This window comes from Lysinibacillus sp. CD3-6 (assembly GCF_006351725.2).
Classification (GTDB): Bacteria; Bacillota; Bacilli; order Bacillales_A; family Planococcaceae; genus Lysinibacillus.
Genome location: NZ_CP085880.1, coordinates 2,018,498 through 2,133,840, shown reverse-complemented (window position 1 = coordinate 2,133,840; position 115,343 = coordinate 2,018,498). Strand labels below are relative to the sequence as shown.

111 protein-coding genes and 2 riboswitches (1 of these 113 cut by a window edge) are annotated in these 115,343 nt (G+C 35.7%); of the genes, 40 read left to right on the top strand and 71 right to left on the bottom strand.

Annotated elements, in window-relative coordinates; genetic code table 11:
* The 3 genes from FH508_RS10270 to FH508_RS10260 form a co-directional block, all read right to left on the bottom strand.
* A protein-coding gene (locus tag FH508_RS10270) for an S-methyl thiohydantoin desulfurase family protein (RefSeq protein ID WP_172771235.1) crosses the window boundary here: on the bottom strand, positions 1-423 show its 5' end (the start). The gene continues 681 nt to the left of window position 1, outside the view; only the first 423 of its 1,104 coding nucleotides appear in the window; the start codon lies at positions 421-423; its stop codon lies off the left edge, out of view.
* Complete coding sequence (locus FH508_RS10265; RefSeq protein ID WP_172771234.1) at positions 420-1,688, bottom strand: cytosine permease; 1,269 nt, start codon at positions 1,686-1,688, stop codon at positions 420-422. Before FH508_RS10265 ends, FH508_RS10270 begins: the two co-directional genes overlap by 4 nt.
* A 133-nt stretch (positions 1,689-1,821) precedes the next feature.
* A complete protein-coding gene (locus FH508_RS10260; protein ID WP_172771233.1) occupies positions 1,822-3,414 on the bottom strand; it encodes a PucR family transcriptional regulator in 1,593 nt (530 codons plus the stop codon).
* Positions 3,415-3,670: 256 nt separating this feature from the next.
* On the opposite strand from FH508_RS10260, the gene FH508_RS10255 reads away from it, so the two are divergent.
* Positions 3,671-4,546 (top strand): pentapeptide repeat-containing protein, encoded by an 876-nt coding sequence (locus FH508_RS10255; RefSeq protein WP_172771232.1) that lies wholly within the window; start codon positions 3,671-3,673, stop codon positions 4,544-4,546.
* Between the two features lie 41 nt (positions 4,547-4,587).
* On the opposite strand, the gene FH508_RS10250 is transcribed toward FH508_RS10255, so the two are convergent.
* The 9 genes from FH508_RS10250 to FH508_RS10210 all read right to left on the bottom strand — a co-directional run bounded on the left by FH508_RS10250 (position 4,588) and on the right by FH508_RS10210 (position 14,095).
* Positions 4,588-6,306 (bottom strand): FTR1 family iron permease, encoded by a 1,719-nt coding sequence (locus FH508_RS10250; protein WP_172771231.1) that lies wholly within the window; start codon positions 6,304-6,306, stop codon positions 4,588-4,590.
* A complete protein-coding gene (efeB, locus tag FH508_RS10245) occupies positions 6,281-7,540 on the bottom strand; it encodes an iron uptake transporter deferrochelatase/peroxidase subunit (protein WP_172771230.1) in 1,260 nt (419 codons plus the stop codon). Before efeB ends, FH508_RS10250 begins: the two co-directional genes overlap by 26 nt.
* Positions 7,541-7,546: 6 nt before the next feature.
* A complete protein-coding gene (gene efeO / locus FH508_RS10240) occupies positions 7,547-8,413 on the bottom strand; it encodes an iron uptake system protein EfeO (protein ID WP_172771229.1) in 867 nt (288 codons plus the stop codon).
* A 166-nt stretch (positions 8,414-8,579) separates the two neighbouring features.
* On the bottom strand, positions 8,580-9,776 hold the full coding sequence (locus FH508_RS10235; protein WP_172771228.1) for an MFS transporter: 1,197 nt from the start codon (positions 9,774-9,776) through the stop codon (positions 8,580-8,582).
* Positions 9,777-9,788: 12 nt separating this feature from the next.
* The gene (locus tag FH508_RS10230) at positions 9,789-10,214 is read right to left on the bottom strand and encodes a MarR family winged helix-turn-helix transcriptional regulator (RefSeq protein WP_228134476.1); all 426 of its coding nucleotides are present in this window, start codon (positions 10,212-10,214) and stop codon (positions 9,789-9,791) included.
* A gap of 125 nt (positions 10,215-10,339) precedes the next feature.
* Positions 10,340-11,347 (bottom strand): FecCD family ABC transporter permease, encoded by a 1,008-nt coding sequence (locus tag FH508_RS10225; RefSeq protein WP_172771226.1) that lies wholly within the window; start codon positions 11,345-11,347, stop codon positions 10,340-10,342.
* On the bottom strand, positions 11,340-12,341 hold the full coding sequence (locus tag FH508_RS10220; protein WP_172771225.1) for a FecCD family ABC transporter permease: 1,002 nt from the start codon (positions 12,339-12,341) through the stop codon (positions 11,340-11,342). The genes FH508_RS10225 and FH508_RS10220 overlap by 8 nt, the downstream gene beginning before the upstream one ends.
* A gap of 25 nt (positions 12,342-12,366) precedes the next feature.
* Positions 12,367-13,293, bottom strand: coding sequence for an iron-hydroxamate ABC transporter substrate-binding protein (locus FH508_RS10215; RefSeq protein ID WP_172771224.1), 927 nt, complete (start codon positions 13,291-13,293; stop codon positions 12,367-12,369).
* A gap of 13 nt (positions 13,294-13,306) precedes the next feature.
* Positions 13,307-14,095, bottom strand: coding sequence for an ABC transporter ATP-binding protein (locus FH508_RS10210; protein ID WP_172771223.1), 789 nt, complete (start codon positions 14,093-14,095; stop codon positions 13,307-13,309).
* A gap of 148 nt (positions 14,096-14,243) precedes the next feature.
* Between FH508_RS10210 and FH508_RS10205 the strand changes: the two genes are divergently transcribed.
* Positions 14,244-15,287: an NAD(P)/FAD-dependent oxidoreductase gene (locus FH508_RS10205; RefSeq protein ID WP_172771924.1), complete on the top strand. Its 1,044-nt coding sequence runs from the start codon at positions 14,244-14,246 to the stop codon at positions 15,285-15,287.
* A 215-nt stretch (positions 15,288-15,502) separates the two neighbouring features.
* On the opposite strand, the gene FH508_RS10200 is transcribed toward FH508_RS10205, so the two are convergent.
* Entirely contained in the window at positions 15,503-16,096 is a 594-nt protein-coding gene (locus tag FH508_RS10200; RefSeq protein ID WP_172771222.1) for a YdeI/OmpD-associated family protein, read from the bottom strand.
* Positions 16,097-16,784: 688 nt separating this feature from the next.
* Between FH508_RS10200 and FH508_RS10195 the strand changes: the two genes are divergently transcribed.
* The gene (locus tag FH508_RS10195) at positions 16,785-17,495 is read left to right on the top strand and encodes a class I SAM-dependent methyltransferase (protein WP_228134475.1); all 711 of its coding nucleotides are present in this window, start codon (positions 16,785-16,787) and stop codon (positions 17,493-17,495) included.
* A 79-nt stretch (positions 17,496-17,574) separates the two neighbouring features.
* On the opposite strand, the gene FH508_RS10190 is transcribed toward FH508_RS10195, so the two are convergent.
* From FH508_RS10190 to FH508_RS10170, 5 genes are all read right to left on the bottom strand, one after another.
* A complete protein-coding gene (locus tag FH508_RS10190) occupies positions 17,575-18,192 on the bottom strand; it encodes an NUDIX hydrolase (RefSeq protein ID WP_172771221.1) in 618 nt (205 codons plus the stop codon).
* 141 nt (positions 18,193-18,333) lie between these two features.
* Positions 18,334-19,299 carry a quinone oxidoreductase family protein gene (locus FH508_RS10185; protein WP_172771220.1) on the bottom strand — a complete coding sequence of 322 codons (966 nt, stop codon included), beginning with the start codon at positions 19,297-19,299 and terminating at the stop codon, positions 18,334-18,336.
* 131 nt (positions 19,300-19,430) lie between these two features.
* On the bottom strand, positions 19,431-20,516 hold the full coding sequence (locus FH508_RS10180; RefSeq protein WP_172771219.1) for a hypothetical protein: 1,086 nt from the start codon (positions 20,514-20,516) through the stop codon (positions 19,431-19,433).
* Between the two features lie 229 nt (positions 20,517-20,745).
* On the bottom strand, positions 20,746-22,104 hold the full coding sequence (locus tag FH508_RS10175) for a PepSY-associated TM helix domain-containing protein (protein WP_172771218.1): 1,359 nt from the start codon (positions 22,102-22,104) through the stop codon (positions 20,746-20,748).
* A gap of 172 nt (positions 22,105-22,276) precedes the next feature.
* Positions 22,277-22,459, bottom strand: a complete 183-nt coding sequence (locus tag FH508_RS10170) for a hypothetical protein (RefSeq protein WP_172771217.1) — start codon at positions 22,457-22,459, stop codon at positions 22,277-22,279.
* Positions 22,460-22,672: 213 nt separating this feature from the next.
* Positions 22,673-22,866: riboswitch (cobalamin riboswitch) on the bottom strand.
* A 368-nt stretch (positions 22,867-23,234) separates the two neighbouring features.
* Here FH508_RS10170 and FH508_RS10165 point away from each other — a divergent pair.
* From FH508_RS10165 to FH508_RS10155, 3 genes are read left to right on the top strand one after another with little or no spacing between them, the layout of a single operon-like run.
* The gene (locus FH508_RS10165; RefSeq protein ID WP_172771216.1) at positions 23,235-23,675 is read left to right on the top strand and encodes a LytTR family DNA-binding domain-containing protein; all 441 of its coding nucleotides are present in this window, start codon (positions 23,235-23,237) and stop codon (positions 23,673-23,675) included.
* Positions 23,672-24,088 carry a hypothetical protein gene (locus FH508_RS10160; RefSeq protein WP_172771215.1) on the top strand — a complete coding sequence of 139 codons (417 nt, stop codon included), beginning with the start codon at positions 23,672-23,674 and terminating at the stop codon, positions 24,086-24,088. The genes FH508_RS10165 and FH508_RS10160 overlap by 4 nt, the downstream gene beginning before the upstream one ends.
* Before the next feature lie 11 nt (positions 24,089-24,099).
* Positions 24,100-24,660 (top strand): DUF7010 family protein, encoded by a 561-nt coding sequence (locus FH508_RS10155; protein ID WP_172771214.1) that lies wholly within the window; start codon positions 24,100-24,102, stop codon positions 24,658-24,660.
* Between the two features lie 57 nt (positions 24,661-24,717).
* Here FH508_RS10155 and FH508_RS10150 read toward each other — a convergent pair whose 3' ends face one another.
* The 3 genes from FH508_RS10150 to metE form a co-directional block, all read right to left on the bottom strand.
* Positions 24,718-25,644, bottom strand: coding sequence for an alpha/beta hydrolase fold domain-containing protein (locus FH508_RS10150; protein ID WP_172771922.1), 927 nt, complete (start codon positions 25,642-25,644; stop codon positions 24,718-24,720).
* Between the two features lie 397 nt (positions 25,645-26,041).
* Entirely contained in the window at positions 26,042-26,200 is a 159-nt protein-coding gene (locus FH508_RS10145; protein WP_172771213.1) for a hypothetical protein, read from the bottom strand.
* Between the two features lie 385 nt (positions 26,201-26,585).
* Complete coding sequence (metE, locus tag FH508_RS10140) at positions 26,586-28,880, bottom strand: 5-methyltetrahydropteroyltriglutamate--homocysteine S-methyltransferase (protein WP_172771212.1); 2,295 nt, start codon at positions 28,878-28,880, stop codon at positions 26,586-26,588.
* 181 nt (positions 28,881-29,061) lie between these two features.
* A riboswitch (cobalamin riboswitch) is annotated at positions 29,062-29,241 on the bottom strand.
* 205 nt (positions 29,242-29,446) lie between these two features.
* Here metE and FH508_RS10135 point away from each other — a divergent pair.
* Entirely contained in the window at positions 29,447-29,809 is a 363-nt protein-coding gene (locus FH508_RS10135) for a VOC family protein (RefSeq protein WP_172771211.1), read from the top strand.
* 40 nt (positions 29,810-29,849) lie between these two features.
* On the opposite strand, the gene FH508_RS10130 is transcribed toward FH508_RS10135, so the two are convergent.
* Positions 29,850-31,544 (bottom strand): methyl-accepting chemotaxis protein, encoded by a 1,695-nt coding sequence (locus FH508_RS10130; RefSeq protein ID WP_172771210.1) that lies wholly within the window; start codon positions 31,542-31,544, stop codon positions 29,850-29,852.
* A 565-nt stretch (positions 31,545-32,109) separates the two neighbouring features.
* Between FH508_RS10130 and FH508_RS10125 the strand changes: the two genes are divergently transcribed.
* Positions 32,110-33,042: a C40 family peptidase gene (locus FH508_RS10125; protein WP_172771209.1), complete on the top strand. Its 933-nt coding sequence runs from the start codon at positions 32,110-32,112 to the stop codon at positions 33,040-33,042.
* A 206-nt stretch (positions 33,043-33,248) separates the two neighbouring features.
* Here FH508_RS10125 and murF read toward each other — a convergent pair whose 3' ends face one another.
* Positions 33,249-34,634 carry a UDP-N-acetylmuramoyl-tripeptide--D-alanyl-D-alanine ligase gene (murF, locus tag FH508_RS10120; RefSeq protein WP_172771208.1) on the bottom strand — a complete coding sequence of 462 codons (1,386 nt, stop codon included), beginning with the start codon at positions 34,632-34,634 and terminating at the stop codon, positions 33,249-33,251.
* Between the two features lie 213 nt (positions 34,635-34,847).
* Complete coding sequence (locus FH508_RS10115; protein WP_172771207.1) at positions 34,848-36,248, bottom strand: Mur ligase family protein; 1,401 nt, start codon at positions 36,246-36,248, stop codon at positions 34,848-34,850.
* 151 nt (positions 36,249-36,399) lie between these two features.
* On the opposite strand from FH508_RS10115, the gene FH508_RS10110 reads away from it, so the two are divergent.
* The gene (locus FH508_RS10110; RefSeq protein WP_172771921.1) at positions 36,400-37,605 is read left to right on the top strand and encodes an ATP-grasp domain-containing protein; all 1,206 of its coding nucleotides are present in this window, start codon (positions 36,400-36,402) and stop codon (positions 37,603-37,605) included.
* Positions 37,606-37,773: 168 nt separating this feature from the next.
* Here the strand turns inward: FH508_RS10110 and FH508_RS10105 are convergent, their stop codons facing one another.
* The 7 genes from FH508_RS10105 to FH508_RS10075 form a co-directional block, all read right to left on the bottom strand.
* The gene (locus tag FH508_RS10105) at positions 37,774-40,026 is read right to left on the bottom strand and encodes a YheC/YheD family protein (protein ID WP_172771206.1); all 2,253 of its coding nucleotides are present in this window, start codon (positions 40,024-40,026) and stop codon (positions 37,774-37,776) included.
* 114 nt (positions 40,027-40,140) lie between these two features.
* Positions 40,141-40,572, bottom strand: a complete 432-nt coding sequence (locus FH508_RS10100; RefSeq protein WP_172771205.1) for a CotY/CotZ family spore coat protein — start codon at positions 40,570-40,572, stop codon at positions 40,141-40,143.
* Positions 40,573-40,909: 337 nt separating this feature from the next.
* On the bottom strand, positions 40,910-41,254 hold the full coding sequence (locus tag FH508_RS10095; RefSeq protein ID WP_172771204.1) for a DMT family transporter: 345 nt from the start codon (positions 41,252-41,254) through the stop codon (positions 40,910-40,912).
* 12 nt (positions 41,255-41,266) lie between these two features.
* The gene (locus tag FH508_RS10090; protein ID WP_172771203.1) at positions 41,267-41,593 is read right to left on the bottom strand and encodes a DMT family transporter; all 327 of its coding nucleotides are present in this window, start codon (positions 41,591-41,593) and stop codon (positions 41,267-41,269) included.
* Positions 41,590-42,132 (bottom strand): TetR/AcrR family transcriptional regulator, encoded by a 543-nt coding sequence (locus FH508_RS10085; RefSeq protein WP_228134474.1) that lies wholly within the window; start codon positions 42,130-42,132, stop codon positions 41,590-41,592. Before FH508_RS10085 ends, FH508_RS10090 begins: the two co-directional genes overlap by 4 nt.
* A gap of 132 nt (positions 42,133-42,264) precedes the next feature.
* Positions 42,265-43,779 (bottom strand): ABC transporter permease/substrate-binding protein, encoded by a 1,515-nt coding sequence (locus FH508_RS10080; protein WP_172771201.1) that lies wholly within the window; start codon positions 43,777-43,779, stop codon positions 42,265-42,267.
* A complete protein-coding gene (locus FH508_RS10075) occupies positions 43,772-44,728 on the bottom strand; it encodes an ABC transporter ATP-binding protein (protein ID WP_172771200.1) in 957 nt (318 codons plus the stop codon). Before FH508_RS10075 ends, FH508_RS10080 begins: the two co-directional genes overlap by 8 nt.
* 377 nt (positions 44,729-45,105) lie before the next feature.
* Here FH508_RS10075 and FH508_RS10070 point away from each other — a divergent pair, with 377 nt between their 5' ends.
* Entirely contained in the window at positions 45,106-45,864 is a 759-nt protein-coding gene (locus FH508_RS10070) for a glucosaminidase domain-containing protein (RefSeq protein ID WP_172771199.1), read from the top strand.
* A 94-nt stretch (positions 45,865-45,958) separates the two neighbouring features.
* On the opposite strand, the gene FH508_RS10065 is transcribed toward FH508_RS10070, so the two are convergent.
* From FH508_RS10065 to FH508_RS10020, 10 genes are all read right to left on the bottom strand, one after another.
* Positions 45,959-46,774: an SH3 domain-containing C40 family peptidase gene (locus tag FH508_RS10065; protein ID WP_172771198.1), complete on the bottom strand. Its 816-nt coding sequence runs from the start codon at positions 46,772-46,774 to the stop codon at positions 45,959-45,961.
* Entirely contained in the window at positions 46,771-47,556 is a 786-nt protein-coding gene (locus FH508_RS10060) for a serine hydrolase (protein WP_172771197.1), read from the bottom strand. Before FH508_RS10060 ends, FH508_RS10065 begins: the two co-directional genes overlap by 4 nt.
* Positions 47,557-47,563: 7 nt before the next feature.
* Positions 47,564-48,493, bottom strand: coding sequence for a S66 peptidase family protein (locus tag FH508_RS10055; RefSeq protein WP_172771196.1), 930 nt, complete (start codon positions 48,491-48,493; stop codon positions 47,564-47,566).
* Positions 48,490-49,437 carry an ATP-binding cassette domain-containing protein gene (locus FH508_RS10050; protein WP_172771195.1) on the bottom strand — a complete coding sequence of 316 codons (948 nt, stop codon included), beginning with the start codon at positions 49,435-49,437 and terminating at the stop codon, positions 48,490-48,492. Before FH508_RS10050 ends, FH508_RS10055 begins: the two co-directional genes overlap by 4 nt.
* The gene (locus tag FH508_RS10045; protein WP_172771194.1) at positions 49,427-50,488 is read right to left on the bottom strand and encodes an ABC transporter ATP-binding protein; all 1,062 of its coding nucleotides are present in this window, start codon (positions 50,486-50,488) and stop codon (positions 49,427-49,429) included. Before FH508_RS10045 ends, FH508_RS10050 begins: the two co-directional genes overlap by 11 nt.
* Before the next feature lie 12 nt (positions 50,489-50,500).
* Entirely contained in the window at positions 50,501-51,475 is a 975-nt protein-coding gene (locus FH508_RS10040) for an ABC transporter permease (RefSeq protein WP_172771193.1), read from the bottom strand.
* Positions 51,475-52,419, bottom strand: coding sequence for an ABC transporter permease (locus FH508_RS10035; protein ID WP_172771192.1), 945 nt, complete (start codon positions 52,417-52,419; stop codon positions 51,475-51,477). The genes FH508_RS10040 and FH508_RS10035 overlap by 1 nt, the downstream gene beginning before the upstream one ends.
* A 142-nt stretch (positions 52,420-52,561) precedes the next feature.
* Complete coding sequence (locus FH508_RS10030; RefSeq protein ID WP_228134473.1) at positions 52,562-54,388, bottom strand: peptide ABC transporter substrate-binding protein; 1,827 nt, start codon at positions 54,386-54,388, stop codon at positions 52,562-52,564.
* Positions 54,389-54,537: 149 nt separating this feature from the next.
* Positions 54,538-55,332, bottom strand: coding sequence for a M55 family metallopeptidase (locus FH508_RS10025; RefSeq protein ID WP_172771191.1), 795 nt, complete (start codon positions 55,330-55,332; stop codon positions 54,538-54,540).
* Positions 55,329-56,066 carry a M15 family metallopeptidase gene (locus tag FH508_RS10020; RefSeq protein ID WP_172771190.1) on the bottom strand — a complete coding sequence of 246 codons (738 nt, stop codon included), beginning with the start codon at positions 56,064-56,066 and terminating at the stop codon, positions 55,329-55,331. The genes FH508_RS10025 and FH508_RS10020 overlap by 4 nt, the downstream gene beginning before the upstream one ends.
* A 307-nt stretch (positions 56,067-56,373) precedes the next feature.
* Here FH508_RS10020 and FH508_RS10015 point away from each other — a divergent pair, with 307 nt between their 5' ends.
* Positions 56,374-56,829 (top strand): hypothetical protein, encoded by a 456-nt coding sequence (locus FH508_RS10015; RefSeq protein ID WP_172771189.1) that lies wholly within the window; start codon positions 56,374-56,376, stop codon positions 56,827-56,829.
* Positions 56,830-56,873: 44 nt separating this feature from the next.
* Here the strand turns inward: FH508_RS10015 and FH508_RS10010 are convergent, their stop codons facing one another.
* Together FH508_RS10010 and FH508_RS10005 are read right to left on the bottom strand one after the other, a co-directional pair.
* Positions 56,874-57,932, bottom strand: a complete 1,059-nt coding sequence (locus tag FH508_RS10010; RefSeq protein WP_172771188.1) for a DmpA family aminopeptidase — start codon at positions 57,930-57,932, stop codon at positions 56,874-56,876.
* Positions 57,933-57,960: 28 nt separating this feature from the next.
* Positions 57,961-58,650 carry an aspartate/glutamate racemase family protein gene (locus FH508_RS10005; protein WP_172771187.1) on the bottom strand — a complete coding sequence of 230 codons (690 nt, stop codon included), beginning with the start codon at positions 58,648-58,650 and terminating at the stop codon, positions 57,961-57,963.
* A gap of 387 nt (positions 58,651-59,037) precedes the next feature.
* Here FH508_RS10005 and FH508_RS10000 point away from each other — a divergent pair, with 387 nt between their 5' ends.
* Complete coding sequence (locus tag FH508_RS10000; RefSeq protein WP_172771186.1) at positions 59,038-60,435, top strand: alanine/glycine:cation symporter family protein; 1,398 nt, start codon at positions 59,038-59,040, stop codon at positions 60,433-60,435.
* Positions 60,436-60,549: 114 nt separating this feature from the next.
* On the opposite strand, the gene FH508_RS09995 is transcribed toward FH508_RS10000, so the two are convergent.
* From FH508_RS09995 to FH508_RS09980, 4 genes are all read right to left on the bottom strand, one after another.
* The gene (locus tag FH508_RS09995) at positions 60,550-61,080 is read right to left on the bottom strand and encodes a DUF1572 family protein (RefSeq protein ID WP_172771185.1); all 531 of its coding nucleotides are present in this window, start codon (positions 61,078-61,080) and stop codon (positions 60,550-60,552) included.
* Positions 61,081-61,212: 132 nt separating this feature from the next.
* The gene (locus FH508_RS09990) at positions 61,213-61,863 is read right to left on the bottom strand and encodes an amino acid ABC transporter permease (RefSeq protein ID WP_172771184.1); all 651 of its coding nucleotides are present in this window, start codon (positions 61,861-61,863) and stop codon (positions 61,213-61,215) included.
* A gap of 62 nt (positions 61,864-61,925) precedes the next feature.
* Positions 61,926-62,735, bottom strand: coding sequence for a transporter substrate-binding domain-containing protein (locus FH508_RS09985; protein WP_172771183.1), 810 nt, complete (start codon positions 62,733-62,735; stop codon positions 61,926-61,928).
* Positions 62,716-63,474 carry an amino acid ABC transporter ATP-binding protein gene (locus FH508_RS09980; protein ID WP_172771919.1) on the bottom strand — a complete coding sequence of 253 codons (759 nt, stop codon included), beginning with the start codon at positions 63,472-63,474 and terminating at the stop codon, positions 62,716-62,718. The genes FH508_RS09985 and FH508_RS09980 overlap by 20 nt, the downstream gene beginning before the upstream one ends.
* A 386-nt stretch (positions 63,475-63,860) precedes the next feature.
* Here FH508_RS09980 and FH508_RS09975 point away from each other — a divergent pair, with 386 nt between their 5' ends.
* Both FH508_RS09975 and FH508_RS09970 read left to right on the top strand, forming a co-directional pair.
* Complete coding sequence (locus FH508_RS09975; protein ID WP_172771182.1) at positions 63,861-64,598, top strand: response regulator transcription factor; 738 nt, start codon at positions 63,861-63,863, stop codon at positions 64,596-64,598.
* Positions 64,591-66,351, top strand: a complete 1,761-nt coding sequence (locus tag FH508_RS09970) for a cache domain-containing sensor histidine kinase (protein ID WP_228134472.1) — start codon at positions 64,591-64,593, stop codon at positions 66,349-66,351. The genes FH508_RS09975 and FH508_RS09970 overlap by 8 nt, the downstream gene beginning before the upstream one ends.
* A 51-nt stretch (positions 66,352-66,402) precedes the next feature.
* Here the strand turns inward: FH508_RS09970 and FH508_RS09965 are convergent, their stop codons facing one another.
* Positions 66,403-67,011 (bottom strand): SCO family protein, encoded by a 609-nt coding sequence (locus FH508_RS09965; RefSeq protein WP_139860298.1) that lies wholly within the window; start codon positions 67,009-67,011, stop codon positions 66,403-66,405.
* Positions 67,012-67,430: 419 nt separating this feature from the next.
* Between FH508_RS09965 and FH508_RS09960 the strand changes: the two genes are divergently transcribed.
* Together FH508_RS09960 and FH508_RS09955 are read left to right on the top strand one after the other, a co-directional pair.
* Positions 67,431-67,595 carry a hypothetical protein gene (locus tag FH508_RS09960; RefSeq protein ID WP_172771180.1) on the top strand — a complete coding sequence of 55 codons (165 nt, stop codon included), beginning with the start codon at positions 67,431-67,433 and terminating at the stop codon, positions 67,593-67,595.
* A gap of 2 nt (positions 67,596-67,597) precedes the next feature.
* On the top strand, positions 67,598-67,972 hold the full coding sequence (locus FH508_RS09955) for a type II toxin-antitoxin system RelE/ParE family toxin (protein WP_139860300.1): 375 nt from the start codon (positions 67,598-67,600) through the stop codon (positions 67,970-67,972).
* A 222-nt stretch (positions 67,973-68,194) separates the two neighbouring features.
* Here the strand turns inward: FH508_RS09955 and FH508_RS09950 are convergent, their stop codons facing one another.
* The 5 genes from FH508_RS09950 to FH508_RS09930 form a co-directional block, all read right to left on the bottom strand.
* Positions 68,195-68,323, bottom strand: a complete 129-nt coding sequence (locus tag FH508_RS09950) for a YvrJ family protein (RefSeq protein ID WP_172771179.1) — start codon at positions 68,321-68,323, stop codon at positions 68,195-68,197.
* 77 nt (positions 68,324-68,400) lie between these two features.
* Positions 68,401-68,625 (bottom strand): DUF2922 domain-containing protein, encoded by a 225-nt coding sequence (locus FH508_RS09945; protein WP_172771178.1) that lies wholly within the window; start codon positions 68,623-68,625, stop codon positions 68,401-68,403.
* 27 nt (positions 68,626-68,652) lie between these two features.
* Positions 68,653-68,868, bottom strand: a complete 216-nt coding sequence (locus FH508_RS09940; RefSeq protein ID WP_172771177.1) for a DUF1659 domain-containing protein — start codon at positions 68,866-68,868, stop codon at positions 68,653-68,655.
* 457 nt (positions 68,869-69,325) lie between these two features.
* Positions 69,326-69,520, bottom strand: a complete 195-nt coding sequence (locus tag FH508_RS09935) for an NUDIX domain-containing protein (RefSeq protein ID WP_228134471.1) — start codon at positions 69,518-69,520, stop codon at positions 69,326-69,328.
* Positions 69,521-69,811: 291 nt separating this feature from the next.
* A complete protein-coding gene (locus FH508_RS09930; protein WP_172771176.1) occupies positions 69,812-71,251 on the bottom strand; it encodes a sigma-54 interaction domain-containing protein in 1,440 nt (479 codons plus the stop codon).
* A 367-nt stretch (positions 71,252-71,618) separates the two neighbouring features.
* On the opposite strand from FH508_RS09930, the gene FH508_RS09925 reads away from it, so the two are divergent.
* Genes FH508_RS09925 through FH508_RS09915 form a run of 3 tightly spaced genes read left to right on the top strand, consistent with a single transcriptional unit; the run spans position 71,619 to position 74,474 of the window.
* Complete coding sequence (locus tag FH508_RS09925; protein WP_172771175.1) at positions 71,619-72,800, top strand: aminotransferase A; 1,182 nt, start codon at positions 71,619-71,621, stop codon at positions 72,798-72,800.
* A 1-nt stretch (position 72,801) separates the two neighbouring features.
* Positions 72,802-72,999 carry a DUF3311 domain-containing protein gene (locus FH508_RS09920; protein ID WP_172771174.1) on the top strand — a complete coding sequence of 66 codons (198 nt, stop codon included), beginning with the start codon at positions 72,802-72,804 and terminating at the stop codon, positions 72,997-72,999.
* The gene (locus FH508_RS09915; protein ID WP_172771173.1) at positions 72,996-74,474 is read left to right on the top strand and encodes a sodium:solute symporter family protein; all 1,479 of its coding nucleotides are present in this window, start codon (positions 72,996-72,998) and stop codon (positions 74,472-74,474) included. Before FH508_RS09920 ends, FH508_RS09915 begins: the two co-directional genes overlap by 4 nt.
* A 76-nt stretch (positions 74,475-74,550) precedes the next feature.
* On the opposite strand, the gene FH508_RS09910 is transcribed toward FH508_RS09915, so the two are convergent.
* Complete coding sequence (locus FH508_RS09910) at positions 74,551-75,249, bottom strand: Type 1 glutamine amidotransferase-like domain-containing protein (RefSeq protein WP_172771172.1); 699 nt, start codon at positions 75,247-75,249, stop codon at positions 74,551-74,553.
* Between the two features lie 841 nt (positions 75,250-76,090).
* Between FH508_RS09910 and FH508_RS09905 the strand changes: the two genes are divergently transcribed.
* On the top strand, positions 76,091-77,353 hold the full coding sequence (locus FH508_RS09905) for an MFS transporter (protein WP_370635720.1): 1,263 nt from the start codon (positions 76,091-76,093) through the stop codon (positions 77,351-77,353).
* A gap of 301 nt (positions 77,354-77,654) precedes the next feature.
* The gene (locus tag FH508_RS09900; RefSeq protein ID WP_172771169.1) at positions 77,655-78,557 is read left to right on the top strand and encodes a cation diffusion facilitator family transporter; all 903 of its coding nucleotides are present in this window, start codon (positions 77,655-77,657) and stop codon (positions 78,555-78,557) included.
* A gap of 81 nt (positions 78,558-78,638) precedes the next feature.
* Here FH508_RS09900 and FH508_RS09895 read toward each other — a convergent pair whose 3' ends face one another.
* Complete coding sequence (locus tag FH508_RS09895) at positions 78,639-79,337, bottom strand: CPBP family intramembrane glutamic endopeptidase (RefSeq protein ID WP_172771168.1); 699 nt, start codon at positions 79,335-79,337, stop codon at positions 78,639-78,641.
* A gap of 86 nt (positions 79,338-79,423) precedes the next feature.
* Here FH508_RS09895 and FH508_RS09890 point away from each other — a divergent pair, with 86 nt between their 5' ends.
* Entirely contained in the window at positions 79,424-80,149 is a 726-nt protein-coding gene (locus FH508_RS09890) for a MerR family transcriptional regulator (protein WP_172771167.1), read from the top strand.
* 96 nt (positions 80,150-80,245) lie between these two features.
* Here the strand turns inward: FH508_RS09890 and FH508_RS09885 are convergent, their stop codons facing one another.
* The 4 genes from FH508_RS09885 to FH508_RS09870 all read right to left on the bottom strand — a co-directional run bounded on the left by FH508_RS09885 (position 80,246) and on the right by FH508_RS09870 (position 82,301).
* Entirely contained in the window at positions 80,246-80,563 is a 318-nt protein-coding gene (locus tag FH508_RS09885) for a thioredoxin family protein (RefSeq protein WP_172771166.1), read from the bottom strand.
* Between the two features lie 104 nt (positions 80,564-80,667).
* The gene (locus FH508_RS09880) at positions 80,668-81,285 is read right to left on the bottom strand and encodes an FMN-binding negative transcriptional regulator (RefSeq protein ID WP_172771165.1); all 618 of its coding nucleotides are present in this window, start codon (positions 81,283-81,285) and stop codon (positions 80,668-80,670) included.
* Between the two features lie 18 nt (positions 81,286-81,303).
* Positions 81,304-81,822 carry a spermidine/spermine N(1)-acetyltransferase gene (locus FH508_RS09875; RefSeq protein WP_172771164.1) on the bottom strand — a complete coding sequence of 173 codons (519 nt, stop codon included), beginning with the start codon at positions 81,820-81,822 and terminating at the stop codon, positions 81,304-81,306.
* Positions 81,823-81,848: 26 nt separating this feature from the next.
* Positions 81,849-82,301: a MarR family winged helix-turn-helix transcriptional regulator gene (locus FH508_RS09870; protein WP_172771163.1), complete on the bottom strand. Its 453-nt coding sequence runs from the start codon at positions 82,299-82,301 to the stop codon at positions 81,849-81,851.
* A 112-nt stretch (positions 82,302-82,413) separates the two neighbouring features.
* Here FH508_RS09870 and FH508_RS09865 point away from each other — a divergent pair, with 112 nt between their 5' ends.
* The 4 genes from FH508_RS09865 (at position 82,414) to FH508_RS09850 (ending at position 86,329) form a co-directional block, all read left to right on the top strand.
* Entirely contained in the window at positions 82,414-83,034 is a 621-nt protein-coding gene (locus tag FH508_RS09865) for a YczE/YyaS/YitT family protein (RefSeq protein WP_172771162.1), read from the top strand.
* 132 nt (positions 83,035-83,166) lie between these two features.
* A complete protein-coding gene (locus tag FH508_RS09860; RefSeq protein WP_172771161.1) occupies positions 83,167-84,309 on the top strand; it encodes a winged helix-turn-helix domain-containing protein in 1,143 nt (380 codons plus the stop codon).
* 83 nt (positions 84,310-84,392) lie between these two features.
* Positions 84,393-85,658, top strand: a complete 1,266-nt coding sequence (locus FH508_RS09855; protein WP_172771160.1) for an MFS transporter — start codon at positions 84,393-84,395, stop codon at positions 85,656-85,658.
* 242 nt (positions 85,659-85,900) lie between these two features.
* Positions 85,901-86,329, top strand: coding sequence for a DUF2621 domain-containing protein (locus tag FH508_RS09850; protein WP_172771918.1), 429 nt, complete (start codon positions 85,901-85,903; stop codon positions 86,327-86,329).
* A 181-nt stretch (positions 86,330-86,510) separates the two neighbouring features.
* Here FH508_RS09850 and FH508_RS09845 read toward each other — a convergent pair whose 3' ends face one another.
* The 5 genes from FH508_RS09845 to FH508_RS09825 all read right to left on the bottom strand — a co-directional run bounded on the left by FH508_RS09845 (position 86,511) and on the right by FH508_RS09825 (position 90,448).
* A complete protein-coding gene (locus FH508_RS09845) occupies positions 86,511-86,702 on the bottom strand; it encodes a hypothetical protein (protein WP_172771159.1) in 192 nt (63 codons plus the stop codon).
* A 100-nt stretch (positions 86,703-86,802) separates the two neighbouring features.
* A complete protein-coding gene (locus FH508_RS09840) occupies positions 86,803-87,300 on the bottom strand; it encodes a CcdC family protein (protein WP_172771158.1) in 498 nt (165 codons plus the stop codon).
* A gap of 24 nt (positions 87,301-87,324) precedes the next feature.
* Positions 87,325-87,711: a response regulator gene (locus FH508_RS09835; RefSeq protein ID WP_172771157.1), complete on the bottom strand. Its 387-nt coding sequence runs from the start codon at positions 87,709-87,711 to the stop codon at positions 87,325-87,327.
* Positions 87,712-87,744: 33 nt separating this feature from the next.
* The gene (locus FH508_RS09830) at positions 87,745-88,455 is read right to left on the bottom strand and encodes a cytochrome c biogenesis CcdA family protein (protein ID WP_172771156.1); all 711 of its coding nucleotides are present in this window, start codon (positions 88,453-88,455) and stop codon (positions 87,745-87,747) included.
* Positions 88,456-88,771: 316 nt separating this feature from the next.
* Positions 88,772-90,448 carry an L-lactate permease gene (locus FH508_RS09825; protein ID WP_172771155.1) on the bottom strand — a complete coding sequence of 559 codons (1,677 nt, stop codon included), beginning with the start codon at positions 90,446-90,448 and terminating at the stop codon, positions 88,772-88,774.
* A gap of 447 nt (positions 90,449-90,895) precedes the next feature.
* Between FH508_RS09825 and FH508_RS09820 the strand changes: the two genes are divergently transcribed.
* From FH508_RS09820 to FH508_RS09805, 4 genes are all read left to right on the top strand, one after another.
* Complete coding sequence (locus FH508_RS09820; RefSeq protein WP_228134470.1) at positions 90,896-91,615, top strand: FadR/GntR family transcriptional regulator; 720 nt, start codon at positions 90,896-90,898, stop codon at positions 91,613-91,615.
* A 181-nt stretch (positions 91,616-91,796) separates the two neighbouring features.
* Entirely contained in the window at positions 91,797-92,513 is a 717-nt protein-coding gene (locus FH508_RS09815; RefSeq protein ID WP_172771153.1) for a (Fe-S)-binding protein, read from the top strand.
* Between the two features lie 24 nt (positions 92,514-92,537).
* Entirely contained in the window at positions 92,538-93,965 is a 1,428-nt protein-coding gene (locus FH508_RS09810) for a LutB/LldF family L-lactate oxidation iron-sulfur protein (protein WP_172771152.1), read from the top strand.
* Positions 93,965-94,681, top strand: a complete 717-nt coding sequence (locus FH508_RS09805; protein WP_172771151.1) for a LutC/YkgG family protein — start codon at positions 93,965-93,967, stop codon at positions 94,679-94,681. The genes FH508_RS09810 and FH508_RS09805 overlap by 1 nt, the downstream gene beginning before the upstream one ends.
* A 171-nt stretch (positions 94,682-94,852) precedes the next feature.
* On the opposite strand, the gene FH508_RS09800 is transcribed toward FH508_RS09805, so the two are convergent.
* The gene (locus tag FH508_RS09800) at positions 94,853-96,139 is read right to left on the bottom strand and encodes an MFS transporter (protein WP_172771150.1); all 1,287 of its coding nucleotides are present in this window, start codon (positions 96,137-96,139) and stop codon (positions 94,853-94,855) included.
* 215 nt (positions 96,140-96,354) lie between these two features.
* Between FH508_RS09800 and FH508_RS09795 the strand changes: the two genes are divergently transcribed.
* A complete protein-coding gene (locus FH508_RS09795) occupies positions 96,355-97,599 on the top strand; it encodes a helix-turn-helix domain-containing protein (protein WP_172771149.1) in 1,245 nt (414 codons plus the stop codon).
* Between the two features lie 96 nt (positions 97,600-97,695).
* Here the strand turns inward: FH508_RS09795 and rarD are convergent, their stop codons facing one another.
* The 4 genes from rarD to FH508_RS09775 all read right to left on the bottom strand — a co-directional run bounded on the left by rarD (position 97,696) and on the right by FH508_RS09775 (position 101,662).
* Positions 97,696-98,601 (bottom strand): EamA family transporter RarD, encoded by a 906-nt coding sequence (gene rarD, locus FH508_RS09790; protein WP_172771148.1) that lies wholly within the window; start codon positions 98,599-98,601, stop codon positions 97,696-97,698.
* Positions 98,602-98,771: 170 nt separating this feature from the next.
* A complete protein-coding gene (locus FH508_RS09785) occupies positions 98,772-99,308 on the bottom strand; it encodes a hypothetical protein (RefSeq protein ID WP_172771147.1) in 537 nt (178 codons plus the stop codon).
* Positions 99,309-99,546: 238 nt separating this feature from the next.
* On the bottom strand, positions 99,547-100,338 hold the full coding sequence (locus FH508_RS09780) for a 3-hydroxybutyrate dehydrogenase (protein WP_172771146.1): 792 nt from the start codon (positions 100,336-100,338) through the stop codon (positions 99,547-99,549).
* Positions 100,339-100,375: 37 nt separating this feature from the next.
* Positions 100,376-101,662 (bottom strand): GntP family permease, encoded by a 1,287-nt coding sequence (locus FH508_RS09775; protein WP_172771145.1) that lies wholly within the window; start codon positions 101,660-101,662, stop codon positions 100,376-100,378.
* 407 nt (positions 101,663-102,069) lie between these two features.
* Here FH508_RS09775 and FH508_RS09770 point away from each other — a divergent pair, with 407 nt between their 5' ends.
* The 8 genes from FH508_RS09770 (at position 102,070) to FH508_RS09740 (ending at position 111,216) form a co-directional block, all read left to right on the top strand.
* On the top strand, positions 102,070-102,978 hold the full coding sequence (locus tag FH508_RS09770; RefSeq protein WP_172771144.1) for a LysR family transcriptional regulator: 909 nt from the start codon (positions 102,070-102,072) through the stop codon (positions 102,976-102,978).
* A gap of 563 nt (positions 102,979-103,541) precedes the next feature.
* The gene (locus tag FH508_RS09765) at positions 103,542-104,189 is read left to right on the top strand and encodes a response regulator transcription factor (RefSeq protein WP_172771143.1); all 648 of its coding nucleotides are present in this window, start codon (positions 103,542-103,544) and stop codon (positions 104,187-104,189) included.
* A 243-nt stretch (positions 104,190-104,432) separates the two neighbouring features.
* Complete coding sequence (locus FH508_RS23935; protein WP_255639718.1) at positions 104,433-104,558, top strand: lariocidin family lasso peptide; 126 nt, start codon at positions 104,433-104,435, stop codon at positions 104,556-104,558.
* An 88-nt stretch (positions 104,559-104,646) separates the two neighbouring features.
* Positions 104,647-104,916: a PqqD family peptide modification chaperone gene (locus FH508_RS09760; protein WP_172771142.1), complete on the top strand. Its 270-nt coding sequence runs from the start codon at positions 104,647-104,649 to the stop codon at positions 104,914-104,916.
* Between the two features lie 17 nt (positions 104,917-104,933).
* Positions 104,934-105,404, top strand: coding sequence for a lasso peptide biosynthesis B2 protein (locus FH508_RS09755; protein ID WP_172771141.1), 471 nt, complete (start codon positions 104,934-104,936; stop codon positions 105,402-105,404).
* On the top strand, positions 105,373-107,352 hold the full coding sequence (locus FH508_RS09750) for an asparagine synthase-related protein (protein ID WP_172771140.1): 1,980 nt from the start codon (positions 105,373-105,375) through the stop codon (positions 107,350-107,352). The genes FH508_RS09755 and FH508_RS09750 overlap by 32 nt, the downstream gene beginning before the upstream one ends.
* Positions 107,353-107,410: 58 nt before the next feature.
* A complete protein-coding gene (locus tag FH508_RS09745; RefSeq protein WP_172771139.1) occupies positions 107,411-109,417 on the top strand; it encodes an ABC transporter ATP-binding protein in 2,007 nt (668 codons plus the stop codon).
* Complete coding sequence (locus tag FH508_RS09740; protein ID WP_172771138.1) at positions 109,411-111,216, top strand: ABC transporter ATP-binding protein; 1,806 nt, start codon at positions 109,411-109,413, stop codon at positions 111,214-111,216. The genes FH508_RS09745 and FH508_RS09740 overlap by 7 nt, the downstream gene beginning before the upstream one ends.
* A gap of 295 nt (positions 111,217-111,511) precedes the next feature.
* Here the strand turns inward: FH508_RS09740 and FH508_RS09735 are convergent, their stop codons facing one another.
* Together FH508_RS09735 and FH508_RS09730 are read right to left on the bottom strand one after the other, a co-directional pair.
* On the bottom strand, positions 111,512-112,180 hold the full coding sequence (locus tag FH508_RS09735) for an MBL fold metallo-hydrolase (protein WP_172771917.1): 669 nt from the start codon (positions 112,178-112,180) through the stop codon (positions 111,512-111,514).
* Between the two features lie 64 nt (positions 112,181-112,244).
* On the bottom strand, positions 112,245-113,168 hold the full coding sequence (locus FH508_RS09730) for a DMT family transporter (RefSeq protein ID WP_172771137.1): 924 nt from the start codon (positions 113,166-113,168) through the stop codon (positions 112,245-112,247).
* Positions 113,169-113,280: 112 nt separating this feature from the next.
* Between FH508_RS09730 and FH508_RS09725 the strand changes: the two genes are divergently transcribed.
* On the top strand, positions 113,281-114,708 hold the full coding sequence (locus tag FH508_RS09725; RefSeq protein ID WP_172771136.1) for an aminotransferase-like domain-containing protein: 1,428 nt from the start codon (positions 113,281-113,283) through the stop codon (positions 114,706-114,708).
* Positions 114,709-115,343 lie beyond the last annotated feature (635 nt).

Below are 115,343 nucleotides of genomic sequence, written 5' to 3'. Positions count from 1 at the left end.
GAATGTCACCATCTGCAATTCTGGGAAGGCACGTCCCATGCCATCACAATCAATAAGTGGTAAGCCAAGCTGGGCAGCTACTACAATCGGAATCATTGAGTTCACGCCACCAGCTTCCATTGGATACGTACCTGCAATTTTCTCTTTCCCTAAATATTGAGCAAGCTTTTGGAAAACTTTCACGAATTCATCGCCACGCGGAAACTTCTCAACTAAAACAGAAGGCGCCCCCATCATTGCAGCAGGAATAAAAAAGTCTTCATCTGCTATTTCATCAACTGAATACAATTTGACAGGCCCATTTTTTTCAATTGCAGAAAGTGCCATAAGCTTCCCGATGTAAGGATCTCCGCCTCCTCCAGTACCTAAAAATGCTGCGCCAATTGCAATATTTTCAATTGCCTCTTTATCTAAATATCTCATCTATTTTCCTCCAATAGTATCGATTTTTGTACAGTTACCCGATGCCCTATATAATAAATAACAAACGAAATGACAATCCCGATTAAAGGCTGGTTAGGTATTTGAGGCAACTCAGGGAATAACGATAAAACAACTGGCGCACTGGCAATAATTGCGCCTGCTAACCATGAAAATACACCTAAACGATTGACCCCTTCTACCTCATGCCAACTATTTTTATTACCTTTATTCATAAACCAGTATGAAGCAATCATTACGCCCGCTACTGGTGGTATCATCGCCGATAATATTGACATAATTGGTGTAAAGTAATTAAGTATCCCGACTACAGCCAGTAGTGTTCCAACTGTTCCAGCAATTCCGATTGCCACTTTTTCTTTTTCCTTTGAGACATTAAAGACATTAATTAGAGCAATTCCTCCTGAAATGGCATTGACCAAATTCGTTTTCCATGTTGCTAAAATTAACGCCACACCGCCAATAAATGGTGTTGCAATATTTAAAAAGACGGCCGTAATATCACTTGTTTGATAAGCAATTGTTAATACAGCCCCTACACCAATCATTAAAATGCCTGCAGGGATAATGCCGAATGTTGCTGCTTTAAAAACATCAGCTCGTTTTTTGGAAAATTGCGAATAATCACCTGCTATAACGGCTCCTAAAGCAAATGAACCAATCGTTACAGCTAAGCCATCCATAAAGCTCATCGTTTGTGTCGGTTTGTAATCCAAAATGATTTGCAGATGGTCTCCACTCAATGTTTGTACTAAACCAACTATACAAATGACAACTAATAAAGGTACGGCAATATAACTTAATACACGTAGTACTTTCATTCCATAAATTGCTGAAATCACCATTACCAACCCACTAAGGAAAGAAGCGAATGGCGTTGGTATATTCACATTAAAATGCGCTAATAAATTCGCTAACGCTACCCCACACACATTGGCTTGAATACCAAACCAGCCTAAGCAGGCGATAGCTAATATAATCGACAAAATCGTGCGAGATCCCGTTTTACCAAACACATGCCCTGCGACATGAACGGTTGGTTTTCCTAAATCACTGCTTTGCATACCTTGCAACACCATAATAATGACAACAATCGTATAGCCCACTAGTGCTACGGTAAGTGCCATCGGTAAAGTCATACTTGATATAAGCGTATTCCCTACTAGTAAACTCGGTATACAAATCATCGCACCAGCCCAAATAATACCCAAACTATACCAGGACTGTTCATTGCCTTCGTTTCTCATAATACTCCCTCCTTATACTTCCTTGTTTAATTGAATGAATCTAATTATAAGAGAGATGGTAATGGTTCGTCTTTTTCATAAATAAAAAAAATAATCTGAAATTTTGTCAATTCGAACAAAATTCCAGATTATTTTAATTATTTATTAAACGATAGAGCATACATGCCATATAAACATCGTAAAATTCCGAGTAAATCGTGACATCATTGCCAATTAATTCACTTATTTTTTTGATGCGATATTTGACTGTATTTTTATGGATAAATAAAATTTTACTACAATCATCAAAGCTTCCATTGGCATCTAATAAAAACGTCATCAATGTTTTTAACGACTCTTCATCATTTAATATTGGTTCAATGACTGACAAGTATTCTTCAATCATCTCTTCCCCTTGTTTACTTAAATCGATTGCCCGCTTCATGGATCTTATTTCAGCAGCCGTATACAATTTGCGCAATGGAAAAATGGCATGGACCTTGTTGCCGACTTGATTTACTAACTGATACATTTGTCTAACTGCTTTCGTATTTCTCATTTTCGGAGAATATACAACTTCATCTATTTGCGCATCGAAATTTGTCGTTTGAATAAAGTCGATAGCCATTTCAAATTCATTATATTTATATAAACAATTACCTAAGAGAACAATAATGCAATGATCAATACATTGAATTACTCTTGTTTTATAATATTTTGAAAGCTGTTCATCCAATTCATCTCGAATACTTTTTTCTTTCGTTAAATCATTAATCATTACTAACCACATCATCTGAACAGCAGAGACATCTATATGAAGCACATTGGCCAATCGTCGCATTTTATCGCTTTCATCATTAATAATCGCTTTGACTAACGCATACTCACTAACATCATCATGTTTGTCTCCCCATAGATTAATTGCTACTTGTACCACTTCACTAATTTTTTCAATCGTTTTTGCAGGTAATTTCGAATTCTCTTTAATAAGGAACAAATACAGAAGTTCGCCATTTTTTTGGTGAACACGTTTATATTCAATGACACAAGATATATCTTTATTTAAAAGGTCTAGCTCCCCCTTGTCTTGATTAACAAGACTTTGAGAAAATTCTTCAATTACTTTCGATACATCTAAAGACGAATTTCTTGGCCACATCACTTGGTTAACAATATTAAAATTCGTATTGGTCAGGACGATATTCGCTTTAAGACGATCAGATAACATTTTTAGTGTAATTTCAACGCTTCGTAAATGCTCTGGTAGTAAAGACACCTTTTCTAATGTTTCTTTAACGAAATGATCATTGACTGCCTGATTACTAATGATTGTTTCCATCACTTCAAAAATGACCTCATTATACCTTAATGAATAATCATTTTTGGGCATACAAATAATAATAAAATCTTGTGAATCTGCTAATTGTAGTACTTCCTTTGGGATTTCAGGTAAAACGATACCGACATAATATAATATTAAACCTAATTCTCCTAGGTCATGTAAATATTGAATGGTATCACATTGTTTTTCCACACTATCTCGAATGGAAAAAAAAGAGCTAATGACTAGTTCTTCCGCATACCACTCTTCTTGCACTGTTTGGACAATCTTCGAACAAAAATCTCCATCTGAAACTTCTAAAACAGATAAAGAGGAAACCGTTCGATTTAGATTATTTCGACCAGTTAATACTTCTGCTCCTCTAAATGATGGTAATTGCAGTAAATCGTTTACTGTTACTCCCATATTCCTTCACCACTACTTTGTTAAAAATTTACACTCTATGAATCAATACAGGCATCACAAAAGTCGATACCTTATGAAAAAGAGTATCACATTCGACACAATGTTTCAAAAATAGACATTTTTCAAGAAGTTCACACAATTATTACACTATGTCACCATTTAAAAGTAGACGTCTTCCAATCGAAAAAATATCCATTAAAAGTTATTTAATGGTAGAATCATAAGTAAATTCAGAAAATAAGTGAGGAAAATGTCTATGTCAGAGGGAATAAAAATCCGTAATTCCATTGGTCATGATTTACGTAAAAGCATGCAAGCAGACTGTCAAAACTGTTTTGGCTTATGCTGTACCGCACTCAATATTGTAGCCTCTAGCGATTTTGCTATTCAAAAACAAGCTGGTTTACCATGTCCAAATCTGCAATCTAACTTTACCTGTCAAATTCATAGTGAGCTTAGAAACAAAGGTTTTAAAGGATGCACTGTATATGATTGTTTAGGAGCAGGGCAATGGGTTTCACAATCGACATTTCATGGTCAAGATTGGCGACGTACCCCTGAAATCGCGGATAACATGTTTCGTGTATTCCCTATTATGGAACAAGTCTATGAAATGATTGCCTATATAACAGAGGCAATGTCTTATGAAATCTCTCAGCTTCTAACCGATAAACTAAATGAGCAGTTACAGACGCTGCAACATTTATCCAAATTAGATGTAGAAGCATTATTATCTATCAATATCTCTCTTATTCGAATACCTATAAATGACTTACTGTTAGAGACAAGTGAACATATTCGTAATAAGCTTGTAATTACCACGTTAGGTAAAAAACATGGACGCAAGACTAGTCACCGTGGGGTTAATTGGATAGGTAAAAATTTAGAGGGGAAAGATTTAAGAGCAACGGATTTTCGTGGTGCCTATTTAATAGCTGCAAACATGCAAAATGCAGATTTAAGAGGAGTCGATTTTATCGGTGCAGATTTACGAGATGCCAATATAAGTGGTGCAAATCTTTCTACTGCGATGTTTTTAACGCAAATGCAAATCAATTCTACCGTAGGTAATTGCGAAACAAAACTACCTTATTATTTAAGGATACCGACACATTGGCACAATAAAAAATAAAGGACAGACTAGAAGAATCTACTTCAATCTGTCCCTTTTCGTTACTTCGCTTGCTTCTTTTTATAAAAAATCGTCGCTATTACTAGCACAAGCAAAATGGCTTGCCCTATGATTGTTTCAATGGTTGGGTAGAAGCCAATAAAGCTAATAACTGGCAGACCGTCAACGATTGTCGTTGATACACTATCTCTAAGTTGCAATGTATGCAAGCTAACACCGATAATTTTAAATGCCAACACATAAATTAGCACTGTCGCCACGGCAAAAAGCTTATGAATGGCAATTTTACCACTTGCTTTAAATAAGATAATTGCTATGATGGCTAAAATGACAAGTGCCAAAATAATACCGAGTATAAATTGCGAAGTCGGCATTTTCGGTGCAATTCCAGCGTAGAAAACAAGCGTTTCTGCCCCTTCACGGAACACCGATAAAAAGCTGACAGATGCCATCGCAAATACAGATCCACTTGAAATGGCGTTGCCCATTTGTTTAGATATATAACGGTTCCAGCTTGCGACACTTGATTTACTATGAAGCCAAATACCGACACCTATCATCATCGCAGCAGCAACAAGACCTACATAACCTTCCATCACTTCTCGGTTCGCATCGACCGTTGCTGAATTGAAAATCGTAGACATTAGAACGGCTGCTACTGCTGAAATTAATATCCCAGCTAATGCTCCTACATAAATCCATTTACGTAACGATTTTTGCCCAGATTTATTTAAAAATGACACTAATGCCAAAATAATTAGTAATGCCTCTAAGCCCTCACGCAGTAAAATTAATGCAGAATCCCAAATGGTATAATCTGAATTCCCTTGAATTAATTCAATTTCAGTACGGAATTGATCAAGCTTACTTTTAATGCCTTTGACATCAACCTTGGACTTTAATAGGTCGCTTACTAGAATCGGCATATCGCTTTCAATCTTTGTATAAAGACTGCCATTGCGAGTTGAAATTTCTATTTCCACACTTGGCCAAATTGTAATAAATTCACGTATTTTATCGGATGCAGCTTTGTAGTTTCCTTCATCAATTAGATCATTGGCTTCATCAATATATGCAATTAAAGAAGCTAAAGAATAGTCACCCTCTACAACTTCTGCTGTATCCTTACCTGCTACAAAATTTTCGATTGTTTTTTTTAATTCTGTATATTGTGATTGCATCAAAGCCACATCAGGCTCTTCTGAAGAAATTGTTATACGTAAAAAGGCCATTTGCGTTTCAATTTGACCGTACATCGCAATACTTTGTTCACGAACTGGTCTTTCATTTTTATTCCATTTAATATTAAACTCTTTGTACGCAGCGTCAATCGTGGGAATATCACCAGTTGCCAGTGCTTGTTCAAACGTAGCCATAATTGGTTTCATTTTTGTCCCAAAGTCAGCACGTTGCTCTGATTCATCAACTGGATTTTCAAGCTTTTCTAGCGCACGTAAAGCATTTGAAAGTGCAGACAATGCCGTTAAACGCTCTTCTTTCGAAGAAGCTTTTACAGCTTGCTCTAGTACTTTATCGACCTCTCTTTTCGCTTCAGTCTGTTCCGATGCAACGGAAGACCAATCTGTTGCGAATTGTTCAAGTGCCCGCTGTGCTTCTGCATCCTTGTCTTGCTTTGTATTCATTAGCGCGTCACTAATTGAAATGTATAAGTGACTATAAGATTCAGCTGCCTGTACAGGGACCGTAAGTACCATTAATAAACATACGATCATACTACAGCGCATTAAAAAGTGCTTCACCTAAGTAACTCCCCTTTTGTACTCCAGGGAAGCAAGCAAACACTGCACTGCCTCGATGGGTAATGTATTCATTCATTTTATCCATTCGACCTAAACTATTTTGAATCGTTGTAAATTGCGCTGGATCTTTTTGGAAAGAGATAAACACTAGTCCTGCATCATGTGTACCTGTATTCGACATCACACCAGATGCGTATGAATAAGAACGGCGTAATATGCGAGCACCTGATTTACGTGCTAGATGGACATGTGATGTATCAGGCATAATATACTCGCCCTTGCTATCTTTTTCTTCTATATCGAAATCATCAAATTCCTTTGTTTTACCTAATGGGGCACCACTATCGCGATTGCGCCCAAACGTTGCTTCCTGATCCTTTAAAGATGTACGATCCCATGTTTCAAGATGCATTTGTACTTTCCGAGCAACTAAATAAGAGCCACCCTTTAACCAGCCTTTATCGACCCACACGACTTTATTTAAGTCTTGTTCATCCGAAATTGAAGGATTAACTGTACCATCCTTGAATGCGAATAAATTGCGAGGTGTACCTCCCGTTGCTGGGAATGAGTTAAACCCTGCTTGTGACCATTTAATTTCCACTTTACCTGAAGCAGCACGCACTAAATTACGGACAGCATGGAATGCCACTTGTGGATCGTCTGCACATGCTTGAATACAAAGGTCTCCTCCTGTATATTCCTTTTGTAGCTGATCTTTTGGGAAATGTGGTAAATCAGCTAATTCTGCTGGTTTTAAATGAGCCATACCAAGCTTATCAAATAAAGATGGACCAACACCTATCGTAATTGATAAATTTGAAGCATCCAAGCCCTCTGCCTCTCCTGTATCACCTGTAGGCACTCTTGTATTGGTTGTTAAATCTACCATTAATTCGCCATTCATTAAACGAACAACAAGAGGTGTCCATTTTTTGAACAACTCTTGTAGCTCTTCTTTTGACGTTACAAGAACAGATAAAGAAGCAAAATAAATATTTTTTTGAACGGGGGTCGTTATGCCAGCCTGATGCTTACCATAAAAGTTAACTTTATTCTTTGCAGTAGTACTATCTGCGACAGGCTCGAAAACATCATAGCCCATCGCTTTCATTACCCCACCAAAGCCAGAAGCACCAATAGCAATACCAGCCACACCCATGCCTGTTAGCTTTAACATATCGCGGCGAGATATCTTTTTATTGACCCATTTATCATCTTTTGACGATGTCATTCTATATCACTCCAAAATAATGCCCATTTGACTTAGTGGTTCACCTAACTGGTTCACCGCAGCTGCAAGTGCTTTTGTATTTTCTTCTGTTAATTCTTCGTAAGAAATATAGCCACCATCAGTTGTGGCATGTTGAGCTAATAAATCGTCTACCGCTTTGAATTTTTCATCTAACGTAGTGACTAAATCTTTGTCTTTAGCTTCTAATTTAGAACGAAGAATTTCAAAGATTTTTTCTGCACCTTCAATATTCGCTTTAAAATCATATAGGTCCGTATGTGAATAAATTTCTTCTTCTCCAGTAATTTTTGAAGTAGATACTTCGTTCAACAAATCAACAGCACCTGTAATCATTAAATCTGGCGTTACTTCTACTGTTTGAACGAGTGCATGTAATTCTTTCGCGTCAGCAAGTAGCTGGTCTGCCACCGCTTCATAGCCTTCTGTTTTATTTTCTACCCAAAGCGCATACTCAAGCTTATGGTAACCTGTCCATTCTTCTTTGCCTTTGCCCTCTTCTTCGATATCTGCTAAACGACCATCGATACGAGGGTCAAGATCACCGAAGCTTTCTGCGATTGGTTCAGATCGCTCAAAGTACATACGTGCTGGAGCATACGCTGCTTTCGCGCCTTCAATATCCCCTGCTTTGAATAGATTCACAAACTTTTCAGTATCTAGCAAAAATTGATCCATTTGCTCTAATGCAAATTGTTGATAGGCTGATAGTTCAGTAGATAAATCTACCGCTACAGCTTGTTCTGCTTGTTCTGTTGCTGGTTTCTCTTCTTTTTTTACTTCCTCTGAATTACCACAGCCCGCCATTAAAATGCCGCCTGCTACTAATACTGATAATAATGATTTATGTTTCATGCTAAATACCTACTTCCCGAATTAGTCTCTAACGTGAATGATAATCATTATCATATGTGATTGCAAGAAGTATTTTTAACTTAAGAAAAAAACGTCATTTTGCAGTTGAATTTTATTTCCAACTAGCAAAATAACGCCTTTTCTACAATATAATGATTCTAATCTACTAAATATTGACTTGTTTTATCTTTTCATCTTTTCCATATAAGAAATAATAAAGCACAATTGAAATAATAATAACTGCTACCATCGCTAAGAAAATGGCACTATACCCCATCGTCGGTACAAAAAATCCTAAGAAATAAGGCCCTATACCTAATCCTAAATCATATAAAATGAAATACGTCGAAGTTGCAAGTCCTAAACGTTCATTTGGTGTAACCTTAATAGCTATTGCTTGTGCGACTGAGTTGAAATTACCATAACCAATTCCAATAAAAGCTGCAGCTATTAAAAATACACCAGTGCTTGTTGCTGAGCTAAATGCATACATACCGATTGCAAATAACACAAGACAAGGATAAATAATAATATTGGCTCCTCTTGAGTCAAGTAATTTTCCAGTAAATGGTCGAGTAGCTAAAATTACGATGGCATAAACGATAAAGAAATAACTACCTGCTGTTACTAAATTGAGCTCTTTTGCGTAGAACGTCATAAACGACATAACACCTGAATACGCAAAGCCGATAACAAGCGCTACAAAAGCAATCGGTACTGCACGCATTTCGATAAAGTTAGATAGCTTAAAGCCTGCTTTCTCCCCAGCTGCTTTCATATTTTTTGGTGCACCTGGCACTTTCACAATAAAATACATCATAAAGCAAATAATTGCTAATACTGAATCTACCGCAAAAATCATTCGATAATCTTCAAATAACTGTGTTAATAATATGCCGATAAATGGACCAATTGCCGTTGCTAAAATAGCACTTAAGCTGTAATAGCCTATCCCTTCACCACGTCGTTCTGGTGGTAAAATTTGTGCAATAATTGTACCTGTTGCTGTACTTGCTATACCTAGCGCTATCCCCTGTACTAAACGATTCAGCATAAGGAATGGTAAATTTAAGGCGATAAAATAAGACATCGTAGATAACATAAATAATAATAATCCAACAAATAATGTTTTTTTACTGCCCCAATCCCCGATAATTCGACCTGTGCCAAGACGTCCAAAAAGCGTCCCGATAATAAAAATACTCGACACAAGCCCTGCTGTACTTGTTGATGCGTCAAATTTCTCCACCGCATAGCCAGCTATTGTTACCATCAATAAATAAAAAATTAACGTAATCGTAAAATTAATAAGTGAAACGATTAAAAAGTCTTTTGTCCATAGTTTCTGTCTAGTTGCTTCCACTTGTTTCCTCTCCTACTGATGAATGTTTTTACTTATGCTTGCTAAAACTCGAGAAGCAATTTCAATATCTTGTTTCGATACACCAGCTAATGCGTTTTCTAAAAATGGTTTTATATGCTCTTGGATTTCGTCCACGATTTTTTGACCATTTGGCGTTAATTGTACAACTTTTGCTCGCTTATCTTTTCCAGCTACCGTCTCCACATAACCTAGGTCTACTAGCTTTTGTACAAGCCTTGTTACACTTGGCTTTTCAATAGACATAAAGTTCGCAATTTCAACTAGTGAATGCGGACCTTTATCGACTAAGAAACGTAAAACGGCCCACTGAGAGCTATATAATTGATATTGTTCCAACTGCTTGTTGAGTTGATTCGTAAACGGACGGTACATTAAACGAAATTCATTAAAAAATTGCTGTTCAATCGTCAAGATCATCACTCCTTAATTAGTTAGCCTAGCTAACTATATAACAAATCATAGCATTTGTCTAGGTTTAATTATGCTACATATCTATGTTTGACAAGTCTTTCTGAACAAAAAAACTGAACAGCGCAAGCCATTCAGTCGTTTTTTCTTAATAAATATAAAAAATAAGGTGCACCGATACATGCGACAACGATGCCTGCAGGCACAGTGGCAGTTGAAATAGCCACACGTCCTATTGTATCTGCTAGCATTAATAAACAAGCACCTATAAATAATGTTATGGGTAAAAAGAATTGATAGCGGGGGCCAACAAGCTGCTTGGCAATATGTGGTGCCATTAAGCCGATAAACGCAATGCCCCCTGTTACCGATACGGCAGCTGCTGCAAGGGCAACTGCCACCATTAATAATTGTAGTCGCTCTTTAGCAATATTTACACCCAACCCAATTGCTGTTTGCTCTGTCATTGCTAGTACATTTAAAACATTTGCTTTATAAAAAATGAATGGTATACATATGACTAGCCATGGTAGTAATGCCCATACAAATGGCCAATCCGTTCCCCATACACTTCCAGCAAGCCATTGTGCGATAAACTGTACATCTGAGCGCTCAGCCGAGGAAATTAACAACATCATTACACCTGATAATGCAGATGCCACACCTACCCCGATTAAAATTAGCTTTACAGGTTGAACACCTTGACTACGCTTATATGAAAAAAAGTAAATACTAAGGGCCGTTAAGATCGCACTGAAAAATCCTACTACTGGCAATATGTACGCAAAATTTGGTAAATCACCATGGACAAATAAATAAAAAATAGTGATTCCCACCCCTGCACCAGCATTGATACCAATAATACCAGGGTCTGCTAAATCATTACGTGTGACCCCCTGTAAAACAGCTCCTGCTAATGCTAAAGCCATGCCTGCTAGTGCGAGTATAAATATCCTTGGCAGGCGAACTGAAAACAACACAAAGGATTCTTTAAAAGTACCATCACCAAACAATATAGGAAGAATACGATTAATAGACACCGAAGCTGCGCCAAGTGAAATGCCCATTACAAAAATAAATAATGTTAGCACTAGCCAAATAAGTAGCCAAATTCGTTGTTTTTTTTGTGCAGCTTTAAGCAAACTGACGACCTCCCTTACGTACAAGTAGTAAGAAGAATGGAAGGCCAATAATTGAAATAACGGCTACTACAGGCGTTTCATACGGTGCATTCACCATGCGGGCTACAAAATCTGCAGCAACCATTAACCAACCACCTACAAGAGCACACATCGGTAAAACAAAACGATAATCTGTACCAACTAAAGCACGGACAATATGTGGCACCATTAAGCCAATAAACGCTAGATTCCCTACAAGCGCTACAGCGGCCCCCGCAAGAATAACCACTACGAACATCATAATCCCTTTAATCACTGCTGTTTTCTGACCTAAGCCGACAGCTACCTCTTCATTTAAACTTAAAATCGTTAGCTGTCTGCTAAATATAAACGCAATCCCTAAACCTATTACAATTACAGGTACAATGATTAAAGCTTGCCACGTAGTGCCGATTAAACCACCACTTGTCCACATCGATACATCTTTTGCAATTTTAAATAATATCCCCGTTCCATCAGCAACTGCTTGTAAAAGAGCCGAAACTGCAGCACCAGCTAAAACTAGCTTTAGTGGAGAAAAGCCACCCTTTGTAGATGCACCAATACTATATACAATAATCATCCCTATACCCGCACCAATAAAGCATGCGAAAATTAGTACATAATACGAGGAATTTGGAATAACCGCCATCGTTAAGGCTAAAGCAGCATTTGCTCCTGCTGTAAGACCAAGAAGCCCTGGATCTGCTAAAGCATTTCTTGTGACGCCCTGCATAATAGCTCCAGCAACTGCGAGTGCACTACCAACAAAAATAGCAGCAATAATACGCGGAAATCGAATCTCACGTAAAATAGCGTAATGCTTGCCCCCATCTTGTCCAACAATCGCTTGATAAACATCTTGAATACTCGTATTCGCAGCGCCAATACATAGCGAGATGGTTACTGTCACTGCTAAAACGAGCAGTGATAGTAACAGCTGAAGCCAAAACGGAAAATGTCGAAACTTTGTCATTTGCCTTCGCTACTCTCTATTGAAATTATTGTAAAAACTTCTCTTTAAAGAATTCTAGTTGATATTCTAAAGTAATAGGATCATTAAAGTAAAATGCGTTACCATTCACTTCAAATAAATGACCGTTTTTTACTGCTTCTAAATCTTTATACCATCCAGCATTTTCAATAGAAGTATTATCGCCATTAAACGTACTAAAGATTACATAGTCGCCAGCGTATTCATTTAAAACTTCAGTAGAAATAGCAAAATAACCTGGTTTTAAAGCATCTTCTTTCACTTTTTCAGCCATATTCAAGCCCATTTCTTGATATAAAATTTCTGTGCCACGTCCCCAATTATCGCCATACACATACATTTGTTTATTAAACATTTCCGCAACCGTAACTGTTGCATCTTCACCGATTTTCGCTTTGATTTTTGTACCTAAATCAGCAGCGCGTTCTTTAAAATCTGCTACCCATTTTGTTGCTTCTTCTTCTTTGTTTACGACTTTACCAATTTCAATAAATTGCTGTAAATAATCGACTTTACCATAAGTGAATAGTACAGTAGGTGCAATTTCTGCTAGTTTATCGGCATTTTCAATCCCATTTAAACCAATGATTAAATCTGGATCAAGCTCAATAATTTTTTCAATATCCGTATTTTCAACGACTACTGCATCTTTAATTGCATCTTTAAAGTTCGGATTATCTGCCGCCCACGAATCAATCCCTACAACATTTACACCAAGTTGCAATAAATGCCCAACAAATGATGATAATACGACTACACGTTTAGGATTCGCTGGTACTTCAATAGGACCTGTTTCGGATTGATAAGTAATTGTTTCCGCTGATGATGACTCATTTGCGCCTTCATCTTCTTTCTTTGCATTGTCTTCTTTGTTGCCGCACGCTGCAAGTACAAGCACGACAATCATAAACATTGGTAAAAGCCACTTTTTCATTTATATATCCCCTTTAAGTTGTTTGTAATAAGTTATATGTAATGCACATCGGTTTGTCTGTTCGTGGATCTTTTCCAATAACTGCATCGATATGAAATACTTTTTGTAATACTTCAGGTACAATAACTTCTTCCGCAGTACCGAATTTCACGAGCTCTCCTTGTGAAAGCGCTACAATATAATCAGAAAAACGCGCTGCTTGATTTAAATCATGGAGCACCATGACAATTGTGCGACCTTCCTCTTCATTTAGCTTGCTTAACAATTCTAAAACTTCTAATTGATGTGCCATATCTAAATAAGTTGTTGGCTCGTCTAAAAAAATAATATCCGTTTCTTGTGCTAATGCCATTGCAATCCATACACGCTGGCGTTGTCCACCAGACAAAGCATCTACTGCCTGCTGACGAAAAGCATCTGTTTTTGTAACCTTTAGGGACCAATCAATGACATCTTTATCTTTTTGCGATAAATTGCCAAACCCCTTTTGATATGGAAATCGACCGTAGGACACAAGCTCCTCTACCGTTAAACCGTGAGCACTTTCAGGACTTTGTGGCAAAATAGCTAGCTCTTTCGCCAAATCTTTCGTATGCATTTTGGAAATATTTTGACCATCTAATATGACGCTACCACTGTCATGCTTTAAAATTCTCGTAATTGCTTTTAAAAGTGTAGATTTACCACAGCCATTAGATCCAATAATTGTCGTTATTTTTCCATCTGGAATTTGTAATGATAAGTCATGCACTATGGTTTTGTTCTCATAGCCAACACGGATCGATTCAATTTGTAAACGCAAAACATACCCTCTCTTTCTTTTTACTAATACACATGATATGATAACATCAAAAGCGACATTGATAATCATTATCACTAAAGATAGTCTAGTTTTCCAATAAGTATTTGTCAAATACTTTTTAATATTTTTCAAGGATGTGACGATGCAAGTGCAAGATTTATACGATGTAACGATTATAGGTGGTGGGCCTGCGGGCTTATATAGTGCTTTTTACAGTGGGTTAAGAGGCCTAAAAACTAAATTAATAGAGAGCCAAGAACAGTTAGGTGGAAAGGTGTTACTTTATCCAGAAAAGTTAATTTGGGATATTGGTGGTCACCCTCCTATTTTAGGTGGGCAGTTTGTCAAACAATTAATTGCACAAGCCAAAACATTCGATCCAACTATCATAACGGATACAAAGGTTGACTTTATTGAACGTCTTGGTGAAAAGTTTGTTTTACATACAGCACAAGGGGAAAAACATTATTCAAAAACAATTCTATTAGCAGTCGGTGGGGGCATTATTAACCCTCAAAAACTGACACTAGAAGGTGCTGAAAAATACGAAATGTCTAATTTGCACTATACCGTCCAGTCATATAAACGTTTTGTCGATAAAGACATCATTATTTCTGGCGGCGGTAATGCTGCCATTGACTGGGCCGTGGAGCTTAGCCCTATCGCTAAAAACGTAACTGTTGTATATCGTAAGGACACGCTCTCCGCACATGAAGCGACAATACAAGAAGCGCTAGATGCTGGCGTTCAAATTGAATGTAACACGACAATTACAAAGCTAACTGCAAATACAGATAAGACAGCCATTGAATTTGTCACTTGCGAAAATTCTCAAACAAAGCAGAGCTACACACGTCAAGTGGATGAAGTCATTGTAAGTCATGGCTATAACCGTGAAGCATCTCTTACATTTGACGAGGCAATCTCACTTCCTAAAAAGGACGACTATTATTTTGAAGGAAAAGCAACAGGTGAAACAGCCCAACCAGGTATTTTCGCAGCAGGAGATATTTTATCATTCGAAGGGAAAATTCATCTTCTACTAGGCACATTCCAAGACGCTGCTAATGCTGTCAATTCTATTAAAACGTATTTAGAACCGACCGCTAATCGTCATGCAGTCGTATCTTCACATAATGAAATCTTTAAAGAAAAAAATCGCTCTATTATCGAAAACAGCTTGGTTAGATAATTCGGACCAAAAAGGTAAAGTGTTAGATTGACTGCCATCAATCTAACACTTTTTTGCTGCACACATTGATGAGCGATTTCTGTAGGTTTACTGGCGATTATCAGACTTCTATCGGCGATTTCTAGTGTTTTACCAGCGATGAAGAGTCTTCTGAAAACATGGTGAAATTTAAAGTATATCCTAGCCTTTTACTTTCTGAGCAAAGTTACGCTATTCTAATCATTCATTCCCTTACCATCAAGAATTTGTTGCGTATATTTTTCAATCCTAGACAGACGTGTTTTGGCTTGCTTCGCCTGTGAAAAATAATAAATATACGCTCTTTGTCGTCCAGGCGTTAATGCTTCAAAAGCTATTTTTAAAGCAGGTAGTTCATTGAATTTCGTTTGCAGTTCTTCTGGAATTTCAAAATCTTCCTTCTTTTTAAATGCCACAGCTAAGCCTGCCTTTTCAACTTCTATTGCTTGTTCAATATAGGCTTTTAAGTCGCTTTCCATTTCAATGATTTCATGCACATTTGTAAAGCGAATTTGGCGTGCCGCTTGTACATTTTCCGTTTGTTGAATAAGAATCCCTTTTGGATCCTTTAACAACGCACCTTTATGGAATAACAATGCACAATATTCTTTAAAACCATGTATTAAGAAAACGTTCTTGTTGTCCAATGTATAACAAGGGTGCATCCATTTAAATTCTTCTGTCAATCCACTATCAAGTGCAATAGTTCTTAATACTTCATATTCTGCTTTCCATGTCTTCGCTTTACTTAAAAATTCATCCACTTTCGGATTTGGTTTAATTGTTGTCATCAACGAACACCCCTCTATATTTTTCAACCTACTACAATCAAAATTAATTTGTTCAATTATCAATTGATTAATAATAAGTCATTCATTAAGGTGCTGTCTATTGATTTAAATAAAAAAAAGAGAATATACGTTGCTAAACTAAACGTCATATCCTCTTTATAAGTGTAATACATTGTAATCTGCCCTTTACTGAATCCTTATCTACATATAACTATCTAAATAGACTTAATAATGATCCCATTTGCCTAAGCATATTAACTCCACTCGTAATAGTGTCCGCATGGCCTTTCATTGCGCTGAAATTTTCTGCTAAGTTTCCAAACCGAGAATTTCGAGGTTGTTGATTATTGAACGAATTAGGTTGTGGACGCATACTTTGAATCATAGGATTATAATTTTGTCTATATCTTCGTGGAACTGGCCTCCTTCTAGGATTCGGCGAATAATATGGCATCAATTCACCTCCTATACAAAAACGTTTATATATTATACGTTAGGATATTTTTTTCGTTTAGACTTTTGAAGTTGTTTATAAAAATTAATAGTATAAATAACTGCTACTTAAACATATTGAAATAACTAAATTGCTACGTTGTAGTTTGCTTTTTATCATATAGTCCGTCCTATGTCCTTCTAGGAACCATACTATTTTTATTTTCATATTATACAAATAAGAACAATAAAGAAGGTGTTTGATATACAAAAATCCAAATATTTAGACTTTTTATCCAAATTTGGTGTTGGGGGTGCCCACCCTGGTGGTATGGCACTGACGAAGGAACTTTTAAGAGCTGAAAACATAAGCAATACTTCTCAAATATTAGATGTAGGCTGTGGTACAGGCCAAACTGCTGCCTATTTAGCCTCCACATATAAAGCTTTTGTTACTGGCATAGATTTCAATTCAATCATGGTAGCTAAAGCTCAAAACAGAATGAAGAAATATCACCTACCAGTCAACATTATAGAAGCTTCAATCGAACAAATTCCTTTACGCGATAAGCAATTTGATTTGATTATTTCTGAATCTGTACTTTCCTTTGTCAACAAGTCTAAAGCGCTCGATGAAATTTATCGATTATTGAAATACGGCGGTCGGTTCATTGCAATAGAATTTACTATGAATCAAATGTTAGATAAAAAGAGTATGGATGAAATTGAACAATTTTACGGTTTCGACACATTATTATTAAAAAAAGATTGGGTTGCTCTTTTTAACGATGCTGGATTTCAAACAATTCGTATACGTAAAAATCAACAATCGCTTTCTTCCTCTCCTGAGTTTCAGCACTCACAAAATATCGAACGTGAACTTTATGATGTGATGAATCAACACATTGAAATGAATTTAAAATATGATGGCATATTAGATTATCGTATTTACAGTTGTACGAAATAGCTAAAAGCGTATGATTTGCCTTGTGCGAAAATCATACGCTTTTTTAAGTCTTTTTGAATTATTCGAGTTAGTGTAACCTTTATTTAATCATTGCGATAAAATGTTTTAAAATTCTAGCAGTTAAACCCCAAATGGTATATTGTTCATAATCATAAAACCATTCTTCCATAGCTCGCGTTCTCCAGTTGTACTGTGCTCCATTGAAAATTTTGTCAAAAGGAAAGTCTAAGGAAGGTACTGGTTCAATAGATACTAAATGCATATAAGGTTCATGTTGCAATAACCAATTAACTGGTACTGTAAATACTTCTTCGACTTCATCTTTGTTATAGGAATGAATGATTTCATTGAAATCTACAATGGCCACAAATGGATATGTAACAAATGAGGAAGATGAAATATAGGGACTTAATTGTCCTATAACTTGAACCGTTTTCGGATCAATGCCTAACTCTTCGTATGTTTCTCGTAACGCGGCTGCTAATGGTGATGCATCGGAGGCGTCAATTCGACCACCTGGAAAACTAATATCGCCAGGTTGTTTTCTCATTGTCAATGAACGCACTTCAAAAAGAATATGCCATTCACCATTCACTTGAACTAATGGGATTAATACCGCTGAACGAAACGCTGTGTCCTCTCCTATAAATAATGGCTGATTTTGCTGTAAATGATGCTTCAATTTATCTAGAAACATGAGATTGTGCTCACCTCAATAGTTTATATTCTACTTTATCGTAACATGAATAGATAGTTGGATAAAGGCTATCATATTCAAACTTTTATTTAAGATAGTTACAATAAAAATGCAGAGGGGCATGCAATCCCCCATCTGCGTTTAAGGCTGTAATAAAATTTTCCCAATACTTTTACGACTTTCCAGTAAAACATGTGCCTGTGCACCGTCTTGAAGGGCAAAAATGGTCGGCTTAGCAATTTTTATATGGCCCTCTGTAATCCATTCAAATAGTTGTTGTGACCGTATTTTTCTTTCCTCAAAGGAAGTTAAAACATTCCAAAGGTCTCCCCCAGTTAATGTTTTCGATGTATCCATTAGCAGACGAGGATCTACCGCCACAGGATCTCCTCCCGACATACCAAAAAATACGACGGTTCCGCCGATTTTAGTTGCCTCTAAACTATCTAGCAGTGTAGAGCCTACCGATTCGTATACAACATGAGCTCCTTGACCATTAGTATTTTCCTTCACTTTTTGTACCCACGGTTCTTCATATAAAAAGACCTGGTCTGCACCGATGGCATATGCTACTTTTGCTTTTTCTTTTGAAGATGTAAGACCGATTACATTAGCACCTTTTAACTTAGCCATTTGTATTAAGTTTTGACCAACGCCACCTGCCGCTGCATGAATTAGGACTGTATCTCCTTGTTGAATGGCATAGCTATCTGTCACTAAATATTGCGCAGTTAAGCCTTGTAATAAAACCGCAGCCGCCGTTTCAAAAGAAATTTCATTTGGTAATAAAATTACTTTATCTAGTGGTACTGCCACGAACTCTGCATTCGCAAATGGAACATCTGCAAATGCTATACGATCACCTACTTGGATATTGTGAATATTTGCGCCTACCTTTTCAACAACACCCGCACCTTCATATCCTAAAATAAATGGAGGCTGACCTGCTAAATGGTAATTGCCTTTACGTCGATAAATATCAGCAAAATTTAATCCAATCGCCTTCGTTCGTACGAGAACTTCGTTAGTTGTAATGATTGGATCCGCTATTTCCTTATATTGTAATACTTCTGGACCGCCAAATGTTTCAAAAACTAATGCTTTCATTATTTAACCCCTTATTCAATGTATGTAGCACCATATTACGCTAAAGAAAAAGGTCAATACAACTCTTTATGCTTGACATAAACCATAAAAAAGCCAGTAGCGAATTGATTCACTACTGACTTCTTCACTTTTTACTTCGCTGTTAAAGTAACATTATCGGCAGTTGCCCAATTGTTAATTGGTAGTACTTTATAAGTACCGCCTGCCTTCAATGTTTCCTCCTTTACATCAAATATCCCAACAGCTCCTTTACGAGATGAATATCGATATTGAGCTTGTAATGTCGAGCCATCTTCAGCCTGTAATTCTATACTGCGACCTGCAAATAATTCCATGCCTGGATCTTTATCAAGTGTCACTTGGAATGATGTGGCATCTATCGATTCTAGCGACTGAATTGTTAAAGGTGCTATTTCAGTCGCCGTGAACCTAGGATTTTTAAGTACTGCCCAGTCAGCTGTTACCGTATATTCCATTCCCGACTTTAATGCTTTTCCTTCTGGTAAGCGGAATTTTGGTGCTTGTCTTCCATCTGCCGCTTGTGTAAACAGTACATAATTTGCCTGTATTTTCTCCCCATTCCCTGCTGTCAGTGTAACGACACGATCACGCAATGAGGAAATAACCTGATATTGCTTGCCTTTTTCGTCCTGATTTTCCTCATTCACTTGGAATGAAAGATCACCTCTAGCCTCTTTATATGCCTCTATAATATTTGAGTAATCTGTTACACCTTCATCTTTAAATGATTCAATTTCAAACGTATCACTTGTAACTTGTTTCGCTTGGCTAATATTTATTAATTCATCGCTGGCATCAAACGCAGTCGTTTCTCCACTTTTGTATCTTAGTGTGTAGTTAGTTCCTGCCTTCTGAATAGTGACTGGTACTATATACGTACTTTTAGCCCCTATTTTTAATCGAGGCACATTGACGATACTTAAATCATGATTGAATGAGAAGTCTTTTTTTATTGTCTCTAAATTTTCTACTTTCACATCTTCTTCTGATAATGGTTCAGCAAAAGTTACTTGTAATGTCATAATGTTTAATGGCTTTATTTCTGTAATTTGTTCCGTTTGTTTCACATCTTTTTTCGCCTCTTGTTGTGTTTGCCCTTCCTTTTGTTCCGTTTGTTTATTGAAAAAATTACACCCTGATATCGTGAATGTTACTGTTAACAAAATAGGCGCGATTATGCTTAGTCTTTTAGTCATTGTCATAACTCCCCTTCAAGTAATTTTTCTCGCACTTAGACCTTTTCGAAATGTACAATCGTTTACCTTCTTCAATTTCCATTCTTGCCCACCCTACACGATTGTTATACGTAAAGATGTTTCTTGTTACTTTCCAACGATTTCATTTAATTTAAATGGATAAAATGGTTAAAAACAAAAAAATAGTATGCTTGGTCTTAATCCAAGCATACTATCGATCATGTAAATTTTAGTTCAAATCACTTACTGTGGGCTTATTTTTCCTTTTCATTTTCATCGCTAGCTCAAGCAATGCGACGACAATTAAAGATATGCCAAATAGCGGCATAATGATACCTAAAATAATTATAACAATGATTAAAGGAATTGATATTTTCTGAGATAATTGAGGTGGTGCTGATAGTAAGCCTTTTTTCTTGCGCAGCAACCATGTTCGGAATCCCCAGAAAATCACACCTAAAAATGCTATACAAACAACTAAGTTTAATAACTTATTTGGCCAACCAAATAAGTGTCCTTCATGCAACGGAATACCCCAAGTAAACCATTTAGCTAAAATACCATAATCATCATAGCTAACCTTAGAAATAAATTCGCCACTGTATTGGTCAAAGTAGCTAGTCATTTCCTCATAAGGACTAACATCAAGTCCTGTTACACCTGTGTTACTTGATTTTGCTACTGTAAATACACCATCATCACTTGTCGGATAAATAATGGAATATGGCTTTGTAACCCCATTTGCCTCTATTTGTTGTTGTAAACTAGCGACATTCATTTGATTTGGATTTCGACTTACATTTACTGCTCCCATCCCATGATGCGCATGTTTAGAAGAAGATGGTGCCTCTTCTTTACGTGTTGCCCACGGAATTTCACTCATATCTGAAGTAGGCGGTTGTTGTTGTAATAATGGCGTTCCAATTGACGGATTTGCTTGTGATGCTGAATAAATAAAATTCCCCATAAATGCCGACCAAGGTAAGCCTGTAAAAATAAGAACAATCATCGGAATTGTTATAATCGTTCCAATCAGTGCATGCCATCTTCTATTGTTTTGTCGTTTATTCGCCTGTTTCGCTTTCTTTAACACTTTTCCTTTAAAAGTCATATACAGACCAGATAGTAGTAAAAAGATTGCCCAACAGGCAGCCAATTCTACTAAGTAATTGACTACAGTTCCACCTAAAAATAAAGAGCTGTGCAAGCTTCTTAACACATTCGAAAATGTATATGTCGGATCTTGATAACCAACGATTTGATTATTTTCATCTAAAAATAAATATCTTTGATCACCCTTGGCATTTGTCATCGTTAAACGTGTATTGTAAGGTTCTTCTAATTCAATAATTTTAGTCGTCGTATAGCTTGAAAATGCCGCTTCTGCCTGTTGAACACCTTCATCAATTGTTAATGCTTCTGTTTTTTTACTACTACCAAAAAAATAATCGTCATATAATTGATTTTCTACATCGGTATAAAACAAATAGCCAATGCCACTAAGTGTGAGTGTGATTAGAAGTGGTGTAATAAATAATGCAGCATAAAAATGCATTCGCCAAAAACCTGAATAAGTTGCATTTTTCATCTCTTGTTCCCCAATCTATTATAATAAAAGCAAATTTATTATATAAAATAAAAGTGAAATAAGAATGAAGTCCTAGAGAAAAAGGAAAAAAAGTCTAAGCATGGTTACTTTAAATATTAAAAGGCTACTTAACATCCTGTAAATCAGGTTGTGTTAAGTAGCCATCCGTATTTTATCCGATTAATTCTTTTCTTACATTGCAATAAGCTGCATAAATGTCTGAATGGTGCGCTTCATCTTGCCCAAAAAAATACTCAACAAGCTCTACTAATGTTTTTCTAGCTCCATCAAACTGTTTTTGCATAATTTCATATTTAAAAAGATTTTCATAATGCTCGATCACTTGTGGATTCATGTGATACACTCCTTCATTTTTAGCATAAAAAAACATCTTTCCTTCTTGAGAAAGATGCCTACTATGACAAATACACGACATAATACGTCGATTGCCATGACAGAAAAAGCTTGCTATTACACATAGAAGCTACCCTTTTGACGATCGTCGTACTATGAGCATGCAGAAGAAATTCTCTAGTCACACTCAACACCCCCTATCCTCGTAGGTTTTTTGGTTGTACTAGATAAAGGCAGGTCTCCTGGCTTATGTTCATCACACGTTTCCCCTTCCCATTACATTCACGTAACAGTGGGTTTGTTGAAATGTGCTCCCATTTACAGTTGCGGGACAGCGTCGGTTTTTCACCGATCTTCCCTTTTAAACAAATCGAAATGAAGATTTGTACCTCTATCTTATTATTCCGTTTTTATTATTATACCATAAAAATTTGTACACATTGACACGTTCCTAATAGATTACTAATATTTAATGTAACGGTTTTTATTTTCCAATAAATCCATTTTAATAAAAATATTCACATTTCTTTTTTCACATAAAAAAGAGTGTGATGCCGCCTATCTTTACATACTCATTGCTTCATTTAATTGTATCTAATTCGCTTAGATACCTTGAATATCATGTACATACTTTTCACGTTTTTTAATGATGTGATAACGAAAGCTTTACATTGACCGAATCGAATTGTAACAAAGTCTATGTTTTTTGCAACAAAACGAAAAATTATCGTAAGTGCTAAGAAGTGTTGCTACGATAAAAACAGGAAGGAGAACACATGAAATTCAACTACATATGGAAAAACAAACAATCCATTTCTGAAATTGACATCATAAGTCATCCATCGAATAAGGAATTGCTTTTGACATTTGAACAGCATTTTTCACAACCTATTACATTAAGCGCAACAGATTTCAAAACAAATCGCAACGTTATGATTGAACTCAATGATATTGAAGCAATTGAAGCATCTGGTCATTTTACGAAAGTCTTTTTAATAGATGGTACAGAGTTATTACTAAACAAGATTTTAAAAGAATTAACTTACTTGGAATCATTTGGATTGGTTAGAATCAACAATTCGATGATATTGAATTTAAATCAAATACGCTCTTTTGCTTCAGGAAGTCATGCAAGATTGGAAGTGATGACAAAACAACAAAATAAGTATATTGTCAGCAGACATTATGCAAAATCGATTAAGGAGAAATTAATATGATACAAGATTTAAAAAACAGCTTTTTGTCTACTGCATTTTTGGGGTTAATTTTGATTGTCTTTTTAATGACTATATTTAATTTGCACGAAGAAGTGATCCACTTTCATTATCTATGGAATTTAATCGGGATTAGCGTGCTAATGGGGATTGTTTTTGGTATCGCATATCCTTACTTGTGGAATTACTCTACATTAAAAGTAACCTCAAAAATAACGATTAGCACTTTATTAAACTTTTTTTGTAGTGTAGGAAGTGTATATCTTTTTTCTTTAGACGTATTTGGATTCATCAAACCCTATTTGTTGCTATTTTTTGCAATAACGTTAGTTGGTCATATTATTGGATTTTATTTTTTCTCAAAATATGAAAACAAAAAAATAGCGGCTAGTTTGAATAGCTCGCTAGAACATTAAGGAGACGGAAAATGAACCATGACACTAGTTTACAAGTACTATTAAACGATATAGCTCAAAAACAAAAGAAGGGGCTCCCTTTTATAATGGCCTCCATATTTATATGGGGAATCATTACAACAATTACATTACTACCTTTCGATTTAATGATCAAAAACATTGGTATCTTATCTTGTGGGGCCTTGCTATTTCCTGTTTCAATTGTTTGTGCCAAAATAGTAAAAGTTGATTTATTTTATAAAGAAAACCCTTTGATTAATGGTCTATTAATTGCAACAAACAATCAAATTTTATATTTAATTATTTGTATCCTTCTATTACTGAAAGCACCGATGTTAGTATTACCTGTTTATGCAATTATTTACGGTGCCCATTTATTACCATATTCATTCTTTTATCAATCAAAAAATTATCGATATAGTTCAATTTTTATTTGTTTCGCTATTTTAATAAGTATACTTTTCTTCCATTTAAACATAATTTTTGTCCCACTAATCGTAGAAATCGGTGTGCTATTCTTATTTTTCATGTTGCAAAAAGAAATAAAAACTAGTCTAAAAAAATCAGACTAGTTTTTTATCTACCTAGTAATGCTAAAAGCATGGCACCGATCTCTACCAAATGCTTTCTTAGTTACTAATTATATTAATAATCTTCTGATGAGCATCTTTGGCTTCAGGGATTGGCATTACAACAAACACATGAATCATTTTAGGATAAACATAGGTAGTGATTGCAATTCCTTGTTCTGTTAATTTTTCGTCAAGTTTCATTGCATCTGGATATAAAGCTTCGTGTGTTCCAATAAAATGAGTAATCTTCCCAAGTCCTTTAAAGTCACCGTAAATCGGACTAAATAATGGGTCGGTTAAACTTTTATCAGCTGCCCATATTTTTGTAATTACTTGCATTCCCTCACGAGCTAAGAGGGGGTCCTTTTCATCATATTCAGGTATAAGAGGATTACTCAAACTCATATCAACACATGCAGACAATAAAATAATATCTTTCGGCTGAGGCAAATTCTCATTCTTTAAAAGTTGCGCCAAACCAAGTGCAATATTTCCGCCAGCCGAATCTCCCATGATAGTCAATTGGTGAGTACTTTCAATAGTTCCAATAATATCTTTATAAAGGCTGAGGATTTTCGGATAGGTATCCTTATAGTTATAATGAGGTACTTTAGGATAAATAGGAGCAATTATTTTTGCATTTAACGATTGTGCCATATTATCCATAAATAGCCAGTGTAAATCTAAAGGCTGACTCGTCCAAGCACCACCATGTAAATAGTAAATAACTTTTTGATTCGAGGACTTTTGATCATTTAATGTAAAGACTTGCATACCCTCGAATGACAGCTCCTGAACATCACTTGAAAATTTAACATCTTCTCCAATAACATAGGGTTTTGTATTTTCAGTACCCCTTTGCTGTAGGAAGCTTTCAGTGTTTTCGATAGTAGAAAAACTCTTTTTATTGCCTTGGGAAGTTATCCATTTTTCAAATTGAATACTTTCTACAGAACGTTCTCCATTATAAGTTTCTACGCTCATATTGTATTTCACTCCTTTAAACATTTTATTGTTCATTTACATATCACGACTTGTTTGATAATCCATCACTATTAGAAGGCTTGATTGAATAGAAGGCTTGAAGAGGTATTCAATTAAAAATACGTTGGTTGAAGTGTCATAATCCATTTAGTTTATGCAATTGTATCATACATTTTTACTAATTATTGGACTTTATTACAATTATAGAATGGAAAGTAAGATACTCAAAAATGAATATTATACTAAGGAATGTTAAGACATACATGAAAAAGCTACGAATGTTGTATCAACATTTCGTAGCTCTCATGTAAACATTATTTATATATGCTTATAGGTCATTTTTTAAAAGTCAGTCACAGTATACTTTCGTAATAATAGATACACTGCTCACTCAATTTCATTCATATGCCTTATCTGTTTGTTCTTGCTTCTTTTTCAAATACTCCGCACGTATTTTTTCAATTTGCTGCTTTTTATCAAATTTGGCAGGCTTGTTTTTTTCATGATACTTTGTCACAGCCACCTTACCTTTAGTATCCAATTGATATTTCCCCAATTTGTTCACCTACTTTTCTTATCCTTAAAGAGAATTAATTCACCAAATATACTATACCTTATTTTACTGAGGTAAACCTTATTATGTACTGATAATCTTGCATATATCGGTAAAAACATTAAAAACTTTCGATTTCAAAAACTTTTAACATCTTTACTTGCATCTACTTTACCTGTTCTATCACTAATAAAAAATGTCTTTTCGCTCCTGTAACCATCTTTGCATTCCTAGTCGTAGCAATTATTAAAAGACTATCCTTATGAATCTTAGAGTACCATCACCAACTTTAGATAAAAAAATCCCCTGAGCATTTTTGCCTTTCAGGGGATATATTTTAATAAAAACGCTTATAACGAAAAGGAACGTTTTTTCTTATACTATATAATTAAAAAGTTGATTGCTGTACTTGTTGACGTAACGTTTTGGCAGCAGTAACCATATGTGCTAGTGCTGCCACTGTTTCAGGTTCTTTTCTTGTTTTTAGACCACAATCTGGATTGACCCAAAATTGATTTTTGGATAATACTTGTAGGCTATCCTGCATGATACTTAACATTTCTTGTTCACTCGGCACACGAGGGCTATGAATATCATAAACACCCAATCCTATCCCTTTTTCATATGGATTGATTTGCAGGGATGCAATAAGCTCTCCATGACTGCGTGACGTCTCGATAGATATAACGTCAGCATCCAGTGCACTAATTGGCTCGATAAAATCATTGAACTCACAGTAACACATATGTGTATGAATTTGTGTTTCATCCTTTACACTAGCCGTAGCGAGCTTAAATGCATTCACTGTCCAATCCAAATATGCGTCCCAATGCTCTTTACGTAAAGGCAAGCCTTCTCGCAATGCAGGTTCATCGACTTGAATAATAGAAATGCCAGCCGCCTCTAGTGCCTCAACCTCTTTCCTTAGTGCAAGCGCAATTTGATAGGTCACTTCTTTCCGTGCAATATCGTCACGTACAAATGACCAGTTTAAAATGGTAACTGGGCCTGTTAACATCCCTTTCACATAGCGATTTGTTAAACTTTGTGCATAGGCCGTTTCTTTCACTGTCATCGGCGCTTCCCATGCAACATCACCGTAAATAATCGGTGGTTTTACACAACGAGAGCCGTACGAAACGACCCAAGCTTTTTCTGTAAAAGCGAAGCCTGTTAGTTTTTCACCAAAGTATTCCACCATATCTGTACGCTCAAATTCACCATGCACAAGTACATCAATATCTAAATCTTCTTGTATGGCAACCCACCTTTTCGTTTCTTGTGCGACAAAGTCAGCATATGCTTCATCTGAGATCTGTTTTTTACGCCATGCATTACGCGTACGCTTCACTTCTTCAGATTGAGGGAAACTTCCAATCGTAGTCGTAGGGAATAGTGGTAGTTGCAGTGACTGTTGTTGAATAAGCTGACGAGTATTAAAATCATTTTGACGTTCAAAATCCTCTGACGAGACCGTTTGCATTTCTTGTTGAACTGCCTGATTATTTCGTACTGGATGTTTTTTTAATGCATCAATTGCTTTCATGCTTTCAGAGATTGTGTGATTTGATGAGTGGTTTTTTTCTTTTAAATATTTAGCCACCTCTGATATTTCAGCCAATTTTTCATCAGCAAATGCAAGTGCATTTTTCAAGACAGGGTCTAGCTTTGTTTCAAGGGCGGTCGAAATCGGCACATGCTGTAAGCTACATGACGATTGAATCCATAGCTCTTGTACACTAGTCAACTGTTCGATTGCCTTAATCGTTGTACTTACCTCTGCTAAATTTGCTCGCCAAATATCTCGTCCGTTAACAATACCTATCCCCAATACTTTATCCTTTGGAAAACCAAATTGGCGTAGTGCCTCCATATTTTTCGTATAGCCATGAACAAAATCTAAGCCAAATCCTTGTACAGGGAGTTCAATTAGTGTGTTATAAGCTGATAACGATTCAAAATACGTTTGTAGCATAATATTGGCCTCTGGAACAGCGGCTGCTAATTGTGTATATATTTCTTGCACTAGTTTGACCTCAGCCTCTTCTAAAGTGGAGACTAATGCAGGTTCCTCTAATTGAACCCAGTCAGCACCAGCTGTAACGAGTTCTTGGATTACCTGCGCATAGAGTGGTAGTAATGCTAAAATAAAGGCAACTTGTGATACTTTATCGTAGCCTTTAGTTAGCTTGCAAAATGTATAAGGTCCGATTAGCGTTGGCTTTGCAGTAATGCCAAATGCATCTTTAACCTCAAGGAAATCTGTAAGTATTGTATTCTCTGTTAATTGTAGTGTTTGTCCTTCATATTCAGGTACAATGTAATGATAATTTGTGTTAAACCATTTCGTCATTTCACTAGCAACAGCTTCTTTATTTCCGCGCGCTACCGCGTAATACGTTTGTAAATCAACCTTTCCACCTTGCCAGCCAAAGCGCTTTGGCACTAAACCAAACATCGTCGCTGTATCAAGCATTCTGTCATAGCGTGTAAAATCCCCTACAGTGACAATATCTATTCCGCTCCGAAGCTGCCTATCAATACGTGCAAGACGGATTTTTTTAATTTTTTGTAAGAAATCTTCTTCTGTAAGTTCATTTCTCCAAAACGCCTCTAATGCCTTTTTCCATTCACGGTCTTCTCCTATATATGGATAGCCTACTACAGTTGTGGTATACGTCATGTTACATCTCTCCTCAAATTAAAATAAAAAAAACCATCTTCCTTTTCGGAAAATGGTAGTTATTGTAAATTTAATTAGCTATGACGAAGCGATACGATAATGTATTAATTGTCGTATATATTCGTTAGTCGCACAGTGCCAATTCGGTCACATCTCACCACCTATTTCCACGTAGGTTATTTGGTGTGTACTAGACATTGGCAGGTCTCCTGGCTTCTCATCAACACGCCTCACAGCCTTCCCAGTTCCCCAGTGGCATTTGTGATTTGCTCCGATTTACAGTTGCGGGACAGCGTCGGATTTACACCGACTTCCCTTTTAAGCCAAACTTTCATTTGGCACCAACTCTTACACAATATTCAATTATGCTCTTACTATAGCATACATTTTTCTGAAAAGTATAACTTTTATACAGTTATGCGCATATTTTCAGTAGATTGTTACATGAGGAGTAATTTTAACTTATACTAATTGATGACAATATAATAAAAATATACTAAAAAAAGGTATTTTAAGTAATTTGTAGAATTATATAGTTATTACAAGAAATAGCGAGGAGGAATACTATGATTGTCGGTTTACATCATGTACAACTTACAATTCCTAAAGGCTCTGAGGAGCAAGGAAAAGCATTTTATTGCAATGTACTGGGGTTAAAAGAAATAGAGAAACCAGCATCTCTTAAAGGGCGTGGTGGTTTTTGGCTACAAGTAGGTAATCAAGAAGTACATGTCGGCACAGAAGATGGCTTTGATCGACTCACAACGAAAGCACATATTGCTTATCATGTAGAAGATGTTGCACATTGGAAAAAGATATTAACAGAACATCAAATAGAAATACTTGATTCTGTTCCAATTCCGCATTTCGAGCGCTTTGAATTTAGAGATCCTTTTGGTAATCGAGTAGAAATTATTCAGCCGATTTAAAATGAAAAAGCAGCCATCTTGCTAATGGCTGCTTTACTATTTATAGTTTAAAGTGCTGAACTTCTTTGTTTAACTTCTCTGCCATCGATGCTAAATGATCTGTATTTTTTGAGATTTCATCCATCGTCGCGACTGTTTGATCGATTGTTGCGGTCGTTTGCTCTACCCCTGCGGCAGATTGCTCAGATATTGCTGCTATTTCATCGATAGAACGGTTAATTTGTTCCGTTGTTGTGGAAATACCTTGTAAGTTTTCTGTGATGCCTTGAATATTACTAAACATACTATTAACGGCTGAAGCAATTTGTTCAAAGGTTGTATTTGTAGTCGTAATTTGCTCTGTGCCCCTTTTTACTTCTTCATAGCCCGTTTGAAGTGATGCTGTAACCCCAACTGTTTCATTTTGAATACGTCCCACTATAGATGAAATATCCGTCACAGAATAGGATACTTGTTCAGCAAGCTTGCGCACTTCATCGGCCACAACCGCAAAACCTTTGCCTTGCTCCCCTGCCCTTGCTGCTTCGATTGCAGCATTCAATGCTAATAAGTTGGTTTGGTTGGCAATATCATCAATAACAGAAACTAATTTAGAAATTTCTTGTGATTGCCTATTTAAGCCTTCAACATTTGCAACAGCCTCTTGGACGATTTTATCAATAGCAAACATTTGCTGTGTTGAAGTATTCATTAAATGTTGTCCACTTGCTGTAAGCTGCAAAACTTCACTCGAATAGCCTTGTAAATCTTTACCTTGTATATTAGCCTGCTGAACATTTATTTTAAATGTCTCCATCATTTGAGCTAAGTCTCCAGCATTATGTGCTTGTGATTCAGAACCACCCGCTAGTTCAAGCATTGTGAGGGCAATCTGTTCTGCACCTGTTTTTACTTCTAAAGAAGATTGTGCAAGTTGTTCACTGTTGGCAGCAACGTTCCCAGAAACTACATTTATCGAACCAATGATTTCATGGAGCTTACGATTTAATGCATTTGTCGATTGCACGAGTAAGCCGATTTCATCTTTCATTCTTTCAGGCAATGGAGGCTGACTAATATCACCATCTGCCATTTGCGAAATTTTTTGTATGACTGCTTTTATCGGATTGGCAATCATATGCGCCGATATGTAAGCGGTTACAATTGCGACGATAGTAGTGATTATACCTATCATTAAACCTATATTCATCGTTTGCTTCGATTGAGCAATCATCTCCTGCCCAAGCTTATTAATAGAAGCTTCTCTTGCACCTGCAAGCTCCTCGTACCCCTCTCTTATTTCTGTTGCAAGACGATCAACAGAATTAAGGTTTTGAATAGCCGCTTCTACATTTCCTTTGTCATATTCAGCAAATACATCCGTTTGTACAAAACTTCGCCATTCTCTTGCTTTTTCAACCGTCTTCGATAAGCTTTTATCTGTCGACAATTCATTTAGTATTGTATTGTTTTCTTCTGCGATTTTAATATAATCATCGAATTCTTGTTTATATTTTTGATCTCCCGTAAGTACGTAGCTTTTCGCAGCAGTTGTTCGAACACTAATCGTTGATGATAGTTTTTCACTTGCTGTTAACAGCTGTAACTCTTTATTGACAATTTCCTCTCCAGCACTAATGACACGTTTATTGGCGAAAAAGCTATAGGTGTTAAAACAAGCGATGAAAAATACTACAATAAAAAATGCACTAATAATTTTAGCTCTAATTGTTTTGAACCTAAGTTTTTGTAACATACTATTTTCCCCTTTCGTTCGTGAAATTATTTAAATTCCTACTATTAATCAACATTTCCCGTCAACTTTTGCGGGCAATGTATTCATCTATTTCTACCTAAATATAACATATATTACCTATCACACCTATGACTCTAACTATGTATTTCACACTTTTTAATAAGCAAAAAAATCCCCATAATACGTGCTTTTATAAGTATTCTTCGACTAATAAAGTTATTTTTATATCATTCCTTACCCTTATTTTGATTTCTCTATTTGCACATTGCCTACAAGCTTTTCAATAATATCGAGGTACATTATTTTTATTACTATATTTTTTGATAAAATGGGTTGGCATGCATTGTTAGCCGTATGTTTCACAGGTTTTATTTATCAAACTGAAACATTTGTAATGAAACTGTAAATTCAAGCGATAAAGCCTTTAATATCAAGGTTTACAGATATGTCAATGCTCACTGTGGTAACATTTACCTCACAGAAGCCCTACTTTTTCATGCTACGATTATTGCAACAGCAAGCAAACAGATATGATTTTACTGCTCGCTTACAGGAGGTAAAAAGTATGAAAAAAAATTTTTTAAAAACTACACTAGCATTGTCGATTGGATTTAGCTCATTTGGAATCGCTCAAGCATCCTTTGAACCAATCCAAGTGGAAGCTGCAACGACAAATGCTCAACATAATGACCAAGCTGTTGCAGCGAAGGCAGATCAACTTATTCAAACAGGGAAAAGTTTAATTGGTAAGGCCACATACAGCAATTCAGTGTACAAGTCTACATATCCTTACAAGTTTTCTTGTGCTTCATTCATCATGTATATTTTTGAAAAAAATGGAGTTGATATTGGGACGTATAATGAAAACTATATGATTCAGCAAGGGACATATGTTCCTAAAAGCCAATTACAAAAAGGCGATTTAGTATTTTTCAAAAGTAAAAAAACAGGTACAGATCCCGACCATGTAGGCATGTACATTGGAAATAACAAAATTATTCATATGGCTGATTCGAAACAAAATATCGTCATTTCAGATATGGGTAGCAAACCTTATTATACTGACAACTATGTATCTGCACGCAGAGTATTACCAACATTACTATCGGCTAACCCTGCAACAAAAGGTGATAAAATTGTTGAAAATGCCTTAACTTATAAAAATAAAGTAACGATAAGCTCAATAAATAAAGAACAAAGCTTACGTTTTACAGCACCTGGTTTCGTAGAATACGTTTATCGTAAGAGCGGTGTAAAACTTAGCACAACAAACTTAAAAGATCAAATGGCTAAAGGAACTACGGTCTCTCGTGCCAATTTAAAAAAGGGCGACTTAGTGTTCTTTAATAGTGTGAAAGGGTCAAAAAACCCATCCCTTGTAGGTATTTACGCTGGAGATCAACGTATCATCATTCCAACTTCAAGTGGTGTTACTACTAGAGTACTCTTTGTGGATTACTATAAAGAGCATTATATAACAGCAAAACGTGTATTTTAAGTAATCAATGGCTCTGTGATAACACGATGTCTACAATTGCAAGAAAATAAAACATAGCATACAAGCATGGTATAATCATGCTTTGTATGCTATGTTTTTGATATATAAAGCGGCAACTTTCATTTTGCAAAGTGTCATTCTCTATGCATAGAAAGCCTTGCTTCACTTAAAGGTAATTGATGATAAGTGGTCGTTAGGACTGAAGTCTATATTTGCTTTAATTGGTTAGCAAATTCAATCATTGATCGACTAGACATCGGGCCCTTTATTAATACAATTGTATCTTTATCAAGTTTTGGTTTAAGTATTTCTAATACACCTGTAACATCTTTGAATATATGAACCTCTGCCGTTGTTCCATCTTTTTTTGCTTGTGCTGCTATATCTTCTGCTCTTTTTCCAATTGTCATAAGCATTTCAATATTTCTCTGTGCCACCATCGAACCAATCTCACGATGATACTTTTCTTCGAAAAGACCCAATCGCTTTATATCACCTAATATAAGGATTATTTTTTTATCTTTTCCTATCGTATCTAAAACCTTCAAAGCAGCTTCAACTGATGTTGGGTTATTTGTCCATGTATCGTCTATAATGGTACTTTCACCGATACCAGTTGAAAATTCTAGGTGCCTTGCCATCGGTTTAAATGTTTTTAAACGCGAGATTGCAGTTTCGATAGACAATCCCATTTCCTTTATAGCTGCGATAGCTGCTAGTGCATTATACACTTGATGTTCTCCGTAACCAGGTACAAAAATAGTATATTTTTCATTTAATAGTTGAAGAGTAAATTTCATCCCATTGTTCGTAAATTCAATGTTAGATGCTTTGTAATCTGCTTGTTTCTGGACGCCAATAGTAATAATTTTCCCTTTAAACGTATGCAATGGTACTTTTTTTGTATTTTCATCATCACCATTGATGATTAATGTGCCATCCTCAGACAATCCCTCTAAAATTTCCGATTTTGCTTTTATATAGCCCTCAAGGTTTTTACATCCATCTAAATGATGGACACCGATATTAGTAATAATACCAATTGTCGGTTTGTAGATCATACATTGATGTTTAATGTTACCTGTATTCCCCAGACCAAGCTCAAATACCGCTGCTTTTGTTGTTTTATCGATGCCCGTTAAATAGGGTAAAGATTGGCGCGGCTCGTTTTTACTACTAATAGATGCCTGCACATTCCAATCTTTACTTGCAATATGTTTAATCATTTCTTTTGTTGTTGTTTTCCCACATGTTCCAGTTAATGCGACCACTGGTATATCAAAAAGTCCTCTATAATATTCGATAAACTTCCAATATGCCTGCAAAGTACTTTTTACTTGAATAACAGTCGTATTCGCTAGTGCGTTTTTTAGTTCACTTAAAGGTTTATCTGAAATGACGAGGGATGGCCCCTTATGATCTATTTCCTTCCAATTAATGGACTCACTTTTATTGATAAACATTAGTGTATTTTTTTGCGTTAAATCGTGGCGGTTATAATAAATAGCATGTTTGACAAACCATTGTTCAGAACCGCTGACTAATACCCCTTGTAGTAACTTTCTAATCACAGTTACACTTATATTTTGCACGTTACCTCCGTCCCCCCTCTCATTAGAGTATGAAAAATGATAGCTAGACGCTTGGGTAAAGGAGCGGTTCCTTCCCTATTTCTAGCAATGATTATTATTTGTTGATATGTTTTATCTTTTATTTAGAGCGCTCCTTTCTAGTAGATTACTATACAATATTATTAACTAACTTCATGTGACACAGTGTTTATCCTGTTGTCCTTGCATCTCTTTTTACCGTGCATCTCCTCTAAATGGTTTTTTTATTTTTAAATCGGCTGCCAAATTGGAAATTTGCTGACTATACATATCCCCTTTTATCAGAACAATTGTATTTTCATCTACAATTTCATGTAATAGCTTATAAACGAGTGTACTATTTTTAAAAGTATAAACAGGTTTGTTAAATCCTAGCTTTACTGCATGATCAGCCATAATTCGCGCATGCTCTCCTATTGTAATAAGGACATCTACACCAATGCGATTGATTAACTCTCCTGCTTGCTCATGGATGATATATCCCCAAGACCCTAAATCGGTGATTGTTCCAATAACGGCAATCTTTTTCATGCCCTCACCTATCGAATTCAAGACCTTTAATGCTGCTTCTAGGGAAGTAGTTGTTAAACTCCAAGTATCATCTATCAACAATGATTTATTAATTCCTTCGAAAAGTTGTAGCTGCTTTTTCATTTTCTTAAATGTAGCCAACTGTTTGATTGCTACAGGAATAGGGACATTCAATTCGTTGATGGCAGCAATTGCGGCTAATGCATTATATACTTGATGCTCTCCAAACCCAGGGACAAACACTTCATATTTTTTCATATTGTAGTGCATTGTAAACTGCATGCCATTTTCAACGTATCGAATATGACTTGCTTTAAAATCACATGATGGATGCTGCCCAATTTTAATAATATCTCCTTTGAATTTCGACAAATCTATTTTTTTTATATTGGCATCTTCCGCATTGAGAATTAATGAACCGTTTGGGTCCACAATCTCAGCCATTTCACCTTTGGCCTGTATATAACCTTCTAAAGTTTTACAATAATTTAAATGGTGGGCTCCGATATTCGTAATAATACCGATAGTTGGCTTGAAATATTTTCCTGCAGTCCTTACATCCCCTGGTGATCCAACAGCTGTTTCAAAAACGGCAACTTCTGTTTCATCGTCAATGCTAAGTAAATATTGCAAAGAAGCTGTTCTAGAATTACTACTTAAAGTAGTGGCAGCAACTTCTTTTTCAGCTGAAAGAATATGTTTAATCATCTCCTTCGTTGTTGTTTTTCCTGAAGTTCCAGTAATTGCAATAACAGGGATATCAAATTGACTACGATAATAATGTACAAACTTCCAGTAGGCCTCAACTGCATTCTCTACTTGAATGATGATTACGTATGGAGGAATTTCATGCTGATTATATAGCCGATCTGTTACAAGCACTAATGGGGAAAGAGGCTCAAGATTTTTCCAGTTGATAATGCGTTTAGATGTAAAAAGTGCAGTGTACGGTTTTTTTACTTGTTTTAGTCGATATGCGCCATACTGGATTAGCACCTCATCCGACCCATGCAACAATTTACCTGCAATAATCGCTGTTAAATTCTTCACCGATAGAGGCTTCATATCAATTCACACTCCTTTCATTTCTATTATATGAATCGCCATAAAAGTTGCTTGGATGTAAACAGGATACATAACTAGAAGAAAACTATTCCACAGCATATATATAAAATGTATATTAATAATCCAAGTGCCAATTGAAGGAGTGATTATACTGAAGGCAATTATATTTATCGGTACAAACAAATCTGGATCTAGTCGTGAAGCGATAAAAGCAGCAGAAAGGTTGGGTTACTTTACCGTACTTTTCACAAACAATCCAAAACAATTACAACAGAGAAAAGCCTACCCAGACATTCATAAAATGGTTCTCATCGATACTTCCAATATAGAAGATATGATAGAAGAAATTCACAATTTGTTTGATACCGGATTAGAGATAAAATCCATTGTTAGTTTTGTAGACCCATTTGTTCATATTGCCTCTATTTTATGTGATGAGTTTTGTCAAAACTATACGTCGTCAGCTGCTATTGAAATGATGGAAGATAAAGAAAAAACAAGGAATCTATTAAAAGATCAACCTTATTCCCCTAAATTTGTTCTAAAAAAACCACACGAATCATTTACAAATAATATGGTATTCCCACTAATAGTCAAATCACCTAAATCAACAGGTTCTAAAGACGTACTGTTTGCGACAAATAAAGACCAACTCGATACACACCTTACATTTCTCCAAAATAAAAATCCTGGGGAAACCATCATGATTGAAGAATATATTGATGGTCCTCAATATTTAGTTGAAGCCCTCGTTTATAAAAACCAAGTTCATACAATCGGCATTATTGAACAAGAGATTACACAAGGAAAGCGATTTATTATTACAGGCTATGGTGTACTTGCAGAAGTACCACCACATATTCAAAAAGGTATTGAAGAGGTACTCCATTCGATCGTTGAAGTATTTGATATTGAAAATGGAACATTGCATTTAGAACTCCGTTTAACAGAGAATGGATGGAAGCTCATTGAAATAAATCCTAGAATTTCAGGCGGCGCTATGAATAACATGCTACATGCCGCATTCGGATTTAGTTATGTTGAAGAAACGCTTAAGTTATTTTTAGGTGAACAACCTAATGTAAATCCACGTCATAATAAGTTCATTTTTACAAAATATGTGATTGTAGAAAGTAAAGGTGTGTTAGAAAGAGTCATTGGGAGAAATAAAGCTACGAAATCAACAGGGGTTGTAGATGTGTATGTAAAGCCTAGAAAAGGAACAATTTTAACCCCTCCATTATCTATGGGGCATCGCTATGCCTATGTTATTGCCGAGGGTAAATCGTTAGCTCAAGCTAAAAATCATGCGATTACAGCCGCTAAAGAAATAAAATTTCTAATACGAGCCTTATAGCGTTCCATATAAACAGTTTTTGCGAATGTAGCTACATGCTGCTACATTCGCAAAAATAAAGAAATAATTACGCAACTAAGTATTGTACATATTATTTTTAATTCCGCATTAACACAAACACCCCGAGTAGTTGACCTATTAAATTGGCAACTGCTCGGGTTATTTTATTTATTCCTTAAATGTATCATCTAAAAATTTAACCGTTTCAAACATATTAGTTTTACTTGCGCCCTTCACGAGAATCGTGTCATCAGGTTTAACAAGTTTCTCTAGCAAGGCATGTAATTGATCTTTGTTCGTATAATGATAGATATTCTCTTGTTTCATCCCTTTAGCCTTTGCTGCTGCACCAATTTCCTCTGTCCTGAACCCATAAGTAATTAAAAGGTCAATACTTTGGTCAGCAATATGTTCACCCAATTTACGATATTCTTCTTCTCTTAAATCTCCTAATTCCCGCATCTGACCAATTATTGCAATCCGCCTCTTCTTTCCGACATTTGTCAGTACCTCAAGAGCAGCTCTTACACCTTGAGGATGCGAATGCACAGTATCATCTATTACTGTAATATTTTCGCGACAATTATACACTGTCAATCTGCGTGGTGGTTTTTTGAAATGCAAGCCGGCTTTTATGTCCTGCGGTGTAAAACCTAAATAATCAGCCACAGCAATTGCATTTAGCGCATTATATACATGATGTTCGCCTAAAATTGGAATAAATAATTGGATTTCCTGCCCTTGGAGTTTCATTTTAAAGGACATACCATTTTCTTTATATTGAATATCATAAGCTCGATAGTCTGCGTCCGTCTTTACACCAGTTGTCAGTATTTTTCCCTTAAATTGATCAGTTAATAGATATTTCGAGTTTTCATCGTCTTTATTCAAGATAAGTAACCCTTGTTGGTCCATACCTTGTATCAATTCAGATTTAGCTTTGGCAACTAGTCTAACATCACCATCAAAGTTACCAACATGTGCAAGACCGATATTTGTTACGATACTAATATTCGGTTGAATAATGCTACAGTGATTCGTAATAATCCCTGGATAAGCCATTCCATATTCTAGAACGACGGCTTGATGAGAATCATTAATTTCTTCAGCATGTTTTTTAGTATGTTCTGTCGTATTCCAATAATCTTTCGATTCAAAAACATTCCATTTTTTCGATAATATAGATCCTAAAAATGCCTTAGATGTTGTCTTCCCTGCACTCCCAGTAATTGCAATAATTGGTTTTTCAGTTTTTGCTGCACCATAAGTCGGCTTTGGCTCTACAGGCTTAGGTATTGGCTCTACAATCGTAGGCTTTGGCTCTACTTGTTTAGGTTTAGAATCTACGAGATTTGGTTTTTGTTTGACCCTTGCTTTTTTTACATGCGGTTTGTTTTCTGCTAAGTATTTTGCGTAGCGAATTGAATGAATCACGACATCTAATTCTAAATAAAATGCTGGTGGACAGCCTGGACGCCAGTTTACTTCATAGACCCATATTCTTTGTTGTGCATCTAGTCCAACATCAATGCCAATTTCGTCTATGACTTCGCCAAACTTCGTCATTTGAATATCATCTAGATGGCGTGCCAATGATAATGAAAAATGCTCTAACATACGTCGAATATTATAAGCTTCTTCCTGGAACTCCTGCTCCAAAAACGGATCTAAATAATTTGTATATCCCCCATTGTTTATATTCGGAATTATCGAGCCATGTGGCGCTATACGTGGATAAACAGTCGTCACAACCCATTTTCCCTCACCATTTTTTTGCACATGGAGACGAAAATCATAAACTTGACCCGATTTCATTTTTGATTGAATATATGGTTGCATAATGAACGTTCCCGTAGCAAGAAGCTCATTTACTAATGCGTTCAACTGAGGTTTTGAATACATACGGTTATCACTATTTTGTCTTACTTCGAAAGTATCCCCTATTTTTATAATGAAATAAATTCCTTTACCTTTCCGACCATCAATCGGTTTAAATACTATTTTTTTATGATGGGCGATATAACTATGAAATACATCAATATTCTTTACTATTTCTGTAGGAATAATATATTTCTCAAATTCTTTCGCTTCTTTTAATCGCTCCATGACATTCCATTTATTCCCTATAGAATGTGTAGTAAATGGTATTTCCTTTTTCAATTTATTTATAATATCTTTTGACACCGATAATTTTTCTGGACTTCCAGCATTATAAATGACATCTGGAAAGGGCATCACTCTTTCTTGCCATTGCCCATCTTCTAATACCTTCCCATTGATAGTACGGTTGTCAAAGTTTACCTTTCTAGGTGTAAAGTAAAAAAAATCTACCCCTTCTGCTTTTGCAACTGCAGCATATGCATATGACTTAAGAACAGTTTTAGGATCTAGACGATGATGCAACATTCCTATAATTGTCATGCATTAATCTTCCTTTCTATAGATTCTTTCTATTAAATTCAGATTACGCAGCTTGCATATGGACAGATGCTCTAGTTTTTCAATTATTTTAGTAGTTTTACTATAGGACATTTCTTACCACTTAGGCTCAATGATGAATTTCTTTTTTAATAAATCAGGATTTAATAACTGAATTGCTGAAATACTGCCTAGCTCAATGGACTTTTCTGTAGTTGTTCTTTCGAGTCGTACAACATCGGCAATTGAGTTCGTTTCATTGCCTTCATAATCATAAGCTCGTAACAGTGAAATCGTTCCTCGGCAACGCTCCTTATCCACTTCTTCAATACGGAAATATTCTGTTTCAAATTGTTTAACAGTATCTATTAATCGTAAATGTGCTCCATTGTGCGTTATTAAAAAAAAGGGAATGGTATCACTACCAACGATTTTTACAAGAAGCTGACCATAATATTTCGAATGAAAATTTGTGATTATATCCTGAAGTGCTTTTATATCGTATAGCGCTTCACTTACAAAGTGGGTTCTTCCTTTTCCAACACTCATTGTCCCCAGCCCCATCCTGTTCCATTTTCGCAATGTATTATTACACGAACGATAGCAAAATATTTATTTGTCCTTTCTCGTTATAATATGTACGTTATCGAAATATGACGACATAATTTAGAAGATAGCATTAAAAAATAACGGCGTTTTACATAAAAAAAGAATGCTAGGAGTTTACCTAGCATCCTTCACAATATCGAAAGTAATTTCCATGCACTTTTCCCGCGAAAGTACCCTAATTCCGCGATTCAGGTGCTTTTTTCCGCGATTTTAAGCTTTTATTCCGCGATTTTAAGCGATTATTCCGCGGTTCGAAGCGGTTTTTCCGCGAAGTACTTTAATTTCGCGATTCAGGTACAACTTGTTGATTTCCTTGATTAAGTAAGATTACACCACCGATAATTAATGAAATGCCAATTGCTGTATAAAGATTAAAAATATCGCCCCAAATAACAATGCCTATAACGACTGTTAAAGCTGTACCAACACCAGACCAAATTGCATAGGCTAAACTTAATGGTAAAGTTTTTAAGCATAAGGACAAGCAATAAAAAGAAATGCCATAACCAAATGCAACGGCGATGGACGGCCCAACTACGGTAAAGCCTTCAGATAGCTTAAGCATTGTAGTCGCAAATACTTCACAGACAATAGATATAGCTAAAAATATATACCCTTTCATTCTAAAATCCCCCTAATGGCTACCGCCAGCGATGTTTAAAATTACCACCCCTATAATAATTAAAAATATACCCGCAAGCTTTTTAACATTAAAATATTCTTTATACAGTACAACGCCTACAACAGCTGTTAACGCTGTGCCTAACCCTGCCCATATTGCATAGGCTGTGCCGATTGCTAAAGATTGCAAAGTTAATGATAGAAAATAAAAAGCTGCGCCATAGCCTATGACCACACCGAGTGAAGGTAACAGCCGCTTAAATCCCGCAGTGAGTTTCAACATAGAGCTAGCAAAAACTTCAGAAACAATAGCTATGAATAAATATCCTAATGCACTCATGTTTCATCATCCTTTCTTGTCATTTGCAATAATTGTTCAAAAACACTGTCTGTTACTTCTTGTGAAACTGGTGCAATATTTAATAACTTCGAATAATACAAACCATCAATTGTTAAGCGAATCATATGAACGATCGATGAATCAAGACCATCGTCCAACAGACTTTCGAGCAATTGCTCATAGGCAATAGAAATCGAGTTATCATCATCGTGGATAATTTGAATGGCGATATTTATCCAAGCTCCCTTTTCATAATCTTGTTGTGACGCTAAGATGAATCCCCTTGTACGTTTACCAGTACCATACTCCAGCTCAGTTAGTGCTTCAAAAGAATCTACAAATTCAGTCATAATGTTTTGTGCAATAGCCGAATAGAGCTCATCCTTTGTTTTAAAATGATACAGGAGTCCTCCCTTACTGATGCTTGCTTTTTGGGCAATTTTATCCAAAGTTAAAGTATGTACATCATGTTCCTTTAAAAATTGGAGCGACGCTTGGATAATGTGAGAGCGTTTTAAATGTGCCTTGGATGTCATCATATCCCTCCTTATAAGCTATCAGAAAAAAACCGTCTGGACGGTCTTTTTATTGTATAAAAATAAAGGAAGTATCGTCAACAAACAAACCCCAAATAGTATGCACTATTTGGGGCTTTGTCAATTTATTCAGATTTACAGTAATCCTGCATTTTCTAAAAATGTCCGTGCTACATCTTCTACACTTTTTCCTTCAACGTTTACTTGATAATTCATTTCACGCATTTCGTCATCTGTTATTTGATTGGCAAGCTTGCCTAACACCTGTTCAAGCTTAGGATACTTATCGAGTGTTTCCTTTCTTAACAATGGTGCTCCTTGATAAGGTGGGAATAACTGTTGATCATCTATTAATACAGTCAAATCATATTGTCGTAACTCGCTATCAGTTGAATAAGCATCTAATAAATCAATTTTGCCCGATTGAATAGCTTGATATCTAAGCTTTGGTTCCATTGTCGTAATAGAAGCAATATTAATGTCATAGCGCTTTTGAATACCTAAATAACCATCCTCACGATCATTAAACTCCAACGTAAACCCTGCTTTTACTGTATTTTGAATTGCTTTAATATCTGATATTGTTTTTAAATCATAGTTTTCCGCCAGTTGTTTTGAAACGGCCAATGCGTACGTATTGTTGTACTTCATAGGGTGGAGCATAACCATATCAAATTTTTCCAGCATGCCTTCTTTTGCCTGTTTATAAACATCTGCTTGGTCATTATTTACTGCTTGCTCTTTTAAAAATTCCGCTATTGCTGTACCTGTAAATTCAGGATATATATCAATACTCCCCGATTTAAGCGCATTAAAGACAAAGGAAGTTTTACCGAGCCCAGGTTTTAATTGCACATGTAAATCTGTGTCATTTTCAATTAATAATTTGTACATATTAATTAATATTTCCGGCTCAGAGCCTAGTTTACCTGCAATCACTATGTCCTCTTTGTCATTATTATTAATGAGTGGCATGACAATTAACACGATTGCTGCCACACAAATCGCACTTAATGCCATAACTGTTCTTTTGAAAGATAGTGATTCTAGCTTTTTCAATAGATAATCAAACACTAGTGCTAAAATAGCAGCTGGTACAGCACCTAAAATGATGAGGGATGCATTATTACGGTCGATACCAAGTAAAATAATATCCCCTAATCCACCAGCACCGATTAATGCTGCAAGAGTGGCGGTTCCGACTATTAGCACCATCGCTGTCCGAATACCTGCCATTATTACAGGCATCGCAAGTGGTAGTTCTACCTTCACTAATCTTCTTGTTGTATTCATCCCCATCGCTAAAGCCGCTTCCTTTAAAGATGGGTCTACTTCATTTATGCCCGTAAATGTATTGCGTAAAATAGGAAGTAGCGCATAGACAACAAGAGCGATAATAGCAGGAGTTTTGCCAATTCCAAGCAACGGAATTAACAAACCTAATAGCGCTAATGAAGGTATCGTTTGTAATGCTGCACTAATCCCAATAACGCTTTCTGCTATTTTCTTTTTATTCGTTAAATAAATTCCAAGTGGAATCGCAATCATTACTGCAAAAAATAGCGCAATAAATGAAATTTGGACATGCTCTATTAATGATGCAATGAGCTGTCCTTTGCGTTCATTTAAGACGTCAAAAAAATTAGTCATTTCCTTCACCTCGTTCTGAGGCTAAAAATTGTAACACCGATTGCCTAGTAATAACGCCAATAATTTCAGTTCCATTCTTGACTACAACACATTCTAGTTGAGCTAATTGCTGAAGTATACTTTGTAAGGAATCTTCGACGGCTACACTATAGTTAACATAATTTTGATGTTCCTCTTTAGCAAATGGTTGTATGACTTGTTGAATGGTAAATACACTGAAGGGATCATCCTTTAGTCCAATAAATTTTTGGACAAAATCATTCACTGGATTTTGTATAATGTCTTGGGGCGTGCCAATTTGGACTATTTCCCCATCTTTCATCACACATATCCGATCCCCGAGCTTCAAAGCTTCTTGCATATCATGAGAAACAAAGACGATTGTTTTTTGTATCGCTCGTTGAAGCTCTAACAAATCGTCTTGTAATTTTGTACGACTTATTGGATCTAGTGCACTGAAAGGCTCATCCATTAATATAATTTCAGGATCTGCGGCCAAGGCACGAATCACGCCAACCCGTTGTTGTTCACCGCCCGAAAGTTCCTTTGGCTTCCGCTCACTATATTTATCTGGTTCAAGCCCTACCATTTCTAATAATTCATGAACGCGTTGCTGGATTGCTGTCGAACTCCATTTTTTCATTTCAGGGACAACCGCAATATTTTCTTCTATTGTCATATGCGGAAAAAGTGCAATTTGTTGGAGCACATAACCAATATTCCATCGTAGTTCATGTATGTTATAATCGCTAATTCTTTTTCCGTTAATTCGTATTGTCCCTTCAGTTAAATGAATTAATCGATTAATCATTTTAAGTAACGTCGTTTTTCCACAACCACTAGGGCCTATAATGACAAAAAATTCTCCTTTCTGGATTTCAAGATTAATGGAATTTACTGCAACTTGGTTGCTACCATATGTTTTCGTAACATTCTCAAATGCTATCATTTTCTAAGCTCCTTATTCATGAAAAGTTCTCACTTGTTTTGATATTTTAACTAGCACCGTTCGTCTCTCCAGTATATCTTTCCACATTCTAAAGAAGATAAACTGCCAAAAGCTTATGGACTTAAATTTTACCTTTAATTTTAACAAATACCATAAATATGAAATATAAATTTATATAGTATACGATACTTCAATATCGTAACAAACGCACATATAACGAAACTTTTTCATATTCAAGTTCGTTCTATTAATAATGAAATTAGTGAAAACCGATGCTTTTTATTGTCTAGTTGTTTTACAATAATAAGAGAGTCATTTATTTTTTAATGGGAAAGAAAGGAGGAAGGTGTTGCTCATATTCAACATCTATACACTACATGAGATTTTTAAAAAAACTATTCATTGGAATGATTGTCATAGCATCTGTGATCGGTATTTCTACTTATATGATGATTCAGCTATTTAAGCCTGCCGATACACCCTTACAAGAGTATGTAGATGAATGTCCTAGTGTTGAAGAATTCATTGGCTCCATTGCAGAAACTGCAAGACAGCTCGGTGCAGAAAATGACTTATATGCATCTGTCATGATTGCACAAGCCATTTTAGAGAGCAAGCAAGGGCAAAGTGGTCTTGGTTCTGCTCCGAATAACAATCTATTTGGCATGAAAGGCAAATATCAAAACGATTCCGTAACACTTGAAACATTTGAGGATGATGGCTCTGGTAATTTAACAACTGTGATGGCTGAATTCCGCAAATATCCTTCCTATGAAGAATCCATGAAGGATTATGTCCGTTTACTTCGCAACGGTGTATCCTGGAACCAAAACTTTTATAATGGTGTCTTTAAAAGTAATACTAAGTCCTATTCAGATGCAACAAAGTTTTTAACTGGCTCGTACGCAACGGATTCATCATATAATGAAAAACTAAATGAATTGATTGCTAAGTACGACTTACAACAATATGACAGCCCTGTAAAAAACAAAAAAACGATTACAGTCGCGGATGGTGACTCTCTTATGCATATCGCTCAGGCCCATAATGTTAAGGTTACATCTATTAAGCAATGGAACCAGCTTCGCACAGATTCTATTGAAGCGGGGCAGCAATTAAATATATATCAATATTAAGTAATTAAACGCTATTTTCAATAGGACACATGCTTTGAGGTATTCAACCGTTCAACAGTTGAATACCTCTTTTTACATTCTCCATTTATAGCGCTTAATAAAATATACTTCCAACTCCTGTAATTGTCGTTGCTAAATCATCACGATATAGTGCATGCTGTTTATCGAGACTATTAATATTAACCTCGTTACCCCCGAGTGATGAATGGACATAAAGGGACTGACCTAAGTACATTGCAACATGACCTGGGAAAAATAATAGATCGCCTTTTTGCATGCCGTCAAATGCTATTTCCTTAATTGGAAAACCTTCGACGATTTTCGCATCTCGGAAAATGGTCACACCATTTAACATATAAGCGATCGAACATAAACCAGAACAATCAATGCCAAGCGGTGACTTTCCTCCCCATCGATATGGTGTTGCTAAATAGCTAAGTGCCGTTTGCACGACATTTTCTCGGAACGCATGCTCCTCAAGGCTATTTTCTGCGACTTTTGGAAGCAGCCATTGTTGACGTATATACCCTAGTTCTCCCGTTGCCAATTGAATAGCCGCCCATTCCTTATTTAACGCCTTATTAGCAATGACTTGCACTATTGACCCTTTTACTAATGTCATCATTTTCGAACTTTGAATTTTCGGTTCATATAACACATCTGCAAAGCGTTGATGAATAACCTGTTGCGCATTTAGAACCCAAGCACTTGTTTTCAAATCGTCTATGAGCAAATGCTTTTTTTCACAATAGCCTTCATAACGGTAGGCCGTTTCAATGCGGACCCAATTGGTCGCTAACTCCTCAATAATTTGAACAGGCATGCCATAAAGGACTTCGTCAATCAGCTCAGAAGCGCTATCTGGTTTTGCATGTAGATTGGCAATCATTGTGATAACAATTGCATTCATGTCGCCTCTCCTTTCTGTCCAATCAGTGTGTCAAAAACAGCCTTCGATAGATGACCTATTATTTGTCGCGCGATATCATTTTCAGTAACTTCTGTCATAAATACGCCAATACTATAATCTTGAACGTCACTGTAGACGATCCCTACATCATGGTCAACGCTTTCAAGACCACCTGTTTTATGGGCAATTTCTACATCATCGGCTATATACCTTCTTAAAGATTCATGAAAACGCTGGCGGCACAAAATATCAATGACAAGCTGACTAAACTCTGGATTTAGTAAGTTTTTTGCATAAATTCGACTAAAAAGATGTGCCATATCTCGCGCACATGTAATATTATCTACACCATTAGCAAGTCGTTCGAAGTCCATCATTTTTCGTTGCACTTGTGTATGCATTAGACCAATTTGTCGACAAAACATATTAATGACATCCATACCGATAAAATCTATTAATACATTCGTTGCTGTATTATCACTTGTTGTAATCATCCATATTAAAAGTTCATTAATCGTACTTGTCGTTATTTTTTGTTCGCTAATTACACTAAAATCGACCCAGTCCTCACGACGTATCGTTATAATTTGATGTAATGATTCATGGTGATTTTGTAAATAATCTAAAACAGCAATAAGTATTGGCACCTTAATTAAGCTTGCACTAGAGAATGGCTCATCTAGACGTTCTGTAATAATGAACTGATTCGTCTTAAAATCTTTTACAAACATATGCACTTTGAACGGCGCGTCATCTATTATGTGTTGAATCGTCTGTTGCATCGTTCACCTACCCTATAACTTTTATTTTTTGCGTTTCTGCATGTACGGTAATTGTTCGCCCTAGAGGAAGTGACATTGTCGGTAAGCAGTGACCACAGGCAAGGTCCATTAAAATTGGTTTCTTCAATGGTACTAAAATCTCCTCAAAAATAGTGTTTAGTGATAAGCTACGTTCGGGATGCTCTGGATGATCTGGTCCGCAATTTGTCCATGCCCCTAGTAACAATCCTTGTGCTTCATCGAGCTTACCAGCTAATTTCAACTGTGTCAGCATGCGATCCACACGTTGCTCGCTCTCATCTATATCTTCTAAAAATAAAATTTTATCCTTAGTATCAATTTCATATGGCGTGCCTAGTGAAGCCGTTATCAATGTTAAATTGCCACCAACAAGCTGTCCTGTCGCCTTTCCAGTAACGAGAGTTGTCATTGGTTGGTGGGGAGGATTTAGCAGCAGGCAGTTGTTATCTGTTGCCATCACTTGCTTCATAAAGGAATCCCACGTAAATTGGTCCATGTTTTGAGCAATAAATTCTGTTGATGGCATCGGCGTATGGTAAGTAACAAAGCCACATTTTTGATTAAAAGCGATATGTAATGCTGTCACATCGCTATAACCTGCAAATACCTTTGGGTTATTTTTAATCATTTCAAAATCAAGTCTTGGTAAAATTTTTGTAGCTCCGTACCCTCCTCGTATACAGAAAACGCCATCCACCTGCGGATTACGGAACATTTCATTCACATCATGCGCACGAAGTTCATCTGAACCTGCTAAATAACCATGTCTTGCACGACACGTTTCACCCACTATTACGTTAAAACCGAGTTTTTCAATACTATCAATTGCGGGGTAAAGCTTTTCTGGTGGCGTAGCACCTGAAGCACTGATCAGTCCGATTGTAGCCCCTTTAGTTAAAGCTTTAGGTCGAATCATTCACTAACCTCCACTTTTTTAGATGTACGATAATTTTCGATTTCCTCTTCGTTCGCTAATACAAAATGCCCTTTCTCAATTTCCACAAATGACGGCGGTGACTTTTCATATCGGTGCTGTAATGGATTATAAATTTCTACTACCTTTGCCCTCTCCTTATATGGATTTGGCTCAGGTACTGCTGACAGCAATGCACGCGTATACGGATGTATTGGATTAGTAAAAAGCTTTTCTGTTTCAGCTAGCTCGACAATATTCCCTTTGTAAATGACGGCAGTACGATCCGTAATAAATCGTACGATTGATAAATCATGAGCAATAAATAAGTATGTTAAGTTATTTTTTGCTTGTATGTTCGACAGCAAATTAAGTACTTGCGCCCGAATTGACACGTCCAATGCAGAAATCGGCTCATCTGCAATTATAAATTCTGGCTCCATCACTAAGGCGCGGGCAATCCCAATACGTTGACGCTGACCACCTGAAAATTCATGTGGAAAACGACTAGCGAATTCAGGCAATAGGCCAACATTTAATAGCGCGTTTTGTACTTTTTGTTGACGGTCAGCCTCATCTTTAAAATTTTTCGTATTTATGAGACCTTCTGAAATAATATAGTCGACCTTTGCCCGTTCATTGAGCGATGCCATCGGGTCTTGAAAAATCATTTGTATTTTTTGCGTAATTTCACGGTCCCAACTTTTAGTGATTTTGCCGTTAATTTTCTTGCCATGATACAATATTTGACCACTCGTGACTTCATTGATGCGCATCATGGCACGGCCAATGGTCGTTTTTCCTGAGCCCGATTCACCCACTAAGCCGAATGTTTCGCCTTTATAAATGTCAAAACTCACATTGTCAATTGCGACAAACTTATTTTTCCCTTTGCCAAAAATAATGTTCAAGTTTTTCACTTCGACTAATACTTCTTTATTGTTCATTGGCATACAGTCTCCCTTCTTCAAAAAACGCTTGTAGCGTTGCGGGAGGTTCTACTTTTGGTGCACGAGGGTCTAATAACCACGTACGTGCATAATGTGTTTCACTTACTTGAAAAAATGGAGGACGTATCTCGTAATCAATCTTTAAGGCAAATTGATTACGCGGGGCAAAAGCATCTCCTTTAATTTCTTTAAAGAGGTTTGGTGGGGTCCCCTTAATAGAATAAAGCTGTTCCCCTTTTGACCCGAGCTGTGGTAATGAAGAAATAAGTGCCCATGTATATGGGTGTTTACCGTTAAAAAATACTTCATGTGTGCCACCAACTTCGATAACATCCCCTGCGTACATCACAGCGACACGATCCGCTACTTTTGCTACAACGCCTAAGTCATGTGTAATATAAACAGTTGTTAGTCCATATTTTTGCTGCAAATTTTTCAAAAGCTGTAAAATTTGTGCTTGAATGGTTACGTCCAGTGCCGTCGTCGGTTCATCACATATTAAAATTTTCGGTTTGCAAGCAAGTGCAATCGCGATAACAATACGTTGGCGCATTCCTCCTGAAAATTCGTGTGGGTATTGTTTATAGCGTTTCTCTACATCATAAATTCCGACGTCCGTTAATAGTTTGAGTGTTTCGTCATAAGCACTTTTGCCTTTTAGCCCTTGGTGTAACACAACACATTCCTCAATTTGTTTGCCGATTGGTTTTAATGGATTCAAAGATGTCATTGGGTCCTGTGTAACAATGGCGATTTCTTTACCACGGATATTCAACCATTGCTGTTCCGTTTTAAATTGTGCTAAATCCATATCGTTGTATAAAATTTGCCCTTGCTCGACAGTGCCGTTTTTATCGAGTAGGCCCATAATTGATTTCATAAGCACTGATTTACCTGAACCCGATTCTCCAACAATGGCAAGACTTTCACCTTTATATAGATCAAGTGAGATATCTCGAATGGCTGTGAGTACTTGACCACGTAGTGTAAATGTAATGACTAAATTTTGAATCGCTAAAATACGAGATTTTGTTTGCTCCACTGCCATTTCATTTCCCCCCTACACATGATTTTTCGGGTCTGCTGCATCTGCAAATGAGTTACCAATAATATAAAATGCTATCGTAATAATGCTTAGTACAATACTGGGGAAAATTAACTGATATCTTAAATCAGGTGACATCATAAGGACACGACCTTCATTAATTAAATTCCCTAGTGAAGGCTCACTAATTGGTAAACCTAAGCCAATATACGTTAAAAATACTTCTGCACCAATTGCAAATGGAATCGCCAGACTCATCCGAAGCATGATGACAGAAATTAAGTACGGGAGTAGATTTTTTATAATAATTCGATAATCAGACGTGCCCAAGCATTTGGATGCTAAATTGTATTCGCGATCTCGTAAAATAACAATCTGATTACGGATAAAACGCGCCATTTCTACCCAACCAGTAATGCACATGGCAATAATTATGGTCGAAATACTCGGACGTAATATATAGGACATTAAAATGAGAACAATCGTTGTTGGAATATTATCTACTACGTTATACAGCTGAGTAATCGGCATTTCTAATTTTCGAGAGAAGCCCCATAATGTGCCGATTGTAATTCCCACAACCGCTTCCACTAATGCGACAACACAGCCTATCATTAACGATGTCCTTGTCCCTGCCCAAATACGAGACCATAAATCCTGCCCTATTGAGTTCGTGCCAAACCAAAATTCTGCGTTTGGTGCAATATTACGTGCCTGTAATCCCGTTTGTTCATCAAGATATATTTCGGTCGGTGATTTTTGAGCTGGCAAATAAGGCTGCAACATGGTGAAAGCTACAATGATACAAACGATTATTAATAACAAGACAGCCATGCGGTTTTTCAAAAAAGATTGCCAGGTAGAACGCCAATAAGAATAGTTGGAGTATGCTGTTTCTTCCGCTTGACGATCACTCGCTTCAAAAAATTCAAATAGCTCTGCACGAGATTTGTCTGAAATATTATCTATCTCTTCGGTATAAATGCTCATTAGCGCACACTCTCCCCTTTCCCTAATTTAATGCGTGGATCAACAAGCGCCATGGCGATATCACCTAAAATTAAACCGATAATTCCCAGTGATGAAAAAACAAGCACTAAGCCTTGTACAATCGTATTATCCTGCCGTTGGATAGCATCAACGAGCAGTCCTCCCATGCCTGGAATAGAATACAATGATTCAATATAAATTGAGCCAGTGATAGTAAAAAGGATTGTTGCTGGCAAATATTGCGCCATCGGAATAAAGGCATTTCGCAATACATGACTAAACATCAGCGTGCGCTCTTTCACTCCTTTTGCACGTGCTAGCTTAATATAATCTTTGTTTAGTTCATCGACCATATAACGGCGCATCCACATCGCATAGGAAGCAGTCGGTGCTAACGCCATTGATATTAGTGGTAATAGCCAAGTAATTGGCCTGTATTCATCAAAGAGCATTGGTAAATGAAAAATATCGGTAATATACATTTGGATTACTAAGTAATACACTGCTGCTGGTACGGCTACGACAAAAACTATGTAGCCAGTCCCTAGCCGATCCAGCCATCGCCCCTTCATTTGAGCCATGAGAATACCCAGTGGCACACCGATAAGAAGCGATAAGACGACAGCCCCTAATCCAAATAACAGTGAATACGTTATTTTATCGGAAATAATTGTGACAACAGGTACATCCGTACGATATGTAACGGATTTGCCTAAATCACCATGCATTAAATCCGCATAAAAATGCCCCAATTGCACTGGCAATGGATCACGTAACCCTAAACTCGTTAAATAGGTTTCCTTTTGAGTTGGTGACATTTTCTCTGCCGCTGCCCCTAAATACCCTTCTTCGGGCATTAATCGTAGTAATGAAAACACAATCGTAATAATAATAAACAGTGTGAAAACGGATTGTAATAAACGCTTTCCTACATACCACAACATATCGAAGCCCTCCCCTCCATATTGATAGGTGTACAAAGCATGAAGGAGATGCCGAATCAGCATTTTCGGTCATCTCCTCTTTATTGAAAAATCACCACTTATTGCAAACGGATTAAATCATGGCAATGATTATTTCACTCTTTTATTTTGTTGCATTGGTTAATGCATTTGCCCTTTCCTGCTCCCACTGTGCCAACGCTTCCTTAAACTCCTCATTACTCATTGGTTTTTCTAACACTTTTTGCCCTTTAAACTTCTCTGCTGTCACACCAAATGGTGAATATTGAGCTTCGAATGGATTTAATTTTGAAGCGACATAACCGCTTCCACCAACGGCATACGGAATGACAAAGGCTTCATCAATTAAGAAAGCTTCTGCTTTAGCAAATAGGTTATAGCGTGCTTCCGTATCAATCGTCGCTTTCGCTTTTTCTAATAAATTCAAGTAGATTGTTTGACCATTTGCTTCTGTATATCCTTCCGCTAATTCTGGCTTATTGTAAGTGCCGTCCACGCTGAAAGGCTCTGTATATGTGGATGGATCCGCATAATCTGGCCCCCAGTTTGCTTCGATTATTGCAAATTTACCAGGACGTCGAACTTCTGATAAGAAGCCTGTCGATGGACCTGCTTCTACAATAATATCAACATAGTCGGCACCTAATAATTTTTCAATTTGTTGTTCAATGACTTGTGTACGATTTGCCCAATCTGGCATCCCAGAGTTGTATGGCATTAATACCTTTACTGGGAATGTCGCCTTCCCTTCCAGTGCAGTCATTGCTTTTTCTTTAAACTCTAATGCTAAATCTTTGTTAAAGGAATCATTACTTGAAATAGAAATCAATGGTTCTAGTTGTGTATAGTCAACACCTTCCACATCTACAAAGTTTTTCGGTGTGATTGTATTACTCAGTAAATCTTGTGGATTAAACGGTTCAACTGTTAGCATCGCTGATACACGATCAAGTGCATGGAATAATGACTTTCTGAAATCTTTATTATTGACAGCGACTTTCCAGTTATCGGGTTCATATTCCGCATCGAATTGTGGATTAAAGTTTAATGCATAGAAATACGAGTAGAAATTATTTTGCGTTTGACGTACTTGTGATTTTTTCTTATCATCATTGAACCATTCGTCAATTATGGAAGTAGGGATATCTGCTGAATCGATTTCACCACGTAAAAACAGCTCTGGAGCAACTGTTGCCGCTTCTTTATTATATTTATAGCGAATCCGATCAATGAGCACGTTACCTTTATCCCAATATGTTTCGTTCTTCACTAAAACACGCTCATTTTGAGGCTCAAATTTATCTAAAATATATGCTCCGTTATATAAGAAATTCTCACGTGTTGTACCAAATTTCTCCCCTTGCTCAGCTAAAAACTTGCCATTCACAGGGAAGAAACAAACATAATTTAACATCGAAAGAAAATATGGTGTAGGCGCCTCTAAAGTATATTCAACTGTCTGTTTATCAATCGCCTTGATTCCTACTTTGGAAAAATCAGTTTGCTCTCCGTTATAGAATGCTTCGCCATTTTTTACAACTGTCGCACTCCATACGGTAGAGGATTCATTTTTTGCATCTAAAACATAGTGGAGGCCATCCACAAAGTCTTGTGCTACAACATCTGCGTACTCCTTACCTTCATGCGTCACCCATTTCACATCATCTCGTAGCTTAAATGTCCAAACCGTTGCATCTTCATTTGAAGACCATTCTTTCGCTATGCCTGGTTGTACGACGCCATACTTATCGTATTCAATAAGTCCATCAACTAGATTAGCAGCAACAGCAAATTCATTTGTTTCAGAAGTTTTTAAATAGTTTAATGTTTTAATTTCTCCAGAATAAACGACCCGATACTCAGATTTTTTCTCGTCTGAAGAATCATTGCTACAGGCAGCACAAAGTAAGGCGACTAGACATACTAATAGAAACCATTTCCTTTTCATCATAAGCATCCCCCTAAGCTTTTTTTATCATGAAAATCCTATTCCAATTGCCTCCGTCATCGATATTCGATTATTGTTAAAAATAGGACTACCTGCAATAGGATCTTTCACACTTAAACTCGATCCGTCTAAATCTATCCTTGTGATATTTTTTATGTTAAAAACTGTAATAGCCGAAGCACTTCAAAATAATCATCTGTAACGAATTCGACTGTGTTATGCGGCTTAAATGTCGCATTCGGATAAAATGAGTTTCGGTAAGCTCGTGTATGGTCACGGTAAATAATTTCCACGACAAATCGGTCGGGTAATGTCACTTGTAAGTCGGTCCGTGATACTTTCATAGATGCTTCTACAAGCCGTTTTGTTTCGCTAATTGCCAATTGAGGACTAACACTTATTGTTGCATTGCCTACCCCTTCCTTTGTGGCAAATGTTATAATGTTACGATTAAATGATTGAATCTCTTCTGTCAGCCCCACATCTCCACTGACAAAAGATACTGGCACACCATGTAAGGCAGCGGCGTACGTATTAATGAGAAATTCACTTGCATATTCGCCATTTATTTTAATATCTGCAAATACACAAAGCGTGTGTGCTAATGGATTACGCTCACTTCCACCTTTACTGTGATACCCGATGAAAATAGCACGATCGAAGCTACTATCCAGTCCAGCTACCATACACATCGGATCATATGTCCAACCGCGAATGACTTTACAATTGATAGGCAAATTCGAAATATCGATATTGCGAGCTGAATCATGGGCATCCTTCAATAAAATCTCTGTGGCACCACCAACTATCGCACCTTCAATGGCGGCCTCAACTTCCTTCGTCATCTGCTTCTGAAAAAAATGATAATCTGGTGCATTCAGTTCTGTCTCACTCCACGAAGTTGTTCCTGTAATGCCTTCAATATCTGCACTTATATAAACTTTCATAAATATCGATACTCCTTCATTAAATAATTTTCAACCTTTGCTTCAATAGCACCATAACTAGCTTCCTTAGCATTTACCCTTGTCGCCCAAGCAATATTGTGAAAATCATAATGCCACCATTCCTCAGCATAATTCGTAAATCCTGCCGCGGTCATACAGTGATACAAAAGACGGCGATGAAAACATGCTTGCCTATTTTCATCAGAATGCAGTTCAAAATAGCGCGTTGCAGATTTTTCACTCATTTCATCAAATGCTGTCCCAAGATCTAGGGCATTGCCTTTGTCATCTCCGAGTGTTAAATCAATGGCTCCCCCTGTAACATGCGGAACAAAATGTTCTTGGCCTTCGTTTGGAAAAGCAACAAACTTTAACGTTTCTTTAAAAACAGTTTCTTCTGAGAAATGAGCATTTTGATATTGAATTTGTTTAGAAAATTTAGCAAACAAAAATTGTTGCACCTGAAGTGGACGGTATCCGTCATATAAAATAAAGCTATAGTTTTCAGGCAATAGCATTATAGCTTGCTGTAATCGCTCAAAAGCTTCTTTGCGCAAATAAATGGATTGTAAACTGCTAACAATTTGTTGTTGGTAATATATAGGCTGAGTAAATATTCTAGGGTGTAGGTTGTCAATTTTAATTAATGGCTCGAAGTTTTTTCTAATTTTAGGAGTTGATTGATTCGTCGGAGTAGCGCTCAGTTCGATTGGCTGATGAAACTTTTCTTGCATCGTACCCACCTCTTTGTAGGAAACATGTAAAATTATTAGATAATTCAGTATTTTCATTGAATATTAACACACCACTTAATTGTTGACTAGATAAAAAAAGAATAATTACAAATTATTAGCTATTCTCTACTGATTACACAAATTATGCTACAAATAGGAAAATAATTAATGCATATGGCGTTTTTTTTGCTATTTTATAGTAATTTAGCGAAATTCCATATTGAAAGTTATAGAATCTAACCGAAATATATCAAATAATGGCATCGCGTTTATTTACCTATAATTGTAGTTGAAAAGGAGGTACCCTATGGATATAAAAGTGATGGCAGAAGTTTATCGATTAGGAATAGCAATAGGATATTTTACGGTACAAGATGTAATTGATTGGGCAGACGCTCTGATTGGAAGTCTTGAACAACCGCCATATGAATTAATCGATATTTCATTATCCTCAAAAGCAAAACCGATTGATGTCTGTTCATTATTACATTCCTTTTATGGAAGTCCTTTCAACGATTCCCCTTTGTACATCATGCTCAGCATGCTCAGTAATGAACATACCTCTTCAAACAATTTAGCTAAAGTGGCGGCAATGCTTTTTGAATTAATTGACTTTATCCAGTTAGAGGATTGTTCAAAGGGGATAATAATAGATTTATTGCATTTATCAGATGCTTACTATTTAGCAAAACAAGGAATATATGGTGATATACAAGCAGTAGAAAACGACATTAAGAAATTTTTACAGTCCTTTGAGATTTAATGCAAAAAAGCTACTAAACACCTTTGTGTTCAGTAGCTTTTCGTTCAAGTATGAAATGTATAGGCTTCTACTATATGACCGTCTCGACCAGTAGTTGTTTGTGCCTGTGAAAGAGAATTTAAAATGGCCTCCTCTGTAACTTCGGCAGCTGCGATAAATAACTGATTCATAATCGGATGGTCTTCACGTAGTTGCTGTCGTGTTTCTAAATATTGATCCGTCTGATGCGAAATTAGCCTTGCTGTCGTAAAGCCAATCACTATATCACCACTACCATGTGAATAATGACTGCCTGTTCGTCCAAGTCCGATTCCACAGCGTTTAATCACACGTGTTAATTGGCGACTACTAAGCGGGGCATCCGTTGCCAGAACAATGATAATTGAGCCATCTGTTGGTGATAAAACCGAGTTACTGTGAGCATTTAGAACATTGTAGTGTTCCCTTAAAAACTCCGAACTGTGGCCAAAATTACTTAAAACGATACAACCAACTGTATAGTTGATCTCATCATGTTGTTCCATTGTCACGATACGCGATGATGATCCTATTCCGCCTTTATAGCCGAAACAAATCATACCTTTTCCCGCTCCAACAGCACCTTCTTCTGCTCTATCTTCAGATGCCTTATGAATCGCTTCGACTGCGTGATTTGGTGTAACTGGACAAGCCCGAATAGAATTTAAATAACTATCATTACATTCCCCCACTACTAGATTAATCGTCCCTGTACTATCACCAATTTCACTATTTGTCTCTAACATATATTGCAACGTTCCTTGTGTTACAGCGGGCACACCAAAAGTATTTGTCAGCATAATTGGTGACTCAATCACCCCTAGCTCATTTACTTGAATAAGACCCGTTGTTTTACCGAAACCATTTAATACATAACTTGCCCCTGTCACTTTCTGTTGAAATAAATTTCCACCATGCGGTAAAATGGCTGTTACACCTGTACAAGCATATGCTCCGTCTTCCTTTAATCTTTCGTCAAGTGTGACATGACCTACTTGCACACCTTGCACATCGGTAATACAATTTTTTTCACCTACTGGTAACATACCTATTGTAATTCCCATTTCCCGCACTTTTTTAGTCATTTTATCGCTCCTTATCAAAAAGCCCTCTCTATTCTAGTGCCTTCTCTACAGCCGCTAACGCATGAATGATAGTCGTATCAAAAACAGGGACTAAAACATCTTCTTGCTGAATTAACAATCCAATCTCAGTACAGCCTAAAATAATGCCTTGTGCGCCAGACTTCACAAGATTGGCTATAACCTGTAAATAAGTTTCTTTTGAAGTTGGTTCAATTTTTCCTAAACATAATTCTTCATAAATAATTCGATTGATGACTGTTCGTTCTTCTTCATTTGGCACTATTACGTTAATACCAGCCTGTTCGATTCTAGTTTTATAAAACTCTTGTTCCATCGTATATTTTGTACCAAGCAATGCAATTGTTTGTATACTAGCCTGTTGAATTTGAACAGCTGTTGCATCAGCAATATGTAAAATGGGTATCGTAATATTCGTCTCAATAATATCAATTACTTTATGCATTGTATTTGTACAGATGACAATAAAATCGGCACCTGCTTTTTCTAACGATCGTGCCGCTTCCCCTAATATTTCTCCTGCATTTTGCCATTGTCCATTCGCTTGATAATGCTCGATTTCTTGAAAATCGACATTATATAAAATACACTTTGCTGAATGTAAGCCACCTAATTGCTGCTGTACCTTCTCATTAAGTAGACGGTAATACATTGCTGAAGACTCCCAGCTCATACCACCAATTAATCCAATCGTCTTCAAATTATCAACTCCTTATTTATTAAAATCCTCTTTCGCTTCTAACGTGATTTCATCATAAATTTTTATTAAAATAGAAGAAAAAAACTACTTTCTTTGCCAATAACAGCGTTTTCCGTGAAACTTTATACTAATAATAGTCATTTCGTCTTTACTATTTATAGGTATAAAAGAAAAACCAAGTTCAATACTAAATTGAAAAGAATATTACATTTACTGTAGTCGACACCTGCTTTCCTTTACTCCCATTTTACCACCATATAAATATTTACAAAATAACAATACTCTTCAAAATTTAAATATCATTTTATTATTATGAATTTTTAAAAATTTGATGTTTAATAAAAAAAAAGTGTAAAATAAAAACTTATTGAAAAAGGAGGAAGACAAATGGAATGGATTTCAAATATTGTAGATGGCACGAATAATATATTATGGACGTACCTCTTAATTATATTATTATTAGCAGCTGGATTATATTTTACGTTTGGCTCTAAGTTTGTACAAATACGTCTTTTCCCTGAAATGTTTCGTTTAATTACGGAGAAAAGAGATGGTGAATCTGGTGTTTCTCCGTTTCAAGCTTTTACAATTAGCGCGGCGTCGCGTGTAGGTACTGGTAATATTACAGGTGTTGCACTTGCTATCGGTGTTGGTGGTCCTGGTGCAGTATTTTGGATGTGGATTATTGCCATCCTCGGTATGGCTACAGCTTTTATTGAAAGTACACTCGCTCAAGTTTATAAAGTAAAAGACGGCGATACTTTTCGTGGTGGTCCTGCCTATTATATAGAAAAGGCATTAGGAAAACGTAAGTTAGGAATCGTTTTTAGTATTCTTTTAACATTGAGCTTTGGCTTTATTTTTAACGCTGTACAGTCAAATACGATTGCAACTTCTGTAGGTGAAGCATTTAATATTAGACCTGTTATTATTGGCATTCTATTAGTAGTGTTAACGGCCATGATCATTTTCGGTGGTGTACATAGAATTGTTAAATTTACACAAGTAATTGTACCTGTAATGGCCGTATTTTATTTACTCGTTGCACTATATGTCGTTGTAACAAATTTAGGTGAAATTCCAACAGTGTTCAAGCTTATTTTCTCTCAAGCATTTGGACTTCAGGAAGCCACTGGTGGTGCTATAGGTATAGCCATTATGCAAGGGGTTCGTAGAGGATTATTTTCTAATGAGGCTGGTATGGGTAGTGTGCCAAACGCAGCTGCAACAGCTAATACCTCACACCCCGCTAAACAAGGACTTGTGCAAAGTTTAGGCGTATTTTTTGATACAATTATGATTTGTTCAGCAACTGCCTTTATTATTATTTTGGCAGGCTTATATAAAACAGGTGAAAGTGATGGCATTATTCTAACGCAAAACTCATTAGCCGTGCACGTTGGCGATTGGGCACCTTATTTTATTGCAATTAGTATTATTTTCTTCGCATTCAGCTCCGTTATTGGTAATTATTATTACGGCGAATCAAATATTGAGTTTATCAATGCACATAAAGGCTGGATGACTCTATATCGCTTTTTAGTATTAGCCATGGTAATGTTCGGTTCAGTAGCTCAAGTACAACTTGTATGGAACTTAGCTGATTTATTTATGGGGCTAATGGCGCTAATCAATATTACGGTTATTATGATTCTCGGTAAAATCGCTTTCCGAGTTTTAGATGATTTTACGCAACAACGTAAAAAAGGAAAAAACCCTGTCTTTTACGCAAAGTCTATCCCAGGATTGAAAAATACAGATTGCTGGGAAGATGATCGAAAATAAAAGAAACGCCATCCATCAAGTTAAACTTGATGGATGGCTTTTTAAATGCCATTTTATGTGCCTGTCACCTAAAAAATTCTTAATTTTCTATCAATAATAATTTTGCCAGTTGAGCTATCCCTTTTTTATCATTGCTTCTGTGAATGCCTGCGATTGCCCTCTTGGAATACTCAATGTATTCCACTCATTTCCTTTTATTTGTTTACCTACGTAGACAATTTGTCCGACATGCGAAGCATAATGTGCCATCTGTCTTTCAATAGCATCTATCACTGTATGCTGCTGTCCTCTTATTGTGACGTTGGCCAACAAATCTTCTGTTGTTAAACTCTGTAAAGCTTTCAAAAATACTTGCCAGCCCTTTTCCCAAATCGCTATTAACTCTTTTTTAGTATCAATGCTATCAATAAATTCATCATCACGATTCCTTGTCGTTTTCTCGCCATCAGTTAATAAAAAGTCAGTCCATCTTGAAATCATGTTTCCACTAACATGTTTGACAATGACCGCAATACTATTTGACTCCTCATTGAAAGCCCAATGCAATTGCTCAATGTCTAATTGTGCAATTGTTTTATCACCATCCGCCTTAACAGATTTAAATCTCTCTAGAACAACGTGTAAATATGTTTCACCCATGCTCATACAAAACTACCTCCCCTTATTTGTAGCTGGTGCAATCATATTATAACAAGTGCCTGTCACCCAAACAATTTTGAAAATTGCCAATTTTTTCGGTGTCAGGCACTGTAACGTACTCGTTGCTACAGTTTCCCTTTAATGACGCGTCTGTAAATTTAAACGCTTCTCCATTCTATTGAAAATAAACGTAAATGCTAAAACTAATATTAAATAGAAGGCACCTGTCACCATATATGTTTCTAATGGACGATAGTTTGCACCTGCAATGGCTAATGTCGTACTCCATAAATCCGACATCCCAATATAAGCAACTAGTGCCGATTCCTTCAGTAATATAATGAATTGATTGCCTAATGGCGGAATTGCTCTTCGCATAGCTTGAGGTAAAATAACTCGACGCATCCCCAATGTTTGAGACATCCCCAATGAACGAGCCGCTTCCATTTGACCACGATCGATTGACTGAATTGCGCCTCGAAAAATTTCAGAAATATACGCACCGTTATGGACAGCTAAAGCCAATACACCCGCCCAAAAGGAAGGCAGCGTAAGGAACGAAGAAATACCAAAATATAATATAAAAATTTGAACAATCATCGGTGTACCACGGATTATCGCTAAATACACTGCCGCAAAATATTTCAGTACTTTTATTTTAGACATATTAAAAAAGGCGATAATTAACCCGACGATACTACCTAATACTAATGAACAAACCGTTACTGAAAGTGTTACCCATAGCGCATCAAAAAGCATTTTATAATTCGATTGAAAAATTTCTAACATCTATTCACCCACTCTGTTGTCTTCATTGTTGTAAGGAAACGGAGGAAAGTTTCCCCCGTTGCTCATTTACTAACTCTTTCGTCCATTAAGTTAAAACCAAACCACTTTTCACTGATTTTTGCATATGTTCCATCCGCAATAAGTTGTGCTAACGCTATATTTAGCTTTTCTTTTAATTCCTCATTGTTTTTATTCACAGCAATTGCTTGCTCATTCACTGCTAATAAATCTCCAACAGCTTTCACTGGTATTTTCGCTTCATCAATAGCAAGCTGCGCAAAAATATTATCTGCCACAACTGCATCTAAACGACCTGTTTTAATATCCATCAATGCTGCCACATCCCCTTGTGGATACGTAATGACATTTTCTTTGGCCGTTAATTTTAACGCATCCGTTTCATAATTTGTAGCGGGCACGGCACCAATTACTTTGCCCTCTGCATCTGCTCCTGATTTAATGCTCGTATTATTTTCAGCTACAAACAGTTGTGAGCCTGAACGATAGTAAGTGTCCGTAAAACTAACAACCTTTAAACGCTCCTCCGTGACGGTCATACTGCCTAAAATCGCATCAAATTTATCATCTAGTAGACCTTGAATAATTGATTCGAATGGGAAAGTCATCGGGACAGGTTTCATGCCCATTTTTTCAGCTAAAGCTTCTCCAAGTTCTACGTCAAATCCAACTAACTCGCCATTCTCTTTATAATTAAATGGCTTATATATTCCACTCATGGCATAAACAAATTCCTCTTGTTCAGTGCCTGACGATGCCGCTTTTTTTGAATCTTCATTTGAACTACAACCAACTAAAAGTCCTACCCCTAATGTTAAGGTTGCTAATAATGCTTTAAGCTTGAATTGCTTCATGTTTATTACCCCCCATGTGTAAAATTCTGTTTAAAAATTGTTTTGTTCGTTCATTTTTTGGGTTATCGAAGAAAGTGTCAGGATGACCTTCTTCTAAAATTTGTCCACCTTCTAAAAAGACGATATGATTTCCAACTTCACGCGCAAAGCCCATTTCATGCGTCACAATAACCATCGTCATGCCGTCATTAGCAAGTTGCTTCATAACTTGTAATACTTCCCCAACTAACTCTGGATCTAATGCAGAGGTTGGTTCATCAAATAACATCACTTTTGGCTCCATCGCCAATGCACGTGCAATAGCTACTCGCTGCTTTTGACCGCCCGATAAACTATCAGGGTACATTGTCGCTTTATCTCGTAACCCTACTTTTTCAAGTAAATCATATGCATAAGCGGTTGCTGTTTCTTTTGACTGCTTTTTTACAAAGATGGGTGCTTCGATGATGTTTTCAAGAACTGTCCGATGAGGGAAAAGATTAAAATGCTGGAACACCATACCTACCTCAGCTCGAACTTTATTTAAATCCGTTTTAGTCGCATGTATGGCTTGTCCTTCTATACTGATATGGCCTTCGTCATATAACTCTAAGAAATTTAAACAACGTAACAGAGTGCTTTTTCCTGAACCACTCGCGCCAATTAATACAACAACATCCCCTTGCTGTATTTGTAAATCTACTCCATTTAAAACTTGTAAAGAGCCAAAGGATTTTTTTAAATTGTTGACTTGAATCATTGCTATCATCCTTCCTGCAAAATCGATATCATTTGCTTTTTCATCGGTATTACTCAACTTTTATTTTCCATTATATATTTGGACATTTTTCTACTTAATTAAAGACTCCCCCTCGTTCATTATCCTCTTGCACATTTCGTCACATATCAATTATCTGAAATTACTAAATTGCTAAATAATTAATACACTTTTAATTAAACAGTAATAATAATGTTGAAAAAAGGGCTTTTATTAGACATAATAGTATCTTTTTTTAATATGTTAGTCCCTTACACTTGTTTAAAGTATCAATTTTCAACATTTTAGATTCATAAACTTACTAAATAGAGTATGATAAAATGTAAATATTTTAATATTTCTAATTATTTTAAAGGTGATGATGTACTATGTATAAATTATTAATTGCTGACGATGAATTTGAAATTCGGAATGGCTTAAGCAGTTATTTTCCATGGGAAGAAATTGGTTTTGAAATAGTTGGTATTGTTGAGAACGGGATAGAGGCTTTAACTTTTATTTCAAATCATCATGTTGACGTGTTACTTACAGATATACGGATGCCAGAACTAACAGGTATTGAAATTGCGCAACAACTCGATGAACAAAAATCGCCAATACATGTCGTGTTTTTAAGTGGCTATAAAGATTTTGATTATGCACAGCAAGCTATCCAATACGGTGTAAAAAACTATATAACGAAACCGACAAAATACAGTGAGCTTGTGACAGTTTTTACAAAAATTAAAGCACAGCTCGACGAAAAATATGTAACATATAAAACAGACTTTAATCATGATAAGGTCATTGAAACGATATTTAATTATGTGAACGAGCATTATCAACATGCTTCTCTTGAAGGCGCGTCACAGCTTGTTCATTTAAATCCAGTCTACATAAGTAAATATTTCAAGGAAAAAACAGGCCGCAATTTCTCAGATTTTGTCGTCGAAGTCAAAATGGAAAAGGCAGCAATCTTTTTAAAAAATCCTGACTATAAAATTTACGAAATTAGTGAATTGACAGGATATAGCAATGCTAAAAATTTCACTCGTACATTCCGAAAATATTTTGGTAAAACACCTCGTGAATACCGAAACGAGGAGTGTGGCCTTCACATTGACTAATCATTACATACGCACCTATTTTTTGAAAAATTTAATTAGCCTATTAATCCCAATGCTTATTCCACTTATTGTATTAGGCGCATTATCCATTTTTTTAATTCAACAATATGTATTACAGGATATTATTGATCGCAATACAGATCTTTTAACGCAAACAAAGGAAAATATCGAGCTTATCTTTTATGAGCTCGATTCGTTAAACAGCTATATTATTTCAAGTACAAATCAATTCGATAACTTGCAGCAGCTTATGGATAAGCCATCACTTACCCACCAGGACTATACGGACCTTGTCACATTAAAAAATTTTATTGATGCACCAAAAGAGGCTAGAGAATATATTCATTCGATATACATCTATGTAAAGAACGACTCTGGAAAGTATTTATCGACAACTACAACTGGTTTAGTCGAATTACGAAATACACTCGATTTTAATTGGTATCATAGCTTTGTTACGCATCTCGGCTACGAGGAAACTTGGGCTGAATCAAGAACTATTAAACGTATAACGAATAACCAAATGGATACACCTTTAAATATTATTACGATGTATCGCACTATCCCTAAAAATAATGGTGTACTTGTCTTAAATATTAAAGCAGACTATTTGCAGCAACAGCTCGCATCACTGTCAACAACAGTAGGACGCAATTTAGTCATTGTGGACAATAAAAATAATATTATTTTTAACGAACAAAATTATGAACTAGGCAACCGAATCATACAAAGTCTGACATCTAATCCCAATACATTTTTTGATATGACAATTGATGCCAAGCCCTACGTCATCTCTAAAATGGAGTCATCAAAATATGACTGGACGTTTTTATCGATCAATCCTAAAACGAGTCTTTACCAAGTGCCAAAGAAACTGTTAAAGCTTGTTTTATTTCTTTCAGCAATTTGCATCATCGGAAGTGTTATTTATGCCTTTTGGATAACGAGAAAAGCAACAGTCCATATGCGAAAGATATTAGCAATTTTTCAATCTGCTGAACAGGGCGGTGTATTACCTGACATTTCAATCCCTGTTAATGATGTGTATAGTCTCATTACACATAAAGTTTTACTCAATTTTACGGAGCAGAATACATTGAAACGAAAGCTAGCGGAGAAAAAATACAAGGAGCAAACGTTAGAGCTAGCCGCCCTCCAATCACAACTGAATCCGCATTTTTTATTTAATACTTTAGAGACATTAAATTGGCGTGCCATCTCATTAACGGGAAAACCAAATGAGTTAAATGATATGATTGATAATTTAGCGACAATTCTCCGCTACTCACTTGACGATGAATCAAGTATGGTCCCTATAATGGAGGAAATTAAATACACGAAGCACTATATTGATATTTTGAAAGCACGTCATCAAAATCAATTTCACGTTCTATGGGAATATGATGATGATATTATGCCATTCAAAGTGAAAAAGTTGACGATACAGCCATTAATTGAAAACGCCATTGAGCACGGGAAACATAAAAAGCTTCTTTGTCATATTAAAATTAAATTGACCGTTCAGGCTGATTTGATGACATTAGCCGTTATCGATAATGGAAAAGGGATGGAACGAAGTCAGCTACAATTAGTACGTGAGCGTCTTCAGCAAAATGAGCAATACAGTCATATTGGGTTAAGTAATACACATAAGCGCCTTCTTGTCGCCTTTGGAGATCATGGGGGACTTACTATTCTAAGTAAAAAAGGTTGGGGAACGGTCGTTAAGATGAAGATTCCATTGAAAATATAATAAGGTGTGCAATAAAAAGCTAGTGCTATACCCGCACTAGCTTTCTTTTCGTTATAAGTTTTCATCTATATATGTTTCTAAATCGCCCACGATAGTATCGATTGGTACATCTGCTGCGTCCTTCGCATAGCCGTCATATTGTTTTACGAGGATACCATCTTTATCGACTAAGAAAAATTGGATACCGTGGATAACTTGATCTGAATTTGGGTCATCCTTTACGAGTAATTTTGTGGATTTTACGGCAAATTGCTCAATATATGACTGAGAATACCCCGTAAGAAGATTCCATTTCGATTCGTCAGGCACTGTATATCTTGCTAAATAGTCAGCGAGCACTTCAGGTGTATCAACTTCAGGATCTACTGAAAAAGCGACAAGATTGTAATCCTCTATTCCTTTTTTCATGAGCTTTTCTTGTATTTGGGTCATGTTAAACGTCATTGGTGGACAAACTGAATTACAATTCGTGAAAATATACATGCCTAACCAAGGTTTGCCTTTTAAACTTTCAAGTGACACATTTTCTCCACGCTGATTGACATGGTCAAAATCTTGTATTTCATAACTATAATCAGCTTTAAACTTCACATTTCCACATGCACTCAGTACTGTAATTAACGCTAATAGTAACACTAATCCTATTACCTTATTTTTCATCTTCACACACTCCCTACCAACATTACCCCCATCTTATCGAATGGTGTAAGCGTTGACAACTACCTGACGTGACAGCTTTCTTACATCTTTGTGAAATCATCTTTCTTTAATCGAAATAAGCACATCATGTATTGCATCCAGCTTTACTTCAACGCGATGTAAAACAAAATAACAGTAGACATGCTGCCGCCACCCAATTCAATCCAGACATCAAAAAAATAAGACATGTTGTGTTGAAATTTAACAAAATAGTCTATCGAATTATAGGAAAATCTCAATGAATATACTGAAAAGCTTGATAGATTGACGCAATTTGCTATGATTTATTTAAAGGATTGCACACCGTCTATGCTTAATATATATAGTTGTATTTAAATAAGGCGGTGAGTTTAGTGTGTGATAAGGAGGAAAAAAAAGATATGACAACTACTGAAACTATAAAAAAAGTCTTAAACAAGTCCATTCCCTCTACTAGAAATCATCAAATATCAAATGCAATTCAAGAAGTTGATTTAATTGAACAAAGCTTACTACCTAAAAAATCAGCACGTTCTTTTTTAAAAGATTTACGTGAAGAGAAATAGTAATGAAGTATAGAGTTAACACAACTCCTACATTTGAAAAGGAGTTTAAGCGATTACTAAAGCGGTATCCAAAGATAGTTGATGATTTTGAAGCATTAATTGATGAAATCGAAGTAGGTGCTGAATTAGGCGAACCTATCCAGGGTGTAGGTGTAAAATTCGAAAATAGTAAAAAAAGGTTTAAAATTTTCAAAAAAAGAATGGCAAATACAAGTGCGAAGCAAGGTAAGTCTGGTGGATTTCGAGTTATTATTTATTTGATTACAAGTAATAATCTAGTATATTTATTGGATATATACTCGAAAAATGAACAAGAAAATATTTCTACAAAAGATATTATAAACTTAATTAAAAAGAATGAACCACAACTTAAATAATGTTAAGTTTAAAAAAAGAAAACTGCGACGTTTCTAGATTAACGTGACGCTCACAATAAGTGTCCACTATAGCGACATCAAGTTTTATAGAAAAAGTGTTAGATATTAAATAATCTAACACTTTTTCTCATTGTGTTTCACACTCTATATTGTCAATTTAATTGAGGAATGTCGTGGTAGCATGCAAAAAAAAGTTAGCATATCACTTTAGCATAATGCAAATCACCTATCCTTAATCGAAACAAGCACATCATGTATTGCATCCAGCTTTACTTCAACGCGATGTAATAAATAAAACGATATGAGTATTGGAAAGCCAATATTGGAGACCATATTCAGCCATTGTTCCATAGTGCTTTCTCCTTTCGATATTTTTTTCCCTTTTTAAAAATGGTCTTTGCAGCTTAGTGCAAAGACCATTTCAATCATTATTTCATGCCTAGTTCAAATTCTGAAACTTGACGATCAATGAGCCGAGCTCCCTTTATCCTCACAAAAGCACCAGCTTGTCCACCAAATACATTGTTCGTAATAATCGTTTGCATTACTTGTTGAATTTCAGTAGGTGTAACATTTGGTTTCGGTGCATCAATTGCAATCGACGCCGTCTTCCCCGTCTCTGTTTCAAATAGTAACTCTAATACTTTTGCCAATGTAATCCCTCCTTATGTTTTCTGTTATTACGATAATTCTGTAGTTTCTTGCTTCAAAATACCTTCGAGTGGCTGTGAGGAAAGACTCGCAATTGCTTTCGCTACCGCTACGAATGCTTCTGTAGTATGCGTCCCATTGACATTACGGTATGTTTTGATTGCGAACTTTGGCTCATTTTTTTCATTGTGGCCCGCCATATACTTTAGACGAAGTGTTGCACCTAAAAAATTCGTTTTTTGCATCAGTAACACCCCCTTTCTGCACACTATATACGCCTATTTCATGTGTGAAGGGACATTAATTAGAAATTTGTTTTTGAAACAAGCAGCAGTTTACGACCACAAAATAAACAAGCGTGAAAAATACACCTATAAAAAAGCCGTCCGACTATCCGAACGACTTAAAAATATATTATTTGTTTCTTTAGAGTAAGAAGTTTCCGTAGGTCCTAACTCATGTAGCCATTCAAAGCAAATCGAGTAATCCGTTTGGCACTAAAGTTATTTTATTATTTGTAAAATCACTAATTGCCTTCCATAGCAATTTAAACGTTGCACCATTATCTTCTTTTCCAAAAAAAGAAGGGTTTGCATAAAAGGACTTATCTACAAATTCAGCATCATATACAAATACTACTTCGTGCCCAAGGTCACCGTTATATGTAAATATGTTTTCAATTGTTCCTATATAGTTTAGATTCTAAATATTTGCCTCTATTTCTTCACGTACTTCTCTTTGTATTGCTTCCGCACTTGTCTCTCCAAATTCAATTTTTCCACCAATTGGCCGATAATAAAATTCCCCTTTTACTTCATCGAAACCTTCGGCGACAAGTATTAAATCGTCATTTCTAAATAGACAAATAGCTTTTGTTATAATTTGCTCAGCCCTCATTCTATTCCTCCAAACGCCACCTTTATTGAATACTCCTTTTTAATACCAACTAGGTACTGCTCATCAAGAAGTTGTCTTATTTATTTTCTCAGATATAATATGGCAAATCATAATCGTAGCTGTAAAGATAAAGGTATGCATCAATGCTTCAAGAAAGGGATATTTATATTTAAATAATTGTATGACTAGCATTAAAATAAAAGCTAAACTATAAAAAAATGTTCTTTTCAAATAAATTTCCCACTTCCTTTATCCTTCATTTTAAAGATAGAGATTTTCTGACTTCCCACATTATTCCGCACTAGTTAAGTTTTTCGTTTCTGTCACGCTTAAATTATACTTTTTAAACCGTCTTGCAATATAGGCTTGGGTGACGCCTAGTTTAGCAGCTGTTTTTCTTGTACTTTGAAGTTGATTATACGTTTTTTCAATGATTTCTTTTTCAATATGATTAAGGTATTCCGTTAATGTTTGACCTTCAGGTAATGTATCCAGCAAATTAGCTGTCTCTTCACGACGAAAGTCACTCGGAAGATCCTGTTCATTCATTACTTGATTAGGCGCTGTTATGACCAATCGTTCCAATAGATTTTCTAATTCTCTAATATTTCCAGGCCAATCATAGTTATATAAAATATTAGTTAGTTTACCTGATAGATTACGGTCTTTTTGATATTTATTATTATATTTTTTCAGGAAGAAGTCCAAAAGAGGGACGATATCTTCCCTGCGTTCCCTTAAAGGAGGGATTGTTAATGGCAAAATATTTAAGCGGTAATATAAATCAGCCCGAAATTGTCCAGCTTTTGTCATTTCTAAAAGATTAGCATTTGAGCCAGCAATCACTCGAACGTCTGCTTGATGGACTTGTGTATCACCAATCGGTGTATACGTTTTATTTTGAAGGAACAAAAGTAATTTAGATTGTATTTGCAATGGGAGTTCACTAATTTCGTCAAGAAATAATATGCCATTTTCTGCTGCAGCGATTAGCCCTATTTTCCCGTTATTATTGGCTCCTGTAAATGCACCTTTCTTATAGCCGAAAAGCTCTGATTCAATTAAAGACTCAGGAATTGCACCACAATTCAAGTGTACAAAAGGCTTATCGCTGCGGTTACTCAATTGATGCATTTTTTGGGCAAAAGCACTCTTCCCTACGCCAGTTTCCCCTGTAATTAAAACAGTCGTATCCACATCTGCCACTTTCTCAAGCCATTCAAGAGCTGTGTGAAAAGCTTTACTTTTTCCAACAAATGATTCTAGCTCTTGCTCTTTATTTTGATGCCTGATCATTTCCCGAATTTGGTTTTTATAACGTTGTAAAAGATCTTCTGCCTTTTCCAATTCCATATTCATATTAAATGCTTCACTTAACGTGCGAGCATGGGTAACAATAAATTCTATTTCACCATTTTCGTCAGTAATATAATCCCCCGATACTAGTAGTTTCTGGTTGTTCTTTATAACTTGCACTGTGTTGACAAACTGCTTATTCTTCAATACTAGACGGGCAATGGAAGGTGAAAATAATCCCCTTTTTTCCATATCAAATACACTCTGATTGATTAAGTCCACTTCATCCACATCAAACAGTCCCCGCTTCGCAGCATCATTTACCCAAATAACGGTTCCATTTTTATCAAGTACCCAAATACCGTCCTTTATAGTGTTCATAATATCTAAAAAAAATTGATTCTTTTCATCTTGAAAAAGAGCTAATTTATCCATTCCAATCACCAAATTCTCTATTTATTACATTCAATTCTATCAAAATTTTTTAAATAATCTATCAAAACGAGCCGCTCCATAATTTTTTATCAATATAATCATCCTTATTTACTTGCCAATATAGATGTTTCACTACATTTTGATTCGGAAACGACTCATTTTGAATCTCTTTTTAAACATACAATCGCATTTGATGATGATGCGTTATACAAAATTGAATCGAAAACGATTCAGTGATTTTAAATCAAAGCATTAATTCGTCAAATTACTTATTGAAAACACTGATTTATCAACGTTTTCGAATTGGCATGCTTTTTGCATATTACTAAGCTGTCCCCAAATATAGAGATAGGAAAAGGAGAGCAATATGAAATATTTACTTAATAAAACGATTAAAGACATTAAAATTTCGGCCATACGCGAAATTGGAAACAAGGTGGCAAATGACCCGTCGATTATTAATCTGACAATTGGACAGCCAGATTTTGTCACACCACACTCTATTTTAGAAGCAGGAAAACAGGCCATTGATGCACATAAAACTGGTTATACACATAACGCAGGTGTACTTGAGCTTCGACAGGCTGCTGCTAACTTTGTCCAAAGACGCTATAGCCTAAATTACAATCCAGAAGATGAGATTTTAATTACAATGGGTGCAAGTGAAGCGTTAGATATTGCCTTTCGTACAATTTTAGAGCCTGGTGATGAAGTCATTTTACCAGCACCAATTTATCCTGGTTATGAGCCACTTATTCGTTTGTGCTACGCAACACCTGTATTTGTTGATACACGGAAAAATAATTGTAAAATCTCAGCAAAATTAATCGAAGAAAACATAACAGAAAAAACAAAATGTGTTGTTTTACCGTATCCATCAAACCCTACAGGTACTATGCTAGAGACTCGTGAATTAGAAGAAATAGCAAATCTATTAAAGGGTAAAGATATTTTTATTATTTCAGATGAAATATATAGTGAGCTAACGTATGGATTGAAACATACGTCAATTGCTTCATTCCCAGCAATGAAAGAGCAATGTATTGTCATCAACGGTTTATCGAAGTCCCATGCTATGACAGGCTGGCGAATCGGCTACACATTAGCCCCTGCATATATAACAGAAGAGATGTTTAAAGTTCATGCCTTCAACTGTGTATGTGCAAATTCAGTTAGTCAATATGCTGCGATCAATGCATTAAATGACGATTTACCAGAAGTCGAAGAAATGCGCCAACAATATGAAAAACGACGGAATTTTATTTTTCAACGTATTACAGACATGGGCTTAGAAGCAATTGAACCAGATGGTGCGTTTTATTTATTTGTTTCCATTGAAAAAACAGGTTTAAGTTCAAATGATTTTGTCCATCAGCTTGTGGAAAAAGAGAAAGTAGCCGTTATACCAGGCTACGGATTTTCTGAGTATGGCGAAGGCTATATCCGTATTTCGTATGCATGTTCAATGCAACATTTAGAAGAGGGATTAAAGCGTATACAACAGTTTGTACATCCCCTATTAGAAAAAGCACTTGAGGAGGTTGATTAATTTGAAGCCATTATATTATCTAGCGTTTATTCCAGTCTTAGGTTTTCTTGTTGGTGTACCTTTAACGAATCGTGTTGAACCTTATGTATTAGGGCTTCCATTTTCGATGTTTTGGATTGTTCTATGTGTCGTGCTAACTTCCTTAACTACATTTGTTATGTATAAGTTGGATCAGCATGATGAGGAGGGCGTAGAATGAATATTTCTATTACAATTATGATTTCGTTTGTCATCGTCTGTATGTATTGGGCGATTAAAGCTGGTCGAGGTAAAAATGAGAATATGGAAGAATGGGCATTAGGTGGACGTGGCATGGGTGCCATCGTGACGTTCTTTTTATTAGCAGGTGAATTTTTTACAGCATTCTCACTAACTGGATTAGTGGGACTAGCTTATAATAGTGGCATTGCAACACTTTATATTATGACTTATATTTCAATTGGTTGCGTACTAGGCTATTTCCTATTACCTAAAATTAGACGGTACAGTAAAGAGCATAATTTAATGTCGCAAGGTGATTTTTTTGAGAAGAAATATACGAGTCCATTTTTAGGAAAACTCATCACAGTTGTAGGTGTAGTGGCAATTGTCCCAATGATTGTAATGGCATTGAAAGGTTTAGGGCTGATTGTATCTGTTGCCTCCTACGGGGTAATATCTTCTACTACAGCAATATGGATTGGGAGCATTATTGTCGTAATTTATACATTAATTTCAGGGCTCCACGGTTCATCCCGCGTAGCATTAATTAAGGATATTCTTACATTTGGCGTACTTTTATTTTTAGGATTGTATTTACCGTTCCATTATCATGATGGAGTTGGATCAATGATTAAAAATATTTCTGAAGTGAAGCCACAAGTGTTGTTCTTTCCAGATGCAGGTCTAAGCCTTGTTTGGTTTATCTCTACAATTATAGTAATGGCATTAGGAGTGTATATTTGGCCGCATACATTTTTATCAACATATGCAGCGAAAAGTGACAAGGCACTTCGTAAAAATACGATTTTAATGCCACTGTATTCATTAATGCAGCTATTTTCTTGCTTTATCGGATTAGCAGCAATCTTAACAATCCCAAACCTATCAGGTGCCGAAAGTGATTTGGCATTAATTCAATTAGTATTCCAAACATTTGACCCGTGGGTTGTCGGATTAATTGGAGCCGCTGGATTATTGGCATCATTAGTTCCATGTTCAGTAATGCTTATTACAATTGGTTCCATGATAACTTCTAATATTTATGTTCAATTAAAACCAAATACTTCAGCTCGTAAGCAAATGAATATTGCCCGATATTTCGCAATTATTGCTGCGATAATTAGCCTATACTTATCATTAAACTCAAGTGGTGCACTCGTATTATTACAATTAATTAGCTATAACTTTATCATACAGCTTTTCCCAGCTCTAATTTTTAGTTTATTGAAGACAAACTTTGTGACGAAGCAAGGTGCTATTGCTGGAATTGTCGTTGGTATATCCATCGCTTTAATTTCAGCAGCGACAGGCACAACAATAGCAACGTTATTCCCTAATTTACCATCATTTATTTTAGACATTAACAATGGTTTATATATGTTAATTATCAATGCAATCATTACAATAGTGGTCAGTCTTCTCCCACAAAAAGCAGCATCTGAAAATAACAGCTTAGAACGCGGAATCCTCTAATTTAAAGTGTCAGGCACTCAAACAATTTCTCCCCAAAGATTTTGTTTGGTGTCAGGCACTCACACAATTTTTAAACCTAAAGAGAACCTAAAAATTTTGTTTCAAGTTCCATTTCTGTCATTTCCGTATCGAAGTTAACTTTATAGGCCTTAGCGTTTGGTCTTGAACTCACGATATGACTGATTTCTTGGTCAACGAAATGAATGGCAACACCGTCATCAGCTGCATAACCCGGTGTAATACTATTAGTAGCAATAAGATTTTGATATGAAGGCCTTCTTTCAGATTCTCCATCGTAATGAGGACAATGACTCCCTTTTAGGAATCCTAAACATTTTAATGGCGCTAGTCCATCACCATAAGAATCTGTAACCCCTTCCTCAAACCAACAAATGGAACCCGCACTAATACCAGCCAGTACTATACCTTGTTCCCAAGCTTTTTTTAGAATAGTGTCCAATCCCCAAGCTCTCCATAAAACTAATAAATTCTTTGTATTACCACCGCCAACATAAATAATATCTTTCTCCAATAAAAAACTTTCTAGATCTCTTGAAGGTGGGTTAAATAAAGATAAGTGAGATGGCTGACAATCCTGTTTCTCAAAGAAATGATAAAATCGAGAAATATAATTATCTGAATCCCCACTTGCTGTTGCTAGAAAACAGATCTTCGGATTTGTTTTCCCAGATTGTTGAAGAATATATCTATCCAATAAAGGATTTTCGGGCTCCATCGAAAAGCCACCACCGCCAAGTGCAATAATTTGCTTCATATACTCCATCCTTTCAACTTTGTTCCTTATGGATTATAATACCTCATATACTCATTAATTGGATGATTTTTACCATTTTCATTTTAGAAAATGTCCAATACATTTATACGAAAAATGAATGAGTTCATTATGGTCATTTCATACACTGTATACAAAACATATAAAATAGATTAAACATATGCTCTTTGGCGGGCAAAATTATTAAACTATTTTTAAGGAGCGGAGCATTTGAAAAAATTCGTAATGGTATTGACGCTTGTTAATTGTTTAATTATCTTTTCCCTTATAGGATGCTTTGGTTATATAAAATATAAACTTTACGCAATAAAAAAAGAGACTTACGAATTTTTAATAGATGATAAGAAGTATGATAGGTGTCGGCATCATATTTCAGGTATCTGTTGTTTTTGAAGATGAACAAAATATTGTATACGACTACGCGAAAGTCCAAGGGCAAATTAAGCAAATATACCCTAGCGAAGCTGATACTGAAGGCAATTATAAACATAAAGCACAATAATAAAACGTAAAATAAGCACCTCGCTTTTTACATCCCGTTTGCCATCGCTTAATATCAATTGAATAACGTGGCTGTTTTCGAATTTTTGCTCTTTTATACCTCCCATTGAATAAAACAGGATACAATTCCCATATTAAGGACTTGACTCTAAAATTGAATAATAATTATAATTCAACTATTCAACAAATGACTTGCATAGTTAAAAGAATGGCCTTGCCTCTATAACCTTCTCTCAATGAATAATAGTTTTAGAGCTGTTAAATAGTAAAATAAAATTTTCATAATTTAGTCAAATAGCTAGAAAGATGGTGTTACATACAATTGAAGACTGCGAATAATTCAAAAGGGCATTTTGTAAATTCTCCCGAAAAACTAAAACAAATGTATAAAAGAGTTTTACTTGTTGTAAGTTTATCACAAGTTTTTGGAGGAGCTGGTCTTGCAGCAGGAATTACTGTAGGCGCATTATTAGCACAAGAAATGCTAGGAACAGACGCTTATGCTGGACTGCCTTCCGCGCTATTCACATTAGGTTCTGCAATTGCAGCATTTCTAGTTGGAAAGCTCTCACAACGGTACGGACGTCGTTTAGGTCTAACTATAGGTTTTATTACAGGTGGACTTGGTGCGATTGGCGTCGTCATTGCCGCTTTATTAAATAGTGTTTTCTTATTGTTCGCCTCCCTACTTGTTTACGGTGCAGGAACAGCAACAAATTTACAGGCTCGTTATGCAGGGACAGATTTAGCAAATAAAAAACAACGAGCAAAAGCAATAAGTACGACGATGGTTATGACAACATTCGGCGCTGTAGCAGGACCTAATTTAGTTGAAGTCATGGGGAAATTTGCACGTTCTATCGGTATTCCGTCATTAGCTGGCCCCTTTATATTATCTGCGGTAGCATTTATATTGGCAGGATTGGTTCTTTTTATTATGCTTCGGCCTGATCCTTTACTTTTAGCTAAGTCAATAGAAACCCATCAACAGCAAGACACAGATGGAATGAGCAATCTTTCTAGTCCTCTAATGAATAAAAATGGGATTATTGTCGGTGCAGTTGTCATGGTCCTTACGCAAATAGTTATGGTGGCCATTATGACCATGACGCCGATTCATATGCAACATCACGGACATAGTTTAAGTGCTGTAGGAATTGTAATTGGTTTTCATGTTGGAGCGATGTATCTCCCCTCTCTCGTAACGGGCATTCTTGTAGATAAGATTGGTAGAACAACGATGAGTATCGCTGCAGGTGTTACATTACTACTTGCAGGTTTAGTCGCTGCATATGCACCAAGCGATTCGATGTTTATGCTCATATTGGCCCTTTCTTTATTAGGGCTCGGATGGAATTTTGGCTTAATTAGTGGAACTGCTCAAATTGTTGACTCTACAGAACCTTTAACACGTGCGAAAATTCAAGGAACAATTGACGTTTTTATTGCGTTAGCAGGTGCTACAGGAGGTGCTCTTTCAGGAGTGATTGTTGCAAATTCAAGTTACGCAGTTTTATCGTTAACTGGTGGACTTTTATCGTTATTGCTAGTACCCGTGATTATCTGGTATCGAAAAGCAAGCTGAAAAATTTATATATTTAAGTAATGACCAAGTTTTCAATTAATCCTATGAAGGCTTGGTTTTTTCTGTCTAATTCATTAGCCCGCTCCTAGCATTACCAGTCTAAAACACTTGAAACAAATCATTATTGAAGCAATGGATATATTATGGTACACTCAGTGGACGCCTATATAGGAGTGAGCAATATGATTGAAATTTCAAATTCACGAAAAAAACTATATTTTTTTAATCAAAACCTTTGACGTATAACGAGTCAAAGGTTTTTGTTGCTTTTAGGAAAGAATTTTAACGGAGGTATACTTTTATGAGTCAAAGCACAAATTCAGATGCTTCAATAGTCGCTGGATGGATTAGTTTAATAAGCAATATCGTATTAACAATTTTAAAAATTGTAGTTGGTACGCTCTTCCATAGTCCTGTTCTTCTAGCAGATGGTTATCATAACGCGGGAGATGTGATTGCAAGCGGTGCCGCTTTAACATCAATGCGTATTTCTAAACGCCCTGCCGACGAGGATCATCCATACGGACATGGAAAGGCTGAAGTGATTAGTTCAGCTATTGTAGGAATCATTTTAATAATTGCAGCATTGTATATTGCATATGAATCGATTACAGCATTTTTTCATGAACCAGAAAAAGCCAGTTTAATTGCCTTTTTTACTGCAATCATCTCACTTGTTTGGAAGCTCATTTTATACGTCTATACGATTAAAATTGGCAAAAAAACAAATAGTAAAGGCTTAATTGCCACTGCATATGATCATCTTGCTGATGTGTACGCTTCAATAGCTGCGGTATTAGGTATTGGGCTTGCGCTCGTGGGAGAACTCACTACTATTCATATCCTTACATATGGGGATCCTATTGCTGGTATTATTGTGACAATATTAGTTTTTAAACTTGCATATGGGATGCTCTTAGAAGCGATCGACACTCTTATGGAGAAAAGTGTAAGTCGGGATACATTGGATAATTTCGCATCGTTAATTTTAACGATTCCAGAAGTAAAACGTATAGATCGTTTACGTGCGAGAGAGCACGGCCATTATGTATTGGTAGATCTTCGTGTGAGTGTACCTGGAGGCTTAACAATTCAAGAAGGTCATGATATTATTCGTAAAATAAAGAAAACGATAATGGAAAAGCATCAGAATGTAGAAGAGGTTCTAATTCATCTAAATCCTTGGTACGAGGATGATAAATAAATGTAAAACAACAAAACCTCCGAACTAATCACCGTTAGTTTGGAGGTTCTTTCATGTGCTATAACTTTTCAAAACAGTATTTTAAGCGAAACTTGTCAGCAAAACCATCAAGCCATTTGTTATCCCATGAATACATATTGGTGTCCAAATCGATTGCGTTCGTTCATATGCTAAAGCGAATAGGATACCACTAAAAAAGTTTACAGGCATTACGTTATATGTTGGTATATGAACAATTGTAAAAATGAGTGAGCTCAACAATATAGCACTAGTAAATCCTACACGTGTTCGTAACCAACGATATAAAAACCCTCGATAAAAAATTTCTTCGTAAATTGGTGAAATTATAGCTGCGGAGATAAAGGCTATCAAAATCGTAAAAAACGTAACACTTTGCTGCATTGCCTCTGTTTTGCTGTTTTCTACGGAGATACCTAGAAAACTAGTAAGCACGACAATCAGCACAGCACCCATTAATAAAATAACAGAATAAATCATAATGACTTTCCAATCACCATTTGATTTTAGCCCTACTTCACCCCATGAAAGTTTTTTAGGGCGTAGTGCAATAAAATAAACACCCAATAGAAGGGTAATGGCTATTGTTAACCCCGTTAATGTCCCCGCATATAGTTCATTATTAAATACTTGAAAATAGAAAGGCTTAACAACAAATTTAATAACACCGATTACAAACACAAATTCAAGTAAAAGTAATAAAATAAATTCTTTCCATCCCCAATCGTCTTGCTCTTTCCAGTTTAGTTGCATTCTTTCCATCCACAATCCCTCTTTCTCTCTATGTTATAATTTAAGTGTATTAGATGACGTTACGTCACCTGCAACCTTTTTTAGGAGGAAATTAAATGAAAAGATGGACAACTGGCGAGGTATCGAAACAACGGAATATTTCCGTTCGTACACTTCGTTATTACGATCAGATTAATCTCCTAACACCAAGCTTTAAAGATGATAATGGAAGGAGGTACTATTCAGAAGAGGATCTGTTTAAATTAGAAAAAATCATCATTTTAAAATCACTTTCATTGCCACTCGATAATATCCGAGATTTATTAGATAAGCTATCTTACAAACAAATTTTAATTTCGCATCATAATTATTTACAAGAACAACTATCCAAACTTCAAATGAGCATTTCAAATACGTCTTCCTTAATTAATATGATTGATTTGGAAGAATCATTATCTTGGGAACATGTCACAAAACTTGTTCAAAATTCACAAAGCAACGCAAAAAAATGGATAGACTATTTTAAAGATGATGAAAAAGAATTTTTAATAGATGTAATTCCAAACCTTAGTAATAATGATACAACGACACAACAATATATCGCGTTGCTACAACGAATTGAATGGTGTATAAAACATAATATTAAGGCAGAATCAGAAGAAGGATTTCAAATTGGTTCCAAATTAATAGAACTATCAAATGATACTTTTCATGGCGATACGGAATTGATTGAAAAGTTCTGGGAGGTTAGAAAACGTCCCGTCGAGGAAACTGGGCTATACCCGATTTCAGAAGATGTACTTGACTTTGTGGAACGTTGTATTGCTAATATAGAAGCTTGAAATACAACAAAATACAACAATAAAGCTATAGGAGACTCCCCCTATAGCTTTTCAAAAAATAATGCTAATTGCAATGTTGTGATTTTCTCTCTCACATTATGCTGCTAATCCATCAATAAAAGCTTCAATCTCTTGCTGTGTTTTACGATCTTTGCTAACAAATCGGCCAACTTCATTGCCTTTGTCGAAAGCTAAAAAGCTTGGAATACCAAAAACATCTAATTCAACACATAGGTCGATGAATTGATCGCGGTCAATCTTTACAAAATTATATTGACTGTAGTTTTCTTCAATTGTAGGCATAATAGGGTCGATAAATCGACAATCTCCACACCACTCTGCTGAAAAAACAAATATTGTACGCTCACCTTTTTTTAGTTCTTCAAATTGCTCAATTGATTGTAAATTTTCCATGTAAAAATCTCCTTTATAACTGCTGTTTTTCTAATAATAGCTTATTTCCATCAAAGGGTATTTCTAAAACAATCCAAGAAGCAGATGAACAAAGGAGTCTATATTTACTTTTTACATCTCTTTTCCATTACTTGTGCCATTTGTTTCGAGTTTGGCGTTTCTTCATTTTTTAATTGGTCAATAATGTTTATATAATCAGCTTCATTACGGTTTTGACTTAATTTATATGCAGCTTGAATTTCGCCAATCTTTATTTTAAATCCGACAATACCTTTCATTTCCTTTTCTAATAATTCAGGGGAAAGGCTTTCCCATAAAATAGGATTCTCTCTATTATTCTCATATTTTTCTAATAGCTTTGTTAAATCTCCGACTAATTCTTCTTTTTCTAAAATAGTTGCGTGTCCATAGATGTGGACAGACTGATAATTCCATGTAGGAACATTTTCCTGTTCATACCATGAAGAAGAAATATACGCATGTGGGCCCTGAAACATAACGAGCACATCTTCACTCGTTTCAAATGTTCTCCACTGTGGGTTACCATATGCCATATGCCCAGTGAGATAACAATCCTCGCCCTTTTTATTGAACATTAAAGGTAAGTGAGTCGCAATCGGCTTCCCTTGTTTTGTTGTTACGAGTGTAGCAAAAGAGTTCATTTGAATAAATTCTTCAATTTCATTAACATCCGTGACTTTATAGTATTTAGGAATATACATATATGCCCTCCTTAATATTTAGATTAGTGTTTTAGTCATAATAATATCCATTTGTTCTTCATCACCCATATAAAATAAGTGTGCTCCAGTTTGAACAAAGCCTAACTTATTATAAAAACGTATTGCCTTCTCATTTTTTTCCCAAACACCTAGCCAGATGCTTTTTTTATTTTGTTCTTCTGCAATTTCTATCGCTTTGTCAATCAGATATTTTCCAAGCCCTTTTCTTTGAAACTTGCTTCTTATATAAATTCTTTCAATTTCGAGAAACTCATCCCCCATTTCTTCTGATTGGGCATCATTTACATTAACTTTTAAATATCCTGCAATTTCTTCATCACACCACATAAAATAAAATTGGGAAGAATGATTGGCCAATTCCTGTTCTAGTTGTGTTGAAGTAAAAGCTCTATCCAAATAGGCTTTCATATTGTCAGCTGAATTTTGATTACTAAATGTATCGTTGAACGTTTCAATACTTATTTCTCGGAGTACTTGTAAATCTTCCAAGTTGCACTTTGTAATTTTTTCTGTCATTTTTACTTCAGCCCCTTTATTTAAATTCAATAATCTCTCTTATTTCCCTTTTTCACATATTCCCAGTCGACTTCTACGTTTTCTCTCACCCTCTTTAGAAGATGAAAAATGGTTTGTGCTTCACTTTCGGAAAACCCTGCTAATGCGACACTATTGGAATAATCATTTTCTCTTTTTATAATTGGAAAGATTGTTTTCCCTTTTTCTGTAGGAAAGAGTTTTTTTATTTTTTTGTTATGGTCATCCTCTTTCTTTTCAATAAAGCCATTCATCTCCAATTTTTTAATAGCCCGAGCTGCTGTAGTTCGATCTACTTTAATCATCTCTGCTAACTTTTCTTGTATAATGCCTGGATTTTCACAAATACGTACAAGATATAAATATTGCCCTTTTGTAAGGTCATATTCTTTAAACTCTATATTACTGATAGAATCTAACGCCCTTGCAATCATGCCTATTTCACGAAGAATTTCCTCCATAAATTATCTCCTCCGTTTTTTATTGCAAATGCAACAAAAAGAATATATATTGAATTTAACCTAAATTTGTTGCAAATGCAAAAAAAAATCAGTGGTAGAGAGGTCGAAAAAATTGAAATATAGTTTATATGTTGTTGGAATTTTACTATTAACCCTTGGTATTTCTTTTACGATTCAATCCGATCTAGGAACTTCTCCGTTTGATGCACTTTTGGTAGGATTGTCTGTCAATGTAGGTCTAACTGTAGGAAGTTGGGAAGTAATTATAGCAATCATAATGATCGGCTGTAATGCAATCATAATTAAACAAAGGCCAGAGTTTTTAGGATTAATTACAGCCTTTATTACAGGGATTGGGATTGATTTATGGCTATTTTTGTTACATAAATTGGTAGCGCCAGAACTATTGTTTAGCAAAACCATTTGCTTTGGAATTGGATTGATCATTATCGGCTTAGGAACTGCAATCTATTTACAAACAAATATTGCACCGATTCCTGTTGATCGATTAACATTAATCATTCAACAATTAACGGGAAAAAGTATTTTTTTTGCCCGAACATCCATTTACCTATTGTTTTTACTATTAGCTATGCTGTTTAATGGACCGATTGGTATTGGCACTCTATTAACCGTTAGCTTAGGTGGTCTAATACTGAATTTCTTTATGCCAATTACACGAAGATTAATAGACAACAATTTAACACCTGCTGCTACATTAAAAAAAGGATAGCGTTAACCTTCACGCTTAACGATAATGTAGAGCATGGAGTTTCATCGCATATTCATTCTAAGTAATTAGGTTTATAAATCACCTATCTGTTAAAATAACGATAAGCATATACCATTTTATGGAGGTGAAGGAATGGAAAAGATTCAGTTTTCCAAAACTGATTATAACGTAACATATCGTTCAGAAAAAATTGTATTTTTACCGAGGGAATATCAGCTCTTTAAATTTTTATATCAAAATCCTTCACGTGTTTTTTCTAGAGAAGAACTATTGAACGCTGTTTGGCCAATGGAAGATCCAGTCGATAGAACTGTAGATGACCATATTTATAGAGTTCGGAAGAAAATACAACCCTTTTCATCTGTTGTAGAAATTGAAACGATTAGAGGACAAGGATATCTTTTGGCAATGAAAGAGGTACAAGACAGTCCATTGTTAAAAGACAACGAGGTATCTGCACAAATTAAAAATCTGTTTCATAAATATCATCGCTACGGACAGGGAGATGCGTTAAAACTTTTGGCAGAAAATCAGAATGTGTTCGGCTTCCAAATTGATTTGCCAGAACTTCTGTATCTTCATTTCATGAAAGGAGATTTCAGTTGGTTTCTTGAAGCGCAAGAAATCGACTTTTGGGAAAAATGCTTTTATTTATTACACATCTATTCATTCGTAGAGTCGGATAAAGAAAAATGCTTTGATTACTTAACTAAAGCTTTATGTGCAGAGGAAATACCAGCGTATCATCGTTTAGAAATGAGGTTGTTAAATCGTCTATCATTATTGATATTCACTAAACAACTAGATCAAGCTGCTACCCTTCTACATCAATCTAAACAGGAGATTTATGAAAAAAACTTGGAAGGTTTCATCCCCTTAATCTTGCTTTTCGAACTATGGCTTTCCTTACTTCAGCAGGACATTTTAGAGATAGAGGAGCGAATGGAAAAAGCAGAAAAAAAGCTTGCAAGTTATCCATATTTAAGAGAAAAAGCAAACTTTTCAATTATTAAAGGCATTTATTGGCTGCTTAAAAAAAATGCCTCGAAAGCTAACGATTTTTTTGATGAAGGGTTTCAGCAACTGCTGGAAGCTAAATTCATACCTGGAGTGTTAATGAATATCAACATAATTTTGTTTTGTTTAGATGAGTTTGGTATGAGTGGCACACTGCAAACTTACTTTAAAGAATTAAAGGAAAAATATATTCAAGAATACAAATTAATTGAATTACATAGTAAAATCGAACATCAGTTACACCACCATTTAAAATAATTGCTCGACTTTTATTTCCTCTGATATTCCTCTGATAATTGCTCGTTATGCTTGTAATTAGCACTAACGTGGAGGGATTATTTATGAATAAGGAACTATCAATATGGCGCAATGGCAATTTTATTAAATTTTTTTCTGCTAATACATTAGCCAATTTAGGCAACTGGTTTGATTTTGTGGGCGTACTTATTTTATTCAGGTATACATGGCACGCTGACCCGATGATGATTGCGCTAATTCCTATTATGTATGCCATTCCAAGTATATTATTAGGACAATTTGCAGGTGTATTTGCAGACCGAAGAAACAAACGGAAAATACTTATTTATTCTGACTGGTTTCGTGCAGCGTTAACTTTGTTGCTTGTCTTTACGCCAACACCTTGGCTAGCGTTGCCCATCTTATTTTTACGTAACACTGCTGGTGTGATAAGTCTTCCTGCACAGCAAGGATTAATGAGAAGTATTGTGGATGAAAAAAATATTATGCAAGCCATTACCATTAATGGCAGTCTGTTTCAGTTAGTAAAGGTCATTGGCCCACTTATAGGTGGGTCAGTAGCTGGAATTTTTTCTCCTAATATATCCATTGCCATAAATGCGATAGCTTTCACTATTTCTGGCATACTGCTTACACGAATTAAAGTCCAAGAAATCGAATCTAATATGAAAATAGCAGATACACAATCTGGGTTTCTTCGTGCTTGGCAAGATGGGTGGCAAATTGTTTTAAAAAGCAAAGTTCTTTTAGCGAGTATAATATTCGGGATATTTAGCACCTTAACAATCCAAATGATTGACGCACAAATTGTTACATTGTTTAGTGAGGTATTCCCCAGCAAGCCAGCGTTTACTGGCTGGGCAATTTCTGCTATCGGCATTGGTTCCCTTCTTGTAGTCATCCTTCTAACCAAGTTTAAAAAAATCTCTAAATATGGTTGGTTTTTTGGTGTGGGAAGTCTTCTAATTGGTTTAATGACTGGAGGGTTCGGATTCCTATTACAATACAATTTCATTGCACTTGCTATTATTCTCTCGATTGTTGGTGGAGTCGGCAACGGGTTAATGTTTACAGCCATAAATTATCTCATTCAAACAGAACCCCCTAAGGAAGCGATAGGAAGAGTTACGGGAATAATCGATTCCTTAATGAGTATCCTTTTTATTGCAGGCCCTCTTCTTGGCGGGCTACTCATTACACAATTAGGGATATTAACTGCCTTTAAAACAATCGGACTTGGACTAACCATTATTGGTATAACAGGTATATTGCTGCAGCGCCTCATCTGGAAGCAGCCCAAACTGGCAAACATACAAATGAATGTTAATGAGGGAAATGAATCTTGTTAAAGGTGGGTAGGATTAATAAACACCTTTTTCTCCCTCCACGTAACTATTAAAATTTCAACATCCCTCCTTTAAAGAAGGGATGTTCTTGTATATGAAAAGTTTTAAAACAATGCAAAGTAATACTTTGTTATAGCTCAATATTTACAATTAAATAAACTAATTATAAAAATAGGCACAATAAGGATGAATTTTTTTGTTCAAGCTTTTATAATAGAGTGAGTGAAGACAAAGAGGTGAACGATTTGTTAGATGGTTGGTTTTTATGGTTTATTTTATTTTGGGTAGTCGTCCTTATCTCGCTAATGGCTATTGGCGGATTTTTCATGTTCCGTAAATTTTTAAAAGCATTACCAAAACAGGATGGGAAATCGGATTTAGATTGGCAGGAATTTTATTTAGATAAAACGATTCATTTATGGGGACAACCTGAGAAGGAACTTCTTTATGAGCTTGTGAGCCCCGTGCCTGAGTTATTTAGACAAGTTGCTAAAGAAAAAATTGCAGGTAAAATTGGGGAACTCGCTTTAGAAGAGAAAGCTAAAGCTATTGATAATGACTTAATTATTCGTGGCTATATACAAGCTACACCTAAACGTGACCATAAGTTTTTACGCAAAAAATTAGATCAATTGCAAATTGATGTATCTCCGTACGAGCATCTGTTTGAATAAAAGAGAAAAAGTGTTAGATTGACTTTAATCAATCTAACACTTTTTTGCTATGGCGTTTGTTGACCTAAGGCCTATCGGCGATTCGCGGACTTTTATCGGCGATTTCTAATGTCTTACCGGCGTTTCTCACACCTTTACCGGCGATTTCGCTAGGTTTATCCCTAGTCTATTGATAAATACATTATTTAAATAAATGATCTAGCGCTTGATAGTCTTGTTGGTAGCGCCCACCGTCTGCTACTTCTGCATGATACAACGCTTTTAATGCGTAATTTTTTTGCAAATCCATATCTGCCATTAACTCTTTTAGTCGATCATGTAATTCACGGTTGTCTTTCACTAGCTGCTGCATCTGTGGTTTAAAATATTTCATGTAATAAACTCCTCATTTTTTAACATGCTTCCTAGTATACCACGAATATGCTTTAACATAAAAAAACTACAACAGCACAAGTGCTAGTGTAGTCTTTTCATTACATACTTTTAAGCGGAATTGTTTTTTTGACCTTTTTAAATTGAATAAGCATCGCAATTCGCCATGGAACTAACATAGCAAATGCTAATATCCAAAACATGCCTGCTAACTCGCCGACATCGATTGAGCTACTTAATATCATTTTCGCCACAATACGGAATATTAACAGTCCAACTAAAATAAATACAAACGCTTTTGAACGTTTTAAATAAATATCCTGACCTTTTACTTCAAATTTAGAAGTAGCAATTAAGATTGTCGAGAACACTACGCCTACAGCAGCTGCTTCTAAAATTTGCATTGGGGGTACTCGAAATTGCGCAAATAAAAACATTAATGCACCTGAAGACATTGCGATCGGTGGAATAATAATTTTCTTCTCATTTGTAGGTTGTTTGGAAGCTCGCATTCGTACTACCATAACGAAGCTACCCATTATAATGGCCATTATAGTCGAACCTATAACATAATAGTGAGAAGGGATATTGCTTAACATAAAAAATCCTCCTCTGATGTTAAATTAGCAATTTTGACCAACTAATTGGTCTGCTATAGCCCTTAATCTTTCCGGTTCGAAAGGCTTCGTTATAAAATCTTTCGCACCACTTTCAAGCGCTTCTACAATTAATTTTTGTTGACCTAAAGCAGTAATCATCACAATTTTTGCTTTAGGAAATTCTGGGACGATTCTTTTTACAGCCGCAATACCTGTCATTACGGGCATCGTTACATCCATCGTTACAAGATCTGGTTGTAACTCTCGATACAGCTCTACAGCCTCTTTACCATTTACTGCATTGCCGACTACCTCGTAACCCCATTCATTAAACATATTACTGATTGTAACACGCATAAATAGCGTATCATCCACTACTAAAACTGTAGGCACGTATTCATCTCCCTCCACGTTAAAGTACGGTATGCCCTTAAGTTTAGCAGATTAGAAGCCAATAAATCCACCAAAAATAGGCTGTAATAGTCGTGTGATGTATGTTAAACCATCGAAGAATAACAATATCCCAACTGCAATCATTATATAACCGCCGACTTTTACAATTTTTTGACTATGGTTGCGAATCCAACTCATACGTGAAATAAAGAATGATAGCACGAAGAATGGTATTGCAAAGCCTAAATAGTAAGCAAACATATAGCTAAAACCTGAAGAAGGATTTGCTCCAGCTAATGTAATGATAGACATTAATATAGGACCTGTACATGGTGTCCACCCCGCCGCAAATGCAATACCGATTAAAATCGAACCTAAGTAGCCGGATGGTCGATTTTTAAATTGGAATTTTCGATCTTTCATTAAAAAATCAATTTGAAGTAATCCTACAATCATTAACCCAAAGATTACAATTAAAATAGCGCCAACTTGACGTAACAACGTTTGATAATTGAGGAAAAACTCTCTTGCTAAAGATGCGCCAAGACCAATCATTATAAAAATAATTGAAAATCCTAGTAAAAAGAATAGCGTATGCATTATCGCACGCTTTTGCAACATGCCACGTTCAGATTTTAGCTCATCTAATGTCATTCCCGTTATGTATGATAAAAATGCTGGATACAGTGGGAGTGTACATGGTGAAATGAAGCTTAAAAAACCTGCGCCAAACGCTAAAAATACGTTAATATCAGTTTCCATATTTTTCATTCTCTCCTTACAGTTACTGCATCCATCGTACCAAAAAACAATGGAAATTGCGCCCTTTACGCTTGTGAACGTTTCATGACGAATAACTACAAAAAAGCGAAATTTCGATATGTTTTCAAATGTACTTCTGAAGTATGCGCTCGCATCGTTTTTCTGTCAACGAAATTCACTATTACATTAGAGGATAAAACAGTCTTCTATAGTATTTCGTATGTATTTCCTCCTTCCCAGGAACTAACCCCCCCCACTACAAAAAAAGCATTGAGAAATCTATTCTCAATGCCAATGATTAAAACTATTTAATTATTTATGGAATCATCCAAGCTAGAACATTACTTTGTAAAAAAGTAAGTATACAAATAAATAACAGCAACATCACACTATACTTTAGCGCAAAACGCATCAATTCTGATTCTCTACCGACAAGCCCAACCGCCGCTGCTGCTACTGCGATAGACTGTGGGGATATCATTTTCCCCGTCACTCCACCTGATGCATTAGCAGCAAGTGCAAGTACAGGTTCCATGCCAACAGATTCAGCAGTTACTTGCTGTAACTTGGCAAATAGTACATTTGAAGATGTATCAGAACCCGTGATAAATACACCTAGCCAGCCTAGTACTGGTGCGAAGAATGGGAACAATACGCCTGTTTTCGCTAACACTAAAGCTAGTGTAGTCATCATTCCAGCAGTATTTGTGACATAAGCATATGCTACTACACTACAAATCGTAATAAGTGGATACTTAATTTCATTTAATGTTTCAACCAATGTTTTGCCCCATTCGTGCCAAGAAACTTTAAAAATAAATTTCGTAACGATTGCAGCTAAAAATATTGCCGTGCCAGCTGCTCCTAACAGCTCTAGTTTATAAAAAGCAGCTAGTGGTTCCTCTGTAGCGCCATTTAATACTTGATTATGTAAAAGCGGTACTTCTGCTGTAAATGTTACAGCTTGTCCTACTGCATTGATGCCTTTTAAAATGACATTTGTACCGTCATAATTTCCCGTTAAAGCACTTTTGACTACTGGTATTCCCCAACAGGAAATAAAAGCTGTCAAGATAATAAAGGGTGACCAAGATTTTAATATTGTGCCTCCGCTATATGATTTTATTGCCTTTGGATCAGTTGTCGTTTTTAGTTCTGAAGCAAAGCGATAAATCGTTTTAGGCTGCCAAAATTTCATAAAAACAGCTAGTGCAAAGAGCGAAACTAATGCAGATAAAACGTCAGGTAATTCAGGGCCTAAAAAATTCGAACTCAAAAACTGTGTAAGTGAAAATGAGATACCTGACACTAAAATGGCAGGCATTACTTCCCACGCTTTTTTTAAGCCAGTCATGATTAACACTAAAAAGAATGGAATAAATACTGCCAAAAACGGTAGTTGCCTTCCTACCATTTTTGAAATTTCAAATGCGGCGATACCTGTTGGCCCTTCCATTGCAGTAATCGGCACACCGATGGCACCGAATGCAACTGGCGCAGTATTAGCAATTAAACAAAGTCCTGCAGCATACAACGGGTTAAAACCAAGTCCAACTAATAACGCAGCTGATATAGCAACAGGTGCACCAAATCCAGCCGCTCCTTCTAAAAAAGCGCCAAATGAGAATGCTACAAGTAATGCTTGAATACGTCGGTCTTCCGTAATAGATAAGACAGAATGACGAATGATATTAAAATTCCCTGTTTTCACCGTGATATTGTATAAGAAAACAGATGTTATAATAATCCAGCCGATTGGTAATAGTCCATAAACAGCCCCCTGTGTAGCGGACATGATTGCAGTCCCTACTGGCACTTTAAAAGCAATAGTTACCAAAATTAAAGAGACAAGCAATGTCGTTACACCAGCCATATAACCTTTCATTTTTTTAATCGCTAACGCCCAGAAAAAATAAAGAATAGGAATAACTGCGACAATTGCAGACCAAGCTAAACTACCCCCAACAGCTGTAAAATTTTGTGTAAATGTCAAGTTACATACCCCCAAATAAAAATTTCCCGCAAATTAATGACTGAAAACAAACAACAAACCTCACTTTGTTTCATTGCCGAGTTGCAAGCCAAATGGCTTCCTGCTCACACCTACGCATCGTCATAACCTTTGTAGAAACTACAAATGAAAGTTATCCCTTTAGCAACACCTACTAAATATTACAAAACCATATAATTTTTCTAAACCCCCCAAACAATAATAGATTAGGTCATCTGATGATTATATGATAAAATTATATTAACTATATTTTAAAAATTCAATATTTTTTTAAAATTCTTTTAGCTTAATGAATCAAACATTAGCGCATAGTTTACATAAACGGACATTTTAAACGATTCACTTTTAACAGTGAGTAAAATTCGATTCATCATGTATAATAAAATTATTATGTAGAGCAATCGATTGAGATGAATGAGGTGTAGCTCCGTGGAATTAAAGAAAATTAAACAAAAAAAAATATATGAAGAAGTATCAGAAATGCTCTATGAAAAAATTCGAGCTGGTGAACTAAAACCAGGAGATCGTCTTGATTCAGTAGAGCAACTTGCTGAACAATTACAGGTTAGTAGATCTGCCATTCGAGAGGCATTATCCGCCCTAAAAGCGATGGGCTTAATCGAGATCAAACAAGGTTCTGGGACTTTTGTAAAGAGCACTCCTTCCCAAAAGCTTGAGTTCCCATTTTCAACATTAACTTTAACAAATAAAAAAGATATTTCACACTTATTAAAAGTTCGAAAAATTATCGAAGTGGGTGCTGCTGCGAGTGCCGCCATCCATCGAACAGAAGAAGATTTACAAGCAATGCTTCGTATTTTAGATGATATGAAACTTGCACAAGGTGATGGTGAGCTAGGCGAAAAAGCAGACTTCCAATTTCACGCAGCAATTTCTACTGCCTCTCAAAATCCCCTACTGGCAACAATATTGGACCAAATATCTGGATTAATGATTGACACGATGAAAGAAACACGCCGCATTTGGCTATATTCGAAAAAAACAACAAGTGAAAAATTATACGATGAGCATATGCAAATCTATCTTGCTATTAAGCAACAAAACGAAGAACTAGCAAAGCATGCGATGTCTTCACATTTGAGTAACGTCGAAGAAGTTTTAATGCAATACTTTGAAACAAGTTATTAAAATAAATGTAGCTATCTAAACATTCTGGGTAGCTACTATTTTTTTGAAAATTTGAAATTAACACTTTCAACCATCCAAAAGGTTGTAGTATTATTAAAACAATCTATTTACATACCAATTCATCTGATGACCAGTTGATTAATTATTGGAATAGGAAATTATCACATAAGGAGTGATGAGCATGAAAGTAACACTATTTGCAACTTGTTTAGTGGAAATGTTTCAAGGTGATGTAGGAAAGGCTGTCGTTGAAGTTTTAGAAAGACTCGGCTGTGACATCGACTTTCCAGAAAATCAAATTTGCTGTGGACAGCCTGCCTACAATAGTGGCTACGTACAAGAATCTAAAAATGCAATGAAAAAAATGATTATAGCTTTTGAACATGCAGAATATGTTGTTTCCCCTTCTGGCTCTTGTGCCTATATGTTTAAAGAATATCCTGAAGTTTTTAAAGGCGATCCCATTTGGGAACCTAAAGCGCAGGCATTAGCAAATAAAACGTACGAGTTCACTGAATTTATTGTCGATGTTTTACAAATTGAAGATGTTGGTGCCCATTTAGAAGGTAAGGCTACATTTCACACTTCTTGCCATATGACGAGATTGCTTGGTGTGAAAGAAGCCCCTATCAAATTATTAGGGCATGTGAAAGGCTTACAATATGTTGAGCTCCCAGGAAAAGAGCGCTGTTGCGGTTTTGGTGGCACATTTTCAGTAAAGATGGGCAATATTTCTGGAGAAATGGTCAGTGAAAAAGTACAAAACGTAGAAGAAACGGAAGCAGATATTTTAATCGGTGCTGATGCTGGCTGTTTAATCAATATCGGTGGTCGAATTGAAAGACAAGGAAAACCAATTAAAGTGATGCATATTGCGGAAGTGCTAAACTGCCGATAATTGCACTTAAAGGAGGATAACCGTATGGCAATGAAAACAAGCGATGATCGGTTTAACCAGCGCGTAACAAAAGAGCTAGAAAATACATTTATGCGTGGCGCGGTATCAAGTGCGCAAGAACGCTTTCAAACACGTCGTTTAAAACAAGCAGATGAGCTTGGGCACTGGGAAGAATGGCGGTCCCATGGCGAGGAAATTCGTCAACATGTACTTGCCAATCTAGACTATTACTTATTTCAACTCAGTGAAAATGTAGCAAAGCGTGGTGGACATGTATATTTCGCTAAAACGGCTGAAGAAGCAACAACCTATATCCAACAAATTGCAATAGAAAAGCAAGCCAAAAAGATTGTAAAATCGAAATCAATGGTAACAGAAGAAATTAATTTAAACCCAGCCCTTGAACAACTCGGCTGTGAAGTAATTGAAACAGACCTTGGTGAGTATATTTTGCAAGTTGGAGATCATGAACCGCCATCTCATATCGTCGTACCTGCATTGCATAAAAATAAAGAACAAATTCGTGATATCTTTAAAGAAAAACAAGGCTATGACAAAACAGCTAAACCAGAAGAACTCGCACTGTATGTTCGTGAAAAACTGCGCAACGAGTACTTAACAGCAGATATTGGTATTACTGGCTGTAACTTTGCCATCGCAGAAAGTGGCTCAATTACGCTCGTTACAAATGAAGGAAATGCTGACTTAGTAACGGCTTTACCTAAAACGCAAATTACAGTTATGGGAATGGAACGTATTGTACCTACATTTGAGGAAATGGAAGTGCTTGTAAGTTTATTAACAAGAAGTGCTGTTGGGCAAAAGCTGACAAGTTATATTACAACGTTAACAGGTGTAAAAGATGAGGGCGATACAGATGGACCTGAAGAATTCCATTTAGTCATTGTCGACAATGGCCGCTCTAATATTTTAGGTGGTGAATTCCAGCCTATACTGCAATGCATTCGTTGTGCAGCATGTATCAACGCCTGTCCTGTATACCGCCACGTTGGGGGGCATACCTATGGTTCAATATACTCTGGACCCGTCGGCGTCGTACTATCACCACTTTTGGGAGGTTATGATGATTTCAAGGAGTTACCATATGCATCTACTTTATGCGGTGCTTGTACAGATGCTTGCCCTGTCAAAATCCCATTACATCAGCTAATACATCGACACCGTCAGGTTATTGTTGAAAATGAAGGAAAAGCTCCAGTGTCTGAAAAGCTCCTCATGAAGGCGTTCGGCTTAGGTGCTTCTTCCCCTACTTTATACAAGATGGCGACGAAAATGGCATCCCCAGCGATGTCGCCTTTTACAAAGGATAATAAAATTTCAAACGGTCCTGGGCCATTAAAGGCATGGACCGAAGCTAGGGATTTCCCTGCACCGAATAAGGAGAACTTCCGTAGCTGGTTTAACAGCCGGACGAAAGGAGAGTCTGAATAATGGCAGGAAGTATTCTAAATCGAGAAACATTTTTATCTACTATCGCCAAGCAACTCGGACGAGCACCAAAAACAGAAATAGTGAAGCCAATTTGGCAATATCAACCTCAAGACCGTGTTTTAAAAGATGCTACTAAGGATGATTTAGTAGTCGTTTTAGAGGCGCAATGTAAAAATATTAATACAAATATGGTCATTACTAATACAGCGAATCTAGCTACTGATCTCCAAGCAGTCATAGATATCTACGGCGGTCACTCTGTCATCACATGGCAAGACGAACGCTTTGAAGGCTATGGATTAACACATTTAATGCAAACTCAATGGCCACAATCAAATATCCAGCTTTATGTATGGAATGAGACACAACCAGAGGAAAATATTCGACAAGCGGAAAAAGCAAACATCGGTATAACTATTAGTGAGATGACATTAGCTGAATCTGGTACCGCTGTGCTATTTAGTGATAAGCATAAAGGAAGATCCGTTAGCTTTTTACCCGAAAAGTCGATTATTTTAATTCCTAAAAGTACAATCGTGCCACGCATTACTCAAGCAGCTCGTTGGATTAGCAAAAAAGTACAAAATGGCGAACATATTGCTTCATGTATTAATTTTATTACGGGGCCAAGTAATTCTGCAGATATCGAAATGATTCCTGTCGTCGGTGTCCATGGCCCAATTAAAGCAACTTATATCGTTATCGAGGATCAATAAACATCTGACAGGCATGCACGGGAAACGATGCATGCCTGTTATTATGATGAAATTTATATTATGGCAAATAGAGCTAGCGATTTCGCTAGTCAAAATATTGTAATTGACAGGAAATCCTGCACTAGCGCCAATAAAGCCCGCTTCCGCTAGTTGCATACGCCCTACTTGTAATTAGTTTGCTACTCTTTCTGCCAACGTCGTATCATCGTAAAATTCTGGATGCGCTTGTTTTAAGACAGCCTTGCGTAGTAAGACAAGTGTCATTACGACAATAATTGCACTTGTGACAAGTAAAATACCAGTTGCTGGTAACCTATCGTACAAAATACCATAAATGAGCATACCAATTGGCATCATCGACATAGCCATCGTTTCCATTAGGCCAACTACTCGACCTCGATACTCCTCCGAAATAAGCTTTTGCATAAAAACACCTAGTGGCATATTTACACCCATCTCAAAAACAGCAAAGATAAAATATAATCCTATATAATAGCCAACAATCATGGAATATGAAAGATTTGTCACTAAAGGGATTACCGCAAATGCTAAGCTACTTGATAGCAACAATAAACTAATTTTAGAAAAACGAAGTGGTATTTTAATTTCTGCACGTGTTGCAAAATAGATGGAAGCTACTAGCATGCCCAGTGCACCTGAAGCTTCGATAAAGCCAAAATGAGTAGAATCGATCTTCAGTAATTCAATAATCACATACGTTCCACCAACTACGATTGCAGAGAAAAATAAATTTATCCATAGTGATAGCCACATTACTACTGTAATGACTTTATGTTGCTTAATATAGCTAAATCCACTCACAAGCCCTTTCCATATCTTTTCGGTTTTAGCGTTTTCCCCTATTGTACTGTACAATTTAAAATTCATCGTTGCCTCTAAGCAAAAGGCAATCATGTAGGCTATCATATGCACAATTAAAAAAACTTTCATTGAAAAAAATCCATACATCATCCCACCGATAACTGGCCCCCCAATCGCTGCTACGGACATTGACATTTGATTAAATGACATTGCACGTTGTAAACGTTCTGGATTGACAAGAATCGCGATAGAAGAAGTAAATGTTATGCCTGAAAATGCAGAACAGAGCGTATACAATACTGTTGTCACATATATCGCATTGACGGACATACCAAATATTTCAGTATATAGTAGTAAACCTGCCATCGTCAAAATCGTCCCAGCTTGCGCTAATAATATTGTTCGTTTTTTCGAAAAATTATCGGCTACATACCCAGCTAATGGTGCTACTAGTGCTCTTGGGAGTATGGAACAAATCATATTTGTTGCAAAGCTTGTGGCAGAACCTGTCATGGCTAAAATATACAAACTAATACCAAAGGACAACACATGTGAACCTAACATTGCAATCATTTTACTTGCTGTAAACGTCCACAAATGATAGGTCGCCTTTTTATATTTTGCTGCTTCATCCAACAAAATCCCCTCCATATTTCAATTTAATTTAAAAGTTTAATTTTATTAAACAAAAATATACCACATTATTTCCTTTTCATGCAACAAAAAGTTTAATATAATTAAATAAATCATAAATTTCATTGTCACCCTGACGCTGTTAGTCGTTTTGGAAAATGTATAGACTTTGTGAAGAATAGTTATTATTGTTAATAGTGGAGAAAGGAGGCGAGGAAGTGGACTCTTTAGGCATGCGAATTCGCAAATTACGAAAAGAAAAAAAATTAACATTAGAGGCTCTTGCTGCCGATCGTCTAACTAAAGGTATGCTAAGCCAAATAGAAAATGATAAAGCGAAGCCATCTATGGAAAGCTTAGACTATATTGCGGAACGACTTGGCGTGAAAGCAAGTGAATTACTTGAACAAGTAGCATCTTCTGATATCCGTCATCTTTTAGAGCAAGTAGAAGCTATGTTTGCTGAGGCCGAGCTTGGTGATGCAAAGCACCATCAGCACCTCGTAGATATCATTCACCCGTACATAGACGATTTACCTCTTAGCTATGAAGCTGGGCGATTATTATATATTTATGCAAATGCGCAGTATGTGGCTGGTCTCACAACATGGGAGCAACCGCTACAACAAGCACGCCAAATATTTAAAGAAATCAATTTGTGGAGCCATTGGTTTAAAACCTATATGCTGCAGCTCGGTATTCTATCAGAAAATCGTCGATATGATGAAGCTTATCATTGTATTTTACAAGTGAAGGCAGAAATCGACCTTGAAAACTATCAGCTAGATTCTCGTGATACGGGAAAATTGGCTTATTATATTAGCATTTTTCAGTTAGCCATTGGTGAGCATGAAGCGGGTAAAAAATTAATTAACGAAACCATTGAACACGCGCATCAAAACCAATTGTTTTATCATATTGATGACTTATATCGTATTGGTTCCTATTGCGCCATGATTGATGGTGACTTTGAGCAGGCAGATCAAATGATGATGAAGTTGGAGCAGTATCGTATTTTCGTTGAACAAGCTGATGTCGATGCTTTTATATACGTCTTAAAAGCACATTATTATAACAATTATAAACAGGAATATGAGCAAGCTTTAGTTGAAATTGAACAATTACATGCACTTACAAGTTCAACAAAAATAGATAAAAATTTCTATTACGCTGAAAAAGGAAAATCATTGTATTTACTTGGTCGCTATTCAGAAGCACTTGCCGCATTTAATCATTTAAAAGAGATTCCCATTTTAATTGTGCATCCATATGATTTACTGAGTATGAATGAATGTTTCTCCTATAAAGCGCTTTGCTACGCTCAGTTTGGAGAGTTAACAACGGCTTACGAAATTGCCAAAACTGCATATATGGATTCGAAAGGTTTAATCGACCTACCTTATAAACAAAAAATTGAGGAAACGTATTTTAAAATTAAAGCACAAATCGATTCTAGACAATAGATTAAAGAACCTGTGAAAGTGCGGAATGCTGCTACGGATGGATGCTTTCGTCTACACGTTAAAAGGACTTGTAGATTACTCTACAAGTCCTTTTCATTACGCAGATTTATGATGTGCTTTCCTTATTTCTATAATTTTTGAACCAGAGAACAACAATAAAGCAAGCCATATAATACTGAATGCCAGTAGTTCTACTTGACTGAATGGTTCTTTATAAAGTACCACACCTAAAATTAAAACAATTGTTGGCGCTACATATTGTATAAAACCTAATAAGTAAAGCGGAATATTTTGAGCACCTTTAGCAAATAAAACTAGAGGCACTGCTGTCACAATACCGCTAACAATCATTAATACATCTGTATGGATATTCACGTGTAAGAAAGATGCTTGGCTTGTTGAAAATAAATAAATGTAATAGCCTAACGCAAATGGCAGAATAAACATAGTTTCGATGGCTAGACCCCTTGTTGCATCAAGTGTAATTTTCTTTTTCAGTACCCCATAAATAGCGAACGTTAAGGCAATTAGAATAGCCACCCAAGGTACTGTACCATAATTTACTGTTAATATAATAACCGCAATAAACGCGATGGCTGTAGCAACCCATTGTGCACGACTCAACGACTCTTTAAAGAAAACAACCCCGAAAATAACCGACAATAGTGGATTAATATAATAACCGAGGCTTGTCTCAATTAAATGCTCGTGAGTTACAGCCCAAATATATAAATACCAATTCATTGAAATGACAAAAGATGCGCCAGCTAACTGCCAAAAAATCTTCTGATGTGTCCATAAATATTTTAAATCTGCTAGTAACTCTTTGCGCATACCGAGAATAATGACTGCTAGCACTGTAAAGACGAAGGACCAAATTACACGGCCTAATAAAATTTCCATACTTGGCACATGCTCAAGTAATTTCCAGTAAAGTGGGAATGCTCCCCAAATGGCATAGGCAAAAAACGCTGCCAATACACCTTTTTTCTCATTTGACATTGTCTTTAATTCTCCTACTCTTTTTAAATCGATTACGACTCTCTTGTAATTTCTCAAGATTGCCGTTTATTCATAATGTGAAAGAATAGACTAATTATAGGACTTTGACTGGCTACTGTAAATGCACAATTTTACTATTAACATATTGTTTATTGCTTAAACACCAGACATTACGCTTTATTTTCGCTTTCAAGCTCAGAAATATATTTTCGCACCATACTATAACTAATTTCAGGATTAATTTGACGCTTAATACGAATATGAATTTCTTTTATACCTACCCCCTGCTCCCGCATATCTCGAATCATTGATTTTAAAGGACCTGAAAGAGATTCCCTAGACAGAGCGGTATATTTACTAAGCTCAATTAGCAAGTCGGTATTTTGTCGTCGGAGCTCCTTTAACTCGTCGACGACACAATTATATTCTGTTAGCTTTTTTTGCAATACCGCATTTTGTTGTGTCAATTTTTGCATGTCTTCTGTTAGCTTCGCATTTTGTTTTTTTAAATTTTTTCGCTCTTGCTCCAATACAATTTGCTTTTCATCTAAATCAAGATGGACGGCATTATACAATTCTTCAATATGCATTAGCTCTTTATAGCGGCTTTGCGTTAACATCATAAGTGTTTCTGTCGATTTGACAGCAAGTGTGCCATCTTGCATTTTTTCACATGTTAATGCTGATAAATCCATTTTGTTCGTCATTTTTTTCTCACTCCATTACTAAATTGTTCGTGTAATGGGATTGCTTTGTTTAACATCCTTCAGCTTCCTTTTATATGATAATCATTCTCATTTATCTTATCATAATGAGAAAAGCACATTTTGTCAAAAATAAAAAAGCTCCCCGTATAAAAGCAAGGAGCTTTTTTTAAATCTGCTCTTATTACTGCAAAATAGAAAGAATCCATTTTTCTTAAAATGGATTCTTTCTTCAGGTATACTATTGTGCTACATAACCACCGTCAATGACAACAGCTTGTCCTGTAACGCTTTTAGCTCGATCACTTGCTAAGTATAGCGCATAGTCTGCAATTTCGCTTACATCTAGTAATTTTTTCTGAGGCACTTGAGCTAAAATAATATCTTCAAGCGCTCTATCTTCTGGAATATTGCGCGTTTTTGCTAAATCAGCTATTTGACCACGCACAAGTGGTGTATCTACATAACCAGGGCATAAAGCATTTACTGTGATACCATGTTTTGCACCTTCTATAGCTGCAACTTTAGTTAATCCGATAACACCATGTTTTGCACTGTTGTAAGCAGCCTTACCAGCAAATCCAATTAAACCATTAATCGAAGCGATGTTGATAATACGTCCAAAACCTTGTTCTTTCATAATAGGAAATACATTTTTAATTAAAATAAATGGTGCAACTAACATAATTTTTTGCATTAATTCAAATTTTGCAGTTGGAAAATCTTCTATTGGAGAAACGTGTTGTAAACCAGCATTATTAATAACGATGTCAACAGAACCGAATTTTCCCTTAGCTGTTTGAATTAAGTTTTGAAGTTCTTCTTCGCTCGTAACGTCCGCTTTCACACCAATCGCTTGAAAACCTTCTTTAATTAGAGATTCTGCAGATTCTACTACCATTTCTTCATTGATATCAGAAAGAACTACTTTTGCTCCGAATTGAGCAAAACGTTTACCGATTTCAAATCCAATTCCGCGACCTGCACCTGTAATAATAACTACTTTATTTTTAACATTGATGAATTCAGACATAATATATTCCTCCTAATTTTTTAAGCTAACATCGTTATTAAACTAAACCTATTGCAGCTAAGAGAATTCCAACTATCATAGCAAGAGTAGGAATGAAAAACGCTACAACAAATACATCTTTATAAGTTTCTTTATGAGATAATCCTGTAACAGCCAGTAAAGTTAATAATGCCCCATTATTAGGAAATATCGATGCACCTGAGGCAATAGCAGCAATTCTGTGTAAAGCGTCAGGACTAATTCCTGTCGTTTGGGCAACGTTATTAAACGTATCTCCTAAAGTTGAAAGAGCAATACCCATACCACCAGAAGCTGATCCCGTGATGATGGCCATAATTTGAACAGCTAAACCTTCAGCAATTAATGGATTATCAGAAATACCTAATAGCCATGAAGTTATGTTATCGAATGCAGGCACAATGGCAATAACTGAGCCAAATCCTACCGCCGCACTTGTATTTAAAATAGCCATGACAGAGCCTTTACCACCGTCATTAATAGATGGAATAAATTTTTTATAATCCTTTAAGTTAAGAATCATGATACATAAGACCCCAACTAGTAAAGCGATAACAGCATCTAACTTAACAATATTTAATAGCACAACGACAACGACAAGTGGAATCAAGGAAATAATCCAATGAGGGACTTTCTGATCTCCATCAGTTGTCATGTGCGTACTATTTTCTGGTTCTGTATACCCTTCGCCTTGAGCGGCAAACTTTTTCGCTCTATATGCTAACCAAAGATATCCACCAACAGCCATTATAATTGTGGCAGCAATGCCAATGATTGATCCTGACGTAGGAGAAGTTTTAAAGTAATCCATTGGAATCAAGTTTTGGATTTGTGGAGTCCCTGGTATAGATGTCATTGTAAATGTAAATGCTCCAAGTGCAAACGTTGGTACAAGTAATTTTCTTGATACATTTGCTTCACGAAATAGTTGAAGCGCAATTGGATAAATAGCAAATACAACTACAAAAAGACTAACACCACCATAAGTTAGTAACGCAGCAGCAATTAATACACCAAGTATAGCTCTCTTTTTACCAATTAATTGAGTAACCTTTTGAGCTACAGATTTTGCAGCGCCTGTATCCTCCATCAATTTTCCGAACACGGCTCCTAATAAGAAAATAGGGAACCAACTTTTTACGAAATTAACTAACCCTTGCATATACGTACCTGTATATGTGTCAAGTACATTTAATCCGTTAAGAACTGCAACAACACCCGCTACAAGGGGCGCAACCCATATGATAGACCATCCAAGATACGCTAAAGCCATTAATAGGACTAGTCCAATAATAATACTTAACAAATAGTTTCACCTCTTTCCTTAAAGCTAATACTGTTTACCAACTATTTGATAAGATATAATTACCAAAAAGTATTAAATTTATTTGACCAATGTATACCTTGACCAAATAGAAACTTTTGTAACTATCCTGTAGTTACATCTCGTAAACAATATAATCCTAAGAAAGGACAACTAAATGCATATTTAGATTGCCATTTTATTTAAGTTGTTAATTCTCGTGAAATATATATTTCACAAAAATATTTTTTTACTGGAACGTATTGTATTATCTAAGATGCTAAACAAGTATGTTACAAAAATTTGAACATTAATGTTATATCCGAATAAAGTATAACGCTGACGAATTTATTAGTAAAACGAATAATATGAATAACATTAATGAATAAAAAGAATAAATAGGTGTAAATATGGAACTACGTGAATTAAAATTATTTTTAGAAGTGACGAATTATAATAGCTTTACGAAGGCTGCTGAACATTCATACTTATCTCAGTCTTCCTTGAGTAAAGCTATAAAAAAATTAGAAGAAGAACTACAATTGGAGTTATTTGATCGATCAACAAGACATATGCAATTGACTGAAGCAGGTAAAATTGTTTATAACCAGAGTCAAAAAGTATTCGAAGTGATTGAGGAGTTGAACGTTCAATTAGATCAATTTCGTGAAATAGCTACTGGCGAAATTAAACTAGGTATTCCTCCGCTAATTGGGACATTGTTTTTTTCTGAAATTGCTCGAAATTTTGAAGAACGATATCCAGAAGTATCTTTAATATTAATTGAACGTGGGGCTAAGGTGATTAATCAACTTGTCGAAGAAGGTACGATTGATTTAGGCATTGTAGTCTTACCCGAGGATGAATCTAAATTTAATATTACTCCGTTTATACAGGATAACTTTGTGCTATTTGTAAATGAGGAGCATAGGCTTGCCCATAAAAAAAGTATTAAATTAAAAGAATTAAAAGATGAAAAATTTATCGTTTTTACAGAAGATTTTGCTTTGCATGATTTTATGATTGAAGCTTGTCAAGCAGCTGGGTTTACGCCAAACATTGCACTCAAAAGTTCACAATGGGATGTTATGATTGAAGTAGTAGCATCCAAATTAGGTGTTACAATTTTACCGAATTCAATTTATAATAAACAAACAAATAAGAATGTCAAAATTATACCGATTGAAAAACCTGAATTATTTTGGCGACTAGGCGTCATTACTAAAAAAAATGCCCATAAACCGTTGGCATTAAGAGAACTACTTAACCTATTGCCGACTTTGGAATTTTCAGCTCTGCAAAATTTTAAAGGAAAATAATTGGATCTATCTAATGCAAACATAATAACTATAGAAGTACAAACCTAAAATCAAGGGTTGTGCTTCTTTTTTTGATCTGTTAAGTGTCATTTTTATCTCTTTGCACTAAAAGTGTATATAAGATTTGTGTACTGCCGCTTAAATAGATAATAAAATAAGACTATAATATCTTTTTATGGAAGTAACGAACCTAAATACAGTAAACTAATTCTGAAATAGAGCATCAAAGAAAAAAAACCACCTTTTTGCAAGCCAACTAATTATCATTATCTTCTATAATCATCTAACTATCTAAGAGAATTAATAGCTCTTTAACAGCAGCTATTTTATTATATTTTGTAATTCCCTATTAGACATATCATGACATAATATCAGTAAATATAAATTTATCCTCATAATCCATATATTTTTAATTACCATACTTAACATTTTCTAATAAGGTTATAAAGGAATTTTTATACAACTACAACACTATCTTCCCACACAAATAGATTACTGTTTCAACTATTTATATACAATATATTACATATATTTTTAATAGTTTTTCTTAAGGAGGGTTAAAGTTGATTAAAATATTGGTTGTAGATGATCATAACTTAGTAGGTGAGGGCACGAAATTATTACTAGAGCAAGAAAAAGATTTTAAAGTAACTTTTGTTAATTCTAGTGAAAAAGCATTAGAAATTTTATTAAAATACGAATTTGACGTATTTGTATTTGATTTAAACATGCCAGGATTAAACGGACAAGAACTTGCTAAAGAAGTTTCAAAAATCTCCCCTAAATCTAACATTATTATTTATACTGGTTACGATATTGAACCACACTTCAATAAGTTAGTTTCTTCAGGTGTTTCAAGTTTTATTAATAAAGTTGCTTCAAAAGAAACACTTATAGCGGCGATTAGAGCAAGTTTAGAAGGTAACTCAATGATGCCAATAAATTTATTACAGCAATTAAAAATACCTGATAATAGTATAAACATTTTAGAGGGTTTCCACCTATTAAAAAAATATAATTTAAGTAAAAATGAAATAGAAACTCTAAGACTTGTTATGGCAGACAAAACAAATAAAGAGATCGCAGCAGAATTATTTATTAGCCTAAGAACTGTGGAATATCGCTTATCAAATATCTTCAAGAAATTAAATGTAAACTCAAGAATCAAGGCAATCAAAAAAATAGAGGAAATAAGCAAGCGAACTGAATAGAAACTACATTTACAAGCTAAACCACAAATTAATTCTGGTAACACCGTAATTAATTTGCGGTTTTTTTGAGGTTTCTTTACGGTATCTAAAGTTATTTTCATAAGTTAATCTATAAATAAACCTCCAAACAGAGGTAACATATGACAGGTTAAATTATTGAATCTTTGTAGGTTGCTAAACTTACAAGATGTTAATTATTTTTCCTATCATAAAACTATAAAAAAATGAAAGGAGTGAGAGATTATGAATAAGTTACAATCTGCTCAAGTAAAAAACTATGGTGATTTCTTAGCGGTTACTCTTTCTAAGAAAAGCAAACCTGGTGATGGTAAATTTGGTCGCGGAAGAAAAGGAGGGAAAAAAGGTTAATAAATAGTGACATTCTTTTTAGAGAGAGTCTTTTGACTCTCTCCTCCTGCTAATCTAACTAATCATACATAAGAAGGTCGGAAATTTTATGAAAATTGCTCGTAATAAAGATATCGCTACGACAGTTATGGAACAGGAATGTATAATACTTGACTTAAAAAGTGGTCAATATTTTGGATTAGAACATGCTCTTAAGGAACTTTGGTTAGAAATTGACAACGAATACAAAGATATAAAAGTAATTCTTTCAAAGTGGAAAAGTCAATTTGATCAATCTGAAGAAGAATTGGTTCAAATTCTCTATGAAGCTACACGCGAACTTGCAGATAAGAAACTAATCAAAATAAAAGATATTTAAGAGGAGGATTTCCCGTTATGAATGAGGGGTATTTTACAACAGTTCATGGTTTTGTAAGGATGTTACTGTTGGAATATGATTTTGAAGAAGCCTATGAAAAAATCGCTGTTCATATGTATCCTCTTTATGCAAGTGCAAATGGTAGAAAGGTAAATGAATTAAATATAGACGAATTATATCGATTAGGTCAATTTCTGTATAAACTCGATGAAGATGATCTTCTAGTTACATCATGCGTATCCATAGCAGTTACTATTCAAGCCATTTTATTCAGTGGAGGATACGATTCAGACTTAATAATAGGTGTTAAAAAAATTGATCACAAGTTATTTTCTCATGCATGGGTACAATTGAAAAGTGGAAAAAAGATTGACCCTAACAATAAAAATGAAGATTTAAAAGTTTTACAAACTTATAATATGAATAAATATACTGAAAGGTGGGTTTTGTCACGTTATGAAAATTTGGATTGCAATGCAAGGAAATAACAAAGAAAAATGGAGCGAGTGGTTAGAAAATTTAATAAAATGGGGACGCGCTTTTGCCGTTCATGTTATGGACAATGATATGTTCCATATGGCAGAAATCAAGGTTGAATATACAACTACAAATTTTAAGCATTCAGAATCACACCAAAATTTCTTCCCCCCATTAGTAATCGATGGTTGGATAGGTGGTAAAATCCCAATATATTCGGATGGCGTTAGTTCATTACCAGATTACCAAAGAAAAGAACTATATACTACCCTACAATATGAACCTGACAAATTATTATCTAATTCTTACGGTGAATTTACGATAGCTTTTTTGGATGAGACAACTCGAAATTTTATAGTTGCTACAGATATCTATGCAACACGGCCAATTTATTATTGGATAAGCAAAGAAAGGGAATTATTTATTGCAAATGATATTCGTGCACTATTATTAATAACTGAAATTCCATTCCTAATAGACGATGAAATATGCAAGATTTTCCCAACATCAGGTTTTGCTGTTGGAGAGAACGATTTCGAGGAACGGACTTTCTTTAAAGGTATAAAAAAAATCCCTCCAGCTTCCCTTGCTAAATGGAACCACGATTCTTTACAAATTAAAAGTTATTGGGGTATGTCTCAATTGCTTGAGCAACCGCAAATAATAAGCGATGCTACCCAATACTTTTGTGAGTTGTTTCAAGAGGTTACAGCTGATCGTTTAAGAGGAAAAAAGCACATTATTGAGCTAAGCGGAGGGCTAGATTCTGCTACTATTACAGCAGCGGCATTGGCTGAAGGTAATAAGGAACGTTTTCTTGCTGTCAATATTTCATTTGCAGATAACGACATGATTCTTAGTCACGATAAGGACCTTGTAAAAAAAATGATGAATGACTTAGATATTCCTGGACTTATTATTTTAGCAGATGCAACGGCTAAAATTCCAAATGCAGAATTAGGAAGAGATCCACTTTGGTACATTGATGGACCAGATCCTAGAGCAAATGCGCTTGTCAATGAAACTTTCACTATAATTGCTGAAGAATATGGTGCTATATCTGTTTTAACAGGTGAAGGTGGCGATTTTATTTTTAGTGGAGAAGTAGCTATAATTGATTCTTTTATCCGACAGAAACGCTTATTTGAAGCATTTAGTCTTCTAAAAAAATGGTCTGGCGGAAGCCTTAAACAAATGGTGAAGCTCGGATTCCTATATGGTATTTCCCCGTTTATTCCTTATTTAGGTGAGAAATTCTATTATGATTTATTATGGTCTGATACAGAATACGAGTTACCAGAATTTTTTACAGTTGAACATTTGAAGCGTGAAAAGAAAATTACTAAAGAAGACTATTTAAGTTATAGAAAAAGTAAGGCTCTGAGGTATTGGGGTAAAAGATATCATTATGATTTTCTTTGGCCGCGAGCAAGATATATGGATTCTGTTGGTATAACACTACCTACATATCATCCATTTTTAGATAGACGAATTATTGAATTTTCATTCTCAGTTTCTCCTGAACAGCATTTCGATCTCATCAAAGGGAAATCGGAAAAGTATGCAGGGTCTAAAATGCTCTTACGTAAGGCATATACTAATATTTTGCCTACATACATGTACAATCGCACATCAAAAACAACTTATGCACATATGGCAAGAAAGAGTTTTCTAAATGACCGTAAACAAATTCTCCAGCTATTTGATAAAAGGAAAAATTCACAAGTAGTAGAGCTGGGTATTATTAAAAGAGATGTATTTTGGAAACATTTACTTGCTATGTCTATTCGCTCAGAAGATCCAAATAATGATTTAGGTATGGTCTATCAATATATGAGAGCCATCATTGATTTGGAAATTTGGTTACAAGAGATGGAAAAAGGAAAAAAATATGTGCTCGAACGCTCCCGTCCTAATAAACCCCGTTTATTAGGTGAAATCGAGACTTTAAATTTATGACATTAAAGAGATTTTCACACTCTTATTTAGATAAAATACTCCAATAAAGGTGAAGAAAATGGTACATAAACAGAAATGGCGATGTAAGGAAAAGCGAAATTATCTGAAAAGTGCCGGAGAAACATTTATACTACTTCTTAATATGGTTTGGAAATCCGGACCCCTTCTAACACTATGCATAGCTATTTTTATTGTAGTGGATGCCATCATCCCTATCATTCAATTATATTTTTCAAAAAAAATAATCGACGGTATTGTTGAACCAAATGAATTATCACATACAGAGTTATGGGCTTTTGCTTATGCCATCAGTTTAATTATTCTGAGTATAGTAAAAACTTTAGAATCATGGGTAAAAACAATACTTGCGGAACGCTCCATGATTACTGTTAATAGTTTTTTGCTTGATGCTTTTGAACGTATTCCAGGGATGCGTTTTTTTGAAGATCGCCAGTATAGAGATAGACTTGAAATACTACGAGATCACGCTACTTGGTTACCTTTCCAATTGATTAGTATTAGTGCAAATCTCATTACTGCAATACTTTCATCGATCGGAATCATTTTAGTTTTCGTCTATTTTTCACCAGTGCTTGCTTTACTACTTGTTCTATCCACTGCTCCTTTTGCTTTTGTACAAAACCGTTATAACGAGATGGAATGGGACTATGCTAAAGAGTATGCACCGTTAAGAAGGAAAATAGATTATATTAGGAGTTTATTACTGAGTAGACGTTCGGCAAAGGAAATCCGCTTATTTGGTTTAGGAAATTTCTTTCATAACATGTATAGTACAACTTTTGGAAATCTATATCGTATCTTTAGTAGAATTCAAAAAAACGGTTCTTATAGCACTGTATTAACTAGTTTATTATCAGGGATAGGATCAGGTGTTGGTTACTTTTGGATATTAATGAAGACCGGTTCCGGCAGTATATCTATTGGAGATTTTGCCTTGTACTTAGGAGCCGTATTTCAATTATCTGTTGCTATGAGAGAAATTGCTAAAGAAGGCGCGGATACGATTGATTTATGGCGAATGGGAAAAGATTTTATTCTTTTTATGAAAGCTGAAAAGGATATCGAACTTTCTTCTAAACCAGTGCCAATTGCTAGTGAAGGTGCCCTATCTATTGAATTCAGAGATGTTTGTTTCCGCTATCCATATCAAGAATCAGTTCAAGAGGATGTAGGCTATCAACAATCTGATGAAGACTTAGAGGAAACAGAAGAGGAAGATTTCTATGATGAGCCTGATTGGTATGAAGACTTTAATGAAAATGAATTTGAAAAGAATAACCAAGAGCAGATATTAAACACCGATAAAGATAATATTGAGAGTTCTGAATATGTTTTAGATCATATTAATTTCTCTGTCTCTCCAGGTGAAAAAGTCGCAATTGTAGGTGCTAACGGTTCTGGAAAAACTACACTTATCAAATTGCTTTGCCGATTTTATGAATTTAATCAAGGCGAAATTAAAGTAAACGGTATTGATATTCGCACTCTCGATTTAGACGAACTAAGAAAGCAAATTTCAGTAGTATTCCAAGAGTTTGGTCGATATGACATGTCAATAAGAGAAAACATTGCTCTTGGAGATTTAAACGCCCTACATAATGAAGATAAAATCAACCAAGCAGTACGCTCAGCAAAATTGGAAACAACAATTGCTGAATTAACCGAAAATCTTGAAACATTGGTTGGGCCAGAATGGGGAGGTATTGACTTATCAGGAGGACAATGGCAAAGGATTGCCTTAGCTAGAGCGCTTATGAGACAGGCTGGATTAATGATTTTAGACGAGCCATCTGCTGCTTTGGATATAAGAGCAGAATATGATATATTCCAACAGTTTAAGAAACTTACGCATGGTAAAACAGTTATTATGATTTCACACCGCTTCAGTACGGTGAGGATGGCTGACCGAATTCTGGTACTGAAGAATGGCAAGATTGTTGAAGAAGGAAGTCATGAAACTCTTCTCAAAAAGAATGGGGAATATGCAAAAATGTTTCGCCTACAAGCCAAATCTTTTCAAGGGAAGGATGAGGCCTTTTGCTAAAAATTAAACGTGTTATTAAAAAATTCTCTGAAACAACCTCTGTAATTTTATATGGTTTAAACTTATTTTGGCAATGTGACAAACTTAAGACATGCGCTCTATTCTTAATAATATTATTAGAATCTTTGCTTGGCCCGTTACTTATTTGGTTAAGTGCTAAGATTATTGATAAAATTACACTTACTCCCTTTAATTTATTCTCTTGGAACACGGTAGTATGGATGGCTTTAATTTATATTGCTTTTACTTTACTAGTCGATGCTCTTCAACCATTGGTTGAGATGCAAAAAAGACTGTTAACCTTTAAACTTCAAGCTCATATAGATAGATTACTCATTACTAAGGCTATTTCCATTCCTGATATTGCACCTTTTGAACAAGCATCTTACCATACTAGAACTCAAATTGTTCGTTATAATGAGTATTTTGTTAATATGTGGATTACCATTGTCACACAATTCTTGAGTGGTGTTGCTTTGATTATTGCTGGAAGTACATTAATCGGAATGTTTGCGCCTTGGGCACCAATTTTATTCGTTCTCTTATCTTTTCCCAAAATGTATTTGGAAGCAAAAATTAATAATTTGACTTTTGAGGGACGTGAAGAGATTCAAGAGCTAAGGCGACGTGCAGAATATTATCTATGCACCCCTCTTATGCCTGAAACAGCCGGCGAGATGAAAGTATATAATCTTATCCCCTTTTTCAAGTCCCGTTACAGTACTACTGCCAAACATTTACTACAAACTATTTCAAACGATCAAAAAAAGCTGACTCTTCATCAGTTTATTTGGTCCCTTCTACAGTCTTTGGTTGCTGGTGGTATTCTAATTTATATTGTGCGGCAAGCTCTTCAAGGTCAGTTATCCACTGGAGATATACTACTGTTTATTGGAGCCATTATTCAATTCAATGAAGGTACAAATGAATTATTTGCAGTATTTGCAATTGGCCCTAGAGAAGCTAGACATTTAAGAAAGATCGTTTCTTTCTTAACAAGCGAAAACAATATGAAATCGGGTAATTTTTTGCTCGATAATGCTATAAACAAAGGATATGAATTTAATAAAATATCATTTAGCTATAATGGTGAAAAGGAAGTATTAAAGATTGATGACTTACAAATTCCAAAAGGTAAAATAACAGTATTAGTTGGTGAAAATGGATCGGGTAAAAGTACTATCATTAAGTTGCTTTTACGATATTTTGATCCAAATGAAGGAACCATATACTTCAATACATTACCATTAAGTTGTTATGATATTGAGAATTTCAGATTAAATTCAACAGCAGTCTTTCAAGATTTTCTACGATATGAAATGGACTTGAAGTCAAATATTGGAGTAGGCAAAATTTCTAAGTTTGATGACTTAAGGAGTATTGAAAAGGCTGCTTGCCTTGGAGGGGCTAATCAATTTTTGCATAAGCTTGAAAATAAGTATGATACTGAACTAGGAAGGCTATTTGGTGGAAGAAATCTATCTGGGGGCGAATGGCAACGTATTGCTCTTTCTCGCGCTTTTATGAGACATGAGTCAGCAAACCTACTTATTTTTGACGAGCCTACATCTGCATTAGATGCTTTTATTGAAGAAGAGATTTTCGAAAAATTACGTAAATTAGCTTTTGGAAAAACAGTAATTATTGTCTCACATAGACTAAGTACCGCCCGCTTTGCTGATAACATTATCTTTTTAGAAAAAGGAAAGGTCGTAGAGACCGGTACTCATGATGAATTAATAAAAAACCAGGCACACTATGCAGAGTTGTATAAGTTACAAGCTCAAAAATATAAATGATAGAAGAATAAAATAACGTGAAAAATAACTGTAATTAAGGTTTTTAGCAAGCAAGAGAACTAGAAGCGTGAAATTTTGGTTTTAGGAAGGGCTAACCCTTCCTAAAAACCAAAAATATTGACACTCCCCTTATACGATACGTGTAACTTAACGATTTGAACTATTAATTGAAGAAATTATTGTTCCTTCTTACATTTGAACCTACACCGTAAACTATTCATCAACTTTTTTTATTCAATTAGCTTTTATACAGGAATGATTTTTTTACATTTCCCAATAAAAGAATGTCCTTCAATCAGTTAGAGATACTTAAGTTGTTCCGAATCTGCTCATTAATATTCCCCTTACTCAAGCCTCCGTGGTAACAAACTACCGATTCAATGTCTAAATCTAAATATTTCTTTATCGATAGTTGGGCTTCTTTTATATCCAACGTCGTTGGAATATGAATTCCTCCCAGTGTGCCGTTTGCACTATACATCGAATCTCCAGCAATAAGCGTTTTACTTTGTTTCAAATATAAGCTTATATGGCCAGGCGTATGCCCTGGTGTATGGATAACACGAATGCCTCCGCAATACGGCAAATCTTGACCATCCATCAATGTATCATCCACCTTTCCCTTAGGTGGATTTTCTATGTGCCCATCTTTCAAAAGAGGCAACTCCCCCTGAATGTATGGCTTATCTAGTGCGTGCGCATAAACTTTAATATTGCTTCCACAAACCTGCAATAGTTCAGGAAGGCTACCTATATGATCAATATCCTGATGTGTTAAAATGACAACTTTTAATTTATCGAATGACACCCCTGCCCTCTCCATTGCTATGCGTAAATCTTCAATTTGTCCTGGGAATCCAGTATCTATTAAAATCGCGATTTCCTGATTCCACAATAGTGTTGGATAAATTATATTCCCATTAAAATCAAGCTCCACCATTTCTACTCCTTTAGAAACTTCCATATGTGTTTGTTCTCCTTTTACACTATAGTTTTCACGTAAAATAGGTTTTTTTATAAAAATAGAGTCAATTTTTAACATCATTAAGCACAGTCCCTTTCTGCGAAAATAATGCCCGCAATGTTTCAAAATTAACTAACACTGTTCCTACAATAATCGTCACAGTACCTATGACTGTTAGCCATGAAATATATTCATGATAAAAAAGTACACCTAGTACAACGGCAATGAATGGTGAGATATACAGCCAAGTAGAAGGAAAAACAGGATTTGTCCTGGAGACAAGCCAATAATACATGCTATGGCCCATCATTGACCCAACAATAATTAAATAAAGAAGCGAGCCCATGGCAGCTGGACTAAAAAGATATTCAAGATGAATGTTCTCGGTAAATAACGATAAAATAATTAATAAAAGCCCACCATGCATCATTTGCGCTGCATTTAAAGCAATCGGTGATGTCGTATTATATTTTCGAACGACATTTTTTGTATAAATCGTTCCAGATGCGTAAAAAACTTCACCACATATAATGGCGAAACAACCGACTATCCAGAAAGGACTTATCTCAATTGAAAAACTAGGTAAAATCAAAAACGTAACACCGATGACGCCGACGATACAACCAATGAATGAGTTCCGACTGCCTTTTTGCTTTAAAATGAATGACTGAATAATGATAATCATCATCGGCCCTGTAGCAGATAAGACCGCCGCAATTCCTGACGTTACATATTGTTCTGCCCAGTATAATGTAGCAAATGTCCCAAAAGTTAAACATATTCCTGTTAAAAACATCTCTTTTCGAAAGAATAACCGAATTGTCGCTCTTTCTCTCCATACCATAAAACTAAATAGCAACAAACCAGCAATGAAAAAACGAATTCCTGCTGATAAAAATGGAGGAACGCCTGCATCGACACCAATTTTTATTGCTAAAAACGTCGTTCCAAAAATTAAACACACAAAAAAATAATTAATCATTACCATAGCAAAATCCCCCTCTTTTTTATCATAAAAGAAAGAAGATAGAACAGATTGAAAAAGATAGACCAGAATAGATTTGGTCGTGATACAATCGTTTTGAGTAGGAGGAATTGAAGTGAGCAAAACCATTCAAAATGAAGACTATCTTTTTAAAAAAATATATGATTATGTACTACACCGAATTGAACGGAATGAATGGAAAGAACATGAAAAAATACCCTCTGTTCGGCAATTAGCAACAGAAATGAATATTCATCGGTTAACCGTCTTAAAGGCTTATCGATTACTGAAACAGCATAATAAAGTGTATGTAAAAGATAAAGTCGGCTATTTTGTTCAATCTGATTTAACTGAAAATTATGAATACCACAATCAAGACAATCCAATCATTTCTGCATACGTACAAAAAAATCATTTATCTGAAATTCATCAATCGACAGTTTCTTATCATTTTTCTCAGGCGTTAATCGACCCAAATCTTTTACCTAATCACTTTTTCTCGGACTATGTGAAGAAAGTGTTTGATCTTTACCCAAAAGTACTTGCCACTTACTCAACTGTGCAAGGAGATTTAGAGCTACGTGAGACACTAGCACAATATTTTATCAACCAATATAAAACGCATCTCACTGCAGATGAGCTTTTAATTACTTCTGGCTCACAGCAAGCAATTCACTTAGTCGCTCAAACTTTTATTAGACCTAGAGATGTCGTTTTATTTGAACGGCCAAGCTATAGTGCGGCGATTGATATTTTTAGAGCACAAGGCGCTCACATTGTAACGGTTGATATCTATCCTGATGGGTACGATTTAAATCAGGTTGAATCCTATATGAAACAATACAAGCCGCGCTTATTTTATGTTAACCCAACATTTCATAATCCGACTGGTTATACGGTTCCTGCTCGGCAGCGAAAAAAATTAGTAGAGTTAGCTGAACAATATCGATGTTTATTAATTGAGGATGATGCGTATCATGACATTTATTTTGATGATGCTCCTCCTCCACCCATTTACACATACGATACAGCGGGAACAGTTATTTATATCCGAAGCTTTTGCAAATATATTTCACCTGGTTTGAGAATTGCGACTGTTATTTGTCGATCATCATTACTGAACTTACTTTTAACAGAAAAATCATTAGCGGATAATGGCTCACCACTTCTCAACCAAAAAATTTTTCTCCATTACTTTTCATCAAGTAGATTGCAGCAACACCTGGAGAAAATTCGGATTGCCCTACAAATACGAAAAGAAATCATGGAGGAAGAGCTAGCAGAAACAGGTTGGCAATGGATCAGTCCTAAAGGTGGTCTGAATTTATGGGTGCAGCTCCCTAATCAACTTTCAACTGAAATATTATTAACGAAAAGTATCGAACAATCTATATCCTTTGTGCCAGGGCAAATATGCGATCCATTAAAACAACAATCTTCTTGGATACGTTTAAGTTATTCTTATGCAAATGAAAAGCAAATAAGAGAAGGGGTAAAAAGCTTGGTTGCCGTGGCGCAGTCGCTTGCTACGTATGGTGCATGATGCACTCTGTTTTGGTACTCCCACTGCATTTTTCAAAACCTTTCATCATTGTAACTATCGTATGGTTGGTTCTAAGCAAATTGTTGCTAAAATAAAAAAGCTCAAATAACTCCCGGAGTTCTTTGAGCTTCATTGCTATTCCCTTTTTACTATCATCTTTCTCGCATTGCTTTTTACTTTTTTGAATGCCTTTTTCAATCCTAGCTTGTTCTGCTGGGTATTTTCAATTCTTCCCAAGATTGAAAAGCTTCACGTAAGTTGCTGTCTTTCATCGCCAATTCCTCCAATACATATTAATATCTTCAATTACATCAGCTAAAAAGAGAATAAAATTTCACTTCTTCTAAAGTTATAACTAGATTAGTCCAATTTTAAGACTTCGTAATTAATATGTTTTATTCCAAGTATTCTCCAGATTACGTGATTAATCTGTCTCAACACAATTCATTTCAAAAACATTCCAAAATTGCTTCTTCATATCTCATTCCCCCTATTAATTAATGATAGTTTGAAGCCAATAATTTTTAAATGTTTTTGAACTTTTTATATTTTGAATAATCATTTTTTTAGGCTTCTAATATAATTAAATATGTACGTATAATTATTGGGGAAATTATTTTTTCAATGCTAAAGAG

Coding starts and splice junctions, on each gene's coding strand:
- FH508_RS09880 (WP_172771165.1), bottom strand. CDS start 81,285: ATGTATATTCCTAAATACTATAAAGTCACGGATGTTAATGAAATTGAA.
- FH508_RS10030 (WP_228134473.1), bottom strand. CDS start 54,388: ATGATGAAAAGGAAATGGTTTCTATTAGTATGTCTAGTCGCCTTACTT.
- FH508_RS10125 (WP_172771209.1), top strand. CDS start 32,110: ATGAAAAAAAATTTTTTAAAAACTACACTAGCATTGTCGATTGGATTT.
- FH508_RS10065 (WP_172771198.1), bottom strand. CDS start 46,774: ATGAATGCAATTGTTATCACAATGATTGCCAATCTACATGCAAAACCA.
- FH508_RS10180 (WP_172771219.1), bottom strand. CDS start 20,516: ATGACTAAAAGACTAAGCATAATCGCGCCTATTTTGTTAACAGTAACA.
- FH508_RS09805 (WP_172771151.1), top strand. CDS start 93,965: ATGGCAGGAAGTATTCTAAATCGAGAAACATTTTTATCTACTATCGCC.
- FH508_RS10190 (WP_172771221.1), bottom strand. CDS start 18,192: ATGTTTCTAGATAAATTGAAGCATCATTTACAGCAAAATCAGCCATTA.
- FH508_RS09925 (WP_172771175.1), top strand. CDS start 71,619: ATGAAATATTTACTTAATAAAACGATTAAAGACATTAAAATTTCGGCC.
- efeB (WP_172771230.1), bottom strand. CDS start 7,540: ATGACATCGTCAAAAGATGATAAATGGGTCAATAAAAAGATATCTCGC.
- FH508_RS09845 (WP_172771159.1), bottom strand. CDS start 86,702: ATGAAATATTTTAAACCACAGATGCAGCAGCTAGTGAAAGACAACCGT.
- FH508_RS10160 (WP_172771215.1), top strand. CDS start 23,672: ATGATACAAGATTTAAAAAACAGCTTTTTGTCTACTGCATTTTTGGGG.
- FH508_RS10090 (WP_172771203.1), bottom strand. CDS start 41,593: ATGAGTGCATTAGGATATTTATTCATAGCTATTGTTTCTGAAGTTTTT.
- FH508_RS09950 (WP_172771179.1), bottom strand. CDS start 68,323: ATGGAACAATGGCTGAATATGGTCTCCAATATTGGCTTTCCAATACTC.
- FH508_RS09895 (WP_172771168.1), bottom strand. CDS start 79,337: ATGGAAAGAATGCAACTAAACTGGAAAGAGCAAGACGATTGGGGATGG.
- FH508_RS10060 (WP_172771197.1), bottom strand. CDS start 47,556: ATGCAACAGACGATTCAACACATAATAGATGACGCGCCGTTCAAAGTG.
- FH508_RS10045 (WP_172771194.1), bottom strand. CDS start 50,488: ATGGCAGTGGAGCAAACAAAATCTCGTATTTTAGCGATTCAAAATTTA.
- FH508_RS09760 (WP_172771142.1), top strand. CDS start 104,647: ATGAAAATTGCTCGTAATAAAGATATCGCTACGACAGTTATGGAACAG.
- metE (WP_172771212.1), bottom strand. CDS start 28,880: ATGACGTATACCACAACTGTAGTAGGCTATCCATATATAGGAGAAGAC.
- FH508_RS10150 (WP_172771922.1), bottom strand. CDS start 25,644: ATGAGCGTAGAAACTTATAATGGAGAACGTTCTGTAGAAAGTATTCAA.
- FH508_RS09980 (WP_172771919.1), bottom strand. CDS start 63,474: ATGATTCAAGTCAACAATTTAAAAAAATCCTTTGGCTCTTTACAAGTT.
- FH508_RS09995 (WP_172771185.1), bottom strand. CDS start 61,080: ATGAGCATGGGTGAAACATATTTACACGTTGTTCTAGAGAGATTTAAA.
- efeO (WP_172771229.1), bottom strand. CDS start 8,413: ATGAAACATAAATCATTATTATCAGTATTAGTAGCAGGCGGCATTTTA.
- FH508_RS09990 (WP_172771184.1), bottom strand. CDS start 61,863: ATGTTAGAAATTTTTCAATCGAATTATAAAATGCTTTTTGATGCGCTA.
- FH508_RS09780 (WP_172771146.1), bottom strand. CDS start 100,338: ATGTCTGAATTCATCAATGTTAAAAATAAAGTAGTTATTATTACAGGT.
- FH508_RS10115 (WP_172771207.1), bottom strand. CDS start 36,248: ATGAAGCCTCTATCGGTGAAGAATTTAACAGCGATTATTGCAGGTAAA.
- FH508_RS09965 (WP_139860298.1), bottom strand. CDS start 67,011: ATGAAAAATAAGGTAATAGGATTAGTGTTACTATTAGCGTTAATTACA.
- FH508_RS10095 (WP_172771204.1), bottom strand. CDS start 41,254: ATGAAAGGGTATATATTTTTAGCTATATCTATTGTCTGTGAAGTATTT.
- FH508_RS10075 (WP_172771200.1), bottom strand. CDS start 44,728: ATGATAGCATTTGAGAATGTTACGAAAACATATGGTAGCAACCAAGTT.
- FH508_RS10215 (WP_172771224.1), bottom strand. CDS start 13,293: ATGAAAAAGTGGCTTTTACCAATGTTTATGATTGTCGTGCTTGTACTT.
- FH508_RS10170 (WP_172771217.1), bottom strand. CDS start 22,459: ATGAATCCACAAGTGATCGAGCATTATGAAAATCTTTTTAAATATGAA.
- FH508_RS10260 (WP_172771233.1), bottom strand. CDS start 3,414: ATGGGAGTAACAGTAAACGATTTACTGCAATTACCATCATTTAGAGGA.
- FH508_RS09815 (WP_172771153.1), top strand. CDS start 91,797: ATGAAAGTAACACTATTTGCAACTTGTTTAGTGGAAATGTTTCAAGGT.
- FH508_RS09900 (WP_172771169.1), top strand. CDS start 77,655: ATGAGTCAAAGCACAAATTCAGATGCTTCAATAGTCGCTGGATGGATT.
- FH508_RS09735 (WP_172771917.1), bottom strand. CDS start 112,180: ATGGAAGTTTCTAAAGGAGTAGAAATGGTGGAGCTTGATTTTAATGGG.
- FH508_RS10040 (WP_172771193.1), bottom strand. CDS start 51,475: ATGAGCATTTATACCGAAGAGATAGATAATATTTCAGACAAATCTCGT.
- FH508_RS09860 (WP_172771161.1), top strand. CDS start 83,167: ATGGAAAAGATTCAGTTTTCCAAAACTGATTATAACGTAACATATCGT.
- FH508_RS09755 (WP_172771141.1), top strand. CDS start 104,934: ATGAATGAGGGGTATTTTACAACAGTTCATGGTTTTGTAAGGATGTTA.
- FH508_RS10100 (WP_172771205.1), bottom strand. CDS start 40,572: ATGAGTGTTGGAAAAGGAAGAACCCACTTTGTAAGTGAAGCGCTATAC.
- FH508_RS10200 (WP_172771222.1), bottom strand. CDS start 16,096: ATGACAACAATTAAACCAAATCCGAAAGTGGATGAATTTTTAAGTAAA.
- FH508_RS09930 (WP_172771176.1), bottom strand. CDS start 71,251: ATGGATAAATTAGCTCTTTTTCAAGATGAAAAGAATCAATTTTTTTTA.
- FH508_RS09985 (WP_172771183.1), bottom strand. CDS start 62,735: ATGAAGCAATTCAAGCTTAAAGCATTATTAGCAACCTTAACATTAGGG.
- FH508_RS09890 (WP_172771167.1), top strand. CDS start 79,424: ATGAAAAGATGGACAACTGGCGAGGTATCGAAACAACGGAATATTTCC.
- FH508_RS09830 (WP_172771156.1), bottom strand. CDS start 88,455: ATGGAAACTGATATTAACGTATTTTTAGCGTTTGGCGCAGGTTTTTTA.
- FH508_RS09875 (WP_172771164.1), bottom strand. CDS start 81,822: ATGACAGAAAAAATTACAAAGTGCAACTTGGAAGATTTACAAGTACTC.
- FH508_RS10185 (WP_172771220.1), bottom strand. CDS start 19,299: ATGAAAGCATTAGTTTTTGAAACATTTGGCGGTCCAGAAGTATTACAA.
- FH508_RS10165 (WP_172771216.1), top strand. CDS start 23,235: ATGAAATTCAACTACATATGGAAAAACAAACAATCCATTTCTGAAATT.
- rarD (WP_172771148.1), bottom strand. CDS start 98,601: ATGTCAAATGAGAAAAAAGGTGTATTGGCAGCGTTTTTTGCCTATGCC.
- FH508_RS09840 (WP_172771158.1), bottom strand. CDS start 87,300: ATGTTAAGCAATATCCCTTCTCACTATTATGTTATAGGTTCGACTATA.
- FH508_RS09810 (WP_172771152.1), top strand. CDS start 92,538: ATGGCAATGAAAACAAGCGATGATCGGTTTAACCAGCGCGTAACAAAA.
- FH508_RS09935 (WP_228134471.1), bottom strand. CDS start 69,520: ATGAGGGCTGAGCAAATTATAACAAAAGCTATTTGTCTATTTAGAAAT.
- FH508_RS10105 (WP_172771206.1), bottom strand. CDS start 40,026: ATGACAATTATAGGAATGTTGCATCATCGTCTAGATCCTAAAACTGTT.
- FH508_RS10220 (WP_172771225.1), bottom strand. CDS start 12,341: ATGACAAAGTTTCGACATTTTCCGTTTTGGCTTCAGCTGTTACTATCA.
- FH508_RS10015 (WP_172771189.1), top strand. CDS start 56,374: ATGGATATAAAAGTGATGGCAGAAGTTTATCGATTAGGAATAGCAATA.
- FH508_RS10265 (WP_172771234.1), bottom strand. CDS start 1,688: ATGAGAAACGAAGGCAATGAACAGTCCTGGTATAGTTTGGGTATTATT.
- FH508_RS10130 (WP_172771210.1), bottom strand. CDS start 31,544: ATGTTACAAAAACTTAGGTTCAAAACAATTAGAGCTAAAATTATTAGT.
- FH508_RS09975 (WP_172771182.1), top strand. CDS start 63,861: ATGTATAAATTATTAATTGCTGACGATGAATTTGAAATTCGGAATGGC.
- FH508_RS09910 (WP_172771172.1), bottom strand. CDS start 75,249: ATGAAGCAAATTATTGCACTTGGCGGTGGTGGCTTTTCGATGGAGCCC.
- FH508_RS10000 (WP_172771186.1), top strand. CDS start 59,038: ATGGAATGGATTTCAAATATTGTAGATGGCACGAATAATATATTATGG.
- FH508_RS10255 (WP_172771232.1), top strand. CDS start 3,671: ATGTCAGAGGGAATAAAAATCCGTAATTCCATTGGTCATGATTTACGT.
- FH508_RS09730 (WP_172771137.1), bottom strand. CDS start 113,168: ATGGTAATGATTAATTATTTTTTTGTGTGTTTAATTTTTGGAACGACG.
- FH508_RS09870 (WP_172771163.1), bottom strand. CDS start 82,301: ATGGAGGAAATTCTTCGTGAAATAGGCATGATTGCAAGGGCGTTAGAT.
- FH508_RS10135 (WP_172771211.1), top strand. CDS start 29,447: ATGATTGTCGGTTTACATCATGTACAACTTACAATTCCTAAAGGCTCT.
- FH508_RS10035 (WP_172771192.1), bottom strand. CDS start 52,419: ATGTTGTGGTATGTAGGAAAGCGTTTATTACAATCCGTTTTCACACTG.
- FH508_RS10070 (WP_172771199.1), top strand. CDS start 45,106: ATGAGATTTTTAAAAAAACTATTCATTGGAATGATTGTCATAGCATCT.
- FH508_RS10230 (WP_228134476.1), bottom strand. CDS start 10,214: ATGATCTTGACGATTGAACAGCAATTTTTTAATGAATTTCGTTTAATG.
- FH508_RS10050 (WP_172771195.1), bottom strand. CDS start 49,437: ATGAACAATAAAGAAGTATTAGTCGAAGTGAAAAACTTGAACATTATT.
- FH508_RS09750 (WP_172771140.1), top strand. CDS start 105,373: ATGAAAATTTGGATTGCAATGCAAGGAAATAACAAAGAAAAATGGAGC.
- FH508_RS09940 (WP_172771177.1), bottom strand. CDS start 68,868: ATGCAAAAAACGAATTTTTTAGGTGCAACACTTCGTCTAAAGTATATG.
- FH508_RS09915 (WP_172771173.1), top strand. CDS start 72,996: ATGAATATTTCTATTACAATTATGATTTCGTTTGTCATCGTCTGTATG.
- FH508_RS09770 (WP_172771144.1), top strand. CDS start 102,070: ATGGAACTACGTGAATTAAAATTATTTTTAGAAGTGACGAATTATAAT.
- FH508_RS09955 (WP_139860300.1), top strand. CDS start 67,598: ATGAAGTATAGAGTTAACACAACTCCTACATTTGAAAAGGAGTTTAAG.
- FH508_RS09785 (WP_172771147.1), bottom strand. CDS start 99,308: ATGACGAACAAAATGGATTTATCAGCATTAACATGTGAAAAAATGCAA.
- FH508_RS10020 (WP_172771190.1), bottom strand. CDS start 56,066: ATGCAAGAAAAGTTTCATCAGCCAATCGAACTGAGCGCTACTCCGACG.
- FH508_RS10010 (WP_172771188.1), bottom strand. CDS start 57,932: ATGACTAAAAAAGTGCGGGAAATGGGAATTACAATAGGTATGTTACCA.
- FH508_RS23935 (WP_255639718.1), top strand. CDS start 104,433: ATGAATAAGTTACAATCTGCTCAAGTAAAAAACTATGGTGATTTCTTA.
- FH508_RS10175 (WP_172771218.1), bottom strand. CDS start 22,104: ATGAAAAATGCAACTTATTCAGGTTTTTGGCGAATGCATTTTTATGCT.
- FH508_RS10025 (WP_172771191.1), bottom strand. CDS start 55,332: ATGAAAGTTTATATAAGTGCAGATATTGAAGGCATTACAGGAACAACT.
- FH508_RS09745 (WP_172771139.1), top strand. CDS start 107,411: ATGGTACATAAACAGAAATGGCGATGTAAGGAAAAGCGAAATTATCTG.
- FH508_RS09855 (WP_172771160.1), top strand. CDS start 84,393: ATGAATAAGGAACTATCAATATGGCGCAATGGCAATTTTATTAAATTT.
- FH508_RS09960 (WP_172771180.1), top strand. CDS start 67,431: ATGACAACTACTGAAACTATAAAAAAAGTCTTAAACAAGTCCATTCCC.
- FH508_RS09885 (WP_172771166.1), bottom strand. CDS start 80,563: ATGGAAAATTTACAATCAATTGAGCAATTTGAAGAACTAAAAAAAGGT.
- FH508_RS10155 (WP_172771214.1), top strand. CDS start 24,100: ATGAACCATGACACTAGTTTACAAGTACTATTAAACGATATAGCTCAA.
- FH508_RS10080 (WP_172771201.1), bottom strand. CDS start 43,779: ATGACTAATTTTTTTGACGTCTTAAATGAACGCAAAGGACAGCTCATT.
- FH508_RS10085 (WP_228134474.1), bottom strand. CDS start 42,132: ATGATGACATCCAAGGCACATTTAAAACGCTCTCACATTATCCAAGCG.
- FH508_RS10055 (WP_172771196.1), bottom strand. CDS start 48,493: ATGATTCGACCTAAAGCTTTAACTAAAGGGGCTACAATCGGACTGATC.